Origin of the sequence: Paracidobacterium acidisoli (assembly GCF_003428625.2) — a bacterium.
Classification (GTDB): domain Bacteria; phylum Acidobacteriota; class Terriglobia; order Terriglobales; family Acidobacteriaceae; genus Paracidobacterium; species Paracidobacterium acidisoli.
This window is the reverse complement of record NZ_QVQT02000003.1, coordinates 54,908-170,250: the sequence shown is the minus strand read 5'-3', so window position 1 is coordinate 170,250 and position 115,343 is coordinate 54,908. Positions and strand designations below refer to the sequence as shown.

Annotated in this window: 97 protein-coding genes (1 of these 97 cut by a window edge); 48 read left to right on the top strand and 49 right to left on the bottom strand. The window is 59.0% G+C overall.

What is annotated here, in order from left to right:
• Both D0Y96_RS08190 and D0Y96_RS08185 read right to left on the bottom strand, forming a co-directional pair.
• A protein-coding gene (locus D0Y96_RS08190; RefSeq protein ID WP_117298895.1) for an Nramp family divalent metal transporter crosses the window boundary here: on the bottom strand, window positions 1–528 show its beginning. It extends 810 nt beyond the left edge of the window; 528 of the gene's 1,338 nt are visible here — the first part of the coding sequence; it begins with the start codon at window positions 526–528; its stop codon lies beyond the left edge, outside the window.
• 76 nt (window positions 529–604) lie between these two features.
• Entirely contained in the window at window positions 605–1,276 is a 672-nt protein-coding gene (locus D0Y96_RS08185; RefSeq protein ID WP_117298894.1) for a metal-dependent transcriptional regulator, read from the bottom strand.
• A gap of 318 nt (window positions 1,277–1,594) precedes the next feature.
• On the opposite strand from D0Y96_RS08185, the gene D0Y96_RS08180 reads away from it, so the two are divergent.
• The 5 genes from D0Y96_RS08180 (at window position 1,595) to D0Y96_RS08160 (ending at window position 7,616) form a co-directional block, all read left to right on the top strand.
• Window positions 1,595–2,494, top strand: coding sequence for a ThuA domain-containing protein (locus D0Y96_RS08180; protein ID WP_252263611.1), 900 nt, complete (start codon window positions 1,595–1,597; stop codon window positions 2,492–2,494).
• A 60-nt stretch (window positions 2,495–2,554) separates the two neighbouring features.
• Window positions 2,555–3,724: a Gfo/Idh/MocA family protein gene (locus tag D0Y96_RS08175; protein ID WP_117298893.1), complete on the top strand. Its 1,170-nt coding sequence runs from the start codon at window positions 2,555–2,557 to the stop codon at window positions 3,722–3,724.
• A 41-nt stretch (window positions 3,725–3,765) separates the two neighbouring features.
• Entirely contained in the window at window positions 3,766–4,725 is a 960-nt protein-coding gene (locus D0Y96_RS08170) for a sugar phosphate isomerase/epimerase family protein (protein ID WP_117298892.1), read from the top strand.
• Between the two features lie 93 nt (window positions 4,726–4,818).
• Entirely contained in the window at window positions 4,819–5,889 is a 1,071-nt protein-coding gene (locus tag D0Y96_RS08165) for a c-type cytochrome (RefSeq protein WP_252263610.1), read from the top strand.
• Between the two features lie 128 nt (window positions 5,890–6,017).
• Window positions 6,018–7,616, top strand: a complete 1,599-nt coding sequence (locus D0Y96_RS08160) for an acido-empty-quinoprotein group A (RefSeq protein WP_117298891.1) — start codon at window positions 6,018–6,020, stop codon at window positions 7,614–7,616.
• A 115-nt stretch (window positions 7,617–7,731) separates the two neighbouring features.
• Here the strand turns inward: D0Y96_RS08160 and D0Y96_RS08155 are convergent, their stop codons facing one another.
• The 6 genes from D0Y96_RS08155 to D0Y96_RS08130 form a co-directional block, all read right to left on the bottom strand.
• Window positions 7,732–9,309 carry a UbiD family decarboxylase gene (locus D0Y96_RS08155; protein WP_117299677.1) on the bottom strand — a complete coding sequence of 526 codons (1,578 nt, stop codon included), beginning with the start codon at window positions 9,307–9,309 and terminating at the stop codon, window positions 7,732–7,734.
• Window positions 9,310–9,502: 193 nt separating this feature from the next.
• Window positions 9,503–9,748 (bottom strand): hypothetical protein, encoded by a 246-nt coding sequence (locus tag D0Y96_RS08150; protein WP_117298890.1) that lies wholly within the window; start codon window positions 9,746–9,748, stop codon window positions 9,503–9,505.
• A 99-nt stretch (window positions 9,749–9,847) separates the two neighbouring features.
• Window positions 9,848–10,831 carry a DedA family protein/thiosulfate sulfurtransferase GlpE gene (locus tag D0Y96_RS08145; RefSeq protein WP_117298889.1) on the bottom strand — a complete coding sequence of 328 codons (984 nt, stop codon included), beginning with the start codon at window positions 10,829–10,831 and terminating at the stop codon, window positions 9,848–9,850.
• 160 nt (window positions 10,832–10,991) lie between these two features.
• Entirely contained in the window at window positions 10,992–12,227 is a 1,236-nt protein-coding gene (locus tag D0Y96_RS08140) for an HlyD family secretion protein (RefSeq protein ID WP_117299675.1), read from the bottom strand.
• A gap of 2 nt (window positions 12,228–12,229) precedes the next feature.
• The gene (locus D0Y96_RS08135; protein WP_350449007.1) at window positions 12,230–13,702 is read right to left on the bottom strand and encodes a TolC family protein; all 1,473 of its coding nucleotides are present in this window, start codon (window positions 13,700–13,702) and stop codon (window positions 12,230–12,232) included.
• Between the two features lie 300 nt (window positions 13,703–14,002).
• Window positions 14,003–14,581: a hypothetical protein gene (locus tag D0Y96_RS08130; RefSeq protein ID WP_117298887.1), complete on the bottom strand. Its 579-nt coding sequence runs from the start codon at window positions 14,579–14,581 to the stop codon at window positions 14,003–14,005.
• Between the two features lie 206 nt (window positions 14,582–14,787).
• On the opposite strand from D0Y96_RS08130, the gene ppk1 reads away from it, so the two are divergent.
• From ppk1 to D0Y96_RS08110, 4 genes are all read left to right on the top strand, one after another.
• Window positions 14,788–16,950 (top strand): polyphosphate kinase 1, encoded by a 2,163-nt coding sequence (gene ppk1 / locus D0Y96_RS08125; protein WP_117298886.1) that lies wholly within the window; start codon window positions 14,788–14,790, stop codon window positions 16,948–16,950.
• A 169-nt stretch (window positions 16,951–17,119) separates the two neighbouring features.
• Complete coding sequence (locus tag D0Y96_RS08120; RefSeq protein ID WP_158562313.1) at window positions 17,120–18,019, top strand: hypothetical protein; 900 nt, start codon at window positions 17,120–17,122, stop codon at window positions 18,017–18,019.
• On the top strand, window positions 18,016–18,753 hold the full coding sequence (locus D0Y96_RS08115; RefSeq protein WP_158562312.1) for a class I SAM-dependent methyltransferase: 738 nt from the start codon (window positions 18,016–18,018) through the stop codon (window positions 18,751–18,753). The genes D0Y96_RS08120 and D0Y96_RS08115 overlap by 4 nt, the downstream gene beginning before the upstream one ends.
• Before the next feature lie 304 nt (window positions 18,754–19,057).
• The gene (locus tag D0Y96_RS08110; RefSeq protein ID WP_117298883.1) at window positions 19,058–19,585 is read left to right on the top strand and encodes a SixA phosphatase family protein; all 528 of its coding nucleotides are present in this window, start codon (window positions 19,058–19,060) and stop codon (window positions 19,583–19,585) included.
• Here D0Y96_RS08110 and ppx read toward each other — a convergent pair.
• Together ppx and D0Y96_RS08100 are read right to left on the bottom strand one after the other, a co-directional pair.
• Window positions 19,537–21,063: an exopolyphosphatase gene (ppx, locus tag D0Y96_RS08105; RefSeq protein ID WP_117298882.1), complete on the bottom strand. Its 1,527-nt coding sequence runs from the start codon at window positions 21,061–21,063 to the stop codon at window positions 19,537–19,539. The genes D0Y96_RS08110 and ppx overlap by 49 nt on opposite strands.
• 86 nt (window positions 21,064–21,149) lie before the next feature.
• Entirely contained in the window at window positions 21,150–22,100 is a 951-nt protein-coding gene (locus D0Y96_RS08100; RefSeq protein ID WP_117298881.1) for a CHAD domain-containing protein, read from the bottom strand.
• 83 nt (window positions 22,101–22,183) lie between these two features.
• Here D0Y96_RS08100 and D0Y96_RS08095 point away from each other — a divergent pair, with 83 nt between their 5' ends.
• The gene (locus tag D0Y96_RS08095) at window positions 22,184–24,169 is read left to right on the top strand and encodes an ArnT family glycosyltransferase (protein WP_117298880.1); all 1,986 of its coding nucleotides are present in this window, start codon (window positions 22,184–22,186) and stop codon (window positions 24,167–24,169) included.
• 66 nt (window positions 24,170–24,235) lie between these two features.
• On the opposite strand, the gene D0Y96_RS08090 is transcribed toward D0Y96_RS08095, so the two are convergent.
• Window positions 24,236–25,576, bottom strand: coding sequence for a serine hydrolase domain-containing protein (locus tag D0Y96_RS08090; RefSeq protein ID WP_350449006.1), 1,341 nt, complete (start codon window positions 25,574–25,576; stop codon window positions 24,236–24,238).
• A 176-nt stretch (window positions 25,577–25,752) separates the two neighbouring features.
• Here D0Y96_RS08090 and D0Y96_RS08085 point away from each other — a divergent pair, with 176 nt between their 5' ends.
• The 3 genes from D0Y96_RS08085 to D0Y96_RS08075 are packed head-to-tail and all read left to right on the top strand — an operon-like array spanning window position 25,753 to window position 28,758.
• Window positions 25,753–26,691 carry a M28 family peptidase gene (locus tag D0Y96_RS08085; protein ID WP_117298878.1) on the top strand — a complete coding sequence of 313 codons (939 nt, stop codon included), beginning with the start codon at window positions 25,753–25,755 and terminating at the stop codon, window positions 26,689–26,691.
• A 40-nt stretch (window positions 26,692–26,731) separates the two neighbouring features.
• Window positions 26,732–28,051, top strand: coding sequence for an isoaspartyl peptidase/L-asparaginase (locus D0Y96_RS08080; protein ID WP_117298877.1), 1,320 nt, complete (start codon window positions 26,732–26,734; stop codon window positions 28,049–28,051).
• A 50-nt stretch (window positions 28,052–28,101) separates the two neighbouring features.
• On the top strand, window positions 28,102–28,758 hold the full coding sequence (locus D0Y96_RS08075; protein ID WP_117298876.1) for a carbonic anhydrase: 657 nt from the start codon (window positions 28,102–28,104) through the stop codon (window positions 28,756–28,758).
• A gap of 5 nt (window positions 28,759–28,763) precedes the next feature.
• On the opposite strand, the gene D0Y96_RS08070 is transcribed toward D0Y96_RS08075, so the two are convergent.
• Window positions 28,764–30,290: a methyltransferase regulatory domain-containing protein gene (locus D0Y96_RS08070; RefSeq protein ID WP_158562311.1), complete on the bottom strand. Its 1,527-nt coding sequence runs from the start codon at window positions 30,288–30,290 to the stop codon at window positions 28,764–28,766.
• A 176-nt stretch (window positions 30,291–30,466) separates the two neighbouring features.
• Between D0Y96_RS08070 and D0Y96_RS08065 the strand changes: the two genes are divergently transcribed.
• On the top strand, window positions 30,467–31,147 hold the full coding sequence (locus D0Y96_RS08065; RefSeq protein ID WP_117298874.1) for a flavin reductase family protein: 681 nt from the start codon (window positions 30,467–30,469) through the stop codon (window positions 31,145–31,147).
• Between the two features lie 23 nt (window positions 31,148–31,170).
• Here D0Y96_RS08065 and D0Y96_RS08060 read toward each other — a convergent pair whose 3' ends face one another.
• Entirely contained in the window at window positions 31,171–32,742 is a 1,572-nt protein-coding gene (locus tag D0Y96_RS08060) for a DHA2 family efflux MFS transporter permease subunit (RefSeq protein WP_117298873.1), read from the bottom strand.
• 316 nt (window positions 32,743–33,058) lie between these two features.
• Here D0Y96_RS08060 and dnaK point away from each other — a divergent pair, with 316 nt between their 5' ends.
• From dnaK to D0Y96_RS08020, 8 genes are all read left to right on the top strand, one after another.
• Complete coding sequence (dnaK, locus tag D0Y96_RS08055; protein ID WP_117298872.1) at window positions 33,059–34,981, top strand: molecular chaperone DnaK; 1,923 nt, start codon at window positions 33,059–33,061, stop codon at window positions 34,979–34,981.
• A 187-nt stretch (window positions 34,982–35,168) separates the two neighbouring features.
• Window positions 35,169–35,339: a hypothetical protein gene (locus tag D0Y96_RS08050; protein ID WP_199480216.1), complete on the top strand. Its 171-nt coding sequence runs from the start codon at window positions 35,169–35,171 to the stop codon at window positions 35,337–35,339.
• Window positions 35,340–35,360: 21 nt separating this feature from the next.
• Complete coding sequence (locus D0Y96_RS08045) at window positions 35,361–36,155, top strand: Fpg/Nei family DNA glycosylase (protein ID WP_117298871.1); 795 nt, start codon at window positions 35,361–35,363, stop codon at window positions 36,153–36,155.
• Between the two features lie 33 nt (window positions 36,156–36,188).
• Window positions 36,189–37,415 (top strand): DnaJ C-terminal domain-containing protein, encoded by a 1,227-nt coding sequence (locus D0Y96_RS08040; RefSeq protein WP_117298870.1) that lies wholly within the window; start codon window positions 36,189–36,191, stop codon window positions 37,413–37,415.
• Between the two features lie 31 nt (window positions 37,416–37,446).
• Window positions 37,447–37,911, top strand: coding sequence for a hypothetical protein (locus D0Y96_RS08035; RefSeq protein ID WP_117298869.1), 465 nt, complete (start codon window positions 37,447–37,449; stop codon window positions 37,909–37,911).
• 9 nt (window positions 37,912–37,920) lie between these two features.
• Entirely contained in the window at window positions 37,921–38,316 is a 396-nt protein-coding gene (locus D0Y96_RS08030; protein ID WP_117298868.1) for a MerR family transcriptional regulator, read from the top strand.
• Between the two features lie 118 nt (window positions 38,317–38,434).
• Window positions 38,435–39,634, top strand: coding sequence for a bacteriohopanetetrol glucosamine biosynthesis glycosyltransferase HpnI (gene hpnI, locus D0Y96_RS08025; protein WP_117298867.1), 1,200 nt, complete (start codon window positions 38,435–38,437; stop codon window positions 39,632–39,634).
• A gap of 249 nt (window positions 39,635–39,883) precedes the next feature.
• On the top strand, window positions 39,884–41,470 hold the full coding sequence (locus D0Y96_RS08020) for an NAD(P)/FAD-dependent oxidoreductase (RefSeq protein WP_117298866.1): 1,587 nt from the start codon (window positions 39,884–39,886) through the stop codon (window positions 41,468–41,470).
• Window positions 41,471–41,540: 70 nt separating this feature from the next.
• Here the strand turns inward: D0Y96_RS08020 and D0Y96_RS08015 are convergent, their stop codons facing one another.
• Window positions 41,541–41,816: a hypothetical protein gene (locus D0Y96_RS08015; protein ID WP_117298865.1), complete on the bottom strand. Its 276-nt coding sequence runs from the start codon at window positions 41,814–41,816 to the stop codon at window positions 41,541–41,543.
• Window positions 41,817–41,930: 114 nt separating this feature from the next.
• Between D0Y96_RS08015 and D0Y96_RS08010 the strand changes: the two genes are divergently transcribed.
• The 3 genes from D0Y96_RS08010 to D0Y96_RS08000 all read left to right on the top strand — a co-directional run bounded on the left by D0Y96_RS08010 (window position 41,931) and on the right by D0Y96_RS08000 (window position 43,797).
• On the top strand, window positions 41,931–43,100 hold the full coding sequence (locus D0Y96_RS08010; protein ID WP_117299670.1) for a M24 family metallopeptidase: 1,170 nt from the start codon (window positions 41,931–41,933) through the stop codon (window positions 43,098–43,100).
• A gap of 116 nt (window positions 43,101–43,216) precedes the next feature.
• A complete protein-coding gene (locus D0Y96_RS08005) occupies window positions 43,217–43,624 on the top strand; it encodes a DUF6677 family protein (protein ID WP_117298864.1) in 408 nt (135 codons plus the stop codon).
• Window positions 43,621–43,797, top strand: a complete 177-nt coding sequence (locus D0Y96_RS08000; protein ID WP_199480215.1) for a hypothetical protein — start codon at window positions 43,621–43,623, stop codon at window positions 43,795–43,797. The genes D0Y96_RS08005 and D0Y96_RS08000 overlap by 4 nt, the downstream gene beginning before the upstream one ends.
• 165 nt (window positions 43,798–43,962) lie before the next feature.
• Here the strand turns inward: D0Y96_RS08000 and D0Y96_RS07995 are convergent, their stop codons facing one another.
• The 7 genes from D0Y96_RS07995 to D0Y96_RS07965 all read right to left on the bottom strand — a co-directional run bounded on the left by D0Y96_RS07995 (window position 43,963) and on the right by D0Y96_RS07965 (window position 57,808).
• Entirely contained in the window at window positions 43,963–47,658 is a 3,696-nt protein-coding gene (locus D0Y96_RS07995; RefSeq protein WP_158562310.1) for an Ig-like domain repeat protein, read from the bottom strand.
• Between the two features lie 430 nt (window positions 47,659–48,088).
• Window positions 48,089–50,593: a S53 family peptidase gene (locus D0Y96_RS07990; RefSeq protein ID WP_117298862.1), complete on the bottom strand. Its 2,505-nt coding sequence runs from the start codon at window positions 50,591–50,593 to the stop codon at window positions 48,089–48,091.
• Window positions 50,594–50,899: 306 nt separating this feature from the next.
• On the bottom strand, window positions 50,900–52,720 hold the full coding sequence (locus tag D0Y96_RS07985; protein WP_117298861.1) for an acyl-CoA dehydrogenase FadE: 1,821 nt from the start codon (window positions 52,718–52,720) through the stop codon (window positions 50,900–50,902).
• A gap of 68 nt (window positions 52,721–52,788) precedes the next feature.
• The gene (locus tag D0Y96_RS07980; RefSeq protein ID WP_117298860.1) at window positions 52,789–53,973 is read right to left on the bottom strand and encodes an acetyl-CoA C-acyltransferase; all 1,185 of its coding nucleotides are present in this window, start codon (window positions 53,971–53,973) and stop codon (window positions 52,789–52,791) included.
• Window positions 53,974–53,993: 20 nt separating this feature from the next.
• Window positions 53,994–54,581, bottom strand: a complete 588-nt coding sequence (locus D0Y96_RS07975) for a hypothetical protein (protein ID WP_117298859.1) — start codon at window positions 54,579–54,581, stop codon at window positions 53,994–53,996.
• A 15-nt stretch (window positions 54,582–54,596) separates the two neighbouring features.
• A complete protein-coding gene (locus tag D0Y96_RS07970) occupies window positions 54,597–55,307 on the bottom strand; it encodes a hypothetical protein (protein WP_117298858.1) in 711 nt (236 codons plus the stop codon).
• A gap of 8 nt (window positions 55,308–55,315) precedes the next feature.
• Window positions 55,316–57,808 carry a 3-hydroxyacyl-CoA dehydrogenase/enoyl-CoA hydratase family protein gene (locus D0Y96_RS07965; protein ID WP_117298857.1) on the bottom strand — a complete coding sequence of 831 codons (2,493 nt, stop codon included), beginning with the start codon at window positions 57,806–57,808 and terminating at the stop codon, window positions 55,316–55,318.
• Between the two features lie 141 nt (window positions 57,809–57,949).
• Here D0Y96_RS07965 and D0Y96_RS07960 point away from each other — a divergent pair, with 141 nt between their 5' ends.
• The 4 genes from D0Y96_RS07960 to glmU all read left to right on the top strand — a co-directional run bounded on the left by D0Y96_RS07960 (window position 57,950) and on the right by glmU (window position 63,011).
• On the top strand, window positions 57,950–59,521 hold the full coding sequence (locus D0Y96_RS07960) for a M16 family metallopeptidase (RefSeq protein ID WP_117298856.1): 1,572 nt from the start codon (window positions 57,950–57,952) through the stop codon (window positions 59,519–59,521).
• A 2-nt stretch (window positions 59,522–59,523) separates the two neighbouring features.
• Complete coding sequence (locus tag D0Y96_RS07955; protein WP_252263609.1) at window positions 59,524–61,065, top strand: M16 family metallopeptidase; 1,542 nt, start codon at window positions 59,524–59,526, stop codon at window positions 61,063–61,065.
• Window positions 61,062–61,505 (top strand): hypothetical protein, encoded by a 444-nt coding sequence (locus D0Y96_RS07950; protein WP_117298855.1) that lies wholly within the window; start codon window positions 61,062–61,064, stop codon window positions 61,503–61,505. Before D0Y96_RS07955 ends, D0Y96_RS07950 begins: the two co-directional genes overlap by 4 nt.
• A 111-nt stretch (window positions 61,506–61,616) precedes the next feature.
• A complete protein-coding gene (gene glmU / locus D0Y96_RS07945; protein WP_117298854.1) occupies window positions 61,617–63,011 on the top strand; it encodes a bifunctional UDP-N-acetylglucosamine diphosphorylase/glucosamine-1-phosphate N-acetyltransferase GlmU in 1,395 nt (464 codons plus the stop codon).
• Between the two features lie 105 nt (window positions 63,012–63,116).
• On the opposite strand, the gene D0Y96_RS07940 is transcribed toward glmU, so the two are convergent.
• The gene (locus D0Y96_RS07940; RefSeq protein WP_117298853.1) at window positions 63,117–63,698 is read right to left on the bottom strand and encodes an RNA polymerase sigma factor; all 582 of its coding nucleotides are present in this window, start codon (window positions 63,696–63,698) and stop codon (window positions 63,117–63,119) included.
• Between the two features lie 324 nt (window positions 63,699–64,022).
• Here D0Y96_RS07940 and D0Y96_RS07935 point away from each other — a divergent pair, with 324 nt between their 5' ends.
• Window positions 64,023–65,132 (top strand): HD domain-containing phosphohydrolase, encoded by a 1,110-nt coding sequence (locus tag D0Y96_RS07935; protein ID WP_117298852.1) that lies wholly within the window; start codon window positions 64,023–64,025, stop codon window positions 65,130–65,132.
• Window positions 65,133–65,150: 18 nt separating this feature from the next.
• On the top strand, window positions 65,151–65,432 hold the full coding sequence (locus D0Y96_RS07930; protein WP_117298851.1) for a 4a-hydroxytetrahydrobiopterin dehydratase: 282 nt from the start codon (window positions 65,151–65,153) through the stop codon (window positions 65,430–65,432).
• Window positions 65,433–65,491: 59 nt separating this feature from the next.
• On the opposite strand, the gene D0Y96_RS07925 is transcribed toward D0Y96_RS07930, so the two are convergent.
• From D0Y96_RS07925 to D0Y96_RS07915, 3 genes are all read right to left on the bottom strand, one after another.
• Window positions 65,492–65,716: a hypothetical protein gene (locus D0Y96_RS07925; RefSeq protein WP_147324971.1), complete on the bottom strand. Its 225-nt coding sequence runs from the start codon at window positions 65,714–65,716 to the stop codon at window positions 65,492–65,494.
• A 358-nt stretch (window positions 65,717–66,074) separates the two neighbouring features.
• Window positions 66,075–66,167 (bottom strand): hypothetical protein, encoded by a 93-nt coding sequence (locus tag D0Y96_RS07920; RefSeq protein WP_199480239.1) that lies wholly within the window; start codon window positions 66,165–66,167, stop codon window positions 66,075–66,077.
• Window positions 66,168–66,209: 42 nt separating this feature from the next.
• Window positions 66,210–67,298, bottom strand: a complete 1,089-nt coding sequence (locus D0Y96_RS07915; protein ID WP_252263608.1) for an NADP-dependent oxidoreductase — start codon at window positions 67,296–67,298, stop codon at window positions 66,210–66,212.
• Between the two features lie 8 nt (window positions 67,299–67,306).
• On the opposite strand from D0Y96_RS07915, the gene D0Y96_RS07910 reads away from it, so the two are divergent.
• The 4 genes from D0Y96_RS07910 (at window position 67,307) to D0Y96_RS07895 (ending at window position 70,051) form a co-directional block, all read left to right on the top strand.
• A complete protein-coding gene (locus D0Y96_RS07910) occupies window positions 67,307–68,197 on the top strand; it encodes a TIM barrel protein (RefSeq protein WP_117298849.1) in 891 nt (296 codons plus the stop codon).
• Window positions 68,198–68,309: 112 nt separating this feature from the next.
• Window positions 68,310–68,795, top strand: a complete 486-nt coding sequence (locus D0Y96_RS07905) for a DinB family protein (protein ID WP_117298848.1) — start codon at window positions 68,310–68,312, stop codon at window positions 68,793–68,795.
• Window positions 68,796–68,966: 171 nt separating this feature from the next.
• Window positions 68,967–69,545 carry an RNA polymerase sigma factor gene (locus D0Y96_RS07900; protein WP_117298847.1) on the top strand — a complete coding sequence of 193 codons (579 nt, stop codon included), beginning with the start codon at window positions 68,967–68,969 and terminating at the stop codon, window positions 69,543–69,545.
• Window positions 69,542–70,051: a hypothetical protein gene (locus D0Y96_RS07895; RefSeq protein ID WP_117298846.1), complete on the top strand. Its 510-nt coding sequence runs from the start codon at window positions 69,542–69,544 to the stop codon at window positions 70,049–70,051. Before D0Y96_RS07900 ends, D0Y96_RS07895 begins: the two co-directional genes overlap by 4 nt.
• Before the next feature lie 44 nt (window positions 70,052–70,095).
• Here the strand turns inward: D0Y96_RS07895 and D0Y96_RS07890 are convergent, their stop codons facing one another.
• Both D0Y96_RS07890 and D0Y96_RS07885 read right to left on the bottom strand, forming a co-directional pair.
• The gene (locus D0Y96_RS07890) at window positions 70,096–70,818 is read right to left on the bottom strand and encodes an iron-containing redox enzyme family protein (protein WP_252263607.1); all 723 of its coding nucleotides are present in this window, start codon (window positions 70,816–70,818) and stop codon (window positions 70,096–70,098) included.
• A gap of 38 nt (window positions 70,819–70,856) precedes the next feature.
• Window positions 70,857–71,201 carry a phage holin family protein gene (locus tag D0Y96_RS07885; RefSeq protein WP_117298845.1) on the bottom strand — a complete coding sequence of 115 codons (345 nt, stop codon included), beginning with the start codon at window positions 71,199–71,201 and terminating at the stop codon, window positions 70,857–70,859.
• 111 nt (window positions 71,202–71,312) lie between these two features.
• Here D0Y96_RS07885 and D0Y96_RS07880 point away from each other — a divergent pair, with 111 nt between their 5' ends.
• Both D0Y96_RS07880 and D0Y96_RS07875 read left to right on the top strand, forming a co-directional pair.
• A complete protein-coding gene (locus D0Y96_RS07880) occupies window positions 71,313–72,167 on the top strand; it encodes a hypothetical protein (protein WP_117298844.1) in 855 nt (284 codons plus the stop codon).
• Window positions 72,168–72,244: 77 nt separating this feature from the next.
• On the top strand, window positions 72,245–72,817 hold the full coding sequence (locus D0Y96_RS07875) for a GNAT family N-acetyltransferase (RefSeq protein WP_117298843.1): 573 nt from the start codon (window positions 72,245–72,247) through the stop codon (window positions 72,815–72,817).
• 68 nt (window positions 72,818–72,885) lie between these two features.
• On the opposite strand, the gene D0Y96_RS07870 is transcribed toward D0Y96_RS07875, so the two are convergent.
• The 13 genes from D0Y96_RS07870 to D0Y96_RS07810 all read right to left on the bottom strand — a co-directional run bounded on the left by D0Y96_RS07870 (window position 72,886) and on the right by D0Y96_RS07810 (window position 86,340).
• A complete protein-coding gene (locus D0Y96_RS07870; protein ID WP_117298842.1) occupies window positions 72,886–73,323 on the bottom strand; it encodes a Spy/CpxP family protein refolding chaperone in 438 nt (145 codons plus the stop codon).
• 116 nt (window positions 73,324–73,439) lie between these two features.
• Window positions 73,440–74,003, bottom strand: a complete 564-nt coding sequence (locus D0Y96_RS07865; protein ID WP_158562309.1) for a hypothetical protein — start codon at window positions 74,001–74,003, stop codon at window positions 73,440–73,442.
• 90 nt (window positions 74,004–74,093) lie between these two features.
• A complete protein-coding gene (locus tag D0Y96_RS07860; protein ID WP_117298840.1) occupies window positions 74,094–76,025 on the bottom strand; it encodes an AI-2E family transporter in 1,932 nt (643 codons plus the stop codon).
• A gap of 80 nt (window positions 76,026–76,105) precedes the next feature.
• Window positions 76,106–76,963: a cytochrome c oxidase assembly protein gene (locus D0Y96_RS07855; RefSeq protein ID WP_117298839.1), complete on the bottom strand. Its 858-nt coding sequence runs from the start codon at window positions 76,961–76,963 to the stop codon at window positions 76,106–76,108.
• 7 nt (window positions 76,964–76,970) lie between these two features.
• A complete protein-coding gene (locus D0Y96_RS07850; RefSeq protein ID WP_117298838.1) occupies window positions 76,971–78,479 on the bottom strand; it encodes a cytochrome b N-terminal domain-containing protein in 1,509 nt (502 codons plus the stop codon).
• Window positions 78,467–79,060 carry a QcrA and Rieske domain-containing protein gene (locus D0Y96_RS07845; RefSeq protein ID WP_350449005.1) on the bottom strand — a complete coding sequence of 198 codons (594 nt, stop codon included), beginning with the start codon at window positions 79,058–79,060 and terminating at the stop codon, window positions 78,467–78,469. The genes D0Y96_RS07850 and D0Y96_RS07845 overlap by 13 nt, the downstream gene beginning before the upstream one ends.
• A 52-nt stretch (window positions 79,061–79,112) precedes the next feature.
• On the bottom strand, window positions 79,113–79,784 hold the full coding sequence (locus D0Y96_RS07840) for a c-type cytochrome (protein WP_252263606.1): 672 nt from the start codon (window positions 79,782–79,784) through the stop codon (window positions 79,113–79,115).
• Window positions 79,784–80,650, bottom strand: coding sequence for a hypothetical protein (locus D0Y96_RS07835; RefSeq protein WP_117298835.1), 867 nt, complete (start codon window positions 80,648–80,650; stop codon window positions 79,784–79,786). The genes D0Y96_RS07840 and D0Y96_RS07835 overlap by 1 nt, the downstream gene beginning before the upstream one ends.
• A gap of 4 nt (window positions 80,651–80,654) precedes the next feature.
• Complete coding sequence (locus D0Y96_RS07830) at window positions 80,655–81,251, bottom strand: cytochrome c oxidase subunit 3 (protein ID WP_117298834.1); 597 nt, start codon at window positions 81,249–81,251, stop codon at window positions 80,655–80,657.
• The gene (gene ctaD / locus D0Y96_RS07825; protein ID WP_117298833.1) at window positions 81,251–82,942 is read right to left on the bottom strand and encodes a cytochrome c oxidase subunit I; all 1,692 of its coding nucleotides are present in this window, start codon (window positions 82,940–82,942) and stop codon (window positions 81,251–81,253) included. The genes D0Y96_RS07830 and ctaD overlap by 1 nt, the downstream gene beginning before the upstream one ends.
• Window positions 82,943–82,974: 32 nt before the next feature.
• Entirely contained in the window at window positions 82,975–84,024 is a 1,050-nt protein-coding gene (gene coxB / locus D0Y96_RS07820) for a cytochrome c oxidase subunit II (RefSeq protein ID WP_117298832.1), read from the bottom strand.
• Between the two features lie 328 nt (window positions 84,025–84,352).
• Window positions 84,353–85,477, bottom strand: a complete 1,125-nt coding sequence (locus D0Y96_RS07815; protein ID WP_158562308.1) for a geranylgeranyl reductase family protein — start codon at window positions 85,475–85,477, stop codon at window positions 84,353–84,355.
• Between the two features lie 86 nt (window positions 85,478–85,563).
• Window positions 85,564–86,340: a GntR family transcriptional regulator gene (locus tag D0Y96_RS07810; protein ID WP_117298830.1), complete on the bottom strand. Its 777-nt coding sequence runs from the start codon at window positions 86,338–86,340 to the stop codon at window positions 85,564–85,566.
• A 158-nt stretch (window positions 86,341–86,498) separates the two neighbouring features.
• Here D0Y96_RS07810 and D0Y96_RS07805 point away from each other — a divergent pair, with 158 nt between their 5' ends.
• Window positions 86,499–87,185 carry an N-acetylmannosamine-6-phosphate 2-epimerase gene (locus D0Y96_RS07805; protein ID WP_117298829.1) on the top strand — a complete coding sequence of 229 codons (687 nt, stop codon included), beginning with the start codon at window positions 86,499–86,501 and terminating at the stop codon, window positions 87,183–87,185.
• A 60-nt stretch (window positions 87,186–87,245) separates the two neighbouring features.
• On the opposite strand, the gene D0Y96_RS07800 is transcribed toward D0Y96_RS07805, so the two are convergent.
• The gene (locus D0Y96_RS07800; protein WP_158562307.1) at window positions 87,246–90,674 is read right to left on the bottom strand and encodes a TonB-dependent receptor; all 3,429 of its coding nucleotides are present in this window, start codon (window positions 90,672–90,674) and stop codon (window positions 87,246–87,248) included.
• A gap of 479 nt (window positions 90,675–91,153) precedes the next feature.
• On the opposite strand from D0Y96_RS07800, the gene D0Y96_RS07795 reads away from it, so the two are divergent.
• Entirely contained in the window at window positions 91,154–92,293 is a 1,140-nt protein-coding gene (locus D0Y96_RS07795) for an SIS domain-containing protein (protein WP_117298827.1), read from the top strand.
• A 213-nt stretch (window positions 92,294–92,506) separates the two neighbouring features.
• Here D0Y96_RS07795 and D0Y96_RS07790 read toward each other — a convergent pair whose 3' ends face one another.
• The gene (locus D0Y96_RS07790; protein WP_117298826.1) at window positions 92,507–93,277 is read right to left on the bottom strand and encodes a GvpL/GvpF family gas vesicle protein; all 771 of its coding nucleotides are present in this window, start codon (window positions 93,275–93,277) and stop codon (window positions 92,507–92,509) included.
• Window positions 93,278–93,785: 508 nt separating this feature from the next.
• On the bottom strand, window positions 93,786–94,454 hold the full coding sequence (pgsA, locus tag D0Y96_RS07785; RefSeq protein ID WP_117299663.1) for a CDP-diacylglycerol--glycerol-3-phosphate 3-phosphatidyltransferase: 669 nt from the start codon (window positions 94,452–94,454) through the stop codon (window positions 93,786–93,788).
• Window positions 94,455–94,670: 216 nt separating this feature from the next.
• On the opposite strand from pgsA, the gene D0Y96_RS07780 reads away from it, so the two are divergent.
• Entirely contained in the window at window positions 94,671–95,522 is an 852-nt protein-coding gene (locus tag D0Y96_RS07780) for a lysophospholipid acyltransferase family protein (protein WP_117298825.1), read from the top strand.
• A 26-nt stretch (window positions 95,523–95,548) separates the two neighbouring features.
• Here the strand turns inward: D0Y96_RS07780 and D0Y96_RS07775 are convergent, their stop codons facing one another.
• On the bottom strand, window positions 95,549–96,814 hold the full coding sequence (locus tag D0Y96_RS07775; protein ID WP_117298824.1) for a Glu/Leu/Phe/Val family dehydrogenase: 1,266 nt from the start codon (window positions 96,812–96,814) through the stop codon (window positions 95,549–95,551).
• Window positions 96,815–97,113: 299 nt separating this feature from the next.
• Between D0Y96_RS07775 and trpE the strand changes: the two genes are divergently transcribed.
• The 3 genes from trpE to D0Y96_RS07760 all read left to right on the top strand — a co-directional run bounded on the left by trpE (window position 97,114) and on the right by D0Y96_RS07760 (window position 100,855).
• Complete coding sequence (gene trpE / locus D0Y96_RS07770; protein ID WP_117298823.1) at window positions 97,114–98,655, top strand: anthranilate synthase component I; 1,542 nt, start codon at window positions 97,114–97,116, stop codon at window positions 98,653–98,655.
• Window positions 98,656–98,857: 202 nt separating this feature from the next.
• Window positions 98,858–99,820: a DUF1259 domain-containing protein gene (locus D0Y96_RS07765; protein ID WP_117298822.1), complete on the top strand. Its 963-nt coding sequence runs from the start codon at window positions 98,858–98,860 to the stop codon at window positions 99,818–99,820.
• A gap of 168 nt (window positions 99,821–99,988) precedes the next feature.
• Window positions 99,989–100,855: a hypothetical protein gene (locus D0Y96_RS07760; protein ID WP_117298821.1), complete on the top strand. Its 867-nt coding sequence runs from the start codon at window positions 99,989–99,991 to the stop codon at window positions 100,853–100,855.
• A 131-nt stretch (window positions 100,856–100,986) separates the two neighbouring features.
• On the opposite strand, the gene D0Y96_RS07755 is transcribed toward D0Y96_RS07760, so the two are convergent.
• Together D0Y96_RS07755 and D0Y96_RS07750 are read right to left on the bottom strand one after the other, a co-directional pair.
• Window positions 100,987–102,357, bottom strand: coding sequence for a CCA tRNA nucleotidyltransferase (locus D0Y96_RS07755; protein ID WP_117298820.1), 1,371 nt, complete (start codon window positions 102,355–102,357; stop codon window positions 100,987–100,989).
• Window positions 102,354–102,701: a hypothetical protein gene (locus tag D0Y96_RS07750; RefSeq protein ID WP_117298819.1), complete on the bottom strand. Its 348-nt coding sequence runs from the start codon at window positions 102,699–102,701 to the stop codon at window positions 102,354–102,356. The genes D0Y96_RS07755 and D0Y96_RS07750 overlap by 4 nt, the downstream gene beginning before the upstream one ends.
• A 47-nt stretch (window positions 102,702–102,748) precedes the next feature.
• Here D0Y96_RS07750 and tsaD point away from each other — a divergent pair, with 47 nt between their 5' ends.
• Together tsaD and cysS are read left to right on the top strand one after the other, a co-directional pair.
• Window positions 102,749–103,990: a tRNA (adenosine(37)-N6)-threonylcarbamoyltransferase complex transferase subunit TsaD gene (gene tsaD / locus D0Y96_RS07745; RefSeq protein WP_434090774.1), complete on the top strand. Its 1,242-nt coding sequence runs from the start codon at window positions 102,749–102,751 to the stop codon at window positions 103,988–103,990.
• A gap of 146 nt (window positions 103,991–104,136) precedes the next feature.
• A complete protein-coding gene (cysS, locus tag D0Y96_RS07740) occupies window positions 104,137–105,615 on the top strand; it encodes a cysteine--tRNA ligase (protein ID WP_117298817.1) in 1,479 nt (492 codons plus the stop codon).
• Between the two features lie 94 nt (window positions 105,616–105,709).
• Here cysS and D0Y96_RS07735 read toward each other — a convergent pair whose 3' ends face one another.
• A complete protein-coding gene (locus D0Y96_RS07735; RefSeq protein WP_117298816.1) occupies window positions 105,710–106,711 on the bottom strand; it encodes a cytochrome D1 domain-containing protein in 1,002 nt (333 codons plus the stop codon).
• A gap of 134 nt (window positions 106,712–106,845) precedes the next feature.
• Here D0Y96_RS07735 and D0Y96_RS07730 point away from each other — a divergent pair, with 134 nt between their 5' ends.
• The 3 genes from D0Y96_RS07730 (at window position 106,846) to D0Y96_RS07720 (ending at window position 111,740) form a co-directional block, all read left to right on the top strand.
• Entirely contained in the window at window positions 106,846–106,989 is a 144-nt protein-coding gene (locus D0Y96_RS07730) for a hypothetical protein (protein ID WP_158562305.1), read from the top strand.
• Window positions 106,990–107,145: 156 nt separating this feature from the next.
• Window positions 107,146–108,552: an acetyl ornithine aminotransferase family protein gene (locus tag D0Y96_RS07725; protein WP_117298815.1), complete on the top strand. Its 1,407-nt coding sequence runs from the start codon at window positions 107,146–107,148 to the stop codon at window positions 108,550–108,552.
• Window positions 108,553–109,568: 1,016 nt separating this feature from the next.
• Window positions 109,569–111,740, top strand: coding sequence for an elongation factor G (locus D0Y96_RS07720; protein WP_117298813.1), 2,172 nt, complete (start codon window positions 109,569–109,571; stop codon window positions 111,738–111,740).
• A 72-nt stretch (window positions 111,741–111,812) separates the two neighbouring features.
• Here D0Y96_RS07720 and D0Y96_RS07715 read toward each other — a convergent pair whose 3' ends face one another.
• Together D0Y96_RS07715 and D0Y96_RS07710 are read right to left on the bottom strand one after the other, a co-directional pair.
• On the bottom strand, window positions 111,813–113,447 hold the full coding sequence (locus D0Y96_RS07715; protein WP_199480213.1) for an ankyrin repeat domain-containing protein: 1,635 nt from the start codon (window positions 113,445–113,447) through the stop codon (window positions 111,813–111,815).
• 231 nt (window positions 113,448–113,678) lie between these two features.
• A complete protein-coding gene (locus D0Y96_RS07710) occupies window positions 113,679–115,100 on the bottom strand; it encodes a sialate O-acetylesterase (protein WP_117298812.1) in 1,422 nt (473 codons plus the stop codon).
• Window positions 115,101–115,343: the final 243 nt, after the last annotated feature.

The following is a 115,343-nucleotide window of genomic DNA, read 5'->3' as shown; positions in this document are numbered from 1 at the left end:
CACCAGTGCTTCCAGCCAGCGGAAGCCTCGATGTTCCAGCAGCAGAATCGCCAGCACATCCAGCCCGGTCACAATGACGCCCACCAGCAGCGGCAGCCCGAACAACAGTTGCAGCGCGATGGCCGAACCGATCACCTCTGCCAGATCGCAGGCGCCAATCGCGATCTCGGCAAACAGCCACAGCGCAATCGATACCGGGCGGCTGTAATGTTGGCGGCATGCCTGCGCCAGATCGCGCTCCGTGGCTACGCCCAGCTTTATCGCCAGGCTCTGCAGCAGGATCGCCATCAGGTTCGACGCCATGATGACCGACAGCAGCGTGTATCCATAGCGCGAGCCTGCCGCAAGGTCGGTCGCCCAATTGCCCGGGTCCATGTACCCGACCGCAATGAGAAATCCTGGCCCCAGAAAGCCGACCGCCCTGCGCCAGAAATGCGGCGACTGTGAAACGCGCACGCTCGAATGCACATTCGGCATAGACGGATGTGCGCTTTCGCGGCGCTGTTTCACGGGGGTGGTGATCGGCATAAATCGGCGAGCTGCTCCGTTAGCTTCAGTATGCCATACGGAGTTAATTAAGGTTAAATGAAAATATAATCCTGTATTATTTCGCCGTCTTTCGCTTTACCCATACCTTTTCCGCTGCCGGCTTGCCGAGAGTTGATTTGCCGGCGGGCGTTTCAATTCCTACTGTCTCGTCGTAGTTTTTGTTCAGCACATGCACCCGTGCATTTGGACTGATGCCTGCTTCATGTAAAAACAGCAGCAGCTTTGGATCGCGTTCATACAGGCTCGAAACGATATATTCAGTCCCTTCAGACGCGTCGGAAAGCGGCACCAGTCCTCGCTTCCGCCGCTGAGCCGGGCTCTCCGGCAGCACCGAGTTGCCGTGCGGGCAGGTTCCCTTTTCACCCAGCTTTTCGATCAGTCTCGCTTCAAATGCCGGAGAAACCGCATGCTCCAGCCGCTCCGCTTCGTCGTGGATCTGATACCATTCCATCCCGAAGATCTCTGACAGCATCCGCTCGATCAGGTGATGACGAAGCGCCGTTCGATAAGCGATCTCCCTGCCCTTCACCGTCAGGCGAACGATGCCGTCGCCGCGAACATCCACATAGCCATCCCGCTTGAGACGCTTCAGCGCCATCGTCACCGCCGGTGGCGAGACGGAGAGCCAGTGCGACAGTGTTACCGGAATGACATTCTGCCCCTCTGATTCCGCCTCCAGAATCGCCTTCAGGTAGTCTTCCTTCGAGATCGTGATCGCTTCTCTCATGCCGCTCTCATGCTACAGCCTGAGCCGTACGGTCGTGGCCATGCAGTGCTCGTTCCAGGGCTGCTGCGCTGCCTGTCTCTCACACACCGGTAAATACCCCGCCGCCCTGTCAGGAAAAGCCGAGTTGCGTCTCCCGTCGCTGGCTCATACACTGCTATCCGAAGATTTTTCTGTTCCCGGTCCTGCAGTATGCGGGCCTCTGATGTTCGGAAACGCCTCGCAGAAAGCTGCGAAAACCATGCCACGGGCCTGATTGCACAGGATTGAAGCGATACCCGTGAAAACGCTTTCGAGCGATACGATTTTGAAGGAGACCACTTGCGCCGTCATCGGAATTTACTCTTCGTCCTGCTGTGTCTTTTCGGTTTCGGCGCCTTTCTCCCATCAGGCTCCGCGCAGGTACAACCGGCTTCTGACTTCACCGTACCGCCCCCGCCTCACGCCAAACCAACACATCTGAAACACGTTCTCGTTATCGGCGAGACCAAAGGCTTCGAGCATGATTCCGTCTCCGCGGCCATGGACGCCATTTATCAGATGGGCCAGCAGAGTGGTCTCTGGGATACCGAGATGCGCACTGACACGGAGCTCCTGACCAAGAAGGACCTGGGCCGGAATGCGAAGAACCTTAATTACTTCGACCTTCTCATATTCACCAGCACTACCGGCGAGCTCGATATGGACGCGAGCCAGAAGGCGGACATGATGTCGTTCATCCACGACGACGGCAAAGGCTTCGTCGGTATTCACGCCGCGCTCGACACGAATTACACCTGGCCCGAATACGGCGAGATGATCGGCGGCTGGTTCGACCAGCATCCCTGGATGACCTTCAACGCACCAATTATCAATGAAGATCCCAGCTTTCCGGCCATCCGTCACTTTCCGAAGGAATTCGTGAAATATGATGAAATCTATCAGCCGAAAGACTGGTCGCGGTCGAAGGTAAACGTTCTGCTCAGCCTCGATCCCCGAAAGCTCGACTATGAAAATAATCCACGCGTCCATCGCACCGATCATGATTTCGCGGTGGCGTGGTCGAAAATGTATGGCAAGGGACGGGTCTTCTATTCAACGCTTGGTCACACCGAAGAAGCGTGGCAGGACCCCGATATCCGAAAGATGTATTTTGAAGCGATTAAATGGGCACTTGGCATGACGGAAGGCAGCACCGCATCGCATCCGCGTCCGGCGCTGCCCGACGACAACAATCACTGAAATCACTGAGCCTGGTTTCTGCAGCTCCAGTCACAGGAAATGTGCTTCTGATCTGAATCTATGAGAACACTTGGAATGGGCCTCATCGGCCCTGGATTTGTCGCTGCCCACCATATCGATGCCGTTCGCCGTCTCGGCGATGTAGAGGTTGTCGCCGTCGCCGGCTCGTCGCAGGCATCGGCGGAACGCAAAGCGCAGGAGTATAAAGTGGACCGCGCCTACGGCGACTTCCATGCGCTGATTGCAGACCCTGACGTACACGTCATCCACAACACCACGCCGAACTATCTTCACTTTCCCGTCGTCATGGCGGCGCTGGCGGCCGGCAAACACGTCATCTCCGATAAACCGCTCGCTCCCAATGCCGAAGAAGGCCGCAAACTCTACGAAGCGGCGTTGGCGGCAAAGGTGGCGCATGTCGTCACCTTCAATTACCGGGGCAATCCTCTCGTTCAGCAGGCGCGCCTGATGATTGAGGGTGGGGAAACAGGCGATCTGAGCTTCGTTCACGGTTACTATCTGCAGGACTGGATGACCGACCCGAACGTCTATTCGTGGCGCTCGGACCCTTCAAAGGGCGGCGTCAGCTCTGCTCTGGGCGACATCGGCTCGCACTGGTGCGATCTGGCGGAGCATGTCTCCGGCCTTAAGATCGACTCCGTTCTCGCGGATCTCACGACCGTCATCCCCACCCGATATTCCTCAGGTGCTTCCGCTGAGGCATTTTCGGCCAAAAGCTCCGGAGATCGCGTCCCCGTTCAGGTCCACGCAGAAGATCTCGCCAGCGTTCTGCTGCGTTTTGAAAATGGCGCGAAGGGATCATTCTCTGTTGGACAAGTCCTGCCTGGTCACAAGAACGATCTGCAGCTTGAGCTTAACGGAAGAAAACTCTCTCTGAAGTGGCGGCAGGAAGAACAAAACGAATTATGGATCGGTCATCACGATCGTCCGAACTGCTCCATGGCCAAGGATCCTTCTCTGGTTTCCAAAGGCGTTTTGCCCTACACGCATCTGCCCGGCGGCCATCAGGAGGCGTGGGCCGACGCCTTTTTCAACCTGATTCGCGATGCTTACAGCTGGATTCGTGAAGGAGCGGCTCCGGAAACGAAGCCTGCGCTCCTGCCGACATTCTTTGATGGCTATCGTTCTACCTGCCTGGTGGAAGCGATGCTGAAAAGCCACGCTGCCGGCGGAGTCTGGCAGAAAGTAAACTGCGCTTCCGGCGCCTGAGACAAGCAAGCACCACTCTCCGGAGTGGAGGAGCCATTCGGATGAGACTTGGAGTATTTACCCCTTTGCTGTCGCAGCTGCCGCTCGACAAAGTGCTTACAAAGCTCAGGGCGCTCGACATCACCACCGTGGAGCTCGCGACCGGCAATTATCCGGGCGATACCCACTGCAAGCTCTCCATGCTCGACGATGCCGCAGCACTGAAGGCCTTTCAGCAGACGCTGAAGGATCATGGCACATCCATCAGTGCGCTGAGCTGCCATGGCAATCCGCTGCATCCTGACCCTGAAAAGGCAAAGCAGGCTCAGGAAGTCAGCCGGCAGACTATCCTGCTCGCAGAAAAGCTTGGCGTCTCCGTCGTTGTCGATTTCTCCGGCTGCCCGGGAGATTCGGCGCATGCGAAGTTTCCCAACTGGGTTACCTGCCCCTGGCCGCCGGAATACCTCGACATTCTTGAGTGGCAGTGGAAGGAAGTTGTGGTTCCGTACTGGATAAAGCGCGCGGAATTCGCTGCTCAGCATGGCGTGAAAATTGCCATCGAGATGCATCCCGGCTTCGTCGTCTACAGCCCGGAGACGCTGCTGAAGCTCCGCTCCATCGCCGGACCCGCCATTGGCTGCAATTACGATCCCAGCCATATGTTCTGGCAGGGCATCGATCCTGTTGCCGCCATTCGCGTTCTCGGTGATGCCATCTTCCACGTTCACGCCAAAGACACGCAGCTGTATCCGGCAAATCTGCCCCGCACCGGCGTTCTCGACACGAAGCTTTACACTGACGAGCGTAACCGTGGATGGATCTTCCGCACCTGCGGTTACGGTCATGGCGCAGAATGGTGGAAGGAGTTCGTCTCCACGCTCAGAATGTTCGGCTATGACAATGTGCTCTCCATCGAGCATGAAGACAGCCTGCTTTCACCCGAGGAAGGCCTCAGCAAAGCAGCCCGTTTTCTGCAGGAAGCCGTGGTCCGCGAAGCTCCAGCCGCGGCATGGTGGATATAGGAACAGGGATGTCGTGCAAAGCACCAGCTTTGCAGTAAGAAAATTTGCAGGTTGTATCAGTACGCCTGGGATTGAAAAGGAATGATCGGAACGATGAAAAAATCAGGAAACTTTGTGTGGTTGGCGATGGCTGCCGGGATGTTCGTCGTTCTGAGCGCGCCTGTGTCTGGTTATGCGGCCCAGGCGGCCCAGACCGGAGAGACTCTCTATAAGAACAACTGCTCTATGTGCCACGGCGACAGCATGGAGGGCAATCCTCCGGCGATCCCCTCCCTGGTGGGTGTAACCCAGCGCCTCAGCTCACAGCAGATCACCGATCGCGTGCATCACGGTGGCGGCGCCATGCCTGCATTTACTCAGCTTACCGACGCGCAGATCGCGGAGATTCAGCGCTATCTCGCCAGCTCGGCACCGCCATCAGCTCCCGCCGCACCGGCAGCGCCTGCTGCCCCTCCCGCCAGCCCTGCTCCCTCAACGGACTCTGCTGCTCTGGTTCAGGCTGGCTCTTCCCTCTTCCAGCAGAACTGCTCGTTCTGCCATGGCCGTGATGCAGGCGGCGGCGAAACCGGCCCCGATCTGACGCGTTCCAAACTCGTCGCGTCCGATTCCGGCGGCGATAAGATCTCGCAGGTGGTTCGCAATGGGCGCCCGGACAAGGGCATGCCCTCCTTCAACTTCTCCGATCAGGATCTCGCCGGCCTCGTCGCCTTTATCCACTCTCAGGCCGCGAAGGCGAGTGCACAGCAGGGCAGCCGCCGCGGTGTCGATGTCTCTGACCTTCAGACCGGAAACGTCGAGGCAGGAAAAGCCTACTTCAACGGCGCTGGCAAATGCTCCACATGTCACTCGCCCACAGGCGATCTTGCCGGTGTCGCTTCGCGCTATGAGGGCCTGCACCTCGAAGAGCAGATGCTCTATCCTCATGATGCAAAGAGCAAAGTAACCGTCACGCTTCCCTCCGGTCAGACTGTCACGGGTACCCTCGCCTACCTCGATGAATTTACGGTCGGGCTCCGCGACTCCACCGGAACCTATCGTTCCTGGTCGATTCCCACCGTGAAATATTCGGTCGATGCGCCGGTGGAAGCTCATGCCGATCAGCTTTCGAAGTACACGGACGACGATATTCACAACCTCATGGCTTATCTGCAGACGCTGCGCTAAGCCCTGATCTCTGTTGCCGGGTTCGTTTTTAAGGCAAACGGACCCCGCACTGCCCGCGGGATACCCGGCTTCATGGGGGAAATCAAAAAATAAACCCGCTGCCTTTTTCCGAAAGGTCTGAAACCAGGATGAAGTTTTCAAAGACTGCTCTCCTTCTTGCCTTTGCCGCCGCAACGGCCGTTCTTGTATCGCCGCATCCGCTGAACGCACAGGACAAGACTGTCGACGCGCCAGAGCTTCTTCATCCGTCCGCGGACAGCTGGCCGATCTATCACGGAGACTACTCCGGAAAACGTCACAGCCCTCTGACCCAGATCACACCGCAGAACGTTCATCGCCTCGGTCTCGCCTGGGCCTTTCAGACAGACCAGGGCGCCTCGATCAAGTCCACACCGATCGTCGCCAATGGCATTCTGTATTTCACTGTGCCCGATAACGTCTGGGCGGTCGATGTCCGGTCCGGACACAGGATCTGGCACTACCAATATCACCCGAACAAAGGCCTTCACATCGGCCAGCGCGGCGTCAGTATTTACAGGGACTGGCTCTACTTCCTTACTCCGGATGCTCACCTGATCTCGCTGAACGCGAAAGATGGCTCCGTTCGCTGGGATGTGGTCGTCGCCGACGTCACAAAGGGTTACTGGACCACCATGTCGCCGATGATTATCGGGAACCATGTCATCGTGGGCGTTTCGGGCGACTTTGATAACCTCACCGGCTTCCTCCGCTCCGTGGATGCCGAGACCGGTAAAACTCAGTGGCAGTGGAATGCCACCCCGCCTGTCGGCACGCCCGACTCGACAACAGGCGGCATGACGTGGATGACCGGCACCTATGACCCTGAGCTGAATATGCTCTACTGGGGAACCGGCAATCCTACTCCCGTGCTCAATGGCAAGCCTCGCCCCGGCCTTGATCCGTACACCTGCAGCATCGTGGCTCTTAACCCCGATACCGGCAAACTGGTATGGTCCTTCTCGGCCTCGCCGCACGATACCCACGACTGGGACGCGGTCGAAACGCCGGTACTCGTCGACAGAGACTTCCATGGCCAGCCGCGAAAGATGCTCATGCAGACCTCGCGCAATGGCTACTTCTACGTTCTTGACCGCACCAACGGAAAGAGCCTTCTGAGCACGACCTTTGGCCCCGTCAACTGGTCATTGGGCCTCGACAATCAGGGCAGGCCCATTCCGAATACAGAAAAAGAACCGGCTCCGGATGGCCGTCTGATCGCTCCGGATGAGGGTGGCCTCACGAACTACCGCTCACCCAGTTTCGATCCAAAGACCGGACTCTTCGTCGTCGATGCGCGTCCCAGTTACGGCATTTACTTCGCCAAGCCGGCCGATGGCACCTTCGGCTGGGCGGGCGCAGATTATGGCGTCTGGAGCAAAGGTGTCATCGAGGCCATCGACTACCACACCGGCAAAATCCGCTGGAAGCATGAGGTTGGCCAGCATGGTTCAGGAGCGGGCGTGCTCACCACCGACTCCGGAGTCACATTCACCGGTGATGCCGACGGAAACATCCTTGCCCTCAGCACCGCAGACGGTAAAACCCTGTGGCATGCAGGCACCGGCTCCCCCATGCAGAGCTCTCCGATTTCCATTGAGATAGATGGCCGTCAGTACGTCATCACCGGCAGTGGAGGAGTGCTCTTTGCATGGGCACTGCCCGATGCGGCCGGAGAATCAGCAGCCACGACCCGGCAGGGGAATTAAGCGCTCATAGCTGTTCCTGACCTGCCATCTGCGTCGGGAACAGCTCAATCCACGAGCCGCTGCGAAAGCAGTGCTGCGAAATCACTCGCAAGCAGATGACCGGAAGCGGGACAGCTTAGTCCTCAATCCCCAGTTTTTTCCATATCGCATCCACGCGAGCCTTCGTTGCCTCGTCCATCTCAATCATCGGAGGCCAGGGCCGCGTAAATCCCTCCGCCGCCCACTTGCGCGTCGCGTCGATGCCCATCTTGCTTCCGTAATTCGGGAGCCGCGACGCATGATCGAGCGAATCCACTGGTCCCAGTGTGAACTGAATGTCGCGCTCCGGATCGATATTATTGGTCACCCGGAGCGTGACCTCCGCCAGATCCTGCACATCGCAGTCCTCGTCCACCACAATGACGCACTTTGAGAACATCGCCTGTCCCATCGACCAGATGCCATTCATTACCTTGCACGCCTGCCCCGCATAGCTCTTCCGGATCGACACGATGATCAGGTTATGAAAGACCGCCTCTACCGGCAGATTGATATCCACGATCTCAGGCAGCGTCAGCCTCATCAGCGGCAGAAAGATCCGCTCCACCGCTTTGCCCATCCATGCATCTTCCATTGGCGGTTTACCGACGATCGTCGCCGCATAGACGGGATCTTTACGATGGGTGATGCAGGTGATGTGAAAGACCGGATACTCCTCCTCCATCGTGTAGAAGCCGGTGTGATCGCCGAATGGCCCCTCGCTGCGTAGCTCGTCCAGCTTCACATAACCTTCGAGAACAATCTCCGCCTGCGCCGGAACCTGCAGATCGACGGTCTCGCACTGCACCAGCTCCACCGGTTGCTGCCGCAGGAATCCGGCAATCAGAAATTCTTCAACCTCAGGCGGCGCCGGCACAATTGCCGCGAACGTCGTCGCCGGATCGGTCCCGATGGCAACGGCCACCTCCATCCGGTCATCCTTCACATTTCCCAGTGCGATCGATTTCGTTCCACCGGCTGTCTCTGCCATCGTACGCACGTGATCTGCCGCCGACGCGCCTGACGCCGCTCTCAGCCGCTCCCGCAGATGCTCTGCCGCGTTCTTCTGCCGCTGCCAGTGCATGCCCGTCGTCTGCCCGTCATACACCTGCATACGGTACATGCCCACGTTGCGCTTTCCTGTCTTCGGATCGCGCGTCACCACGCACGGCAGCGTGATGAAGCGTCCGCCATCAAGCGGCCAGCACTGCAGCACGGGAAAACCCAGCACACTGAAATTTTCCCGGAGGATCACTTCTTTGCAGGCTGCATCTTTTGCCGCAATGGTCTTCGGAAAGAACTTTCCGATGTCAGCCAGCATCGGCAGCATCTTCAGCTTTTCCAGAAAGCCTTCCGGTGACTTCACTTCGAGTAGCGTGCGAATCCGCCCGGCAATATCATCGAGTGAGTCCACACCCAGCGCCAGCCGCATGCGCCGCTCGCTGCCGAACTGGTTCATCAGTACCTTTGCGCCTGGATACCCCTTCACCTTCTCAAACAGCAGCGCCGGACCACCTGGAGCATGCCCTTTTACGCCGCCTCTGCGTCCAGCCTTTGAAACGCGATCGGTAATTTCGGTGATCTCCAGAACCGGATCGACCTCTTCTCGGATGCGTTTCAGTTCGCCAGCTTTATCGAGAGTTTTGATCCAGTCGCGAAGGTCGTCGTAGGCCACGCTTTTTTCCTCCAGGAACAACTCTCCATACTATCGTCAGCAGGGTTGCCTCTTTCCGTAACGGCGCAAAAGCCAAACGGATTCTTACTTCTCGATATATATGTGGGGATATACAGGCAGGGTGGAATCACTGGTCATATGGAAGCTCGACTATCCCTGACTTCAACTTCGCTTTTTCGCTCGAGCCTGTCGATTACCGGTCGATCTTCGCGGTCATCCAGCGGTCCATCAGCGTCTGCGCACACCGCTGTCCGCACAAATGCCGGACAGAGGCATCGTGCGACAGGAAGGTGTGCCAGCGCGTGATCTTCAGCAGCGGCTGTTCCGGTTCACCTGGCAGCGGAGCAAGGCGCTCTGTCCAGGAAAGCCACCAGTCTTCGCTTTCTTCGCTCTTTTCCTTGCCGCAAATATCGCAGCGGAAGATCTCATTCCAGGCCACGTCTGCACCTCATCCCATCATGCGTGATCCGGATCAGCATAACCGCTCCCCGTCCCAAAGAAGCCGAATCCGTGAAGAATTCTTCGTGAACCGTGCGAATCAGGCTGAAACTGCATTGCCGGAAGATGTCTCCGCATCCAGTGGTTCCGTCGGAATATCCACCAGAGGATATCCCAACCGTTTCCACTCGTCGAAGCCGCCACGCAGTGGCCGCACCCGGTAGATGCCCATCTTCCGCAGCGCCAGAGCCATCTTCGCGGCCGTCGCTTCGCTCGGGCAGGTACAGAACAGCACTACATCCCGATCTCGCGGAATCTCGCCGCTGTGCTCGACCAGCTTATCCGGCGTCAGCTGCATCGCTCCTGGAAGCGTCCGCGGGTCGGGAAGATAATCCAGCGGATGCCGCAGATCAACGATAAATACTTCGCGGCCGTGATCGAGCATCCCCTTCAGATCCTGGGGCTCCAGCCGCGCCATCCGGATCTCCTTCAGAAACGCACGCTGGCGCAGCACTCTCCACACCAGAAATCCCACGAACAGCACAATGAACAGAATCCCGGCATACTGTGCTGAGGAAGACAACGCATTCGGGTGCCGCTTCAGCACATCTCCGAAGAATCTTCCGCCGAGAGTTGCCGCCAGCGCCCACAGCAGGACCCCTCCCGCGTCGTAAAACGCGAACGTCGAATACCTCATATTGATCTGTCCGGCAATCGGCGCCGCAACCGTTCCCAGCCCTGGAATGAACTTCGCCAGCAGCAACGCCTTTTCGCCATTTTTAGTGAAGTATCCTTCCGTTTTGCGCACGCAGGTCGAACTCTCCATCGACAGCCGACACAGAACCTTCACCACCGTTCCGCCAAAACGCTTGCCGAGGAAATACCAGATCGAATCGCTGATCAGACTGCCGGCCATGACCGACAGCAGCACCAGCGGCAGACTCAGCTTGTGCGTCGCCGTCAAAGTGCCCGCCGTGATCATAATCGGCATACTCGGCACAGGAATGCCGATCTGTTCCGTCAGTACCCAGAGGAACAGAATCAGATAGCCGTATTGGATAAAGAAATCGAGTGCGACAGGCAAGGCGCGCTCCTGCAAATGCAGTTGCCAGTATAGATGTCTGTCAGGTGAGGAAGGACTCTCCCCTGAAAAATTACAGGGTCAGAAACCTTCCTGAAAAGGCTTCTGACCCCGTTTTACGAAGCGATATTACGAAGGGATGAGCGGGAACAACCTGAATCCGTTACTTCACCCGAACCTTTGGCTCGACCGAAAGACCTGGCCGCAGCAGGTGATCCGAGTTCTGTTTCACATTCGTCAGATCAATACGAACCGGTATACGCTGGACCACCTTCACATAGTTACCCGTCGCATTCTCCGGAGGAAAGAGGCTAAGCACCGAACCAGTTGCTCCGCCGATCTGCGTGATCTTACCGTCATAATCCCGGTCATAGGCATCCACGTGAATCGTGACCGCCTGCCCCGGTCTCATGTGCTCAAGTTGGGTTTCCTTGAAGTCGGCGGTGATCCAGACATCATCCAGCGAAACCAGTGTCGCCAGGTTCTGCCCGATACCGACGTTCTGCCCCTCTTCCACATTCTTCACTGTGACAATGCCCGCTACCGGAGCTACGATCTTTGTGTAGCTCAGATTCAGACGCGCCTGCGCCAGGGCGGCCTTCGCCTGCTCTACCTGGGCTTCCGCCTGGTCGGCCTTCGCCTTTTGAATCGCCACCTGCTGCGGCCCTGTCTTCGCATAGCGCAGGCCGGATTCCGCCTGAATCACTTTGTCCCGGTTCATCCGCACGGCTGCCTGAGCCGCCAGCAGATTTGCCTGTGACTGCTCCACCGCCGCCTGGTCCGCGTCGGCTGCCGCGACCGCCGCGTCATACTGCTGCTTCGAAATAATGTCTTTCGCTACCAGCGGAGTGTAACGGTCCAGATCGAGCTTTGCCTTGGTGTGATTGGCCTTCGCCTGGGCCACGGCTGCCTGGGCTGCACTGAGCTGCTGCTCTGCCTGGGCTACACCCGCCTGCGCACTCGACACATCGGCATTGGCTGTATTGATGTTGCTGCCCGAGTTCACATTTGTGATCGGAACATTCACCCGCGCTGCCTCATAGTTGGCTTCCGCGCTCTCGAGATTCGCCTCGTCCTGATTGACAGCAGTCTGGTAGTCCGCCGGGTCCATCTCCACCATCACGGTTCCGGCATCGACATACTGGTTCTGATCCACGTTCACCCTGGTCACGTGCCCGGAGATTCGTGAGCTGATCTGGATCAGGTGTCCGTTCACCTGCGCATCGTCCGTGTCCTCGTAATACGTGGAGTGCCACCAGAACAGTACCGCTCCCACCACGAGGATGGCGACCACGCCGATGATGATAAAACGCCGCCGTGACTTCGGCTGCACCGTGTCAGGCTCGCCCGCCTGCGGCACATCATTTCTGGTTTGCTCGTCCGTCATTTGCTCGGCCACGCTCACTTTCCTCCAACGTAATCCCTGTAGCTGCGCTGCGCTATACCCAGAGCGCGCGCCAGCGACAGTTTTGCAATGTTGTGCGAATAAAGGCTTGTCACATACTGCTCGTTTGCCTGCGCAACCGTCTGCTGAGCCTGAGAGACTGCCAGATTGTCGGAGACGCCCGCTGCGTACCGTTGCTGCGCCTCGCTCAGCGCCTCATTCGCCAGCTGCACATTGCTGCGCGCCACTTCCACCTGCTTCTGCGCCGACTGAATATCAAGAATGCTGTCGCGCACATCCGCGCTGATCTGTCCCTGCAGATCGCTCAGCCGCGCCCTTTTCTGGTCGAGCGTCGACTGTGCCTGCTTTGCATCGCCGCGCAGCTTTGCCTCTTCGAACAGCGGCACATCGATCGAACCGCTCGCATTTCCGGTACCGCGCGACGTCGCAGGATTAATCCCGATATCGCCGTAATCCCCGGAGAAACTGACCGCTGGCAGCCGCTCATCGGTCGCGGCTTTGCGCGCGTGCTCCGCCGCGGTCACTTCCTCACGCATCGCCTTCAGGTCGCTGCGATTGTCCAGCGCCTGGTGAATGGCCGTCTCCGCATCGAGATGATCGAGCGGAGCATAAGGAGCCTGATCCGTCAGAGCAAACTTCTGCTCCAGAGGCAATCCGATAACTCGCGCCAGCGCAATTTTGTCCTTGTCGAAGGCATTTTGCGCGGTAATCAATGTCTGCTCCTGGGTCTGGTAATCCACCCGGGCCCGCAGCTCATCCAGCAGAGGAGCCGTCCCCGCCTGATGATTCGCCGAAGCCTGATCGAGGGAGACCTTTGACGTATTCACCTGTGCCTGGTCGGAATCGATCCGCGCCTGATCCGCAATCACCGTCAGATAAGCATTCCCCACCGTCAGCACGACCATGTCGCGCGCATCCTCGGCCGAGAGTTTCGTGCTCTGAAAATCATGCTTTGACGCCAGGTAATTTTGCAGCGATGACAGATCCAGAAGCGACCACTTCAGCGTGCCCCGAATATCCGTATTCCCGTACGGTCCGATAATGGTCGGAAATCCTGGAATACGCAGCCCCTCCGCTGCCAGGTCTGTCTCCTGCACTGCGACTTTGCCTTCCGCTGTCACCGTCGGCAGCAGAGACTGCAGCTGTTCCAGCTCCGAGCCCTTTGCCGTCTGCGTGCTCTCACCCGTCAGGATCAGCCCCAGATTATGCTTCAGCCCGCGCTGAATGGCTTCGTCGAGTGAAAGCTGCAGTGTCTCTGCAGTGGCCTTTTCTGTGGAGACGCTGCCCTGATACGTCGAGCTGCTGATCTGCGGTTGCTGAATCGGTACAGGCGACTGCGGCTGAATGACGGTTGAACTGCTGTCCTGCGCAAACCCGGTTATCGCCGGAAGTAAAAGAAGCATTGCCGGAAGTACGGGAAGAACACGCGGCAGCCAGGAGCCCGTGCCGGTCTTCACGCTAGTCCGCACAGAGTTATCCTTTGCTGCGCAGACCTCAGAGCATGCGCTTCGGCCGAAAACCGATGGAGCGGCGTCTATCGGCGCATTCCGGGTACTCAGGGACCACCTTTTCTCCCTCTTTGGGATGGTTCCAGCTTCTGACACGCAGTATTCACCCGTAACGAAAAAGGTATTTGCCCAGGAAAATCAGGGCGATTCAACAGGGTACGTGCTTTGGATGCTATAACGCCCCAAAGAATTCAGAAAGAACACAGATTGAGTCCGGCTTTCCCTGTCGAACAGAGCCCTTTCGTACGCCGGTTACGAGATTCAGGCCATCGAGGCGGCATGCACCAGCGAATTTGCCAGCGAGCACAACGCCTGACGAAACAGCTGGCTCACCTGTTCTGCGCTCCAGCCCCGCGAGGCAGGCAGGCTTTCGTCCATCGTGTACGCAGTTCGCGCATTGTCCCGGCCCAGAACCGCCCGCTGCACAAAGATCACTCTCTGCGCCAGAGGAAGCTGATCCAGCCAGGCACGCAGCCTGTCCCGGCCACTGCCGCTGATCAGCTCAGCCATATTTTCCGTTGAGAGTCCGGCCGCAGCGATATCGTCTTCCTGAATGCAGCCCGCTGGTCCTGCCTCTGCCGGAGCCGGTACAAAGGCCTTCGGATTCTGTTCGTCCATCCGGCGAATGGCCACGCTGATCAACCGCTGCTGCGCTATCTCCCCCGCCGCCGATGCGTCTGCACAGGGATCGATCTCCACTCCGGCAATCGTCTCCTCGACCAGGCCCAGAGCTTCCGTCTCATTGCCCAGCATCAGCGCTGCAATCTGATACAGTTCCATAGCCGCATTTTCTGCCATGTGCGCTCCGGCGCTTCCCTGTCCGCAACCCTGATCCGTCATGCAATACCTCCGGAATCTCCCATCTTACCATCGTCCCGGACGATTTCCATGGGGTCCGGAATGCCTTCCCGCTCCCTCATCTGTACATTTTCGCAGCCTGTTTACATCCCCGGAGACGCCACAGTGTATAGCAATCTGTGTAGACTTTGAACGGGATATCGCCCCCTCGATATCCCCCACCTGTACCGGGAACGAGCGTCTCTCGTATGGCAAAAACCAGACATCAGCCGGAAACCCTCTATTTTGGCCGGGACGAATCCTGGCTCAGCTTTAACGGCCGTGTGCTGGAAGAAGCACAGGACACCTCCAACCCGCTGCTCGAACGGACGAAATTCCTCGCCATCACGGCCAGCAATCTCGACGAGTTCTTCGAAATTCGCATTGCCGGCATCCTGCAGCGTCTGGAAGATGGATACAACGAAACCGCGCCCGACGGCCTCACCCTCCAGCAATCTCTCGACCAGCTTACTGAAGAGGTGCATCAGTTTGTAGACGCGCAGTACCGCTGCTGGAATGAACAGCTGTTACCGGCACTGCACTCTGCCGGCATTCGCGTCCTCTCCTGGGAGGAGATCGACGACGAAGCCCGCAAGGCTGCCGCCGCTTTTTATCAGCGTGAAGTAGACCCGCTGCTCACACCGATTACGATCGATCCGGCACACCCGTTCCCTCGCGTTCTCAATAAGGCTCTGTGCATCGCCCTGCTGCTGAAGCGCCGCCGCCGCGGCACCGACGGCTCCGTACTGGGCGTGGTCACGGTGCCCCGCGCATTGCCGCGCCTTGTGCCCGTACCCTCTGCTTCCGGCACGCACGACTTCGTCTTCCTCCACGTTCTCATCGAGCAGTATGCCGCCGGTATGTACCGCGGCTATGAGATCCTCTCCAGCGCCGCCTTTCGCGTTACTCGCAACAGCAATCTTTACTTCCAGGAAGAAGAGTCGCGCACTCTGCTCGAGACTGTTCGCTCCGAGCTACACAATCGCCGCAAGGGCGATGCCGTCCGTCTGGAGATCGAGCGCCGCGCAGACCCAGAAATCATCGATCGTCTGCGCACCAACTTTGAGCTCGACGAGTCTCAGGTTTATCGCACCGACGGCCCTGTCAACCTCTCACGCCTCATGACGCTTTCCAGCGTTGCCCGGCCCGACCTGAAATTTCCGCCCTTTGCTCCTCATGAGCTGCGCCTGAACCGCAAGTCTGCCGATCTTTTCGAAGAGCTGCGCCACCGCGACATTCTGCTCCACCATCCCTACGACTCTTATGACGCTGTCGTCGGTTTCATCCAGGCCGCTGCTCTCGATCCGCATGTTGTCTCCATCAAGCAGACGCTTTACCGCACCAGCGCCGATTCACCTATGTTCAAGGCGCTCGTCGAAGCGGCTCAGAATAAGGAAGTGACCGTTGTCGTCGAGCTGACCGCACGCTTCGATGAGGCCTCGAACATTCGCTGGGCTCGCGATCTGGAAGACGCCGGCGTCCAGGTCTTCCACGGCATCGTCGGCCTCAAAACCCACTGCAAGCTTGCCCTGCTTGTTCGCCGCGATCCCGACGACGTCATCCGCCGCTACGCACATCTCGGTACCGGCAACTACAACCCGGATACGGCCCGCTTCTATACCGACCTCAGCATGCTCACCTCCGACCCGGAGATCACCGCCAGTATGCACAGCGTCTTCAACTACCTCACTGCCCGTTCCGAATCCGACGACTACAAGCCTCTGCTCGTTGCTCCTCTCACGCTCGCTGAAAACTTCATTCGCCTTATCCATCGCGAAACGGAGCATGCTGCTGCGGGGCGTCCGGCGCGCATCATCGCCAAAATGAACTCACTCCTGGAGTCGAGCGTCATCGAAGCGCTTTATGCCGCTTCGCAGGCAGGCGTTCAGATCGATCTCATCGTGCGCGGCATCTGCTCTCTCCGCCCCGGCCTGAAGGGCATCAGCGAAAATATCCGTGTCCGCTCCATCGTCGGGCGCTTCCTCGAACACAGCCGCATCTTCTGCTTCGATAACGGAGGCGACGAAGAGATTTACTGCGGCAGCGCCGACTGGATGCCCCGGAATCTCTTCGAGCGCTGCGAAGTCGTGTTCCCCATTCGCGATCCGCAGATCAAAGCCCGCATTCGCAACGAAATTCTTGCCGCCTATCTCGCCGACACCGTCAAGGCACGTCTGCTCGCAATGGACGGCACTTTCACCCGAGCCGAAGAACTGGATCGCAACGTGCCGCACTTCAGCTCCCAGGATTTCTTCATGCAGGTCGCCGAGTCCAAAGCCTCAGCCGACGATATTCCCACATCGGCCGTACAACGCCAGGCCGCTCCGCAGCGGCGCTCGGGAAAATCCGTCCGCAAAGCCGCCGCAGACTGACAGACCGGCTCTGAAAGCCCTCGGGATCAGAGATTTCTTCTCCCTCGCCCTCTGATCCCACTCATCATCCTGATCGCTTTATCATGGAAACGTGGCCATCTCCGCGATCCCGCTGCCGGCAAAAATCCGGGCCCGGCGGCTCGCAACCCGGCTCCTCCCCGGCGCTCTCATGCAGCTCCCGGAGTGGTGGCATCTGCTCAGTCTTGATGCTCCGACTGTGGCTGTGCTCTGGGCATGGAGCTTCGCGCGCGTCGTTCACGTCCATCTGTCTCCCGCATCGCTCGCTATTCTCGGTCTGGGAACCTGGCTGGTCTATGTCGCCGACCGTATTCTCGATGGCCTGCGCCCTAAAAGCATCCTCATACTGCGGCGCCGCCACTTCTTCCACGCGCGCTATCGCCTGGCATTCCTGCTCGCAGCTCTTGCCGCCGGAACAACTCTGGTCTGGCTCATCTTCAACCGCATGCTTCCTGTTGCGCGTCTTGAAGACTACTGGCTCTTCGGCGCAGCCCTGCTTTACTTCGCCGTCATCCACCTGCTCGGTGGCCTGCAGAACATAAATATTGAACGCTGGTTTCCGAAAGAGCTCGCAGTCGGCCTGCTCTTCGCTCTTGCCACGGCCGTCCCGGCCCAGTCCCGCATGCTTCAGACACATCTCACCGCATCAGCAGATTTCGGCGCGCATACCATTCTCGCTCTTCCGGTCTTTCTGTTCGGCGCACTCTGCTGTCTGAACTGTCTCGCCATCGAAGCCTGGGAAAGCCTTCCTCATGCGCAACACGCCTCCGCTTCTGCCGCTCATCAGCGACGGCCTCTCGTGCGATGGGCGCAGCAGCATCTCTCGTGGATGATTCTCTTTGTCGGCGGCATGGCGGCTGCACTCATGCTCCTCTCGCATCGTTCAGCACCGGCGGCCGGACGTTTGTATTGTGCGGCGCTGGCCTCAGCGGCTGTGCTTGGCCTGCTCCATATACGGCGCAATCGCCTCTCCATCCTCTCTCTGCGCATCGCCGCCGACGCGGCCCTGCTAACCCCGCTTCTGCTGATGCTTCCGCTTCACCTGATATGACGAAGCCGGCTCCCAACTTTGACTTCATCGCCCGCCCCTACCGGTGGTTTGAATACCTCACCTTCGGCCCATACCTCGAACGCTGCCGCTTCAGCCGTCTGCCCGAGATCACCGGCGCGCGCCGCGCTCTTGTCATCGGCGATGGAGACGGACGCTTTCTCACCCGTCTTCTGCAGTCCAATCCCGATGTTCTGGTTGACGTCATCGACCTCAGCCCAGGAATGCTGAAGCTGCTCGAACAGCGTGTCCGCAATCTTGGAACGGAAGCACACAGCCGCGTCGCCATTCACCGTGCCGACGTCCGCGATTTTTCGCCGCCGGAAAGCTTCACTGCGACAGGCTACGATCTCGTTGTCACTCACTTCTTCCTCGACTGCCTCACGCACCTCGATCTCTCCCGTCTCACCGCGACGCTCCGTCCTCATCTCGTGCCTGGTGCGCGCTGGCTGGTCTCAGAATTTCAGGTTCCTGAAGGCGGCATTGTCGAGCCGTTAAGCCGCTTCCTCGTCCGCAGCCTCTATCGGGCCTTCGGCATCCTCACCGGCCTTGAAGTCCGGGAGCTGCCCGCCTGGGATATGCTTCTCGAGCGTTCCGGCTTTTCACGCTTCGATGAGCGCTCCTGGCTCGGCGGCCTCCTCACCAGCGAAATCTGGACGTTCATGGCAACTTCGGCTGCCGCTGATGATTCTTACGCGAAAGATGGCCCTTCCTTCTCCCCCGCCGGCCCTTTTTAGTTGCGGCTCTGTTCCCCCGATCGATCCTCCCCCACTACCCGGTCCCGCGCCTGAACCCGACCCACGACCGAGCCCTGCTCCCGATCCCGATCCGGTTCCCCTTCCAGGCCCCTTTCCTGTCCCGCCCGTGATCTGAGCCAGCCTCAGACAAAATTTGCCCTGAAAATTAACATTCGGGCTGCCTCTTCATTGTTACAATCGTGTTAACGGGATGCGCTGCTCTGCGCTAACACCAGCTATTACAGTTGATTACAACTGACACCCCGATACAGATCAGCCCTTCAGACTTTTCGGATCATTTCTCATGAATCTTTACATCCTCCGCCATGCCAGCGCCGGAATCCGGCGCGACAACCCTGTCATTGATGTTCGCCGCCCTCTCGATAAAGAAGGCAAGCAGCAGTGCATGCTCGTTGGCAGTTATCTGAATGCTTTCAGGGTGCAGTTTGATGTCATTGTCTCGAGCCCGCTCAAGCGTGCGCTGCAGACCGCTTCTTTCGTGGGTACCGAAGTCGGCTATGACTCGAAGATCGTAATTTCCGACGCACTGCTGCCCAATGCGCCGCTCGCTGACTTTCAGAAGCTGATTGCAGATCTCTCAAAGTACGACAATGTCCTGGTCGTCGGGCACAACCCGAATCTGCCTGTCTTCCTTGGTTCGATCATCGCTCCACCGGGCAAAGCCGCCATTCGTCTTCGCAAAGGAGCGATTGCCCGTATCGACTGCGCTCGCCGTCCAGGTCTTCTGCATTGGCTCGTCGATCCCCGCATCCTGCGCGGCGTCTATGCCAGAGTGACAAAAAGCTCTCGCCGGAAGACCTCGCGAAAGTAGACTGCCTCTTTGCGCAGCGACCACAGCTCCAGCTCCGCGCCCGTACGTCCTGGAAAGACCTCGAGCAAAATCCGTTTGGGATAGGTCCGCACGCGGACCCGGAGCACATCGCTGGCCCGGTCCTGATTCAGGCCCACTGCCAGTCGGAGCAGCACCACCGTCCTGCGCACATGCTCGTGCTCTTCAGGTGGAACCTGCCGCATCGTCCGTCCCTCCGGCTCCGGACGGCTCTTTCCGAGATACCGCGCAATCGCCGACGTCACAATCCTCTGCTGCGGCGTAAAACCGAACAGCTCGGAGTTCGCAATGATGTACTGCGCATGCCTGTGATGTCCCTGGTAATTCATGAACTTACCAATATCGCGCAGCATGGCCGCCGCTTCCATCCAGCTTTGATACTCGGCGGGAAGCTGATGTACCGTCTGCAGGTCGCGAAACAGCTGCACTGCATGCTGCCTGACCGGCTCCGCCTGCTTTGGATCGACTCCATAGCGGCGGCAGGTCTCCAGCACCCCCTCCCAGCGGTCGCGCTCGAACTGCAGATGTGCCGAAGCCCGGGGGTCCTGTTCGGCCAGCATCTGCGCCAGAACCCCATCCCGCAGCCCCATATCGGAGTAGCGAAAGCCCTGCAGTCCAAAACGCTCCAGCAGCTCCGCATATACATGCGCTCCGGCGACGATAATTTCTGATCTCCGCGGCCCAATCCCTGGAATCACCATACGCGCGGCGTTCTTCTGCTTTGTCAGCTTGTCCGCCAGACGCCGTACATCGTGGGCGGGCGTGACATACGGCTGCCCGGCCCGTATCTTCCTGCCCACCTTGCTCGCCTCAGACAATGCCGCTGCTGTGCCTGAGGTGGCAATCACCGTGCGCACCCCTTCTCCGGCAATGCGGCGCTCCGCGCGTCGCAGCTCATGGGCAATAAACTGCTTCATCCGGGCAATCTCTTCTTTCGCCGGCGGATCGGCATGCAGAAACTCCTCAGTGAGCCGCACCGCGCCCAGATGAAGGCTTACGATCTCCTTCAGCCGCCGGTTTTCCGACAGAGAAATCTCGCAGCTCCCGCCGCCCACATCGATCAGAAGACAGCGCCCGGCCACACCGGTCTCATTCGCCATCACTCCGCGATAGATCAGCCGTCCTTCCTCGATGCCGGAGATGATCTCGACATCCCACCCCGTTTCGTCCTTGACCCATGCAAGGAAGGCACGCGAGTTCCGCGCGTCGCGCATCGCCGCCGTAGCCACGGCGCGGATTCTGTCGGCTCCGTGCGTCTGCACCGCCTTGTAAAACCGCTTCAGAGCACGCAGCGTTGCCGACATCGCTTCCGGAGAGACCAGACCCGTCTCGAAGACGCTCGCTCCGAGCCGCGTTACCTCGCGATCTTCGTGAATCACCCGCAGTTTGTGCTGAACAACTCGCGCAATTTTCAGCCTGCACGAATTCGAGCCGATATCAATCGCCGCAAACGTCTGCATATGTCTTCAGAGAGCAAAGATACACGACACAAAGCAGAGATCAGGAGAACTCCGCCGGAAACCGGGAAAATTCAGATTCAGTCTGTTTACTGCCCATTGTTTGTGGTCGCGGGCCTGCGCGGTAACCGCTGACGGCGAAGCGGCTGATCCTTTGCCAGCCACTCGCCCATCAGCCTGCCTCGCAGGCGCGCCGCCATCTTCATCGCCGAGTCGTAATGCTGGTCGCGCTCTGTTTCAATCCTGCTGGTGAGCTCCGTGCCCTGCGCGCCGAGTGCGCGGCGCGCCTCGTCCGCCAGAACCAGCCAGTCATGCCAGTCCCCGATCTCATCCTGCAGCCGCTTCAGAGCGCCGCCTACGGCCTTCGCGCTCTCATCCTCACCGCCTGACTCAGCCACATATCGCGCCTTCTTTGCACCCTTGCGAAAATCATGCAGATTCAGGGCGTCGAGCAGCTGCATCTCGGTCGCCAGCAGTGCAAAGTTGTCCAGCGCCACCTTCGCCGGACGCTTTACCGGAGCTCTCCGTCCCCCGCGCGATGCCACCTTTGCCCGCAGCGCATCTTCTACACCTGCCATCTGTTTTTCCAGCTTCTCTGCCCACTTTGCCGCGCTCTTTTGCAGCGGTGCTTCATTTTCATGGCGCTGATGTTTCAGCCAGGCATCCAGATCCTCTGCCTGTTGCGTCGCAGGAGCAAGCGGGACATCCTGCAAAATGTCCGCCATCGATGCCGGCTCGTGATTCTTCTCCCGTGGAACCAGCTTTTCCAGCAGCTTGCGATGCACATCCAGATCCCGCACCGGAGCCGCGGCACGGCGAATCTTCTTCAGCAGGCGCATCAGTGAATGAATGGATTGATAAAGCACTTCTTCCTTTGCCGGTGTCAGCTCGCGGAGCGTCGTCTCCAGCATGGCTTCGATTCGCCGCGTGCCGGTCCGCGTGTCATGCACCGCATCCACATCGGGGTTCTGCGCGCACCGGCTCAGATTCTCCTTCAGATTTGCCGTCAGTTCCCTGAAATGTCCGGAATCGATGCTCATTTCTCAACCTGTATTCATGACGGCGAAACAGCGTGCCGCCGGGACCAACTGTTATTCTGAACTTTGTGCTTCCCTCACGCCAAATGACGGATTCTGATCTTTCGCCCCGGCCTGATACCACCACGCGCCCGCCGCTGCTCTCATCGCCGGTGCGCGCCTGGACTTTGCTTCTGCTCGTTTTCCTCGCCGTCCACTTCGCCGCGCTCTTCACACCGGCGCTGCTCGATGATGCCGACGCCACCCACGCCCAGGCAGCGCAGCACATCGCCCTCACTGGCGACTGGGTGACTCTCTATGTCAACGGCATCCGTTATCTTGAAAAGCCTCCGCTCCCCTACTGGATGGCCGCAGTCGATTATCACCTCTTCGGCTTCAATGTCTTCGCCACGCATCTGCCCATGAGCCTTGCCGTACTGGCCTGCGCCATCCTCGCCTGGTTCTGGGCACGCCGCGCCTGGGGAGACCGCGCTGCCTTCTACGCCGCGCTTGCCATCCTTACTTCTCTTGGCATCTTTCTCTATACGCGCTTCTTCATCCCCGAATCGCTGCTGACCTTTTTCCTTGCTCTTGCTTTGTACTGTTTCTTTACCGGCATCGAAGACCGCAAGCCTGCCCGTTTCTATCTTGCCTATGGCTCGCTTGCCATCGCGCTGCTGGCCAAAGGACTTATTGCGCCTGTTTTCTTCGTCGCTGCGATCGTCCCCTATCTTGCCATTACCGGTGACTGGCGCCGCTGGCGCGAGTTCCGCCTCTTTACCGGCCTGCTGCTCTTCCTCGCTATAGGAGCTCCCTGGCATATCCTCGCAGGTCTTCGTAATCCCGACCACGGCAATCCCGTCGGCAATGTGCCGACGCCAGGCCACGTGCACGGCTTCTTCTATTTCTACTTCGTCAACGAGCATTTCCTGCGCTTTCTGGGCAAACGCTATCCACACGACTACAACAAGCAGCCGTGGTTTGCCTTCTGGCTCGGCCAGCTGGTCTGGCTCTTTCCCTGGAGCCTTTTTCTGCCGGTAGCCATCCGCCGCGCGTGGCGAAACCGCCGCATCTTTGCCTCGGATCTGCGCTACGACTCGACCAACACGATCCAGTATCTCGATCCAAAGCTCTCCGCCTGGGAAGCCTCTACCATGGCGGCGCGGCTGCGCTTCCGCGCCCGCACCAGCCTGCTGCTGCTGCTCTATGCCGGCTTTATCCTCATCTTCTTCGCCATCTCCACTAATCAGGAGTACTACACCTGGCCGGCCTGGTTCGCGATTCTGCTGCTCACCGCAGGCTCGCTCTCTGCAATAGAAGAAGCCCCGGAAAGCGCGCCTGGCCGCGTGACCGGCTCCAGCCGCTGGCTCACCGGGGCCCAGGCCTTCTTCGCCTTCATCGGCATCGTCTCAGCCGCTGCTCTTGCCTATGGACTCTGGACCTCGCGCCATCTCCCTTATGTCCATGACATCGGGACGCTGCTCGCTCATCGCGCCGTCGGCAACTACTCGCTCTCCACATCGCACTTCTTCGATCTCACCGGACCCTCCTTTGCCGCACTGCGCCTGCCCGCTGCGCTTGCTGCCATCGCGCTCTTCCTCGGGCCGCTCGTGGCATGGAGACTCCGCCGCCGTGGTCATTCTTTTGAATCCACCGTAACCGTCGCCTTCACCGCCGCCGTTTTTCTCGTCGCCGCGCATCTGGCCTTCGCCCGATTCCAGCCCATGCTCTCCTCGCGCGCCATGGCCGACACCATCAACCACATCACAGCCGAGCCCGGGCAGCAAAATGCGCAGGTTATCCTTTATGGCGATCAGGCGAACGGTTCTTCGATCATCTTTTACACGCGGCGCCAGGCACTGCTCGTCAATGGCCGTACAACATCGATGATCTGGGGTTCGGATTACCCGGATGCGCCGCACATCTTTCTCGATGATGCCGATCTCGAATCCACCTGGGGAACCGGCGAACGCAAATTCCTCTTTGTGCCTGCAGATTTTCACGATCATGTGAAAAGCCTGCTCGGCAGCCGGCTCCATGAGCTGCAGGAAGTCTCTGATAAAACGCTCTACACCGACCGTCCGCTCAATTAAGCACAGTCAGTGGACAACTGGGATTGCTAATTCCGTGGCAGTGGACTCGCAGACATCGCCGCACACTTAATCCGCCGGCATCACAAGGTACTGTTCCAGCTTTCCATCCGGCATCGTGTAGGTCGTAATCGTCAGCCGCTGGCTGCTGTGCGGAAACTCCACGCGATAGATGCGGAAAGTCATGCCGCCACGTTCATCCTCACCCACCTGCTTCAGACCTGACGGCGTACCCAGCGGCGCCAGACTGCTGTGGAAGTCATCTACCGCCTGCTGGCTGAAGTATGCATTGCAGTTCTCTGTAAACAATGAGCGGTCGATTCTTCCCTGCTGAAAACCCTTAAAGACCGTGAGCGCCTGCTCTTCCGCCTTGTTCGCCGGCGCTTCCTCGACGCCCAGCAGGATCGGTCCCAGTTGCCGCGCAATGCGCTCCGCTGCCGGAGATGCATCCTGATTCGTCAGTACAGCAATCGCGATTTTGTCCTGCGGAAAGACTTCATTCTCGGAGACAAAGCCCGACACCTCGCCGGAATGCTCGTAATAAGGATGGCCACTGAGCTCTCGCACAAACACGCCCAACCCATAGTGCGTATCGCTGCCGTCCTTCAGCTTCACCGCATCGGCCATCTCGTCATAGGACTTCGTCGCGAGCAGCGAGCGATCCATCATGCTGATGTCCCATTGCGCCAGGTCGTAGGCCGGCATCGCGAGCTCACCGGCAGCAAACATCCAGCCCTTGCCTTCGCCCACAGCCGGACGCAGCGGTCCCAGAGCGTACCGCACATATCCCTGCGCATCCGTATCGCCCAGCTTCTCCACGTCGGAATTCCACACGGCTTTCATATCCAGCGGCCTGAAAACATGCGCCCGCAGAAACTTCATCAGCGGCATTCCGCTTACCTTCTCCACGATCTGCCCGGCAATCACGTAATTGGTATTCGAATATTGCCACTTTGTGCCTGGATCGAAATCCAGCGGCTTCTTTCCCCATACATCGAGAATGTGCTGCGCTGTCGTCGCTACCCGCATCGGCGGCATCGTATAGTCCTCTGCGTAATAGTCCTGATAGCCCGAGGTGTGTGAAAGCAACATGCGGATCGTTACCTCATTCGCCCGCGTCAGATCCGGCAGATACTTCGACACCGGATCGTCAATCGACAGCTTTCCCTGTTGCTCCAGCATCAGAATTGCCGCTGCCGTGAACTGCTTCGAAATCGATCCGATCGAGTACCGCATCTTCGGCGCGGCGATCTCCGGAGGATCAAGACGCGCTTTGCCGTAACCATGCGTATAAACGATGCTGCCGTGCTCGACGATTGCGATCGATGCACTCGGCACTCCTGTATCCGACAGAATCTGACCCGCCGCAGTATCGATCTTCAGCTTCAGCTCCGGCGGGATCGTATCCACCGCCAGACCTGCGGGTGTACTCGAGGCATAAAGGGGAAGCGGCAGCACCCCGAAAGAACAGCTGAGCAGGAAAATTCCGAAACGGCGCATCACGTATCTCCGAACTCAAAAGGGTATCAGTTCATACAGGCCGAAGAGCAGGCAGAGTGGTATGCTTGCCGCCGGGGCATTCCTTCATGTTTCCCCTGTTCAGAGCGCTCACACTGCTTTTCGCGACAGCCTCACCCGGCGCGGCGCAGCATGGTCTCATTTACTTTTCCGTACCCAGAAGCGAGCTTGAAGGGCAGGTCCACGCCGTCCCGCAGACCGATGCGGCACGCTTCACCCACCTGCAGGAGTCCTTCATCACTCTTGGCTGCCGCGGCGGGCACATGGAAGAGCAGATCGTTCATGGCAGGCACCAGGCTAAGGGCAAAAACCTTATCTGTACTCTGCCTGGCACCACACCCGACACTATCGTCATCGCGGCTCATTATCAGCTTGAGGGTCATGGACAAAGTGTTGTCGATGACTGGAGCGGAGCCATGCTTCTTCCATTTCTCTTTGAGGCCCTTCAGGCTCAGCAGCGCGACCATACCTTCGTCTTTGTGGAAGCCTGGAATTCTCAGGGAGCCTCTGCCTGGATGCACTCCCGTACAAAGCAACAGCAGCGCTCCATCCAGTCCATGATCGATCTGAATGCGCTCGGGCTCGGCGATACCAGCTATTTCAGCCCGTCTTTTATCAGCCCATCTCCGCAACTTGCGACCCTTCATCTGCAGGAGGTGCTTGGCCTCGCCGCCGAAGTCGATGGTACTCAGAAAAAACTGCCTCAGCCCGTTGATCCCACTCTGTGGCTGCGCACGGACGACACCGAGTCCTTTCGCTCGGTCAGTATTCCTGCCATTCTGATCCACTCCGTCTCCATAAATCAGTACCGCCTGCCCGGCTCATCGCAGGACATACCTTCAGCTATCGACCCCAATGCCTACTACCGTTCCTACCGTCTGCTCTGCGCCTTTCTGATCGAGCTCGACAATTTTGCCAGCCATCTCGACGAAACTGAGTCAAATTGGCTCAGGTCCGCACGCAACGGTTCTCCAGTCCACCCATCGGCCTCCATGTCTCCTCACTGATACACTCAGTCTTTCCAAAAGTCCTGAAAGAGAGATCAGCATGACCACACGCCGCGACTTTCTCTCCCTGGGAGCACTTACCGCCGCCGGCCTCGCTGCTGAAGCCGCTCCGGCACAGACCGGAAGCGAAGCCGCCATCGCCGAAAGTGTCAAACAGCTCCGCCCTCCCAGGCAGCCGGTCATCGTTACGCGCACTACCGGCGATCAGTCTGTGCAGGAGGCCTATCAGATGCTGCTCGATGGAGCCGACACACTTGACGCCGTCCATCACGTCTGCCTCGGCCGCGAAAATGATCCGAAGGATCACAGTGTCGGTCTCGGCGGACTACCCAATGAGGAAGGCGTCGTTGAACTCGACTCCTGCTGCATGCACGGACCCTCCAGAAATGCGGGCTCCGTCGGCGGTGTGCGCAACATCCGAAATGTCTGCCTCCTTGCCCGCAAAGTTTACGAGCACACCAGCCACGTCATGCTGGCCGCCGAGGGTGCCGAGCGCTTCGGCGTCGATCTCGGTTTCAAACGCGAAGACCTGCTCACCGATGATGCTCGCAAAATCTGGATGCTCTGGAAGGAGAATCATTCGCAGATGGATTGGTGGGGGCCCGGTCTGACCAGCTCTGACTGGAAAGATCCCTATGCCGGCAAACCAGCTCCGAAACCAACGATTGATCTGCATGGCATCTCCAGACTGCAACCCTCACCCATGCCTGTAAGCCCAGCCGAGCCGGTCCGATGGGGTGCCATTCCACGACACCCTACCCCCGAATGGGCTGGCATAATTCGCGCCGAAATGGAACGCCTCACACGTATGGCTGCCGATCTTGGCATTCCATCCGAAGATCGCCTCTTCGCTGCAGAACAGGTTCTGTGGCCCACCACCGGAACCATCCATGTCTCGGCGGTGAATCCCAAAGGAGAAATATCCGGCGCTACCACCACTTCCGGCCTTGCCTGGAAGCTGCCTGGACGTCTCGGCGACTCTCCCATTCTCGGCGCAGGTTCATGGACCGATCAGGATGTAGGCTCCGCCGGCGCCACCGGCTCAGGAGAAGAGAACATCAAGGTCGTTGGCGCACACACCATCGTCGAGCTTATGCGCCATGGTCTCAGTCCCCGCGATGCCGGCCTCGAAGCGCTTCGCCGCATCGTCCGCAACTACAACGGCGACATGCGGAAAATCCGGCTGCTCGATATGGAGTACTACATCGTGCGCAAAGATGGAGCTTACGCCGGAGTCTCTCTCTGGAACACCAGTCCCACCGGCAAACCCCGCGTCTTCGCCGTCCATGACGGTACTTATCGCATCGAAAAGCACGTTGCTCTCCTCGAAGGCTCGCCGGAAGAATGGCCGCCATTCTGAAATGCAGTGTCAATAAATACTGGCCTCTGTTCTGAGTACACTGGAAGAACATGAAGCGACTGCTTGAGGGCTACGCAAAGTTCCGCCGCGAAGCGTTTGAACCGCGGAAAGACCACTTCCATCTTCTTTCGGAGATTCAGTCGCCGGAAGTGCTTTTTATCACCTGCGCTGACTCCCGCATTGTGCCCGATCTGATTCTGCAGACGGAGCCCGGAGATCTCTTCATTTGCCGTGTCGTGGGGAATGTCGTTCCGCCGGCCGGTGAGCTGCCAGGAGGCGTCTCCTCCACCATTGAATATGCCGTGGAGGTGCTGAAGGTAAGGCACGTCATCGTCTGCGGCCATTCTGACTGCGGAGCAGCGAAAGCAGCGCTCAATCGTGATTCCCTTCAGCGGTTACCGCTGACGGAAAAATGGCTTCGCTACATTGAAAGCGCCTGGAACTATCTCGATCCTGGCGTCTCCAGAGACGATCCCAAAGCGCTGCACACCGCGCTCATCCATGCCAATGTCATCGCCCAGATGGAAAATCTGAAGACCCATCCTGAGATTGCCCGCGGCCTGACGTATGGAACGATTCAGGTTCACGGCTGGTACTACGACATTCTCACCGGCACAATCGAGGCGTGGGATCAGAAAGCCCGCCGTTTCGTGCCCCTCGAAGAGTTCGTCCTGCCGGAAGAGGCCATACTGGCTCCCCGCAGCTGATCGGATCAGGACTCGAGCAGCGCAGCGCGCAGAAGGCGCGTCAGATTCGCTTCCAGGCCCAGCTTCAGCTCCTCGTCGCCCATCTCCGGAAACTCCACGCATAACTGCGCCAGCAATTCTCCGTGGTCTCGCGTGCCATCCAGCATCTGCAGCAGACCGCGCACTCTCATATCATCCAGCTGCACCGTTCCATGCCACAGGTTTGCTGCATGTGGATGAACCCGCGCCTCCTGACGGCTCACCGCCGTCGCTTTCGGCTTTTCCGAAACCACATCCGCTACTGCGGGCTCATAAACATGCAGCTCAATCATCCGCGCGATCGCCATCTGCTGCAGCAACCGCTGTACATGGGCTTCTGATCGCAGCCCGTCTTCAGCCGCGGTTTGCCGCATCTCCTCATATCCCAGCGTGCGCGGCCAGGCCGTCATCAGCCGCTCCATCACGCCAATGGCCGGAGCCTGATCACAGCCCACCTTCAGGCCACCCGGCAGATTGTAGGCACACACGCCTTCACGCTCCCCCGCTGCCGGCGTCGCCTGCGATGCAAATCGCATTTCGCGTAAAACATCACCAGCGAGATCTCGCTGCACTGGCTGCTCTGCATGGACCAGAAGCGTCTCGCGATACATCCGCATCCGCGCAAAATCCAGCATCTGCTCCAGAGCGACCGTATCGTCTCCGGCAATCTCCCGCAATGCCTCCATCAGCTCAGGCCGAAAAGAGGGATCATTCGGCACCGGCAGCACCGATTCGCTCAGATACTCCAGACCATGCCGGCGCGCATGCTGCACAAACGCTGCCACGGACACCGGCGCATAGACCGGACTGAGCTCATCGTGAAACAGCACCTTCGGACTGCGCTTTCGCAGTTTTGTGAGCTGTTCTTCCGTCAGTCTCCGATATGGGTCCTCTTCGGGTCTCGTCCGTATCAGCAGGCCCAGCAGGTCCAGTCCCGCTGCCGCCTGCTCTTCCGGTCCCATCGCGTTCCCGGCCGCATGCTCCGCACGCCACACGATTGCTTCGCGGATCATATTCCGCATGTGGCTTCCCGGCAGTGCGTTGTAGCTCACGAACGCTACCCCATTCCTGGCCAGATGCGCGCTGCATAGTGCCAGCAGACGGTCGCGGACCGGCTCGGGGACCCAGGCATACACGCCGTGAACAATGATGTAGTCATATTCGCCAAGGCCGCCGCTTTCAGGCGCGGTTTCTGCCTCCATCAGGTCTCCCTGGAAGAGCCGAATGTTGGTCAGACCGAGCTCGCCGATACGCTGCTGCCCGCGGGCAATGGGCAGCCCTGCCAGATCGAAGCCGGTAAACTCCGCTGCGGGCAGCTCGTACGCCATCGGAATCAGATTTGCGCCCTCGCTGCATCCGATCTCCAGTACCCGGCACGTCGCTACCGGCGCAGGCTGCAGCCCATGCAGGGCGGCCATCACCGCCAGCCGGTCGGGATGCGTATCGGGATAAGAAAAGCCCGGATATTCCACCGTGTCATAAGAAGTTTTCGGAGCATTGGTATTGCCGGCCATTCTTTCCTGCCTCCGGTGCCCACACAGTGTAGCCGGTAAGGCCGAAAAGAATTCCAGTGATCCGACTTTACAAATTTGGCCGCAAGCTCCGGATAGTGCGGTACCGGCCCTCTCCCTCATCGTGAAAACAGCACGGAATCACTCCGGCGATATCCCAGGCGATCAGGAAGAGGACTATGCATCGGACAATCGAACCCGCAATTCTTTACTTCGGCACACCCGTCGTGCTGATCAGCACACTGAACGAGGACGGCTCGCCGAACCTTGCTCCCATGTCTTCGGCCTGGTGGCTTGGATGGCGCTGTCTCCTCGGCCTGGGAGCACGCTCAAAGACGCCGCAGAACCTTATCCGCACCGGCGAATGCGTCCTCAACCTGCCCTCGGCTGAGATTGTGGCGCAGGTCAACCGCCTGGCGCGTCTCACTGGCTCCGACCCCGTGCCCGAGCACAAAATCAAAATGGGTTATCGTCACGAGCGCGACAAGTTCGGTGTCTCCGGCCTTACGCAGCAGCCGTCAGAGCTGGTCAACCCGCCGCGTGTCCTTGAATGTCCTGTACAGCTTGAGGCCAGGCTTACCCATATCCATCCGCTGGCGGAAGACGAAGAGCCGATGAAAGGACGTCTCCTTGGGCTTGAGGTTCGCATCGAGCGCGTCCACATCGACGACAACCTGCTGCTCGATGGCGAGACCAACCGGATTGATCCCGATAAGTGGCGGCCGCTTATCATGAGCTTCCAGCACTTTTATGGTCTCGGACCGCGACTGCACGATTCCACTCTCGCGAAGATCCCCGAATCAATGTACAGAGCGGCGCGCCCCAACCCCTCCGTCGCTGAAGAAGTCACCGCGCAATGACAGGCCGGCGGACGCACTGCTCCTCAGTGCGCTCCTGCCGGTCCCCGGCCCGGACGTGCTTTTTTGAAGAACCATACCAGGATGACGCAGGCAAATGCCAGCAGCGACGTCCACCGAAAAATATCAACATACGCCCACAGCAGCGCTTGCCGCCCAAGCTGCTCATACAACTGTCCTGCCGCCGCTCCGCCTGCATTGGGAGAAGCCGTGTGATGGCTCAGATAGGCAGAGATCTGTGCCAGCCGCTCCTCGAACCAGTACTGCGATCGCGTCGCCAGCCCCGCAATCTGCGTCTGGTGCATGGCCGATCGTCGTATCAGCAGCGTCTGCGCTACCGAAATGCCGATCGATCCGCCGACATTGCGCAGCAGATTGAAGATGCCGCTGGCATTGCCGATCTGCTCATTCCGCAGCGTGCTGTAACACTGCGTCGTGATGGGCACAAAAACAAAGCTCAGCCCAAACCCAGTGATGATAATCGGCCACAACAGCGTCGTCGGGCTGATACCCAGGTTCACGTCGCCAAAGATCAGCGAAGTAAATCCGAAGACAATAAAGCCAAACGTCAGCAGATAACGCGCATCCAGGCGATTGGTCAGATAGCCGATGATCGGCATTCCGAGAATCGCCCCGATACCACGCGGCGCGACCACAATGCCCGCGGCAAAGGCGGTGTATCCCAGCAGTTCCTGGTAAAACAGCGGCAGGATCGTGATCATCGAGTAGATACACACGCCGAACATCATGATCAGCGCGCATCCAATCGCGAAATTCCAGTTCTTCAGGGTTCGCAGATCGACCAGCGGCCTTTTGCTGCGCCAGGAGTGAACGATAAACCAGACAAACGCGATCACCAGAATCAGGACAGCCCAGCGAATCCACACCGCTCCGAACCAGTCGTCTTCCTGCCCCTTGTCCAGCACTATCTGCAGGCAGCCCGTCCACACTGCCAGCAGCCCGAAGCCCAGGTTGTCGAAGGCGCCGACCTTCGCGTTCTTCACATAGGGCGGATCGTGTACAAAGCGGCTGATCATATACACCGCCAGCGCGCCTACCGGAATATTGATGTAGAAGGCATAGCGCCAGCTATAGGTATCCGTCAGCCAGCCGCCCAGCGTCGGCCCCAGAATCGGGGCCACCACCACCCCGAAGGCGAACAGCGCCATTGCCGCTCCGCGCTTCGCCGGCGGAAAGCTCTCCAGCAGGATCGCCTGAGACAGCGGCTGCAGCGCTCCGCCTCCGGCGCCCTGGATAATGCGCGCAATCAGAATGAAGGCCAGCGTGGGCGCCGCTCCACAGAAAAATGAGGCGATCGTGAAGATGATCACGCAGGTGATCAGGAACCGCTTGCGGCCAAAACGAAGCGAAAACCAGTTGCTGGCCGGCAAAATGACCGCATTCGCCACCAGATAGCTGGTCAGAACCCATGTTGCCTCATCGTTTGAAGCGGAGAGCGACCCTGCGATATAGGGCAGCGCGACCGATGCAATGGCGGTGTCCAGCACCTCCATAAACGTCGCCAGCATCACGGAAACCGCGATGAGCCAGGGGTTTACGCCAAAGTTTTGCGCCTGCTGGTCGCTCTCGGCTGCCATCTGCCTCTGAATAAATCTTTGGAATCTGCCGGTCTATGAATCTAAACGATGGACGGGAGTCGAATCGACCCCAAAACTTCTATCAAGCCCTGTTCTGTCTGTTGGATACGCAAACCTGGCTGACGGATGCAGCCCTCGCGGCCGAATCTGAAAAATTGCTGCCTATAGACCTTCATCTCGCAGATTTAATGACACTTAGCATTACTGCATCCTTCCATTACTTTCTCGCATCAGATACATTGACAATAAGTCACTCAAGTGCGAAGCTGGGTACGGAGAATAGCCCGCAGGGACTTATTCAGGAGCAGGGACAGCAATGGCAAAGATTATTGGAATCGATCTCGGCACGACCAACTCGGTCGTCGCCGTCATGGAGGGCGGCGAGCCCAAAGTGATTCCCAATGAGGAAGGTGGCCGCACCACCCCTTCCGTCGTTGGATTCACCAAAAGCGGTGAGCGCCTCGTCGGCCAGGTGGCAAAACGCCAGGCCATCACCAACCCCCAGAACACGATCTACTCGATCAAGCGGTTCATGGGCCGTCGTTATAACGAAGTAAACGATGAAATGAAGATGGTGCCTTATAAGGTGAAGCAGCAGGGCGACCATGTGGTCGTTGAGGCTCAGGGCAGGGACTATACTCCGCCCGAGATCTCCGCGCTCATTCTTCAGAAACTGAAGAAAGCAGCGGAAGACTACCTTGGCGCCAACGTTACCGAAGCCGTGATTACCGTCCCGGCTTACTTCAATGACGCACAGCGTCAGGCGACCAAGGACGCCGGCAAAATCGCAGGTCTTGAAGTCAAGCGCATCGTCAACGAGCCGACCGCGGCCGCGCTTGCCTATGGTCTCGACAAGAAGAAGGACGAAACCATCGCCGTGTACGACTTCGGCGGCGGCACATTCGATATTTCCATCCTCGAAGTCGGCGAGGGTGTCATTGAGGTTAAATCGACCAACGGCGACACTCACCTCGGCGGCGACAACATCGACCAGCGCATCGTCGACTGGCTGATCGATGAGTTCAAAAAGGATGAGGGCCTCGACCTCGGCTCGAAGGGCAATGAAATGGCCCTGCAGAGGCTCAAGGATTCGGCCGAGCGTGCCAAGATCGAGCTTTCGACCGCGCTGGAAACGGAGATCAATCTTCCATTCATCACCGCCGATGCCAGCGGTCCGAAGCATTTGGTCAAGAAAATGTCCCGCGCGAAGCTGGAGCAGCTGGTTGAAGACATCCTGCAGCGGTCGATCGAGCCTTCAAAGAAGGCTTTGGCCGATGCCGGTATCGACGCCAGCAAAATCGATGAGGTTGTGCTGGTCGGTGGGCAGACGCGTATGCCGCGTATCCAGCAGATCGTCCGTGATCTCTTCGGCAGGGAGCCTCACAAGGGTGTGAACCCCGACGAGGTTGTCGCCATCGGCGCCGCAGTGCAGGCCGGCGTGCTTGCAGGTGAGGTGAAGGATCTGCTGCTGCTCGATGTGACGCCGCTGACCCTGGCCATCGAAACGCTGGGTGGAGTGGCTACGCCGATGATTCCGCGCAACACGACCATCCCGACGAAGAAGACAGAGACCTTCTCGACGGCGGCCGATAGTCAGACCGAGGTCGAAGTGCATGTCCTCCAGGGCGAACGGCCTATGGCGGCGCAGAATCGCACTCTGGCCAAGTTCAAGCTGAGCGGCATCCCTCCGGCTCCGCGCGGCGTGCCGCAGATCGAGGTCACTTTTGACATCGACGCCAACGGCATCCTCAACGTAACCGCGAAGGACAATGCCACGAGCAAAGATCAGAAGGTGACGATTACCTCATCTTCGGGCCTCAGCAAGGACGAAGTGGAGCGTATGGCGAAGGAAGCTGAAGCCCACTCCGCCGAGGACAAGGCGAAACGCGACGAGATCGAAGCGCGCAATGGTCTCGACAACCTCGTCTATAACATCGAGAAGATGCTGAAGGAGAACGGCGACAAGGTCTCCGGCAGCGACAGAAGCGATGTGGAAGCTGCGCTGGCCGAGGCAAAGAAAACCCTCGAAGGCCAGCCACCGGCGGCCGAGCTGAATGCGGCACGGGAGAAACTGACCGCTGCCTCGCATAAACTCGCCGAGGCGATGTACAAGGCCAACGCGACGCCGGGAGGTCCTGCTCCGACCGACGGCGCGCAGGCCGCCGCCGGAGCGGGGGATCAGAAGAAGGACGAAGGTGTTATCGACGCGGAGTACGTCGACGTCGAAGATAAGAAGTAAGGCGGTGCCTGCACCCGGAAGATCCGAGGCGGGCCCGCTCACTGAGTCTGGTATTTGGTATGGGGCGTTCCGAAAGGAGCGCCCCGGTTTTCAGCAGGATGTAAACGAAGGCAGAACCGGAACGGCAGTTTTTTGCGTACCCCAGGCAGAAGAAATCAGTTTCGGAAAGGCAGTCAGAGGAAATCAGATGACCGACACATTATGGAAATGCGAGCAGTTACGGGCTGGCGCGGTCACCAACAAAGTGATGTTCAACACCCGTGAGGAAGCCGAGCGCTTCGTCGCGCAGATGCAGAAAATGGAGCCCGACCTCTTCTGGCGTATGGAGCCCGTCGAGGCCCGAATGGTCTGGAATTAAGGCTGATCCGGAACTAAACGAATGCCTGAGGGAAATGAAATCCACCGCTTCGCCGACCGTCATGCAGCCGCCTTTGCGGGCAAACGCGTGCAGGTGGATTCGCCCAACGGCGCCTTCCCCGATGCAGCCCTTCTGTACGGCAGAAAGCTGCAGGCTGTCGAAGCGTATGGCAAGCACCTTGGTTATTTCTTCGGACGCGATCTGATCCTGCACATCCATCTCGGCATGTATGGCGATTTCCGGGATGGCCGGATGCCCATGCCGGAAGAAAAGGGCGCGCTTCGGCTGCGCATGTGGACCACTCGCGACTGGATGGAGCTGCGCGGCGCTATGGACTGTTCACTCTTCGACGAAAAGAAGTGGCAGAAGCTCATGGCCCGCATTGGCCCCGATCCTCTGCGGCCTGGCTCCGATCCGGAGCCGGCCTTCGCGTGGATCAAAGAACGGACTGCCCCTGTCGGCCTTTTGCTTATGGATCAGTCCATCTTCGGCGGCATCGGTAATATCTTTCGGGCGGAGCTTTTATTCCGCGCAAAGATCAATCCCTGGCGCCCTGGCGGTCAGACGGAAACAACAGCCCTGCGCGGCATCTGGAAAGAAGCGAAGACTCTGATGCGCGAGGCGATGGTCGATCGCCGCATCGTGACTACCCGGTCGAAGCATCGCCCGCATAAACGCGGGCCCGCTGAGGACCACGAAGTACACTACGCTTACCGCCGGGCCGGCAAGCCATGCTTCGTCTGCGGTGCAACAATAAAGAAGGCCGATATGGGTGGACGCACCGTGTACTGGTGCCCGGAGTGCCAGAAAGACTAAACCCGCTCAGCAGGAACAAGAGAGCAGAAACACATGGCGCAAACGCAGCACAAAGATTATTACGCCACGCTTGGCATCAAAAAGACGGCGACCGCGGATGAGATTCGCAAAGCCTTCCGCAAGCTCGCGCGCAAGTATCATCCCGATGTAAACCCCGGCGATAAAAAGGCCGAAGAGAAGTTCAAGGAAATTTCCGAAGCCAACGACATCCTCAGCGACGAGAAGAAACGCAAGGTTTACGATCAGTTCGGCTTTTACTCCGATCAGATCGATCCAGCCGCTGCCGAGGCTGCTGCCCGCTCCGGATACACGCCCGGAACCGGCGGCACATCCTCCCGCCAGGAAGTTCCGTTTGACTTTGGCGGATTCGACTTCTCCGACTTCGCCACCGGTGCCGGAACACAGCGCCAGCAGACCGGCAGCGCTGGCAGCGCCGGTACCGCCGGGTGGGGCGGCTTCAAGGACATCTTTTCCGGCATCTTCAATCAGGGCGGCGCACCCCAGCAGACCGGCCCGCAGCCTGGCACTGATCTCGAGTACCAGGCCACCGTTGATTTCTGGACCGCTATTCGCGGAGGTACTGCCCGTCTGCAGATTCAGCGCCAGGAGCTGTGCCCTACCTGCAAAGGCAAAACCTCTACCGGCGGCGCGCAGACCTGCCCTGAATGCCACGGCTCCGGAACCGTCACGCAGATGGGCGGCCGTATGAAGTTCAACATTCAGTGCCCGCGCTGCGGTGGCACGGGCAAGGTGCAGAATGCCTGCCCCACCTGTTACGGCCAGGGCACGCTGCACCGTACCGAGACCATCGAATTTCGCGTCAAGGCCGGCACGCGCGACGGCCAGCGTATCCGTCTTGCCGGCCGCGGCAATGCCGGCACGAACAGCGGCCCGGCTGGTGATCTCTACCTCATTATCCGTACCGGCTCGCATCCGGTCTTCTCCCGCGAAGGTGACGACATTCGGATTATTGTGCCGGTTACCGTGGCTGAAGCTGCTCTGGGCGCAAAGATTGAAGTTCCTACCATCGATGGACGCACGCAGCTCAGGATTCCGCCCGGCACGCAGAGCGGCCAGAAACTGCGCATGCGGGAGCGCGGCGTTGCCTCGGCAACACGCGAGGGCGCACGTGGCGATCAGATTGTCACCGTCGAAATCACGGTGCCGCAGGTGCGCGACGAGCGATCCAAGGAGATTCTCCGCGAATTCGCCAAACTCAATCCTGACGATCCCCGCGAGTCCATGTGGGCAAAGGTGTAAAGTCTCTTATGAATTGTGGGAGCAGCAGGGAATGGCAGTGACCGAACAGACGCAGGACCAGAAAGTCGCCAATGAGCTGCTGAATGCCGCCATGTCCTTTGCCCGCGTCGTACTCCGCCGTTACGGCGAGCTGGGTCCGTTCGGCTTCTTCATGGATAACGATCGCCAGGTAGAGCGCGCCAAACTCGATATTCCACGCCTTCCCCGCGATCCGGAGCGCCTCTATCATCTGCTCGGCGAATATCTCGTGAAAGAGGCCCGCCGCGGTTCCATCAAGGCTGCGGTAATGGCGGCGAACATCGCGCTCAGCCAGCCCTCGAAGGAAGGTTACCGCGACGCAGTGCTGCTTCATATCGAGCAGAAGAACGGATACTGTACCGAAGCCGTCATTCCTTATCGCATCATCGGCGGACAACTTCGTAACCTGTTGCCTCGCCGCATCGCCTTCGGACAGATCGAAGCAACTGACGCCCGGGCAAAATTATTTACCAGCTGACCTGATCCTATGCCGACCAAACGCAAATCCAAAGGCGCATACATGATCTCGGCAGTGGCCGAGATGTACGACATCCATCCGCAGACCCTGCGTCTTTACGAGCGTGAAGGCCTGCTGAAGCCGTCGCGCACCGAAGGCAATACCCGCCTTTATACCGATGAGGACCTGGAGCGCCTTGAATTCATCCTCAATCTCGCACGCGATCTCGGAGTCAACATTGCCGGCATCGCCATCATTCTGCAGATGCGCGAGCGCATGGAGGAGATGAACCGGCAGATGCAGGACTTCATACACTACGTTCGTACCGAGATGCTCTCACGCATGCAGCAGGCCGCTCCGCAGGGCGCGGCTATGGTTCCGCTGCGCCGTCCCGTTGACGTTCCGGCAGCGAAGGCCAGACGTTAACGTCCTGATATGACACCGCGATAACGTCCCTCTCTTTATCTGCACGAGTCATCACACCTCCTGTAATCTGAAGAGGGTATTTTCTGCTGCAGCAGCCCTGCGCGGCAGACCATTTCTTATGTTGAAAGCTCTTCTCGGCCTCGGGCTCTTCGGCCTGCTCACCTCCTCGGTCTTCACCGGCCTCGTGATCGCCGGAGCCATACGCTTCATTCGCCGCAAAAGACACAGAGCGGAATCGCAGACCTTTCAGCAGCCGGTCAGCCTGCTTAAGCCGCTTCACGGGGCAGAGCCAAATCTCGACATCCATCTTGAGAGCTTCTTTCTCCAGGATTATCCCTCTTACGAAATCCTCTTCTGCGCCCGCAGCGCCACGGATACCGGTCTGGCCATCGCCCGTCAGGTAGCCTCCCGCTATCCGCAGATCCCTGTCCAGTTCCTCATCGCGGAGGAGCCTGTCTACATTAACGCCAAAGTCTCTTCACTGGAGCGCATGGCTGCAGCAGCCCGCCACGATCTGTTCATCATCAGCGACAGCGACGTCCGTGTTACACCGGACTATATCCGCTCAGTCGTTGCTCCCTTCGCAGATGCCAATGTCGGAGCTGTCACCTGCCTTTATCGCGGAGTCGCCGATAAAGGCACCATCTGGTCGAAGCTCGAAGCTGCCGGTATGTCCATCGAGATGACTTCCGGCGTCCTCGTTGCGGACATGATGGAAGGCATGCAGTTCACCCTCGGCCCTACTATGGCCGTGCGTCGTCCATGCGTTGATGAGATTGGCGGCTTCCGTATCCTCGGCCCTTACTGCGCCGATGATTTCGTGCTCGGCAATCAAATCGCCGCCCATGGGCACACCGTCGTTCTCTCCACCCACGTCATCGATCATGTCATCCTCAACCTGAGTTTTACGGCCTCCCAGAAGCATCAGATCCGCTGGATGAAATCCACCCGCTTCTCGCGCCCCAAAGGCCACTTCGGCACCGCACTTACCTTCTCGGTGCCCTTTGGCCTGTTGTCTTTCGTCGCGGCGCTGGCCCTCCATCATCCATTTCTCGCTTCCGCCCTGTTGCTCTATAGCCTGGTCATCCGTATGCTCCTGGCCGCCATCGTGGGTGCCTCGGTAGTGGAAGAGCGACACCTGTTGCGGACCATCCTGCTTTATCCTCTGCGCGACTTTCTCGGATTCTGTTACTGGATGGCGAGTTATGGATCGAACAAAATCCTTTGGCGCGGAGAAGTTTATCGCCTGATGCCGGGTGGCCTCATGCACGCCATCGCCGAAGAACGGCGAGGAGGCTCTGCCGTCTCAGCCATCTAACGGCTTGTTGTCTGAAACGGGATCTTTCTCTGTCGGCAGACTTGTTTGCCCCCGCTCCGTCTATAGTTGCAATAACAAGGAAAGAGGCCGCCGCTCTCCAGCCCCATACAGATCGCTCTGCCGGCATGCGGGTTGCCTGGATGGTCCGCTGGCTCGAACATAGTTTTATATGCAATATTGTCTGTTTCTCATCGGCGCACCACTTTCGCCGTATCATCTCTGCCTGCACGGCAACGCCGGAGCCGCCCAGTGAGCACCGGCAAAACCGCTGTCATCATCGGTGCCGGCCCTGCCGGCCTCACCGCAGCCCTCGAATTTCTGCGCCGCTCTGACGTTCAGCCCATCGTTTTCGAAGCCACGCAGCGCATTGGCGGTATCTCCTGCACCATCCAGTACTGCGGCAACCGCATGGATATCGGAGGCCACCGCTTCTTCTCAAAGTCCGATCGCGTCATGGACTGGTGGACCTCTCTGCTGCCCATCGCTTCCAGCGAGAATGACAGCGAAGAGCACTCCATCCGCTATCAGAGCCGTGAGCGAACCATTTCGCAAAACGGCTCCCCATCACCTGACTCTGATCTGGTCATGCTGGTGCGGCCCCGTCGCAGCCGTATCTATTTCCTGCGCAGCTTTTTCGATTACCCGCTCGCGCTGAATGGCCAGACCATTCGCCAGCTTGGACTGGGACGCATGGTACGCATCGGCTTCAGCTATCTGCGAGCCCATCTCTTTCCGCGCCGCGAAGAAAAGACTCTGGAAGACTTTCTCATCAATCGTTTCGGCCGCGAACTCTATCTCACCTTCTTCAAGTCTTATACCGAAAAGGTCTGGGGAGTTCCCTGCGACCACATCAGCGCCGAGTGGGGTGCGCAGCGCATCAAGGGACTTTCCCTGCGCACGGCCATCGCTCACTTTCTGAAGAAGACTTTCCGCGCGAAGAAATCCGGGGATATTGCGCAAAAGGATACAGAAACCTCTCTCATCGAGAAGTTCCTGTACCCGAAATATGGACCAGGCCAGCTCTGGGAACATGTCGCCGATCTGGTTACGAACAGGGGAGGCGAGGTCTGTCTCGGCTGGCGGGTCACCAGGCTCCATGTCGCCGGCAATCGCATCGCTTCCGTTGAGGCCATCAACGAGCATGGAGAAACCCGCACCATCGAAGCCGATTACGTCTTCTCCACCATGCCCGTCCGCGAGCTGCTGCGCAGCCTGCACTTCCCCAATCCGGGCACAGAAGTTCCCGCTTCGGTCCGCGAAGTCGCCGACGGCCTCGTCTACCGCGACTTCATCACCGTTGGCCTGCTCGTCAACCGGCTTACAGTGACCGAGCCCGACGGTTCGCTTCTTAAAGACACCTGGATTTATATCCAGGAACCCGATGTTCTCGTCGGCCGCCTGCAGATCTTCAATAACTGGAGCCCATACATGGTTGCCGATCCCTCAAAAATCTGGATCGGTCTCGAATATTTTTGCTACGACTCTGATGATCTGTGGAAGATGCCCGACGATAAGATCGCAAAGTTCGCCATCGCTGAAATTGAAAAGATCGGCATTCTGAAATCCTCCGATGTACTCGACGCACACGTTGTGCGCGTGCCGAAAACCTACCCCGCTTATTTCGGCACGTATCACCGCTTCGACGAAATCGTCCGCTACATGGATGGCTTTGAAAACCTCTTCCTCGTCGGCCGCAACGGCATGCACAAGTACAACAATCAGGATCACTCTATGCTCACGGCGATGACCGCCGTGGACAACATCCTCGTCGGAAATCTCGACAAGGATGCGCTATGGGCGATCAACACCGAGCAGGAGTATCACGAGAAAAAGTAGGTTTCTTCATCGTGCCGGGATAGTTCGCAGTTACTCAGGAATCGGCACGCATATAGACATCGCATCCGTTCTATTCCCAGTGCGTTTTATGCCGTTCGACCCACCAGCAGGCCGGCGCTCCGTCGTGCGGAAACAATGCGCGCGCGCAGGCCACATCCGCGCTGCCCATGTAGTCGAACTCTTCCTTGTGGCCCTTCAGCGGGGTCGCCAGAAACTGATCAACCTCAATCGAGCCCATCGCCATACCCCGCATCGCTCGAAGGTGAAAGACTACCCAGTCTCCCGCATAAAGCAGAACAGCGGCCATCAGCAGGCCCTTCAGTATCTGCACAGCGATTCGCTGCATCGTCGCTCCTGCGCCTGTATGAACCGATTGTAGCCGAGCCCGTCCGGTATCCGGTCTGCACAGTTCTCCGCCGGCCCCCCTCCAGCTGCGTTACACTCATCCTCGGTGGCCACCGTGAACCTCGACGCGATCCAGTCCGCCCTCCGCGAGCAGCAGCTCGACGCCTGGCTCTTCTATGACCACCACCACCGCGACCCGCTGGCTTATGCCATCCTCGGCCTGCCCGAAGACGCGCATGTCACGCGGCGCTGGTATTACGTCATCCCCGCCACAGGTGAGCCCCGCAAGCTCGTCCATCGAATCGAAGCCGGGCGACTCGACATGCTTCCTGGCTCGAAAGGCGTCTACTCCTCCTGGCAGGAGCTCGAAGCAGGACTCGGCGCTATGCTCGCTCCTTATCGCCGCATCGCGATGCAGTATTCCCCGCGCAACGCCATCATGTACGTCTCCATGGTTGATGCCGGAACCATCGAGTTGCTCCGCGCCTTCGGTAAAACTATCGTTTCCTCCGCCGATCTCGTCAGCCACTTCCAGGCTGTACTCTCTGAGGAACAGATCGCAAGCCACTACGAAGCACAAAGAGCACTCGACGAAATTCTTCCCGAAGGCTTTCGCGAGATCGGGCGCCGCATCCGCGCCGGCTCTCAGCCCACGGAGTACGACATGGTTCTCTGGCTTCAGGAAGCCATGAGCCGTGCCGATCTTGTCTGGGAAAACGGCCCCAATGTCTCCGTCAATCAGAACAGTTCTGACTCGCACTACGAGCCCACATCCACAACCGCGAGGCCCATCCGCGAAGGCGACTTTGTTCTCATCGATATCTGGGGACGCAAAAACCGCCCTGGCACCATCTGGTATGACATCACCTGGACCGGTGTCGTCGGCCGCGAGCCCTCTGATCGCGAACAACAGGTCTTCACCACCGTGCGCGACGCCCGCGACGCCGCCGTCAGCACAATCTCAGAAGCCTTCGCCACGAAACATCCCATCGCCGGCTGGCAGGCCGACGACGCTTCCCGCTCGGTCATCCGCAAGGCCGGCTTCGCTCCATACTTTACGCATCGCACCGGCCACAACATCGGCACCGAACTGCACGGCAGCGGCGCGCATCTCGATAATCTTGAGACCCACGACGAGCGTCTCATCCTGCCCTTTACCTGCTTCTCCGTCGAGCCGGGCATCTACCTGCCCGAATTCGGCGTGCGCAGCGAGCTGAACATGATCACCACCACCGACAGCGCCGCACCGACAGGCCGAATCCAGCGCGATCTGGTGAGAATTTAAGAAGCCCTTAGCCCGGCACCGGAGAACAGGCCACCTCCTGACCATCCGCCCCGGATTCCTGCAAACCATACATGGAATCTCTGTCTGACGTACTGGGTTCCTGTATAGTCAAAGGGATGGTCTCAAAGGTTCAGGTGCCTGAAAAGAAGGAGTCCCAGGGCTTTGTTTACGGAGCTTTGCTGCTCGGCTGGCTCATCCCCGGCGCGGGGCATCTGCTCACCCGGCACTGGATACGCGCACTTCTTCTCTTCACCTCCATCACCACCATGTTTGCCCTCGGACTGGCCATGCAGGCAAAGCTGTACCAGCCAAATACCGGCGACATGCTTGACATGCTTGGTTTTGCCGGTGATCTCGGTACCGGACTTCTCTACTTCATCGGGCAGCTTCTCAATCTGGGCCACACCGCCGTGCAGACGGCCACCGCCGACTACGGAACCAAGTTCGCCGTCGTTGCCGGGCTGCTGAACTTCATCTCCGCCGTTGACGCTCACAATCTTCGCATCGGGAGAAAAGCTTCGTGACACTCTCCCACTTCTCCGCCGTTCTCATCTACGCCGTCTTCGCATCCGTGGTTTTCGGCATCACGCAGCGCGCCACGCCCCGCGCCATGATCCGCTACGGCCTCTTCTGCTGGGTACTCTTCGCCGGTTCCGTTATCCTGGCCAGCTGGCTGATGTACTTCATCCGCCACTGATCAAGCTGCACCGCCCTCCGTTTCAAATTCTGCTCTGAACGCATCCTGAAAACCTGCCGCCTGAACAGCGCGCATGGTTGCATTCTGTCTTTTCCGGAATTCAATGGAAAAAGGCCGCACCCCGAAAGATGCGGCCCCGCCCTGAATCAGACGGCATCTGCGCTATCAGTTCACCGTCACCGTCACCGTTGTATTACTGTGGAGGCTTCCACTGGTGCCCGTTACGGTCACGGTATAAGTGCCCGCCGTGGTACCCATGCTGCCACCACCGCCGCCGCCGCTGTTGCCACCGCCGCCGCCGCAGCCAACTCCGGCCAGGGTAACGATCACAATCAGCAGGCCCAGCATGGTCTGCCAGCCCCGCCGCCGCGCTGGAATCCCGAAGAACACCACCAGTGCCAGAGCCACTCCGCCCGCTGTCGTGAAGAACTTCTTCAGCGGCAGACTATTGTGGGCAGTACTGGAAGCCGTTGTGTTGATCGTCAGCGTGGTATTGGCGGCCGTTGCGCCGGTTACATTCGCCGAGCTTGAACTAAGACTGCAGGTTGCCGGATCGGTCGCGCCCGCCGGACTGGCCACAGAGCAGGCCAGAGCCACGCTGCCAGTGAAACCATTACTCGGCGTCACGGCAATAGTCGATGTATTGCCTGTCGTCGCTCCCGGATTGATCGTAAGCGAAGGCGGCGCTGCAGTCACACCGAAACCGGCGCTGCCCGTCGTCCCGCTCACCGCAACTGTTACGCTGCCTCCGCTCGACGCGGCATAGTTGGCATCACCGCTGTAGCTGGCCGTGATCGTATTGCTTCCGCTGTTCAGGCTGGTGCCTGACACACTGATAATCGCCTCAGCTGCGGAAGTGTTATTGGTCTCAAAACCATTGTTAAAGCTGGTAGCCGTGCCTACGGTCTTGCCATTTGCCGTCAGCGTAATCGTTCCGGTAGGGAATGCGCCTTCGCTGTCTGTGCTGATCAGTACAGTAACGTTAGTTGAACTGGAAGCCTGAATGCTCGTGCTGCTGGCACTCCCACTGAGACTGGTTGAACCTTTGGCAACCGTAAAGGCAACTGCGTTGCTCGTACTCGCGTGATAGCTCGCATCTCCTGAATACTGCGCGGTCAGATTGTAGGAGCCGACCGGAAATGCCGGGAACGCATTACTGGGCGTGGTGTAGGACGCAACACTGACATCTGAGGTTACATTTGAGGTGCCAAGTTTCGTCGAGCCATTCAGGAAAGCTACCGAACCAGTCGCCACTCCTTCTGTCCCGTTCTTCTGTTCGTCAGAAGAGGTTCCCTGAATCTGGGCATCGGCAGAGATGAACTGTCCATAGGTGAATGCAGTTCCCGATATCGCCCCGCACGATCCCGACGCGCACGCAACCGGATCATATGCACTCACAACCAGATTTGTCGCACTCGATTCAGCGGAGATCGTGACGCTGATGCCGGCAGACTGGCTGGATGCATGAGAGGCGTCTCCGGCATAGTTGGCATAAACGGTATAGCTGCCGCCTGGCAAACCATTGTAGTTGGTGGTCGCTGCTCCACCTGAAAGTGTCAGCACCGTCTGGTTGCCATTATTACTGCTCACCGGACCGTTGGCAGAACCATCTGCATTATCCACAATGGCCACGTCGCCGGTCGCCGAAACAGGCGTCACCCCGACCTTGAACATCAGACTTGTACCGTGCGAAACATTCACTGCCGCTGTCGATCCATTAATGTCAAAACTTGTCGATGTAGACGCCAGCGACACACTGCTCCAGTTGTTCACCATCTGTGCCGCGTCCACGCTGCCCAGGCCGGACGCATAGTCATACCCGGTCCCGGCATTATACCCAGTCAGGAAGCCCGCCGAGTTGCAGTCTGCCTCCGTCCCGCCGGTGCACACCACCGAATTATCACCAGTCGTAACGTCATGAAAGACGGTGCTGTACTTTGAGCTTGCCAGGTTGTACAGCACGTAATCTGCCTGACCAAGGCGCGAGCCCGTCTTCTGTTCCACCAGCGCCAGCATGCCGGCAAATGCAGGAGCCGCAGCGGATGTGCCTCCATATCCGCTGAATGTAGTCTGGTCGGTGATCTGTCCTCCCGATGTCTGGCAATCGGTATAGGTGGAAGAGGAATCTCCATCCGCCACATTGTCAGCGCACACCGCCCAAAGTGCTCCGTAAAATCCGTCAGCCGCAAGCAGGGAGACGTCAGGAAGATCGCGAACCTGATCATTGGGTGTCAGAGAAGTCTGAAACGACGGCTTGGAGTATGCCTCGCAATTTCCAAACTGATCCTGAGCGACACAGCTGCTCTGTCCACCGCCAGCTGCAACGATGTTGGTATTGCCTGTATTTGGATCCAAATAGGGAACGTTCGATGCGACGTTTGTATTTGGGAAGGTCGAGTTATTCCAGGGTTCTTCTGGAATATAGCTTTTTGCCGTCCGGTAATAGGGAGCCGAGCCGCTACTACTGACATTCACATACTGGCTGAAGGCCTGACCGTTGTTGCCGATGAGCGCATCGTAGTCCGTGCCGCCCACGGCAATATTAAAGGGCGTGGAGGCCAGGCCGTTCACATTCAGGCCAAACTGCGCCTGCGTCTCCGTATTATCGTTATCGCAGCCTGCCGAGCCGCTGTCGCCTGTCGAAACAGTCACACTGATACCCTGCGCTGCGGCTTCCTCCCACATCTCGCTGATGAGCTGGTTTTCGCTTGTTCCCTCTCCAGCCTCGCACTCACCAAAACTCAGATTAAGAATACTGACGGTGTTATCCCCGATCGCGCGCAACGCCGCCAGAATGATGCCACCCTGCAGATCGGTATTATCCGCGGTATAAAAATTGATCGTTGCCTTTGGAGCGATCCCGCCGGCAATTTCATTGTCCAGCAGTGCTTCGCCTTCATCTCCGTTGATTCCCGGATCGTTGCCCTCCACAATCACGGTCGGATTGTTTGTGCTTCCGGATGTCTCTCCGAGGAACGTCTCCCGGTAATTGATGATGTCCTGCATCGTGACATTTGAATCGCCCACAATCCCGATCGTTACCCCGGTTCCGTCATACGTCGTCCCGGAATAGTTCGGATTCAGCGTTGCATTCGGTGTGTCATAAATCGTCGCAGCATCTGCCGGATCAACATACAGGTACGGATTATTTTGATTATCGAACAGAGTTAAGTCAGGCTTGATCCTTTTCAATGCACTGTCATAGCGCCCTGTTCCCCCTAACTTTGCGTTCGATTTCGGCCGAAAATCATTCATCTTCGCCACACCCGCAACCACCGGCGCCAGAGCAGCCGGAATCTGTGGATCGCTGGCATTGGCAAAATGCATCACTCCCTGAACCAGATATTTACGGATCGACGTGTGAAAGGCGGTCTGTAGCTGATCGAACGTGCCTGAAAACCTCATAAAGTTTCTCGATGCAGGCACTGTCCCTACCTGAAAGCCCTTTGAGGTAAGCCATGACTGCACCGCATCCAGATCCGCATCGCTCACTCCGTACTGTGCTCCATACTGCTCCGGCGTCAGCCACTTGTGATAATTCGGAGAATTCACATCCTGCAGGGAAGCCAGATACTGCGTCAGAGCCTGTTGCTGCTGTGCGCTGCGGCTCAGCACCAGAACAAGCTGGCCCGTTGGCAATGAGCCGGACGCCGCGCCCCGGTCAAACTGCGCTCGCGCCTGCGGATGCACATTACCTTTCAGAGGCACCAGATTGTTCTCGTTGATGGGTGCGGTAATGCGGCTGGCAACCAGCGAGGGTGTCGCGGCGGTCTGTGCGAAGACCGGAGCCGTCAGCAGTGAGACGAGAACAGTGGTTGCGGCAGCAGCAATGTGGAGGGAGCGGATTCTTGTGAGTAACATGGCCATCCTGTCCAAAAAAGGTGTGCTCGGAGCCGTCCGTCAGCCGAATCTGTGATCAAACGGCGGTTACGCATTCTGGTGATGCGTCGATAGGAGTATCTGGTACCAGCCTGATGAAAATCAACGATCCGATGCATCAGCGCGGCAACCATATTGGGAATTACTTCCTCGGACTCAGCAGTGTGCTGGTTGTATGACATCGAAATGCCGCTGTCAAGCAAACCCCGGCATCATCACGTCATCATCCGGCATGATTGTAGACGGAATTTGAAAAAGGAAGTCGCGCTGCGAAGATCGTTTCTCTTTCACCAAACTCATATTTAATGCCCTGCAAAAAAGCGGCCGGACGGCAGCCCCCCGCCCGGTTTATCCGCCACTGGTTCAGAGATCCGGTCCGTGCCCGGAAACATAGCGGAGACTTTCATTTCCACTAATTCACCGTCAGCATAAACGTCGTGGATGCCGTAAGGCTGCTGTCGGAAGCGGCCGTCCCGGTCACCTTCACCGTATAGCTTCCCGCAGTCGTCCCTGTTGTGGTTCCGCTGCCTGTCCCGCCGGTGCTTTTACTGGTCGCCCCTGACCCACTGCTTCCGCAGCCCATCGGGGCCAGACAAATCACAAGAATCAACATGCCCAGCATCGCCCGCCATCCTCGCCGGCGGGAAGGTATGCCCCACAGGAACACGACCGCCAGCGCGGCGATGCCTCCCGCAGGAAAGACATACCTCCGCAACGGCTCCTGCAGCGCGGCGGTTGCGGCGGTCGTGGCCAGCGTAACCTGCGCCGTCACGCCGCCCGTACCGGTAATGCTCACCGAAGACGAGCTCACACTGCATGTCGGCACATCCGTGGCGCCGGATGGGCTCGCCGTCACCGCACAGGCCAGATTCACCGCGCCCGTAAACCCGCCTGACGGAGTAACCGTAACCGTCGAGCTGCCGGAGCTGCCCGCGGCCACGGTCACATTAGTCGCCTGCAGCGCAAAGCTGCCACTCCCGCTGCCCGAGCCGGTCGACGACCCCGAAGGCCATGCCATCAGCAGATTGTAAAGATCGATGGAACCCAGACCGGTGGCCTCGTCATAGCCTGTTCCGGCTGAAAAGCCCGATTCACCTGCCGCCGAACAGTAGCTCGGTCCCGCCGAGCACGCGATGCTGCCGCTTGTGATGTCGTGGAAAGCCGACGCGTAGGTAGCCGCATTCGCCGCCATTGTGTACAGCGTCGCATTCACAACGCCCTGCCCCGTCGCGTTCTGTTTCTGGTTAAGAATTGCCATCATTCCGGCAAATATCGGCGCCGCAAAGCTCGTGCCTCCGGCCACCGTCAGGTCCTGCGAGCTCGCATCACGAAAACTGCTGTTACAGCTTGCCTTCTGCTCGCTCGACCACCCTGACGTATCGCTCGAGCAATACAGATAGCCCGCACGATCCGCAGACGAATCCAGAGAGATATCCGGAACCAGCCGAGCATTTCCGGACGGAATCCCTGCACCCGTCTGCCAACTCGGCCTTGCCGTCAGTCCGCTTGCGCCACCGCCTCCGGCGGACAGCGCATACATTGCCCCAAGCGAAGACGAGTCGTCATTCCATGCACCCTCCGGAATATACGAAAGCGCCGAGCTGATTACATCGCTCCCGCTGGCCGAGTCCCAGTACGTTGTGTTGGTCGAGGCCACATCCGCCGCCGGAAACTCCGTCCCACCCAGTCCCGTTGCATACTGGCTGCTCGCAGGGAAATTGACCGCCAGCGCCTCCTGCTCTGTCGTCGTCATCCCCTTTATGCCATAACATGCCGTCGAGCCGTCATCGCCTGAAGCCGCGACAATGGTCTGTCCCTGGCTGGCTCCCTGTTCAAGAATCGCATTCAGCGCTGCATAATTGCTCGATCCCAGATCGGTTTCGCAGTCGCCATAACTCACGCTGATAATCGGAGCAATGTCCTCATCCACTGCATACTGAATCGAATCAAAAACGCCGTAATTCGGATTATTTCCCGTGTAGACAAAATCAATCGTGGCACCCTTTGCTATCCCGCCCGAATACTCAAGATCCAGGTCCGACTCCGCCTCATCTCCTGAGACAACCGCGGAGCCTCCCGAACCGGGCACCAGGACCATTGTCGGAGCCTTCACCGTCAGCCCGGCCGCGCTCTGAAAATTCTCGATATCCGATAGTTCCACGGCCGATTGACCCATAATTGCAATCGTTTGCCCCGTACCGGTGTAGCCCGAGTTGTACGCCGCATTGATGTCGTAAATCGTCGCCACATCTTTAGGAGTCAGATAGTGGCTTCCGCCCTGTGAGGAAGTAAAACCCGGTCCAGCCTCCTCTGCCGTCTGAGGCCTGAATCGCACAAAAGGCTTCGGCCGGAAATCATTCAGGTTGCGCACCGTTCGCACAACACCGGAAAGCGCCGCAGGCACCTTGATCGCCGCAGCGTTGGCAAAATGCGTTTCTCCGCCGATCCGAAACTGGTGAATCTCCGTCTGAAAAGCGGCCTGCACCTGCTCCGCCGTACCGGAAAATGTGATGCTGTCCCGACTGTTCGCCACGCGATCGACGCTGAAGCCCTGCTGTTCGAGCCACGCTTCCACTTTCGCCAGGTCGCTGTCGCTCAGCCCAAACCGGCTCCCATACTCTGCCGGGGTCAGCCATTGATGATATTCCGCCGAACCTGGTGTCTGTTGCGCCTTCACCAGCGCGTCCAGATCGGCCTGCTGTTCTGCTGTCGGCGCAAACACCATCGTCATTCCATTGATCTTCATTCCCGCTGCTACCGGGCCTGTGTCGAACTGCGCCGCAGCCCGCGGGTCAATGGTCCCCGCAAGCGCGACACGCCCGCTCTCGCCGATTGCCTGTGAAACCCGCTGCGCCGCGGCAGCGCCGGCCTGAAAGGAACAAACAACAGCAGCAAGAAGGGTAAGGAAACCACGCATCCCTGGGGGCATTTTCCCGGCTCCATCATCGTGCACTGCAAAGCGCACCTGTCTGCGCCGCTCGCGGGAAGCGGCGCAACGTCCATGTCACACACCACAGCCATCGACGTGGGACCGAGCGCTGGGAGCAGGAAATCACTGCGAGAATCACAGCTTCATCTGTGGAACCGGCAAAGGACGCCGGGAATCACACGTAAAGAATCTGCGCCCGGCATAACCTGCGCCGGGAAATCTAAGCCCTTGGACGCGGGTCGAGAGAAAAGGATAGACAGAAAATGCAACATCTCCGCGAGAAATCGCACGGCATTACAACGGATACCGCCCCTGTTCCACCGCTGCCTTCGCAATGGCTCGTCCGGCCAGCACCACGTCCGCTGGCTCACGCTTCGTCAGCCGCCGGAAGATCGCCATCTGCGTCCGCAGCATATCGCCCTCGGCAATCGCGCCAATCACCTGCCGTGCCGCCGACTCAATCGTGTCGAACGCGCGCACTGCATAAAGCCGCGTCATCTGCGCGGCCAGTGCCGCCGGCGCGCCACCCGTACCGCTGGCCAGTTTGCGTGCCCTCAGCAGAGCACATTCCAGCGCATAGACCTCAGTGATCATATCCGCGAGCGCTGCCATCACTTCCTGCTGATCTGCGAGAGCGTTCATATACTTCTGGCTCGCCGCGCCGGCCGCAAACAGCACCAGCTTTTTCGCATTCGCCAGCAGCCTCGCCTCCGCAGCCAGGACATCCTCGTCTCCGCTCGCTCCGTCAAACGACGGCGGAGCCATCAGCTCTTCCATCAGCTGTTTGATCGCCGGCAGCAGCGGCAGTTGCCCGGTCATTGCCCGCTTCATCAGAAAGCCCGTAATGATCAGCCGGTTGATCTCGTTCGTCCCCTCAAAGATCCGGTTGATCCGTGAATCCCGATATGCCCGTTCCGCAGGATACTCCTCGACATACCCATAGCCTGCGTAGATCTGCACGCTGTGATCCACAATCGCATCCAGCATCTCCGATCCCCACACCTTCAGAATCGAGCACTCAACCGCGTATTCTTCAATGCGCTTCTGAATCTCCTTCGCATCATGTGCCAGCTCGGATGGAATCGCCGCCAGTGCCGCATCGATTGCTCCAATCGTCCGGTACGTCATCGACTCGCCAACATAAATTCGCGCGGCTGCATCCGCAATCTTCTGCTGAATCAGTCCAAACTCCGCAATCGGCTTGCCGAAGGCTTTGCGCTCCTTCGCATAGAGGATGGCGTTTGCCAGCGATGTCCGCCCACCACCCACACATGCTGCGCCCAGCTTGAAGCGGCCGATATTCAGAATGTTGAATGCAATGTGGTGCCCCTTGCCGGCCTCGCCCAGCAGATTCCCCACAGGCACCTTGCACTCGGTCAGAATCAGTGGACAGGTGGATGAGCCGCGAATCCCGAGCTTGTGCTCCTCCGCACCCACCGTCAGTCCCGGCGTATTCCGCTCGATCAGAAATGCCGACATCTTCGTCTTCCTGATGTCCGGTTCCGATGCGTCCACGATCTTCGCAAACACCGTAAACAGGTCCGCAAAACCTGCATTCGTGATCCACATCTTTTCGCCGTTCAGAACATAATGCTGTCCGTCTTCGGAAAGCACAGCCCGCGTCCGGATATTCATCGCGTCCGATCCCGATGAGGCCTCCGACAGCGCATAGGCGGCGAGCCATTCGCCTGTTCCCAGCAGAGGAAGATACTTCTCCTTCTGTGCCCGCGTGCCATACCACACCAGAGGCAGGGTACCGATCCCCACGTGCGCGCTGAACGCCACCGAAAAACTCGCCAGCACCGACATGCGGTCCGCGATAATCGCCGACGTTACCTTGTCCATCTCCAGTCCGCCGTACTCCTCAGGAATATCGACCGCCATCAGCCCCAGCTCACCGGCGTTCCTGAGCAGTCCTCGCGTCACATCGAAGTGTTTGGCCTCGATCGCCTCCGCCGCAGGCAGCACCTCGTTCGCCGCAAACTGAGCCGCCGTTTCGGCAATCTGCCGCTGCTCCCCGGAAAAATCCTCGGGAGTAAAAATGCTTTCCGGGTCCGACTCGCTCAACAAAAAGCCGCCGCCGGCAACCGGAGCAGGCATGACTGTCGTGGTCATAACAGGAACTCCTCCGCAACGAGCCATCCTACGCTGCTTTTATGGTTTCCATGTTTCAGTTGAATTGTTTATCCCACCCGCTCAAATACACCCGCCGCGCCCATCCCGCCGCCCACGCACATTGTCACCAGCCCATAGCGTAGCTTTTGCCGCTTCAGCTCGTGCAGCAGCGTCGCCGTCAGCTTCGCTCCCGTGCAGCCCAGCGGATGTCCCAGCGCAATCGCGCCGCCGTTTACGTTCACCTTCTTCGGGTTCAGTCCCGCCTGCTGAATCACCGCCAGTGCCTGTACCGCAAAGGCCTCATTCAGCTCAATCAGGTCAATCTCTTCCAGCGTCAGCCCAGCCAGCTTCAGCGCCTTCGGAATCGCCAAGACCGGCCCGATCCCCATTACCTCCGGCGGACATCCCGCCGTCGCAAAGCTCACAAACCGTCCCAGCGGCTCAATGCCCAGCGCCTTCGCGCGCTCGCCGGAAATCACCACCGACGCCGCTGCCCCGTCAGAGGTCTGCGACGAATTCCCCGCCGTAACGATCCCCTGTGCGTGAAAGGCCGCCTTCAGCTTCGCCAGTGCCTCGGCCGACGTATCCGCGCGCGGCCCCTCATCGGTCTCGAACACCGTCTCCGTCACCACCGGCTTTGCCGGAGAAGCACCCGGCGCCATATTTGTAACCATAATGGGTACGATTTCATCAGCGAACCTTCCTTCCTCAATCGCTGCCAGGGCCTTCCGATGGCTCGCCAGCGAAAATTCATCCGCCTGCTCGCGCGTAATTCCATATCTTCGTGCCAGATTCTCCGCCGTCAGCCCCATCGACAGATAGGTATCCGCATAGTGCTCCATCAGCCAGGGATTCGCACTCACTTTATTGCCGCCCATCGGCACCATGCTCATCGACTCGGTCCCGCCCGCAATCGCCGCCTCGCTCTGCCCGGCAATAATCTGCTGCGCCGCAATTGCAATCGCCTGCAACCCCGACGAACAGAAGCGATTGATTGTCATCGCCGGAACCTCTACCGGCAACCCCGCGCGAAGGCTCGCAATCCGAGCCACGTTCATCCCCTGCTCCGCCTCCGGCATGGCACAGCCCAGAATGACATCGTCGATCTCCTTCCCATCCAGCGCAGGCACGCGTTTCAGCGCCTCGCCCATCACCACGGCCGCGAGATCGTCCGGCCGCACGCCGGCCAGCGCACCCCTGGGAGCCTTGCCCACCGCCGTCCGCATGCTGCTCGCAATAAAGACTTCTGCCATTTTCCCTCCCTGCTGCTCTGTCAAAGCGAGGCCTGGTCACCGCTCGCCCGTGCCAGCCACTTCCCATCCTGGTAGTAGTGAATAACCGATGACCGCTCCAGGTGCGCATCCTCGATCCCGTCGTGATCGAACGCGTCCACCTGCCGCCCGTGCATAGTATCTGCAGACCGCGCCGCAATGCCCCACGCCGACCCGTACATTGCGCCTGCATACTCTGCACCAAGCCACTCGTTGTCGGGCTGTGCACGTAAGGTCATCGGCTTCTCGACTGCATCGCCAAAAAACACCAGCAGTGCGCTGGTCCCGTTCTGAGAGCACAATACCGCCCAGTCGCTGCTGCCTTTGCGTTCAAATGCTCCGTGAATTACGTTCTCCGGCGCGCGCGCCTCATACGTTTGCGGAATCATGCAGTGCCGCAGGACCAGCTGCTGTTTCACGCCGGGAGGAAGTTCAGGAAACGATGCCGGCGGCAGTAACCGAATGTGATAGTGCACTGCGCTTCCATTCGGAAGCGTGTGTTCTCCCGCTTCAGCCTGTTCCGCAAGCTGCGCGAGCAGGGTTCCGGCAAGACCGATCACCACCATCACCGTAAATATCGTGCGCCGCATGGCTGACCTGAACGGTTACGACCCCAGAATGCTTTGATACGAGTTTTCGCTCAGCCACTCCGACGCCGACTGCAGCAGGCTTTGACAGTATGCAATCCCGGCATGCGGCAAACGCGTCACCAGCCGCCTTTCCCGCACATCGTCGATCTCCGCAATGGCCGACATATTCTCGAATACTTCCGCCGCCTCGTGTTCCTCCAGCAGCTTCGGATCGCCCTCCAGCCCAATCGTCAGCCCTTCGCGAAAGGTATAGCAGATGCCAACCTTTCGCTGATCCAGCCGCAGATACGCGGGCTGGTACCTCGCCAGCCGCGAGTAGGCGTCAAACACCAGCAATGCCCCGGGAATCTCATCTGCATCCACCAGAACGCGCGCCGCGCCATTCTCCAGCGCAATCCATATCTCCAGACCGGCTGCAAAGCTGTCGCTGAACTCTCCATCCGCCCGGTCTTCGGGCATTTCCGCAATGGCTTCGTCCAGATCGTTAGCTTCAGCTTCCTCAACATCGTCCTGCGCAGGTTTCTGTGCCGGAGGATGGGTAATATCCACCGCCAGAACCGCCGTTATTCGCAGCTGTTCGTGCAGCTCCTGCAGGCGCGGCCCATTCACTTCGGCAATATGGTTGCGGCGCAGTACGGCCGCGTTCGGTTTATCCAGCAGAGCGCGCAGGCGCGTGCCTGGCTGCGCGTGGGGCTTTTCCGCAATCTTCAGTTCCAGACAGGGCATCGCACCTCTCAGTTCCGCAACGGCTTTCCTGTCTGCAAAGTATACGCAATGCGCTCCTGCGTCCTGCGCTCCCCGCACAGTGAAAGAAAGGCTTCGCGTTCCAGATCCAGCAGGTATTGCTCGCTTACCATCGATCCCGCCGTCAGTGATCCTCCACACAGAATGCGGGCCACCTGCGTCGCCACCTTTACGTCGTGATCGCTGATGTACTCCGCCTGCCGCATCAGATGCACACCCAGCTTCAGCGTCGGCAGCACCGCTTCGCCTGCCACCGGAACCATCCGTGCCGCCGGAGCCGCATATCCGCCCTCCGCCATATGCACCGCTTCACTCCGCGCTTCGATCAGCAGCCGGCCCCGGTTCGGCGTAATCGTATCAGCGTCCGTCAGCAGGTCCAGCCCTCGCGCCTCAGCCGCCGAAGTCGAAACCTTCGCCATGGCAATCGTCTCAAAGCGTTGCCGCAACGCGTCCTGCAGCTCCGCCGAGCGGGCAAACTTTGCCGGCATATCTGCCGGACTTACCCCCGATGCCTCCGCAGCAGCGTCGATGGCCCGCAGCAGCATCTCCTTCGTGCCCCCGCCGCCTGGAACCAGCCCCACGCCCGTCTCCACCAGCCCCATATACAGCTCCGCATGCGGCTGCCGCTTCGCCGCATGCAGACAGATCTCCGTCCCGCCGCCGAGACACATTCCGAACGGCGCGGCCACCACCGGGCGCGGACAGAACTTAATCGCCGCGGTCATTCCCTGAAAACCGCGCACCGCAAAATCCACTTCCTCCCAGTCTCCCTCCTGAATCGCCAGCAAAAGCTGCATCAGGTTGGCTCCGACCGAAAAATCGCTCGCATCGCCCGAGATGACAAATCCGCGAAACTCGCGCACATACCGTCCGCCGGCGCTCAGCGTCTGGGTCACCATCGAAACGATATCGCCGCCGATGGCGTTCTTCTTCGAGTGCAGTTCTAACAGAGCAACGCCCTCGCCCATGTCGATCAGCGAGCATCCGGGATTTGTCCGCACCACTCCATTCGCCCGCCGGAACGAGGCCGCCGTCGCTATGCCCGCAGCCTCTTCGACCGGCCTGTACGCGCGCTGCGCAGGATCGAACACCAGCCGCCCATCCCGGGTGTCCTGGTACCAGGAACCTCCGCCGGCAGTCAGCAAAGTCTCCGCCTGCGCGCTCAACGGCTCCCCGGCTGCCTTCATTCGATCGCAGCTCGCGCGCACCCCCACCGCGTCCCACATCTCAAACGGTCCCATCTCCCAGTTGAATCCCGTCCGCATGGCCCGGTCGATCGCCGCCGCTGAGTCCGCAATCTCCGGCAAACAATCCGCCGCGTAATTCCATATCCCGGTCAGCAGCGGCCACAGAAACGCTGCAGCGCGATCTTTATGCACATCGCCGGAGAGCAGCAGCTTCAGCCGCTCGCTCAGAGCATCGGCGTTCTTTGCCATCTCCACGGAAGGAAACTTCGGCCGAGCCGCTGCACGATACTCAAGCGTCTGATAATCGAGCGCCAGCCGATTCTTTTTCGTATCCGTCGCGCTCGAACCATCCTTTTCGGCGGAATCTCTGCCGGTTTTTTTATAAAAACCCTGCCCTGCCTTATCGCCCAGCCACTTCCGCTCCAGCATCGTCTCAATAAAGGCCGGCAGCTTTACCGCGGCTGCATCCGCTTCATTCGAGTGCGCAAAGTTCTTCGCTACATGCGCGAGCACGTCGATGCCCACCATATCCGCCAGCCGGAACGTCCCGGTCCGCGGCCATCCGATCACCGATCCCGTCAAAGCATCCACGTCCTCGATCGTCAGCCCCTGCTCCTGCATCCGCCGCACCGCCGTCAGCATGGCGAAAACACCGATCCGGTTGGCGATGAAGTTCGGCGTGTCGCGCGCATACACAATCGACTTACCCAGCCTTCGATCCGCAAAATCAGCGGTCGCCGCAACCGCTACGGCATCACTCTCCGCCGTCGGAATCACCTCGAGCAGCCGCATATAGCGCGGCGGATTGAAGAAATGCGTTCCAAACCACCGCCGCCGGAACTCAGGCGTCATCTTCGCCGCAATCGAAGCCACCGGCAGTCCGCTGGTATTGGTCGTGATTACCGCATCCGGCCGCACATACGGCGCAATCGTTTCGAGCAGTACCTGCTTGATTGCAAGGTCCTCGCTCACCGCCTCGATAATCCAGTCGCACTCCCGCAGCAGCTTCAGATCGTCTTCGAGATTTCCCGCAGTGACCCGCCGCGCATTGCCCGGCTCATAAAATGCGGCCGGCTTTGCCTTCAGCAGTGCCGCAACCGCACCGGATGCAATGCCGCTGCGTGCCTTCCCTTCGGTATTTGCCGGAACGATATCCAGCAGCACTACTGCCAGCCCCGCATTGGCCAGATGCGCCGCGATACGCGAGCCCATCGTGCCCGCGCCCAGCACGGCGGCGCGGCGCAGAAAGGGTAAAGTCGCGGGTGCTGCGTTTACAGTCGCGGACAGAGTACTCATGAGCTGTGCTCCTTGAGCCAACAGCAACGTATAACGAAGGCGGGAGACGGCGTCAACGCAGGACCAGCCTGTCTTTGCCTCGTTTGACACCACTTTCACACCCGTCTAGCGTCAAACATAGACGGAGTTTCTATTCAGACGATGAAATTTCCTATACGGAAATCCCCCTCCCCTGCGCAGTGGCTGCTTATTCTTTGCATCCTGGCCCTTCTTGCTCCTTTGTCCGGCTTCGCGCAGTACCAGGCCGGCCTTGAAAAGCGCGTGACTGTAAAGAAGCTGCCCAACGGCCTCACCCTGCTCATCTGCGAACGGCCCGAAGCCCCCGTCTTCTCCTACTTCACCATCGTCGACGCGGGGGACGCCAATGATCCGGGTGGTGAGTCCGGTCTGGCGCATATGTTCGAACACCTCGCCTTTAAGGGCACCAAAGACATCGGCACCACGGACTACGCAGGCGAGAAGATCGCACTCGACAAGCTGGAGGACGCCTGGACCGCGTACGACGCTGAATACCGCAAGCGTGTTCAGCAGGATCAACAGAAGCTCAAAGAGCTGAAGGCGCAGTTTGATGCAGCTGAACAGGCCGCAAACAAATTTGTCATCCCCAATGAGTTCACGCAAATCGCCGAAGCCAACGGAGCAACCGGCCTCAACGCGGAAACCAGCCTTGATGCCACACAGTATTTCTGGAGCATGCCCTCCAATCGCCTCGAGCTCTGGGCCTATCTCGAAAGCGATCGCATTGCGAATCCCGTCCCCCGCCAGTTCTATCGGGAGCGCAATGTCGTGCAGGAGGAGCGCCGTATGCGCGTCGACTCCAGCCCCATAGGACGGCTTGTCGAACAGTTCCTCGCTGTCGCCTACATTGCGCATCCCTATCGCCGCCCCGGCGTCGGGTGGGAGAGCGAGATCAGCCAGGTCAATGCCACCGAGGCTATGGCCTTCCACAGAAAGTATTACGTACCCTCCAACATCGTCATTGCCGTCGTCGGCGACGTCGACACCACCCAGGCTCTGCCTGTTCTGGAAAAGTACTTCGGCGCGATCCCCTCCGGCCCATCGCCTGAGCCAATCACTACCATCGAGCCGCCACAGACCGCCGAGCGGCAGGTCATCATCAAAGACGCCTCCCAACCGCTTTACCTTGAGGGCTACCATCGCCCCGATTACCGCGATCCTGATGACGCCGTTTATGAGGCCATTCAGGACATCTTCTCCAACGGCCGTACCTCACGCCTTTATCGCAGCCTCGTCCGCGACCAGCAGATTGCTGCCGAGGCCGAAGGCTTCAGCGGATTTCCCGGCGAGAAATATCCCGGTCTCTTCGCCTTTTTCGTCGTGCCCAACCCCGGCCACACCCCTGCGGAGATGCGCGCTGCCCTTCACAAGGAGATCAACCGACTGAAAACCACCGACGTCACCGACGATGAACTGGCTATGTTCAAGACCCGCGCCCGCGCCGACATTCTGCGCAGCCTTGGCGACAATCAGGGTCTCGCCGAGGAGCTTGCCATTAACCAGCTCCGCTACGGCGACTGGCGCGAGCTCTTCAACCAGCTCAAACAAATCGACGCTGTGACCAAAGAAGACATTCGCCGCGTGGCCAATAAGACCTTCACCGATACCAACCGCACCTGGGCGGAGGTGGATTACAACGCCCCTTCGCAGGCCGAAGCCCGGCCAGCGGCAGCCCCTGCAGGAGGTGCGAAGTGAAGATGATGCGTCGAGTGACTTACTCCTTCGGTGCTCTCGCACTGTTTACCGCGGCTCTGCTTCCTGCCTGTGCGCAGATTTCCAGCCAGGAGCAGAGCACGACTCCTGTCATTCCTCCTGATGCCCGCGCCGAAAAAAATCCCGGCGCCTGGGAGAAGCTTCAGATCCCTCCTCTGCACCCCTTTCATCCCGGCCAGCCGAAGCGCATCGAGCTGAAAAACGGCATGGTCATCCTGCTGGAAGAGGATCACGAGCTGCCCTTCATCAACGGCACCCTCGAAATTCGCGGCGGCTCCCGCTCGGAGCCCGCGAGCAAAATCGGCCTCATCGATCTCTACTCCCAGGCCTGGCGCACCAGCGGCACCACAACGCAGAACGGTGACGTGCTCGACGACCTGCTCGAATCGAAGGCGGCCAAAGTAGAAACCGGAGGCGATGACAACTCCACTTCCGTCTCCTGGTCCTGCCTCAAACAGGACGAAGACCAGGTCTTCCATATCGCTGTCGATCTGCTCGAGCACCCCGCCTTCAACCGGCAGAAGCTCGCTCTCGCCAAACAGCAGGACATTGCCGGCATTGTTCGCCGTAACGATGATGCGAGCGGTATCGCTTCGCGTGAAGCGGCCAAACTCGTCTATGGGGCCGATAGTCCCTACGCCCGCCAGCCTGAGATCGCTACCGTCATGTCGGTCACTCTCGCCGATCTGCAGGCGTGGCATGACAAAACCGTCCATCCCAATAACATCGTCGTGGCCGTCTCCGGTGACTTCGACTCCGCGGCCATGGAGAAGACTCTCCGCGATACCTTTGAGACCATGCCCCGCGGTCCTGCCTGGAAAGATCCCGACATCCCGGTACCTGGTCCCACTCCAGGCGTCTACGTCGTCAACAAGCAGGATGTGAACCAGAGCAATATCTGGATCGTCGGCGTCGGTACCCGCCGCGATAACCCGGATTTCTATGCGCTCGCGGTCATGAACGAGGTCTTCTCCGGGGGCTTCGGCTCACGCCTCTTTCAGGACGTCCGTACCAAGCTCGGCCTCGCCTACGGTGTCAGCGGAGGCTACAGTGCAGCCTACGATCACCCCGGCCTCTTCTACACCACCGCTGCCACTAAAAGCGAAAGCACAGTCGCCGCGACGAAGGAGATGCTGAAGGACATCGATGAGCTTCGCACGGAGCCGTTCACCGAAGATGAGGTTCGCATCGCGAAAGATCAGCTGCTCAACTCCTTCATCTTCCGCTACGACACGAAGGAAAAGGTTCTCAGCCAGGCTGTCACCCTCGAGTTCTATCACTACCCGCCCGATTTCCTTGAGCGGTACCGCGATGCTCTTGAAAAAGTCACAGTCGCCGATGTGGAGCGTGTCGCAAAGAAGTACATCGAGCCGTCGAAGCTTGCCGTGCTGGTTGTCGGGAACCAGACAGGCTTTGGAAATCCACCGCTCACCTCGCTGAACCTTGGTCCGGATCATCCGATCGATATCACGATTCCTATGCCTGCCGCCATGCGGCAGCAGATGATGGGCGGGCCGGATCAGTGAACTCCACGCCACAGAACAGCACCAGAGAAGAACAGGAAACCCTCCGGGTCTTCTGGGGACGCTTCGCCTTCTCCATCGGTCTTCTCTGGGGCACATGGAACCTCACTTCTATGCCCGTCACCATCGCTGCCGCGGGCGGGAACCTGCCCCGCCCGGAGGTCTTTGCGCTGCTGGTCTGCGCGCTCTCCGTCTTCCCCGCCAGCACCCTCGCCTTCTGGCATCGCCGCGTGGCCTCACTCTGGCTTGTCGTCGCCGGTATCGTGACCGCAGCCGGCATCGTCGCCACGTGGCATCAGCTCTCCACCGTCCCCGGGGGCGATATCAGCTACATCGCCAATTCTCTGGCCTTCGCCTTTCCGCTGGCTTTGGGTTTCTTCGGCCTGACGACAGATCTCATGGGCTGGCCGCGTCTGCTGCCGCGCAAACGGCCGAAGCCATAGCAAAGCCAAAGCCGCAGCAGAGTCGAGGCGCCGGACGACAGCAGGATATCGGGTGACTCCGCTCTCCCTCTTCCCCGCTCTCCATGTCCGTTTTCCCTATACCCTGTACATATGCGTCTCGGAATCCTCATCATGGCGGCGGGCAAAGGCACGCGGCTGAAGTCGAAGCGCGCCAAGGTACTTCATGAAATCGGCGGACGTCCGCTGCTCAGCCACGTTATCGCTGCAGCGGCGCAGATCGTTACACCCCAGGACATCCACGTCGTCGTTGGGCATCAGGCGGCTCAGGTGGAAGCTGCAGTCAGCAACACTCACGTTCAGTTTGTGCAGCAGACCGAACAGCGCGGTACAGGCCATGCCATTCAGTGCGCCGAAGCCGCCACCCGTGACTACGAGCACCTGCTCGTCCTCTCCGGAGATGTTCCATTGCTCCGGCCCGAGACAATCGCTCGCCTTCGTGACTTTCACCTCTCTGAACGCGCCGCTATGACCATCCTGACCGCTGCGCCCGCCGATCCAACCGGGTATGGCCGCGTGGTGCGCAGGTCGCCAAAGTCACCTGAGGTCTCCGTTATCGTCGAGCAAAAGGCTCTCACGCCGGCCCAGCAGCAGGAGCCCGAAATCAACTCCGGTATTTATGCCTTTCGTCGCGATACGCTCTACCAGCACATCGGCAGCCTCCACGACGACAATGCGCACCACGAGCTCTACCTCACCGACATGGCCGGCATCCTTTCCGCGGCCGGCGAGCGCGTGGTTGCGATCGAAGCGTCCGATCCCATCGAGGTTCTTGGCGCCAACACTATTGCCGAGATGATGGATCTCGATCGTGAAATGCGTCTCACTGCCGCCCGGCGGCTCATGTCACAGGGCGTCACGATCTTCCGTCCCGACACTGTCATCATCGACGTAAACGTCGAGGTCGGCCCGGACACGATCATCGAGCCCTTTGTGCAGCTCCTCGGCGAAACAAAGGTCGGCAGCGACTGCCGTATACGCTCCGGCTCGGTTCTGGAAAGCGCCACTCTCGGCGACGGAATCATCGTCCGCAATTCCTGCGTCATCAGCGAATCGAAGATTGAAAAAGGCGCGCGCATCGGGCCCTTTGCACACATCCGTCCCGGCTCTCACATCGGCGAATCGGCTCATGTCGGCAATTTTGTCGAAACCAAGAAAGCCCGTCTCGGCACCGGAGCAAAGGCCAACCACCTCGCTTATCTGGGCGATGCGGAGATCGGCAACGGAACCAACATCGGCGCGGGAACCATCACCTGCAATTACGACGGGGTCCACAAGCATCCCACAATCATTCAGGATGGCGTCTTCATCGGCAGCAACTCCACTCTCGTTGCCCCCCTGGTCATTGGCGAAGGAGCTTATGTCGCCGCCGGCTCGTGCATCACGGAAAATGTTCCTGCTGACGCCCTCGCTCTCGGCCGCTCTCGCCAGACCACCAAGCCTCACTGGGCCAAAAACCGCCGAGGCCGCGATAAAGGCCAGTCGTGATTGTCTAATGATTGTGAGACAGGCTTTACAGAATTAGCAGCAGTGTAAGGCTACAGCCGCAGCATCTGAGATAAAGCTAACACCTTCCAACAATCAAAGATGAAATCAGGCTGCCTCTCGGCAGGGCATGGGGGCCGTTGCCAGCTGCTGGCGCAGCCGGATGCGTGCTGCCATCAATGCGCGCCGCACATTCGTCTCTGAGAGTTTCAGCAGTTCTGCAATGGCAGAGGGCGAGTAGCACTCCACATCACGTAACAGAAAAATCAGACGTTCGGTATCGGGCAGCTCCTGAATCGCCTCTTCCAGCTCGGTACGGCGAACATTCCGGCTCACTCCCTCGTCCGAGATAGCCGGCATGGCCCAGCTCTGCCCATCACTCAGTGAATATCGTTCGCGCAGCCGTTCCATCAGCGCTCGATCCACCATGCCGCAGTCCGGCTCAGGATCAGTCTGAAACGCAGCCACAAAGGTTTCCGTCAGAATCGATTCGGCTTCGATCTCATTACCGGTCATATAAAACGCCAGCGAAAACACCCTGTGCCGGTGGCTTTCGTATATATCCCTCTGACGTTGTTCCAGTGACCTCTTCGCACCCTGTGTAGCCACGATTTTCGAGGTTGCTTCTGCCGGGAACTGCTTTTCAAATTCGAACAAGATCACCTCTTGCGTTGACTCTATACCATACATTACGAAAGTACTCTTCAGGCTACCTTGTAGCCTTGTACAGCAACATAATCACTGTCGTAAACATTTTTGTTGGATGCTTTCTGTTCGGGCGATGTTGGATTTCGTCCTTCGTTTGAAATATTGTTGGAAATGTTGCGCATTCTGCCGCCTGGCGCAGAACGGCAATGGATGGCAGCAGCAAAAATAAAGTTTTGATATTGGGTGATTCTGTAAACCGCTGACCAGCACAGTCGGTCACTCCCGGGCTATGATGGGAGCATTTCACTCCCGCGACGGGAGAGTTTCACTCCTGAACCAGGCGCGTTTCCTGTCCCCTGGAGGCAAATGGCGTCCGAACGCATCTTGGTTGTCGATGACGAGCCTTATGTCAGGACCGTCATAGCCGCCATGCTGGAAAAATCGAATTACTCCCCTGTTCTGGTCTCTAACGGACTGGAAGCCGTCGCACATCTGGAAAAGGACCCCCCTTACGACCTGGTCCTCTCCGACATCATGATGAATGGCCTCGACGGCATAGGTCTGCTCGAGCGCATGCGTCAGATCCATCCTGACACCCCGATGGTTCTCGTCACCGCCATTCATGACATCGGCATTGCCATCACGGCAATGCGGAAAGGGGCCTACGACTACCTCCTCAAGCCGTTTGAAAAGGAACAGTTGCTGGCCACGGTGCGGCGCGCCCTCGACTACCGCAGACTCGTCCAGCAGAATGCCATGTACCGGCAGAACCTCGAGCAGCTCGTCTCGGCCCGCACAGAAATGCTGCGGCAGACCATGACCGATCTCGAGCGCTCCTACGACATCACCCTCGAAGCCCTCGGCGACGCTCTCGATCTCAAGGACGCCGAGACCGAAGGCCACTCCAAGCGCGTCACAGCCTATACCATCGCTCTCGCCCGTCATATGGGCGTCGATTCCGCGCAGATGCGCACGGTTGCCCGCGGGGCCTTCCTCCACGACATAGGAAAAATGGCCATCCCCGACGCTATCCTGCTCAAGCCCGGCAAACTCGATCTCAATGAGCAGACCGTCATGCGCGAACACTGCGCACGCGGCTATCAGATGCTGCGCAAGATTCCCTTCCTTCGCGAAGCTGCCGAAATCGTATACAGCCACCAGGAGCACTTCGACGGCAGCGGCTATCCCCGTGGCCTCAGGGACGAACAGATCCCTCTCGGTGCCCGCATCTTCGCCGTGGCCGATACCCTCGACGCCATCACATCGGACCGACCCTACCGCCGCGCCAGCACCTTTGAGGCCGCCAAACGCGAGATCATCCGATGCTCCGGCACCCAGTTCGACCCACGCGTCGTCAACGTATATGTCCAGCTCCCCGATCAGCTCTGGGAGGATCTGCGCTCAGAAATCAGCCAGCACGCGCGTTTCTCCCCACTTTCGTTCACCAGCGGGGATAATGATGAATTCAGGTTGTGAACCCTGGGAGAACCCGCCATGCCGCTGATGAATGAATCTGAAATCTCCGAACGACTCCAGTCCACCTCCGGATGGCAACGCCAGGGCGAACAGATCGTCCGCCTGTTCACTTTCGGCAACTTCATTCAGGCCATGGAGTTTGTTAATCAGGTCGCCGAGAAGGCCGAAGCCGCCGGCCACCACCCCGATATCGACATCCGCTACAACAAAGTGCGCCTCGCACTCTCTACCCATGACGCCGGCGGCCTGACGCAACGCGATTTTGACCTCGCTGCCTCTGTTGATGCGTTGCTAAGCTAAAGATTTTTCTGGCTTTAAGTTCCAGGATGAACACTCAGGGAAGCAGCCTTCCGCAACTTTTACTGCTCGTCGGCGTCTTCTTCTGCAGGAAAGATTTCGGGGTTGGTTCCTGTCTCTTTCCGCAGTTGCGCCAATGTTCTGCGGTGCCATAATGCGACGGCAATACCGCCAAGCGCAGCTGTAGCCGCAAACAGCAGGGCCGTACACACCACATGTCCCGGTGCAGCATCGGCAGACGAAGGCTTTTCAGGGGGATGCGGTATTTCGATGGGATTGGCAGCCATAATCGCAGCTGAAACTGCGGAAGTGATAAAAGTATACCGCCTTTATACGTTGCAAAAGCAAAAACAGGCTTGTATACCGGTCTGTTCAGATGTACACTTTGTTGGAGATCGGAAGTTGCAGTTCTACTGAATTCAGAATTGATTCCTGAATTCTAAAAAATAAGCAGCTTTTTTCTTGCTTCCGCATCCAAATAAATGTAGAAGTAAGAAAGCCCGAAGATAGAGCCAAGACTCTCAAAGGCTGAAAAAAAGTTTATAAGTTGCGTCACTGGCCTCCCGGCACGGACAAATTACCGTTCGTGCCGTCTTTTTTTGCTTTTTACGCGCATCTCCCTGCGCTGACTCTGATGAGTGCCGGTTAAAGATTCCCTATCCCACCATCGATTAAAAGCTCGCTGCCCACGGTAAATGCCGATTCGTCAGAAGCCAGGAAAACGACGGCACTGGCAATCTCGACCGCCGGTAATGAGTGCCCGCTTCCCGCTGAACCGGTTCATCCCTGTCCTCCGCTGCCATTGACCGGCATTACGATCACGACTTTGCCATGGCCGAGGTTCCGTTTGACCTGTCGCGCATAAGCGGCCGACGCGTTCGCAAAGGGCACCTCCGCATCCACAAAAACAAGCAGCCTGCCCTCATCCAGCAGCTTTCCGATTCCAATAAGCTGCTCCTGCTTCGGCTCGACGATGAAAAATGCGTCTTTTGCTCGTGGATCATCACTTGAAGGAGATGTATCCTCCACAATCGTGACCATCCGGCCCCCGGACTTCAGCACCTTCCAGGACCGCTGCAGTGTCTCGCCACCAATGGTATCGAATACCACATCCACATCCTGCACTTCGTCTTCAAATGCTTCCGTCCTGTAATCGATCACCCGCTGCGCCCCAAGCTGCGCAACAAATTCCATATTCCCGCCCGAAGCAGTGGCGATCACCTTAGCGCCTCGCAACCGGGCCAGCTGAACAACAAAGACACCTACGGCGCCCGCCGCACCGTGCACCAGCACACGCTCCCCGGTCTGTAATTTCGCCCGATCAACCAGTCCCTGCCAGGCCGTTAGAGCATCTATCGGCACAGCGGCGGCCTCGGCGTGCGTCAAATGCGCTGGTTTCGGCGCAATACTCGATGCGGCAGCGACACAATATTCCGCCGTCCCTCCGTCAAGAAACCAGTCATTCATGCCGAAGATCGCGTCGCCCACGGAAAAGCCCGTTATTCCAGCTCCGAGCCCGGTAACCACACCCGAGAACTCATGCCCGGGAATCGCATGGAGTCTCGAGCCACCTTCGCGGGTATGCGTTGTGGGATACCAGAGCAATTCCGTGTGCGTGACTCCGGCCGCATAAACCTGGATGAGGATTTCACCGTTGCCTGGAGTTGGTACGGGGACATCCGTTTCTTCGAGAAGCGGCTCCTGTTGCGAGCCCGTGAACAGTGCAGCTCTCATGCGGATCGGCCTTTCTACAGGCAATGGATGCAACGAACGTACTATACCGCACCCCGAAGTGACATGCGGAAGAGCACCGGAATCGATATGAAATCCTTTGTTGTGCCTACGATCTGTCCTTCGCAGTCGTACCATAAAGTGTCATGAATCGTCGACAGTTCAGCCAGCTCATCGCCGCTGCAGGTCTCGGGCAGATGCTTCCCCGCGGCCACGCCCAGACCGCACCCTCCACAAGCGGATTCCGCTTCTCGGTCATGCTCTGGACCCTTGATAAGAAGATCCCCTTCGACCATTGCCTGGAGATCGTGGCCGATGCCGGCTATGAGGGTGTCGAGCTCGTCGGTGAATTTCACAAATGGTCGAGCGAGGAAACCCGGCGCGTCATGGCCAAAATGCGCTCGCTTCGGTTACATTTCGATCTGCTCAGCGGCGTCTCATCCGGATTCACCGATCCCAGCGGCACCAGCGCCCTGCTCGCCGAACTCACCGCGCAATTCAATACGGCGAAAGAGCTGGGCAGCTCGCAGATCAATCTCAAATCCGGCCCGCGTATCGAAGGCCTGTCCCCGGACGCCCAGCACGCCGCCTGCGTCGAGAACCTGAAACGCGCTGCGGACCTCGCCGCTGCCGCCAACATTCAGATCCTCATCGAGCCCATCGACCCCATCGAAAGCCCGTCGATGTACATGACCAGCGTCATGGAAGGTTTCCGCATCGTTCGCGAGGTGAACAGTCCCCACGTTCGCGTGTTGTACGACTTCTACCATGAGCAGCGAGCCGCCGGAAATCTCATCGAAAAGCTGGAACAGAACTTCGATCTCGTCGCGCTCGTTCACGTCGCCGACGTGCCCGGCCGTCACGAGCCCGGTACCGGCGAAATCGACTACACGAATATCTACAAAAAGCTTGCCGAATTGAAATACGACAAATTTATTGCTATGGAGTTCTACCCCATCGCCGATCCCACCGAGGCTCTGCGCAAAGCGCGGCTCGATGCCCTGCAGGCTCAGGCCTCTGTCCGCACTGCTTCCTGAGTCGGCAGTTTCTGCGGCTCTCATGCCAGCTGTCTGACGATCTTTCGCATCCGCTCGAGTCGAAAGACATCAAAATATCGCATCTCCATCAAAAACGGCAGGCAGAACAATCATGGCAAACGAAGAACTCCTTTGCACCGTGGCTCTTAACTCGTGGAAACTCACGGTGGGCCGGTTTAGTCAGACCCTTGCGGCATTTACCGACGAGCAGTTGCAAAAGCAGGTTGCTCCTGGTCGAAATCGCCTCTTTTACCTCCTCGGCCACCTCACCGCCGTGCACGACCGCCTGTTTACGATGTTCGACCTCGGCGAACGCCTTTACCCGGAGCTCGATGAGCACTACATCAGCAATCCGGACAAAGCACTCCCCGATCCGGTTTCGGCCGCCGATCTGAGAAACTCCTGGACTGAGGTCAACGCCAGGCTCATCGCCGCGTTTGATCGCTTTTCGTCACAGGACTGGCTCAAAAAGCACGCAGCCGTCTCGGAGGAAGACTTCGCAAAAGATCCAGCCCGCAATCGCTTCGCCGTCCTTCAGAGCCGCACTAACCATCTTTCCTTTCATCTCGGACAGGTCATTCTCGCAAAAGAAAAGTAGACTCATCGTGCAGTTGCGATGTGCAACGTGCTTCCTATCAACAGCCTGCCAGAGCCGAATCTCTTTCCCTGGCAGGCTTTACCCTTCCATCCGAAAGCCTCATCCTGCCTCTTCTCTGTTTTTCATGAGCGCGAAGGCTGTATCCTCCGTCTTTAGGGCAGGAAGACGAAGATGAGTGCCTTACAGGGACAACTCGTCGGCTGGATCGCACCTGTTCTGCCTGCGAAGCCATTGGACACTACAGACACGATCGCGGCCCTGGTGGCCGAATATTCGACTACGCTTTATCGCGTAGCCTTTTCCGTTACGCGGAATGCTGCCGAAGCCGAAGATGCCGTGCAGGAGACATTTCTTCGCGTGCTCAGGCATCAGTCGCAGATCGCTGAAATCCGTGACCTTCGTGTCTGGCTCGTACGCATCGTGTGGAACGTTGTTCTCGACCGCAAACGGCGCGTTAAAACCCGCCCTGAGAACGAGGATATCGACGACCATGTTCGCACATTGACCTCCGGCGGGCGCGCCGCCGATGCGGAAGTGATCTCTTCAGAACAATGCGCGCACATCCTGCGTCTCATCGACCGTCTTCCGCACAAGGAGCGGGAAGCGCTGCTCCTCTCGGCCATGCAGGAGCTCTCCACAGTAGAGATCGCCGCTGTCCTCGAAACCACTGAATCCTCCGTCCGTTCGCGCATCTTCCGGGCGCGCCGCGAGCTCGCAATCATGCTCGAGAAGGCAGGAATACCCCGATGAATCAGAACCCAAACCTCTCCGGTAACGGAACCAGTTCGACTGCTGAAAGCTATCCCGATACAGCGTTTGATCGCCGCATCGACGCAGCGCTGCGCACCCTTGATTCTGTTACGCCCTCACCTGGCCTCGAAGATCGTATTCTCATTCGGCTCAGCGCCCGGTCCGCGAGCCGACCCGCCAGGACGTCTTTCTTTCGCATCGGCACTCCGATCTTCGCATTCTGCGGAGCGGCCTTCGCATGCGCGCTCATTGTCGTCGGCACCGTCAGCTACTCGCACCACAGCCATCCCGCAATGCCAGGCGCCATGCAGACGGGTACCAGTGGCATTGGAGCCGCTTCAGCCATGCATCGCCTGGCTCCGCAACCGCTCGCCCCGGCTCCTGAAGGACACGGGAGGTCCCACAGGAATGCCGCAAACCCTGTGCAGAAACCCGGCCACCAGAAGGCCACAGCAGACGGAACAGGCAAAGCCAGCGTTGCTCCTGACGCAGGAGCGCAAAAATAAAGAGCGGCGGACGAGTCCGCCGCTCCTCCCTGCCTGAAAAAGCGCTACGCTGCCAGCCGTTCCTGACGCTGCGCTTCGATCCCGTCCAGCGCATGCCACAGGGCCTTCGCAGCCGCCTCTGCCGACTGCAGTGCCGCCTCTGCCACCTCGGGATCACGCTGCACGAGCTTTGAAAGCTCCTCGCGCCAGACATTCGAGTGATGTATGTCGGCCGTCGTATGCAGAGTGAAATAGCCGCAGGTCCTGGTGTCAGCGCCATACCACTCGCGCAGCCCGCTGGCCTTTTCCTTCGCTACGCGCGGCACCTGCGACTCATACGCATAGAAAGCCGCCAGAGCCTCTGCCGTCGAACCCTTCTGCGCCATCTCGCGGAAGTGCGCCATCAGCACATCGATTGCCGGATTTCCGGACCGGCGCGCAGCCTCGCGATCCGCCCCCATGCCCTCGGCAAAATCCAGCCACAGCTCCGAGTGTGGACGCCCGCTTCCCATACCCTCTTCGTCGGCCAGATTTTCAAGCACCGTGCGGCGCAGCGCGCCATCCTCCAGCCGCGCATACAGCGCCGCCAGACAGGTCGGAAACGCCGAAACATGCTGATAATAGCTCACGGCATACTCACGCAAATCGTTCTTCGTCAGCTCGCCCGCGCTCCATGCCTTGTAATACGGGTGGCACAGCAGATCATACTTCGCCACACGCTCGTTCAGTTCGGTCCGGAAGGCATTCAGTTCCACACTCACCTCGAAGGTCGGAGATGTATCCATCATAGCGTCATATCGCGGCCGCGCATTTTTGCCGCTTCTTTTTAGTCGGAGCTGTCCAGCAGCCCAAGGATGATGTGCAGCAGCGCGAGGACGACGGCGCCGACAAATGCAGCCGTAAAATCCCGTACGTAAAACCCCGGGACCAGACCGCTCGCCAGTTTCAGTACAAAAGCATTGATCACCAGGAAAAAGATGCCGAAGGTGATCACGCTCAGCGGAAACGTAATGATCTTCAGCAGCAGACCGAGCGTGGCGTTCAGTAATCCGATCACCAGAGCGGCGATCAGTGCCGCTCCCAGCCCCGTTACCCGAAAACCCGGAACCAGCCAGGTCACAATCAGCAGCGCCAGAGCGTGCAGAAACCAGCGCAACAGTAAGCGCAACATTCCCTGAGCCTCCTCACCGGTGAATCGATCGTTCTTCCCGAGCGTCCAAAGAAAGCGAATGAAACCTGTCCGGTCGTAACAGCGTACTGCAGAATATCCCTGAGAGGAAATATGTTTTCATTGCTTCTCTCCAGCATGCTGCTTTTTACGCAGCACACCCCGGCTGCTCCCCCCGCACTGCCGTCTGCATGCACATCTGTTTCCAGCGCGCCTATTCCCGATATCTCTGGTTTGCTGCATCAGGTCGTCGACCATCAGCGCCAGCTTGATATGACCCGCGAAAACTATACCTATCGCGAAGTACAGGTCACGCAGGAGCTGAACCGGGACGGCAGCACGAAGAAAACTGAAACCGAAGATTACGACGTCTTCTTCGTCAACACGCACCAGGTAGAGCGCCTCGTTGAGAAAGACGGCAAAGCTCTTACTCCGGACGAAGAGAGAAAGGAGCAGGATCGCATCGCGAAGTCCATCGCCAAAGCGCAGAGCACACCGCCCGGCCAGTCAGCGGAAGCAGATACCATCAGCGTCACCCGCCTTCTCGAAATCATGAAGGTCGATCACCCGCGGCGCATTCTCCTCGACTGCCGCAGCACGATCGCCTTCGATTTCACCGGAGACCCGCACGCCAAAGCGCACGGCCGCATTGAAAATCTCTCGAAAAAACTCTCCGGCACGCTCTGGATCGACGAGCAGGATCACCAGGTTCGCCGCATCATCGCCCGCATCGACGACAATTTCCGCATCGGCTTCGGCCTCATGTCCGTACAGAAAGGCAGCAACTTCACCTTTGATCAGACACTCGTAAAAAATGAGCTTTGGCTGCCCACCGGGGCCGACATCCATCTCGTAGCGCACGCCCTGGGTCTCATCGGCTATCGGGCCAATATTCATGTCACCGACGGCAGCTACGAAAAATTTCACGCCACAGCCAGCCAGCAGCCTGGCGCCCGAACCACCCAATAGCACTGTTCGCTGTCTTCTCTACTCAAAATGCTGTATACGAGTTGAAGATAGCGCATATACCGCACTACATTCGTTTCATGAAGACGGAACCCCACTCCGGGGCATCACATTCGTCGACGCAGTCCTGCTCTTCAGCAGACGCGCTTCAGCTGCGCACCTTTCGGCCCGGAGATGAAACCGCCTTCCGCGAGCTCAACGTCGCATGGATCACACGCCACTTCCGCCTTGAGGAAGCCGATCTTCAGATACTCGGCGATCCGCGCACACACATCCTCGACCGCGGCGGAGAGATCTGTATTGCACAGATCGAAGGCCGCATCGTCGGCTGCTGCGCCCTGCTTCCAATAGCTTCCGGTGAATTTGAAGTGGGCAAGATGGCGGTTGCCGAAGAGATGCGCGGGCGCGGCATCGGCCGCCGTATGCTTCTCTTCACGATTGCGCACGCCCGCAAAATCGGCGCGCATCGCCTTTACCTTGAGTCCAGCTCAAGGCTGCCTTCCGCGCTCCATATTTATGAAGCAGCGGGCTTCCGGCATCTCTCGCCGGCACAACGGAAGCCCTCGAAATACGACCGTGCCGATGTCTTTATGGAGCTGCTTCTGACTCCGTCCGCTGATACCCCGGTTTGGCCGGTTGACCGTTACAAATAGCGGATATCTGCAACCGTGACGGATCTCTGGAGATGAAAAAGACCGCTGCATGAGCGGCCTTTTTCTGTTTAGTTCGACTGCGGTGCAGCACCACTGTCTTCAGACGGAGGTCCGCCGCGGCCGCGCCGCATGTGCTCCTGCATGGATTCGAACTTCTGCTTCTGATCGTCGTTCAGTACCGCTTCGATCTTTGCTCTGCTGCCTTCGCGAATCGAACGCATCTTCTGACGCCGGTCCTGCTGCGACAGCGACTGATCCTGCCACAGGGCCTGCGTCTGCTGGTCCTGATCCGCAAGAATCGGTTTGATCTGTGCCTGCTGATCCGCCGACAGATTCAGCTCCTTCGTCATACGCGCAAGCTGCCTGTCGGGATTCATCTGCCGGTGTCCGCCACCCTGTGTGGCTGGCGGTGGTTCCTGAGCCGCGTTGTCCTGCGCCAGCGCGGCGCCTGCTGTTCCAATTGTCAGCAGACCCGTCAGCGCGATCGTCCAGAATGTCTTTCGCATGGGTTAGTTATCCTCCGTTGCCTGGCGTTAATCCTGCATCCCGCCGGCGCGGTGCAGGGTTCAGCCACCCGTATAGACGCCGTTTCCCGGCGCGGGACGCGGTGGCCGAAAGATATTTACCGCCTGGTCGTCGATAACAGCGGCATGACTACAGGGTTCGACCGGAGCCCGCAGGTCAGCAGGTTCGGCACATGTTCTGCCGCATGTGGCAGATATGCATAGGCAAACACCGCCCGATATTCATCTTCGCCGGGATAGTTGCACATCGCGCAGCTGGGGCGATAATCAATCGCCGGATGATCCCGCATCAGCTCCGTCCACTCCTGCACACCGTGTGCCGGAATCGCCATGTAGTGTGGATCGCCCGGTTCCGTCGCCGGCTGATAGGCGAACATTGGTCCTTTTTCCTGAATGGCATCCACCAGCGCGCCGCCGCGCCCTGCTGAAGCTCTCCACAGCCACCGGCCGCCCACATGCGCATACCAGTGCGCGCTCGAAGGCACAGGTTGCGCCAGCGTTACCGGTTTGGCCGTGTGGTTTTCGATACGAAAGAGAAACCCAGGACCGGCCCCCGGCGTTGACTCCGCCAGATAGCTTGCCGTCATCGTCAGGCCTGCGCACGATGGAACCACCGGGCCGGGCCGGTGCACCGCCGCCTCCGGATGCCGGGCTGACAACATCAGCGAAAATATCAGTAGAAGAAGATACGAAGCCGGACGGCGCATGCGGAACACCCTTTCAGCTTAACAAGTCCGCTCCGTCATTGCGGCTCAACTGCTCACAGACGAGGACAGCGGCTCCGCGTCCGGCAAAGCAGGCTCATATCCCGGCCATGCGCCACCCTGAATCATCAGCAGCGCTTCGCGCAGTGTAGTCACCACCGCATCGGGCCGTGCCGCACCAAAGCGTTCCCGGATCTTCTCCGGGTCTCCCGCGCCTCTCCACAGTCCTACTAAAATCCGATTCTTCGGCAGATGGCGGCGTACCGTCTGGCACAGCGTTCGGGCATGTACAAAGGCAAACGGCGGCAGCGCCGAGATGCACACCGTCGTCTCCTGCTCTTCACCCAGACGGCTCAGAATCTCAGGAGAAATGGCCTCGGCGGGCAGCAGCATTGTCTTGTGGCCGCGCTGTTCCAGCAGCTGAGCCAGCATCGTCGCCGCAATTTCATCTGCCTGATCGCTCGCAGGCATGAACACAATCGGAGCGCATCTTCCCTTTGTCAACCCTTCATCGCACTCCACGGGCGCGGTCAGGCCGGCGCCATAGTCTGTCAGCTCCGCAATCAGCTCCGTCGTACTTTGAAACAGAAAGGCCGTCCGCGCCTCATCCAGCGCGCCTTTATGCCGGTCCTGCTCCGCCAGGCTCAGCGCCGGAAGCACCACCTCGTCATAAAGCTGTATCGCATTTCGCGTCTCAAGAAAGCGGTCGGCGATCGCATGCGCCTCCACCTGATCCATGGCCAGCAGGCGCTCGTAAAAACCTGCCTCTGGAGACAGCTCCGCCTGATCGCCAAGCAGAATATACAGAAAGGAAAGCTGCGGAACATACCGTCCCATCACAATCAGGCACACCGTCAGCGGGGTCGACAGCACCAGTCCTGCCCATCCCCACAACAATGTCCACACCAGCGCGCTCATCACCAGAGCAAAGGCTGAGATCCCCGTATTTCTTCCATACAGCCATGGCTCGATGAAATTGCTGACGGCAATCTCCAGCACGCCGAACAGTACCAGCACCAGCAGCGGATGCCACCAACCCGGAAACACCGCCAGCGTAAAAATCAGCGTTGCCGCTCCCGCAATCAGCGTGCCGATATACGGCACCAGCCGCAAAATCCCGATCAGCACGCCCCACAGCGTCGCATTCGGCACATGCAGCAGATACAGACCGCCGGCATAGACCACGCCATAGCTGGCGTTCACCAGCACATTCATTCCCAGATAACTGCTGATGCGCTCCGCTGCATCGTTCAGCGCCTGGCTCATCAGGCTCATGCGTCCCATGCCCGCCAGCAGCAGCAGGCGGTTGCGCAGGTCTTCCCGCTTCACCAGCATGTAGATGGTAAAGATCACCACCATGCCCAGGGTACCCAGTGGCCGCAGCACCGGCAGCAGCAGCTCGCGCAGATAAGCTCTCTCCGACTCCGGCGCCTGCACCACCGTGACCGGCATCGGCTTTGGATTGGCCTCCGCCTTCTCACGATCTTCGCGCTCCTGCGCCTCCCTTGCGCGGCGGGACAGGCGCGAAAAATGCGCCAGCGATGGCGGAGTCATGGCGCTGCTTGACGAGGCCGGCTCGCCCGAAACCTCCTCACCGATCTCCTTGATGCTGTTGATCGCCCGCCCCACCGGACCGCCGGCAGGCGCATGAATCGAAACGATTTTGTCGTGGATATTATCCCGGTAATTCGGCAGGTCGTTGACCACACCGATCACCTGGCTGCCGACGATCCATCCAATGCCGACAGCAACAGCCGAGGCCGCGGCCATCACCAGAATCACCGCCGTAACCCGCCCCAGGCGGAGGCGTTCCACCCGCATCACCACGGGCGCGAGCAAAAAATTGAACGTCAGCGCCATCGCCAGCGGAATAAAAATATCCCGGCAGAAATACAGCGCGACCACCGCCAGCGCAATCAGCAGCAGCGGCTGGCTGTTCGGCCAGCCTTTACGCGATCGTGTGAGAGGACCGGAGGCCATGAAGAACTATTCCGACAGATATAGATGCAGATCCGCCTGTCGAGAGTATGGCTGGCCGGCCCGGAACGAACAAGCGGGAATTACCGCGCGCCGGCAACCCAGGCCGGACTTGCCGTCCGCCGCCTCTTCGGTGCCAGCAGCCGCATCGTGATCCCGATCGCCGGAATCAGAAAGATTGTCGATCCGCATACCCACATGAACGCGCCTGCGGCAATCTGATCGTTGAGAGCGCTCAGCCCGAAAGGCCGCGCCACGGCCGCGTAACTCGGATAAAACAACCTGCCTGAGAAGCACAGCGTCGCCGAAAGCCCGGTATTCACAAAATCCGCCAGCAGCAGATAAGGCAGGATCATCCAGCGCGATCCCCTTCTGCGAAACGGCCATGGCTCGATGATCGGCCACCAGAACATCAGACTCGTAAAGAAGAAGCAGGCATGCTCGCAGTTATGCCAGTTCTCAGACCGCAGCGCGAACTCATATGCCGCCGGAATATGCCACAGGAGGAACGCCGCATTCATTGCAATCCATGCCACGCGCGGACGCACCAGAACACTGCCCAGCCTGTGAATGACCTGCGACCGGAACACCGGCCGCAGGACACCGCGAATCAGCCCGCGCGGCAGCCCGCGCAGCATCGGCACCACCGGCGCACCCAGCACAATCAGTGGTGGCGCAACCGACATCAGCACAAAGTGCTGCGCCATGTGCATGAACAGCAGGGATTCACTGAATGTATCGAGAGGCGAGGCGACCGCTACGAAAAGAGCCAGAATTCCACCCAGGAACGCCGCCAGCCGCGCTGCCGGAAACTGCTGCGGCCTTGTTCGCCGTATGCGTATCCAGCCAGCGATATAAATCGCCGCCGTCACCGCCAGCGCGCAGGTCACCAGCGGAGGAACATCCCACTGCGTGAACAGCGCGTTGACGGAGTCCTGCATTCCTCTGCTACTTCGCTCCTGAAGGTGCTCCGGTAGCTGGTGCAGCGCCGGCCATCGCCGCTGCGTCCTGAACTTCTTTCCGTGACGGGTCGGTGGCCGGTGCTTCGTGCTCCGGGTGCAGCGTTTCGAGGAAGCTCACCAGGGCCTCGACCTCCGGAGGCGACAGGTTCTTTCCATACGCAGGCATATTGCCGCCGCCGAATTCGACCTTAAAGATGAGCTGATCGCGCGTCAGGCGCGTGGCAACGGCATCGAGAGCCGGGCCGCGCTCGCCGCCGGCTCCGCCGATCGAGTGACAGTTGCGGCACTGCTTGCCCTGAAAGACGACCGCTCCTTCGCGTACCAGCGGTGTTGCATTATGGAGATTCTTCCCCGGCACCGGATCGCTGCTCCAGGCATCCATGTGCGGGCTCCACGGCGTATAGGTTGCCAGATGCGTCAGCACGCCCCAGCCCACCGCTACGGAGACCAGTGTCAGCACAGCCACCGGTCTGCGATGCCAGCTCTTCTCACCCTCTGACGCATAGAACGGCAGTGCCAGCAGAACGGCGATTCCAATCACCGGAACGATCAGTATGAATGGCGTCTCGAGTGCGGGTGGCAAATAAGCCAGCGCCGCATAGATCCACAAAAAGAAGAAATCCGGCTTCGGAACCGTCTGAATGATCGTAGGGTCCGGCTGTCCGCCCGGCCCATAGGGGCCAAAGACAAACGCGCAGATGGCCACCGCCGCGATCACCGCTCCGGAGAAGACCGCGTCCTTCCACAGCGCTACCGGAACAAAGGGAACGCCGTCCTTGTGCGAGAGATCGTGATACTCCTTCTCGTAGGTGGCACGCTTCACTATGCGTCCCGGCATCGGCCACTCGTTCACACCCAGCTTCAGCACCATCCATACATGCAGACCGGCAAACACCAGCATCGCGCCGGGAATGACAAACACATGCAGCGCGAAGAATCGGGACAGCGTGGCTCCGGCAATCGTGGGTCCGCCCAGTAGCAGATGTACCAGTGAGCCGCCGATCACCGGCACACGGCTCATGATCGATGCACCGATTCCCAGCCCCCAGTATGCATCCTGGTCAAAGCGCAGCACCTGGCCCGTAAACGCCATGCCCAGAGTCATCAGCAGCAGAAAAACACCAAGAATCCAGGTCAGCTCACGCGGAAATTTGTACGCGCCGAACATGAATACCTGCGCCATGTGAATCAGCACAATGGCGACCATGAAATTCGATCCCCACCCGTGCATGGCGCGCAGGAACCACCCCAGCTCCAGCTGATGGTTCAGAATATTCAGGCTGTTCCAGGCCTGGCCCGCCGACGGCACATACACAATCGCCAGCAGAATTCCCGTTGCGATCTGCAGAAACAGCAGCGTAAATGCGGCGCTGCCGAAGACATACCACCAGCTCGCCGTGTTGCGCGGAACCGGATGCAGCGCGGCATCCTTCACCGGCCCTTCCAGCTGCAGCCGGTGTTCCAGCCAGTCGTACGTTTGTTTTACCCAGCGCATGGAGGATTCCCTTTGGCATTGCCGATCTGCACCAGCTTCGCCGTATTTGAAAGCGTCGGCATCTGCCCGGCATTAATCTGTAACTGCCCACCGGCTAATTTGTAGTCGTAGGTGAAAAGTCCGCGCTCCGGCGGTCCCGAGGCACGCGATCCATCCGCGTAATACACGCCGCCGTGGCATGGACACATGAAAAGCTGCGACTGCGGGAACCACCGCACCGGGCATCCCAGGTGCGCGCAGTTCACGGCAAAGACCTGAAACTCGCTTTTGGTGTTGCGGCGGACATAGCAGGCCACGCCCTGTGTCTCTCCGTCCCACGGACGACTGAATGGGTTTTTGAAGTCCGCAAGCCGCGTCTCTCCCACTGGAAAGCCTTCGATCGGCCCCAGCGTCACCCACGAGTTGTAGGCCGAATCGCGCTTTACCGGCGACAGCAGATAGCGAATCACAGGCGTGGCGAGCGCAAGGCCAACCAGGCCGTTGAAAGCGACGCCCAGCTTGAGCAGCAGCCAGCGGCGCGAGACGGCCAGCTTATCCTCTGCGCTCTGCTGCTCACTCTTTACTTCGATCTCGTCGCTCACCTTTTCACCCCCGCCTTTTCCTCCTGGCCGGCCTTTTCTCTCCGTCCCTGTCTCACTTCGCCTCCGCCTGGCTGCGCAGCGAATCCAGATACGTAACCACATCGGTTACATCCTGTGCGCTCAGCGGTTTCCCCGGCACATCATTGCGCCAGTCGGGATGTCCGATGTCCGGACGTCCTGCAATAACGATCGACCGCAGCGCCTGATCGCTCACCAGTGCCAGATAATTCGCATCGGTAATCTGCTGCTTCGCCTGCTGATGGCACGATGCGCACGCCGTCATATACACCGCATGCCCGTGCGCCGCGTCGCCCGCCTTGTCCTGCGCATATTGCGGAGGCGTCTGTCCCCCGAACACATCCGGCTTCGACCACTCCTTCCGCATTCCCGCGACCAGAGCATTGATCTGAGTATCCGTCAGCATGCCGCCCGCGGATGCCCCAAAGGCAGACATCTCTGTTCCCGGCATGCCTCCGATGATCCATTTCTTCATCGTGGCATCATCGACCAGTGCCTGATACTCCGGATTCGCCAGATCGATCGCTGCGCCATTTTGTCCCTTCGCTCCATGGCATCCCGAGCAGTTCTGGCTGTACAGCACATGAAAGTCCAGTTGATCCTGAGGCCGCAGCGCTTCCTCAGTCGGATATCCCGGTGCACGGGTGCATCCGGAGACCGAAAAGACCAGCGCGCACGCAGCGGCGACGATCAGCGGCAGGCGCATCAGTGTTTCTCCCCGGAGTGTTGTGAATGATCGTCGTGCATCAGCCCTGGAGCTTCAATGCCCATTCGCACCACAAACGGCAGTGACTGTGCCGTTCGGATACGGCTTTCGCGCGCCACCACCAGTCCCGCAACCACACCAAATGTCACCTGCGAAATCACAAACCATCCCCACGCAATATGCTCATCGAGCACAGGATTGATCACGCCGAGCGTCGAGTGCAGCAACCCCGTCCACAGCAGGGGTGCGATAATCCCGCCGAGCAGCACCGGCCGGCGCGGCAGCATCGGCAGCATGGCTCCGTACAGCAGCCCCACCAGCAGGCAGGCGACGATCTGAATCACGCTCGCCACCAGCAGGCCTTCCCAGTGAAACGCCGCAATATCGGCCGTCGTCGGGTTGCGCCAGTTCGCCACGCCCGCGCCGCCCAGAAGATTAATCGGATACCAGATGCTGTGCTGCGCGATCAGCCCGTACGCCAGAGCCGGAAAGATCATCGCGATGCCGCCTGCGATGCCGCCCTTTACGCCTGAGAGCACCGGATACGTCTCCACCGGCAGATGCGCGCGATGCTCTTCGCTCACCTCGATGCGCTCCACGAACTTGCGCGACGATTCGATCGTCACCGGCTGCACGCGTACAGGAACATCCTCATGCTGCTCGTGCGGCAGCACCTGCCGGAACCAGCCGATGCTTCCCACAGCAATCAGAATCACGCCGAGAACCGTTACGCCAAGATTGGTCACCAGCCCGGCAAAGCCGAGCGTCACGCCGAACGCCAGAACAATCGGCCACGCCGTAGGAGCAGGCAGATGAATCGTGCCTTCGCGCTCCCGTCCTGCCTCGTGTTGTACTGTGTCCGTCACTCTTTCACCGCCCAACGATATACACCACTGTGAACACTACAACCCACACCGCATCCACAAAGTGCCAGTACAGCGCCAGCACCTGGATGCGCTCCGCGTGGTGCTCTGTCACCCGCCCCATCAGCGTGAACACCAGCACCAGCAGCAGCATCGCCAGACCGATCACCACGTGCGTCGCGTGCAGACCCACCAGCGAGTAAAACGTCGTGCCGAAGAGGTTCGTGCTGATGGTCAGCCCGTCGTGATAAATCAGCTTGTACCACTCAAGCCCCGTCCCCACCAGAAAGACCACACCCAGCGCAATCGTCACGCCCCACCACAGACCGAAGGCCTTTATTTCATTGCGCTCGATCCTGCGCTCCGCCAGCCAGATCGTAATACTGCTCGACAGCAGGCAGATCGTGTTGAAGATCGGAACCTCAAGCACCTGCCCCGGCGTCGGTCCTGAAAGGCTCTTGCCGATGTAAAACACATAAGCAACGACGAAGATTGTAAAGATCGCCGACTCGCCGATGATCAGCGACAGCATGCCGATCCGGCCGCGTGACGGCAGGTGCCATGGCTGATCCTGCAACTCTGGAACAGTAGGTATCGCGCTCATTATTCGTACTTCCAGTCCGGATCATCCGGATGCTTCAGATCCCATAACGGTCTGCGGCTCTTTACCTCAGGGTCAGTGGCGAAGTTATAATCCGGCGGCGGCGACGGTGTCGCCCACTCCAGCGTCCATGCATCCCAGGGATCGTTGCCCGCCACCTCTCCGTGAAAGTACGACCACACCAGGTTGTACACGAAGATCAACGCTGCCACGCCCTGAATGAACGCACCGATCGACACCACCATGTTCAGGCCATTCCACCCACGGTTCGGCTCATAGGTGTAAATCGAGCGCGGCATCCCGAGGAATCCGAGAAAGTGCATCGTGTCGAAGGTGACGTGAAAACCGATCAGGAAGAGCCAGAAGTTCCATTTGCCCAGCCGCTCGCTCATCATGCGGCCCGTCACCTTGGGATACCAGTAGTAAATCGCCGCAAAGATATTGAATACGATCGCGCCCACCAGCACATAGTGGAAGTGCGCAATCACAAAGTAAGAATTGTGCAGCTGCCAGTCCCACGGCGCCACCGACAAAATAATGCCCGTCAGGCCTGCAATCAGAAACTGAAAGACAAATGCCGTGCAGTACAGCATCGGCGTAGCAAAACGAATCTTGCCGCCCCACATCGTCGCCAGCCAGTTGAAGATTTTGATGCCTGTCGGAATGCCCACCAGCATCGTCGAGAGCACGAAGAAGGCATTCGAGACCGACGTCATGCCGACCGTGAACATGTGGTGCGCCCATACGCCCAGGCTCACAAACGCGATGCCCACTGACGCGGCCACCATCGCCGGATACCCGAAGATGGCCTTGCGCGAAAACACCGGAATAATCTCATTCGCAATCGCAAAGGCCGGCAGCACGAGCACGTACACTTCCGGATGTCCGAAGATCCAGAAGAAGTGTATCCAGACCAGCGCCGATCCGCCGGCCTGTGTGTCGAAGAAGTGGCCGCCCAGATAGCGGTCGATCAGCAGCATGAACTGCGCTGCCGTCAGTGGCGTGATCGTCACCAGCGTCAGCGCGCTCACCACCAGCATCAGCCATGCAAACAGAGGCATACGCAGCAGCGACATACCCTTGCAGCGCATGGAAATAATCGTCGCCACAATGTTGATCGCGGTGCCCAGCGTGCCGAAGCCGCTCACAATCAGCGCCAGCGCCCAGTAATCCGTTCCGTTGCCTGGAGAAAACACGTGCGCGGTCAGGGGAGCATAAGCGAACCAGCCCACATCGGGAGCCGCGCCCATTCCGTAGAGGCCCGGTCCGCCAATAAAGCTGAAGTACAGCAGCAGGCCGCCCAGCGCAGTGAGCCAGAAGCTGAAGGCATTCAGCCGCGGGAACGCCATGTCCCGCGCGCCGATCATCAGCGGCACAAGATAGTTCGCAAACCCGAACAGAATCGGCATGCCCACGAGAAAGACCATCGTGGTGCCATGCATCGTAAAGAACTGGTTGTAGGTCGCTGCCGTCAGGAAATGATTTCCCGGAATCATCAGCTGAATGCGAATCGCCAGCGCCTCTGCGCCGCCCACCAGCAGAAAGATCAGCGAGTACACCACATACAGAATGCCCAGCTTCTTGTGATCGACTGTGACCACCCAGCCGTGCAGCCGCTCGAGAAATGTTCCTGCCGCCGCATGCGGCGGTGTCACATCGACCGAACCCGAAATCGGCAGTGTTTGATCAGCCATTCTTTTCTTCCCGCCCCTCCGGGAGCAGATGTTTAGTGAAGGGTGGACAGATAAGCCACCAGATCATCAAGCTGCTGGTCGCTTAGCTGCATCGCCGGCATCAAAGAGCCCTGCTTAAGATCGTCCGGGTTCTTCACCCATACCCGCAGATTCTGCGGAGTATTTGGCGCCGCGCCCGCCGCAATCGTGTCGCGGCTCATCAGGTGCGTCAGATCCGGACCAAAGGTTCCCCTGCCATCCGTGCCGCTGATCGTATGGCAGTTCATGCACGCTTCGGTCTCGAATACGTGCCGCCCCGCGGCCACGTGCGGATCCTGCATCCCTAGCTGCTGCTGCTCTTTCACCCAGGCCGCGAACTGCTCCGGCGTATCCACGTAGACGCGCAGCAGCATCTTTGCATGCTCGATGCCGCAGAACTGCGCACACTGCCCCACATACACTCCCGGATGCAGCGGATCGATCCACATGTCGTTCGGATGATTCGGAATCAGATCGGTCTTGCCTGCGAGCTGTGGCACCCAGAAGCTGTGATCCACATCGGCGGAGAGCAGATGAAGAAACGTCGGCTTCGGATCGGAGGTGCTGCTCAGCGGAACATGCAGCTCATTTGCAGTTACAATTCCCAGCTTCGGATAACGGAACTCCCACCAGAACTGATGCCCCACCACCGTTACATCCAGCGCCGACTGCGGCTTCGGAGCATCCTGGATCGCGAAGATCATGCGCGCCGTGGTCAGAAACAGCACCACGACAATGAGTACCGGCACCACAGTCCATGCCAGCTCAATCTGATTACTGCCGTATATCTGCGCAGGCTCCGTGTCGTCTTCCTGGTTGCGCGCGCGAAAGCGGATCACCGCATAGGCGAGCAAACCACCTACAACCACAAAGATTCCGCCCACTATGCCAAGAACAAAGAGAGACAGATGAAAGATTTCATTCGACGGTGTCGAGGACGGAGCAAATATGCTCGGCGTATTCTGCGCGACATCCGCAAAAGCCCGGCCGGCCGCCGAAAGAAACAGCAGGAGTATAAACAGGGACCGGGAACAGCCCGTCTTGTGCGTCCAGTCTCGAATCATCTTTTCTGTCACTGCGCTCAATGAAACAACTCGTTGATACAGAACTCGCGACGGTCTTGTGTGCCCCGGGAATTACCCGCAGAAAGACCGGACTCTTCTGAGCAGAGAACAAACGATATAAGAAGGTGAATTCCCGATGCGGTGTGTGACGGAATTCAGGTTGAGAGAATGAATCTCCCGGCCTTCTTGCTGCCTGAGCAGTTTGAGTTGAGTACTGAGAGATTTCCGCATCACGAATCCCTCTCCGAATACCCATCTTAACAGCGTTATGGCCCAAACAGTTGTGATATAGGTCACCGCTGTGAAATTTGCCGATCTGAAAGTGTGCTTACAGAGGGAGGATTTCGACGATATTTTTCACTGCCTGCGCCAAAGCGGCCACACCGCTGCCGCTCGCATAAGCACGCAGAACAAGACTGCGCAGCATGGGTGCTGTCAGTACCCGATACCCTGTATCCGGATGCGCATAAAACCAGCGCGCTCCTGCAGAGGAGAGGCGAAGATCGGCACGCAGCCGCGCCGTTGCCTGCATAAACGCCGAGGCGGCGGCTTTCTTTCCGCGAAGATCGCCTTCAATCGCCTTTGCAGCTGCCTGTCCGCTCATGATCGCACCGTAAATCCCCTCACCCGTCAGCGGATCGGCAAATCCGCCGGCATCTCCCACCAGAAAGATGCGGGCGCTGCTCGTCTCGGCCTGCTCCGCTCCAAAGCCCAGGTACTGTCCTACAAATTGCTCAGTGTTTACGGCTCCACAGCGGGTCGCAATATATGTTGCCAGTCGCTCGCGATTCAGCTTCTCTGAGCTGTCGATCGTATATAGCCCGATGTTGAGGTGATCTCCTTTAGGAAAAACCCACCCGTAACCACCGCTCACCGTCCCCAGATCGAAGACCATCGCCGCTGAAGCTGCATCCGGGGTGCGCACATTCGCCTCCAGCGCGAATCCTCGCCGAAACCATCGCGCCTCTCCGGTAAGCCGGCGCACCTGGCTGTGCACACCATCGGCACCGACAAGAAACTGTGCCCGGAAGTACCTCGCGCGCGTCCGAAGATGGACCTCCCGGTTCATCTCGTCGATGGTCTCAATCGGATCGATGCGCTCGAACTGTACACCGGCCTCAACCGTCTGCCGCAGGCAAAAATCATCCAGCTCGTCGCGAACGGTCATCGCGCAGATCGGCATGAGGCTGCGAATCACGGCGCTCTCCGCCGCATTCTTTTCCACGGTGATTGCACTGGGACGCTCCCGCACCACCGGTGTCACCGAATAGCGAAGAGCGCTGAGCGACTTACGAGTCAGTCCGCCGGCGCATGCCTTGGGGCGCGGAAAATCCGCCTTGTCCAGCAACAGCACGGAGCGTCCGGCAATCGACAGATCATAGGCTGCGGCGCAGCCGGCCGGTCCTGCGCCCACCACAATCGCATCCCAGCAGACTGCGTCTCCGTCTCTCACAGAACCAGTATCCACCAGTCCGCCACCGGACCGAATGCCACCCGGTATAGAGCGGCCCTCCGGCATGAACGAGGGCTGCAACGCGGTTATTCGATGGTTGTCATGGGTACCCGGATCGATGCCCGGTAGCGGTCGCCGCGATACCGCGAGCACGCAAATTCAATCGGTGACTCCTGCGTTGTCATGATCGTCCGCGTAATCGACAGCACGCTCGCCTTGCTGCGGATATTCAGCAGCTCCGACTCCTCACGCGTTGCGGGCAGAGCCTCGATAATCTCGTCCGCATAACCCACACGCACGCCATACCGCTCACGCAGCGTCTGGTACAGCGAGTGCTTCGCAAAGTCGATCCGGTCCAGCCCTGGAAACTGACGCAGCGGAATATGCGAATCCTCCAGCGCCATAGGAATCCCGTCCGCCAGCCGCAGACGCCGCAGACGCAGCACCCGGTCCCCCGCATCGAGCTTCAGTCTCTGCATCAGCTCTTCGGTGGGCGGCACGGCCGTCTGCTGCAGCAGACGCGAGCTCGGTTTCATCCCACGCTGCCGCATGTCTTCGGTAAAACCCTGCAGGTGCATGATGTTCTTTTCGAGCTTCGGCCGGGTTACGAATGTGCCGCGCCCCTTTTCACTGAAGGCGTATCCGCTGATCTTCAGCCCGTGCAGCGCCTGGCGCGCCGTCATCCGGCTCACCTGGTAGTACCGCGACAGCTCTTCTTCCGACGCCAGAGGATCACCCTCGCCGAGTTCACCGGAATGAATCTTTTCCATCAGCGCCCGCTGAATCTGATAGTAGAGGGGTATAAAACCGTTTTTATCCAGGGGCTGAACCGGCAGTTCACTCAGGGTGCGGCTTTTCGGCACGATTTCTCCTTCTTCTTTGATAGTTATCCCATAATCCGGCAGGGCGCCTGCTATTTATCTGTAACGGTGCCTTGTCCGGAAACAGAAATACGTACCGTCGGAACGTCAGAACCCTGTATAAGATTCTCTTTCATCAAAAATTCGTACTGAGGTACGGGATGGACGTAACTGAATACCCGCTTCCGGCGGCTCTCCGCGGCCGCCTTATCGTCTCCTGCCAGGCTCCTCCGGATGACCCCCTCGACGATACCGGAACACTTGCCCGCCTTGCCGTCTCGGCACTGCGCGGAGGAGCTGCCGGTCTGCGCGCCAACGGTGCCGAAGCCATCCATGTCTTCCGACAGAAAACCGATCTGCCCATACTCGGCATTCTCAAGCGCTACCAGCATGGCGAAATGTGCATCACTCCCGATTTCACCTCGGCCCAGGCTATCTCCGATGCCGGAAGCGACGTTATCGCCCTCGACTGCACCATCGCTCGGCCCTCCTTTGCGGAACCCTGGCCAACTCTCATAACGCGTATCCATCGCGAGCTCCGCAAACCCGTCCTCGCTGACATTGCCACCTTCGATGAGGCCGTGGCCGCCGCGCAGGCCGGAGCCGACGCTGTCGCCACCACCCTTCGCGGATTCACTCCGCAGACCGCCTCTGTCCACTCCGTCGACTGGCCTCTTCTCGACCGTCTCGTTCAATCTCTTTCCGTACCTGTCATTGTGGAGGGCCATATCGCGCTTCCGGAAGAGGTTCGCCGCGCCATCGATGCGGGAGCTTTCTCTGTCGTCGTCGGCTCGGCCATCACCCGCCCGGAATCCATCACCGCTCGTTTCGTCAAAGCCCTTCTCTGAACGTATCGCGCAACGGCCGCTCTCCGCAGACAACGGCCGTCACACGATCTCCAGACCTGCTCAGAACGCATACTTCAGCGAAAGCTGAATATGCCGCTCCGTCGAGTTGGTATTGGTAATCTGCCCGAAGTTTCCGTCGGCAATACCGCTGTCCGGCGACTGATAGCTGGCAATGTTGAAGACGTTGAAGAAATCTCCGCGGAAATCAAAGCGGTGCTCTCTCCACATAGAAAACGATTTGAATACCGACATATCGATCTGTTCAAAGGAGGGGCCACGCAGCGAGAAAGGACGAACATTGCCGAAGGCATTGTTCGGCTGCTGGCTGAAGACGCATGGATTGCCGGCAGAATTGATCACCTGACCAGGACCGCACGAGGTTCCCTGCACCGCAGTACCCCAGTATGCCTTGATCGAGCGGCCTGTCACCTTCAGCGGCAGGTTCTGATTTGGACGGGCCGCACCGGTGAAGGCATATACGGTGCTCGAGTAATTTGCCGGCGAACTTGCCGTTACCGGAAACGCCGTATAGCTCACATCGGAGCCAGCCAGCTTCCAGCCGCCGATGGCATAATCCACCAGCCGGCTCCAGTTTCCGCCAAACCGCTTGCCGCGCCCGAAGGGCAGATCGTATTCGCCTGACACGCTCAGTGCCTGGCGAATATCGAAGCCGGCTGAGCCCCATTCTGCGGCCGTGTTATAGGCGTCCTGCTGATAGTACTGGCCGCTGTTGGTATTTGTGACGCCGTAATAACCAAAATCGTCCGTCAGCGCCTTCGCATAGGTATAGTTCGCTGTCAGCTCCAGACCTGCCGTCAGTCTCTGCCGGAAGACCGCCTGCAGCGCGTTGTAATTGCTTGCGGCCTCCGTGGCGCTGATTTTGACGACTCCGCTTGAAACATCAGCCGGATTCGGAGACGTACCCGCCGGAATGTTCTGTCCATTCGATTTCAGTGTGCCGACAATGCTGTCATAAGGCCCGAGCACATCCGGCGATACCCTCTGGTTGCCCCAGTATGGCTCTGTGAGATGGTGCCCAAGGATACCCACGTATCCCACCTGGAACGTTGACGACGGAGTGATCTCATACTCCGTGGAAAGCGTGACCTCCTGCGTAGAAGAAGGCTTCAGATCCTTCGGCCACACATAGAAGGTTGTGGTTGGCGGCGTCGATGTCGGAAAGCCTGCCGTCGTGGTGAAGAAGGTGCCCTTCGAAGTCGAAGTGGGAGCCTGCCCCTGCTGCTCGAAGTCGGTATGGAACGGAGGGTTCTGCGTGAGTCGCAGGTTCGCACCCATGCCCTCCAGATAGCTCGTAATGCCATAGCCGCCACGGATCACCCAGCGCGGCGTTGCCTGATAGGCAAAGCCAAACCGCGGCTGGAACTGCGTGTAGACCGGGTCATACAGAGCACGGCTGTTGCCGTCCACACCTGCATACTCGATCTGTTTGGTCGTCATGTTCACGTTAGCCATCTTGTCGTTCACTTCGTAGATAGGCTGATCGAACTCCCACCGCATGCCAAGATTCAGCGTCAGGTTCTGCATAACCTTGAAGTCGTCCTGCGCAAACACACCATCGCGGTACTGGCGCTGTCCCGTCAGTCCGGATACGTTGCCGACCTGCACGTCGAAAACGCGATTCGTCAGAAAATCGGCGAAAGGATAGGGCGTCTTCGCACCCGGAGCGACCGTATATTGTCCCGAATAGGTAAAGTCTCCCAGCTCTCCGTCGTTGCCTGGATAAAAGCTGTTCTGCTGATACCGCGTAACCTCAACACCAAACTTAAAGAGATGACGGCCCCGTTGCCAGGTCAGGTTATCGGCGTACTCAAAGACGTTATCGACAAATACTTCCGGCGTTGGATTCGCGCCAAAGCCATCTACATAACCGCTGCCCTTCGATGGATTCGGCTGGCTCTCGATTCCGTTGAATGACTGCAGACTGAAGCCCGCCGTCTGCTGCGGCTTGCTCGGAATGCCCACAATCGAGTTGCCGTTCAGCCCGAACACGCCGCTCGGATCCACCGTTACGCCGCTGTTGAACTGGACACGCGCATAAGAGGCCCGGGCATAGTTGACGATGGCCGGCGAGAACGTATGGGTCCAGGTCACCGTACCCAGATGGTCCGGATAATTGGAAGCACTCGGAAACTCGACAGGAATCGGATTGCTGACTGTGCCATCCTCCGCATATCCCTGTGAATACCGGCCGGAAATCACATCGTTATTGTGAAGATGCCAGTCGATCTTCACATCCCCCTGACTGTTACGGGAGAAAATGTCGTGGGGACCGATGAAGTTTCCAAAGATATTCAGCGGATCTACCGGGCTTTGGCGATTCGGAAGCGGATAAATGTTCGGATGGCTGAAGAGATACTGCGCTACCGGATTCGTAATCGGAACCTGATTGTTCGCATAGGGAGTGCCGGTCTGCGTATCGTAAAGCTGAATCCCGAGACCTGAGCCGATCAGAGAGAGATCGCCGGTGCGAAAGGCTGTCGGCGCCACGCTGTACGCCTGCTGCCCGGAGGAGTGGTAGCGAAACGCCTCATAATCGACAAAGAAGAACAGCTTATCTCTGATGATGGGACCGCCGAAGGTTCCACCGAAGATGGACTGCGTATATCCGGCCTTGGGAACGCCCTGATTATCGTTTACCCAGCTGTTGGCATTGAGATTGTCATTGGACAGAAAACCGAAGGCGCTCCCATGAAACTGATTGGAGCCGCTCTTCATCACCATCACCACTTCACCGCCGTTCACGTTGCCAAACTCCGCATTCGCATTCGAGGCGATCACGCGAATCTGTTCCAGTGAATCAGGGCTGGGACTGTAGCCGATAGTATTGTTGATGTTCTCGTTGATCTCCTGCCCATCGAGCAGATAGTTGTTCGACTGCTGACGGCTGCCGTTCACGTTCGCTTCGTTGCTGTCATTCGTCGACCGCTCTGAGGAGTTCGAGGAGCTTCCGCTCACCGTGCCAAATGTGCCATAGCCAGTCGAAACCGCGCCCGGCGTAAACACCGTCAGCTGCGCGAAATCGCGCCCATTCAGCGGCACGCTGTTGATCGTGTTTTCGGTGAAGGTCTCGCCATTAGTCGCATTCTCTGTCTGCAGAATCGGCTGGAACTGATCGCTCACCGTAACGGTGGTGCTCGCCGTACCTACACTCAGTGGAATATCGATCTTCGCTGTCTGGTCGATCTCAAGCGAAAAGGGGCCGTAGTTAGCGGTCTTAAATCCCGCAGCCTCCACCGTCAGCCTGTACTGTCCGATCTGCAGAAAGCGGATTGAATACTCGCCCGCCTGGTTCGTGACATCGACGGTTTTTATACCTGTGGCCACATTAGCCACAGTTACCTTTGCGCCGGGCACAATCGCTCCGGTGGGATCGGTAATCGTCCCGCGCACTGCGCCGGTGGTGGTCTGCCCCGCCGCGGTCATGCACACCGCGCACAACAGGACGAATAAAGGGAGTCCGCATCGCATGCTTCTCACAGCGGCGCTGAGTCCCTGCCTTTGCCTGAGCCCTGAAAGAATTCGTTTCATTCATGCCTCCAGTACTGCTTCAGCTCTCGTGAATGCCTCGCTGGTATCGCTCTCTCTGAAGCGGAACGACGTGCAAACTGCTGAGGATTGCATGCGACCAGTCTTTGGCTTGGCAGGAAATGTATAGACATCTGTATAGGAATGCAAGTGTGATTTTTATCTGATCTTTATTTTTCCTATGGCAGCTATAAGCCTTTGTGCGGCCAGCAGGCACTGGAACCGGTTCCCAAAATCAGGCTTATTTCCCCGTAAAGTCATGTTTTTTTTGAGACTCAAAGCCGGATATCGCTCTCCCATTTTTCTGCCCGGTAGGCAATTTGGTCCGTTTCCTGCATACTCCTAATGTCTGGTTGTCCATACAGGATTGGCTCAAATTGCCATCTATGACAGACACTGAATATTCAGGAGGCCACACGAGCATGACGCCGCCCGCCGAGACCGAGCCCCGCACCTTTTCTCATGCCATGCTGCGCGAGATCTACGAACAGCCGGAGGCGCTCGCCGCCACCATCGCCCGCTATGCCCCCGGCGGCACGCTCAGTGCTGACGCCTTTTCCGGCGCCGCCGACGCGTTACGCGGACGTCAGCGTATCGTCATCGCCGCCAGCGGCTCCAGCCGCCACGCCGGCCTCGCCGGCGAAATCATGCTTGAGGACTATGCCGGCCTCGCCGTCGATGTCGAATACGCCAGCGAATACACCTACCGCTCCACCCACACCCTTCACGATCCCGGTGTCATCGTCATCTCACAGTCCGGCGAAACTGCCGATACCCTGGCATCGCTGCGCGAAGCAAAATCACGCGGCCTGGCCACAGCTGCCATCACCAACAATGCCGCATCCACTATGGCGCGGGAGGCCCACGCATCGCTCCCCACCGTCGCCGGCAAAGAGATTGCCATCCCCGCCACCAAAAGCTTCACTACCCAGCTCAGCGTGCTCTATGTGCTGTCCCTTTTTCTTGCGCGCCTCGGCGGCCGCATGACCGCCCACGCCGTCGCCTCCCACTGCGAACAGCTCCAGCGCCTTCCCGGCATCCTCGAAGCGACTCTGCCTCGGTGGGAGCTTGAAATGCGCAGTGTGGCCGAACGAACCCGCTCTGCTCAGACCTTCCTCTACCTTGGCCGCGCTATTCATTACGCGATTGCCCGCGAGGGCGCACTCAAGCTGAAGGAGTCTGCCTATGTCCAGGCCGAGGGCTACCCCTCCGGAGAGCTCAAGCACGGACCCAACGCCCTCGTCAGTCAAAGCGCCCCGCTCGTCATGCTGGCCACCCGCGATCGCGATGACCCGGATTCCGTCCTTCGCTGGGAAAAATCCATTCAGCTCATGCGTGATATGCGTGCTCAGGGCGCGGAGATCATCGCTCTGCACACCGAAGGAGACGAAGAGACGCCAAAACTCGCCAGCTTCGCGATCTCCGTCCCCGCCATGGACGAATTCCTCCTGCCCATGCTCGAGGTCGTGCCGCTTCAGCTGCTCGCCTACTTCACCGCCATCCAGCACGGCATCAATGTCGATGCTCCGCGCAATCTGGTGAAAGCTGTCGTTCGGGAATAGCTCGGAAAAGGAAAAGGATGGGTGTCGGCGCAGAGGAAAGTGACTCCGGCCTCTCACCAGGCAGAGTCGCAGATTCTGTGAACTTTCCGGAAAAAATTTCGTCTTTTGATAGCAGAGGGTGCGGAGGTTCTGACGAAGACCACGCCGCAGCCCCTCATGGAAAAGCCCCGGTGGTTCGTGGGTCCGCCGGGGCCTTCCTTCAGGGAACTTCTATTAAGCTGACATGGCAGGGCTTCCTGCTGTAGCGTGCGAAGCGGCCCGGGTCAGCCGATGGACGAAGTGATACGGCGGCCACGGCCCCGAAAGCTGCATCTGGCAGTCTTTCATCAAAACACTCGCGCTCGAATACTTGTTCTGATAGCGCTCGATGCACTTTGAGTCGATCAGGTGTGCAATATCCAGCAGCATCTTGCCCGCGTCCGTCCGCTTGCAGGTAATCTCTTCCGCAAGGGGCGAAAACATCCGGTGCATCTGGACGGAAACAGCTCGCGCCCGGGTCTGGCGCTCCCGCTGTAAAGTTGCATTCTCGCGCAGATTCGACAGATATTCCTTGCCGACCGCGTGCATCGATTCCGGAATGAGACGGCGAATCTGTTCACGGCAGCAGTCATCGAGTGTCACCTTCAGGTGCATCTCGGCCTTGCCCCGTAAACGATCGATATTGGTGACAAACTGCCGCTGATTGGACCGGATCGACCGCCGCAGCGCATCGTCGTCGTTAAATACCGTCCCAAAGCGGAAAGGAAGCACGGTGGACATCTTGAAGCAGTCGGAGATAACCCGTGCATGATCCACGGCTGCCTTCTGATTGAGATTTTCGGAAGAACTATGTTCGCTGACGATAACTGCTAAATCACTGGCTGGATAAAGGAAGACCTGATTTCCCTCGATTCCCTGAACTGTCTCCATTGGAATTGGTTTCCGGTGACGAAGAAGTTCAGGAAACGCCTGCTTTTCGGCTATGCAATAGGCATACCACGCCATAGAGAGTCGCTCCACATGCTGGTACTGGGACTGTATTTTGACTTCTGCATCGAAAGACTACTGGACCTTGCTCTCGTCCTGGCACGTCCACCGATACGCAAACTGCGCCGAACTGTCAGGTATCCTATGCCCGCATATGGACAACTGGCAACCGCACGACGCAGCTGAGCGAAATTTGAATGGCCTGAAACAAGAAACCGCTTTCATTTGACGAAAACAAATTTGATTTCGTCAAATAACCGGGCTTTGAAGGGGAAATTATGTGCCTTTGAGGCCATTTTCGACGTTACCTAAGTTTGTTCTGGTTCCCGAGAACTCTCATATCCAGCCGCATCGTCGCGCCTCGAGCTCCCTCAGTCAGTACGCCCCAGCGGCATCCGAATAAATGCAGCTTTCCAGCCGGAAATCCCCGGCTGGATCACCGCGCAGTTTGCTGCAAAAGGAAAGCAGGCGCTTCAGGGCTGTCAGGACCGTCGCAGTCAGCTGAAACCCCGTTGTACCGTTTGGTTTAGGTAACGTTTCTCGCCGCAGGCGGCAGGTCTTTTTTCTTCCGGCTCAGAACGGATTCGTTATCGTGCTTCCGCGTCATGGCCGAGGCCTTGTCGATCTTCTTCCAGAACGCCACGAAGTAATCCACGCCTGAGATCGTCGAGACAATCACGACATAATAGATTCCTACCACCGCGATCAGATCCACCGGCACAATGAACCAGCCGAAGTGCCAGACATACCAGCCATGATCCAGAATCGTCGCCACGACCGACACGATCTGAATCACCGTCTTCAGCTTGCCTACGTCGCTCGCCTCGATCGTGAAGCCTTCCGTCGACGCTATGGAGCGCAGCCCGCTCACCACAAACTCCCGCCCGATCACCAGCACTGCGATCCACGGCTTCACCACGTGCGGATTGAACTGCACCAGCGTGATGTAAGCCGATGCAATCAGCAGCTTGTCCGCGATCGGGTCCAGCAGCATCCCCATCGTTGTGATCTGCCCACGATGGCGCGCCAGATACCCATCCACTCCATCGGAGATCGAAACCAGGATGAAGAAGAGAGAGGCGATCAGCTCCTGCTCACCATGCCAGCCACTGTGGGGAAAGTGTGGCGAAAGCATCCAGATGAGCACGGGCACGCACAGAATGCGGCTCATCGTAATGGAGTTGGGCAGATTCACGGCGGACACTCAGCGCGAAAGCGTCGTGCGGCACTTCTCCGGTCGAAGAAAATGCCGTAAAGCCATTATGCACCACACGGGCCGCCGCCTGCCTCTCCTCCAGCAGCTATACTTTTTGTGCTCCCGGTGAAATTTCGCCTGGAAATTGGCGGCCGTCGCAGTGAAGCAGATAAAACGCGTCGGCGAGCATTCCGTCGTTTGCAGTCCCCCTTCAGCATGGAAACCCGGCCTCGCCCCATACCCGCACAGCACGCCGAAGTCCCGCCGCCATCTCCCTTCCTGCTGGCCCTCTATTACGTCGCCGTACGTTTTCGTCTCGGCTGGAACTTCCGCTCCCTGCGTATCGCCAACCCTGACCGCTTCCCTGCGGACAATCAGCCTGTGATCGTCTTCATGAACCACCCCTCGTGGTGGGACCCCGCCGTCGGGCTTCTTATTCATCATCGTTTCCATCCTGGCGGGAGTTTCTACGCTCCCATAGACGAGACCGCGCTCGCCCGTGTGCCCTATCTGCGCCGGCTCGGCTTTTTCCCCATCCGAACCGGTTCTATCTCCGGCACACGCCGGTTCTTCATCGATGCCCGGTCTGTCCTTTCCCGTCCCGGAGCCATTCTCTGGGTCACCCCAGAGGGCGAATTCACTGACCCACGCGAGCGTCCCATCCGTCTCCGCCGGGGCCTGGCGAAGCTCCTCTCCACCCTCCGGCTACAGAACTCCGAGCCGCTGGAAACAGGCCGGCAGAGCATCGGGCCGCTTACCCTCCTGCCTATGGCCCTCGAGTATCCCTTCTGGGACGGCATCCGCCCCGACATTCTCGCCTCCTTCGGCGAGCCCATCCACATCGAGGACGGCAAGGCCATCCATATCGACGAGTGGCATCAGATCCTCACCCAGGCCCTTACCTCCGCGCAGAACGATCTCGCCGAAATGGTCGTGAATCGCCAGGCCGGCCGCTTCCACGTCCTCTTCTTTGGACCACCAGGTCCTGGTGCCTTCCTGCGCCTGCTGCGCGGTCTCCTTCCTCTCTTCCGCAGGACATCCCTGCCCAAAACAAAAGGGCAGCCCTGAGGCTGCCCCTGTCGTTCTGTACAGCGTTACGCGTAGATCCCGCGCTGTCGAATGGTAAACGCCACGCGGTCGATCGCCAGCATGTAGGCCGCAATGCGATTGTTAACTCCATGCGCCTCTGAATATCGCAGCACGTCGTCGAAGCTCTCCGCCAGAATGCTCTCCAGCTGCTCATTGACCACGGCTTCCTTCCAGAAGTATCCCTGGCGGTCCTGCACCCACTCAAAATAGGAGGCTGTCACGCCGCCGGCATTGGCCAGAATATCCGGAATGACGAAGATCTTCTTGTCCGCCAGAATCTCATCGGCCACCGCGGTCGTCGGACCATTCGCGCCCTCGCAGACAATCTTCGCCTTGATGCGGTCGGCATTCCTGCTGGTAATCACATTCTCTGTTGCCGCGGGAATCAGAATCTCGCACTCCCACGTCAGCAGCTCTGCGGAATCCACCGGCTCCGCTCCACGGAAACCAAGCACCGATCCGTTCCGCTGCCGGTACTCCTGCAGCGCGCACACATCGATCCCTGCCGGATTAAAGAGGCCACCGTCATATTCGGCAATACCGATGATCTTGTAGCCTTTGTCCCGCAGCAGAATCGCCGCATTCGAGCCCACATTGCCGAAGCCCTGAACGATGACGCGGCATCCGTCGCGCTGCAATCCCAGATACTTCAGCGCTTCATCGCACACCACGCTGATCCCGCGCCCCGTCGCCTCGCGCCGTCCGCGCGACCCGCCGATATTCAGTGGCTTGCCGGTGACGACCGCTGTAACCGTCTGGCGCATGTGCATCGAGTAGGTGTCCATAATCCAGGCCATCACCTGCTCATTGGTATTCATATCCGGCGCGGGCACGTCTTTTTCGGGCCCGATGAACTCGATGATCTCCGACGTATAACGCCGGGTCATGCGCTCCAGCTCGCCCATCGACATCTTCTTCGGGTCGCAGATCACGCCGCCCTTTGCGCCGCCAAAGGGAATATTCACCACCGCGCACTTCCACGTCATCCAGCTGGCAAGCGCGCGCACTTCATCCAGCGTCACATCCGGCGCATAACGAATTCCGCCCTTGCCCGGCCCCCGCGCCATCGAGTGCTGCACGCGGAATCCGGTGAACATCTCAATCTTTCCGTTGTCCATCGACACCGGAAAATGCACAATCACTTCCCGCGAAGGGTAGCGCAATACCTTCCACAGTCCCTCATCGAGGTTCAGCTTGCGCGCCGCGAATTCAAATCGCGCTGCCTGCGCTTCCCATGGATTGATCTCCTGCTCGAGCGTTATCGTTGCCATGCCAGATCTCCGTTCCTGCTTCCACCTGCGGACCGAATTCTCTCCTGCCTCCGTGAATTCCCGTTCAATTCAGAAAACACGTTGCATCCGGCCGGTCAACAGGAAACTTCTCCGTATCCTGCATCCGCACTGTACTTCCTGCGGGTCAGGCCGGTTCATTACCCTGATCCGGCCAAACCTACAGAGTATAGGCCGCGCCCGAAGTACCGGCAAGCCTTCTCTGCTGCCTGCCAGGGCATTCGGATGCCGGATCCGATGCCCATATTCTGTATCCCATCCATGTACCATAACCACAAGCCATGCCATCCCAGGACGCATCCCATCCCACCCGCGCCGATTTTCTGAAACTCGCTCGCACTCATACGCTCGTTCCGCTCTGCCGCATCCTCCCCGCCGATCTTGAGACTCCCGTTTCCGCCTTTCTCCGCCTCGCCGGCGACGAGCCCGAGTGCTTCCTGCTCGAATCGGTCGAGGGAGGCGAACAGCTTGGCCGCTATACCTTCATCGGCATTCGTCCCTATCGCAGAATCCTGTCTCGCGGAAAAACGATCGAAATTACGGAAAAAGGAAGAAAAAAGACCATAGAAGGTGACGTCTTCCATCTTCTCCGCGACGCGCTCGCAGGACACACCCCCGCCCGTCTTCCCGGTCTGCCGCCCTTTACCGCCGGAGCCGTCGGATTCCTGACTTATGACGCAGTCCGCCGCATCGAGCGTCTGCCCGAGCTCACTCGGGACGATCTGCATATGCCCGACGCCTGCCTGATGTTCTTTGACGAGGTCCTTGCCTTTGACCACGTCAAAAAAGAGATCCTGCTCATCGTGACCGCCGATGTGCGCCGCCAGTCTCCGCTGGCGGCATACGCCGATGCGCAAAAACGCCTTGGCCGCCTCGAAAAGCGCCTCGCGCGGCCTCTGCCGAAGCTCAGACAGAAGAAGGTCTCCGGCAGGCTGAAGGTTGAGCCGCAGATGAAGAAAAGGAGCTTCCTGAAAGCAGTCGAAGAGGCAAAGGAATATATCGCCGCGGGAGACATCTTCCAGGTGGTTCTCTCCCAGCGCTTCGACGTTCGCCCTGAGGTCGATCCCTTTTCCGTCTATCGAGCCCTGCGCACCGTCAACCCGTCGCCCTATATGTATTTCCTGCGCTTCCAGGACTCTGCCCCTGTTTCCAGGTCCGGGAAGTCCCGTTCCGCAAAGCCGCCGACACATATCGTCGGCTCATCGCCTGAACTTCTCGTGCGCATCCAGAAGCAGAGCGACGGCAGCAAAGTCGAATATCGCCCCATCGCCGGAACGCGTCCCCGTGGCGCTACCGAAGAGGCAGACCGCGCCATCGCCGACGATCTTCTGCACGATGAAAAAGAGCGGGCCGAGCATGTGATGCTCGTCGATCTGGGGCGCAACGATGTCGGCCGCGTCAGCGATTATGGCTCCGTTCAGGTCAAAGACCTCATGTTCGTCGAGCGCTACTCCCACGTCATGCATCTCGTCAGCTCCATTGAAGGAAAGCTCCGTTCCGACCTCACCGCCATCGACGCCCTGCGCTCCTGTTTTCCTGCCGGAACCCTCAGTGGCGCCCCCAAAATTCGCGCCATGGAGATCATCGAAGAGCTCGAATCCACGCGCCGCGGCATCTACGGCGGCTCCGTCCTCTACGCCGATTTCTCCGGCAATCTCACCTCCTGCATCGCCATCCGCACCCTGCTCATGCAGGGCGCGCAGGGACACTTCCAGGCAGGCGCCGGCATCGTCGCCGATTCTGTTCCTGAAAAGGAGTTCGAGGAGAGTGTGAACAAAGCGAAAGCCATTGTTCGTGCCATCGAACGAGCGCGCGGAAACTGATGATTTTTAACCAGCCTGAATCGACAGTTCCGAATCGGCAGGCCTATAGTGGGTTCGCTCCCGCGGGTGCGCAGTCGCTCCCCGGGCCGGGCCAGGCTGTGAGGAGTTTCACCAACATTTCATCTGCCTCCAGGATCTGACCCGCGCCCGCTCTGCCATCGTGGGCCCAGCGGTTCAACAGGTCCCCCCGGAGGTCCACGATATGTTCCTCGTGAAGCGCCGTCCTGTGGTCCGAGCCTTCGCTCTGGCCGTCGCCCTCACCACCACCCTTTGCGCGAAATCCTTTGCTGCTCCCGACTGGACGCCTATCCAGACAGCCCTTCAGGCCAATGGCGTTGAGCTTCCCGGTAATGTGCTGCGTTTCGAGCTCTCCCGTCAGGATCTTCCCGTCACCGCCAATGGCCAGACTCTGGCCATCGGCGAAATCGCCGCTGTCGCCAATGGCTTCGTGGCCTTCAAACCCATCTTCGGGCACGACTTTTTCGTCGATGGAGCACTTCCCGCGCAGGAAACCGAACTGGGTGCGCTGCAGACCGCGCTCCGGAAAGACTCGCGGATTCATATCACTGCCGTCATCAACCACTCCATCGGCGAAACACCGAAGCTTATCTGGGTCCACTTTGAGGCACTCGGATCGGGAGCCGATCTCGCAACATCTCTGGCCACTGCGCTTAAGGTTATCCATAGCCCCCAGATCGGCAATCATTATGCCATCGGGACGAACAGCATCATCGATCCCAGCCAGCTTCCCGCTCCCTTCCAGAAGCTCTTTAACGAAGGCACCGTCGAACAGTTCAACGGCATCTTCGTCTTCTATCTTCCCCGGCCGAACGAGCAACGTCTCTTTGTGGATGGGGTACGAGGAGAAAGCGGGCTCGGCGTCGGTCACAGCTTCTATATTCAGTTCTCCTTCTCCGGAGGCACGACCGCTACACTGAATGTCGAGCTTGCCCTTCGCTCCGGTGAAATCCAGGCCGTCGAAGACATCCTGCGCGCCGGTGGATTCACCATCTCCTCGGCAAGCAATCACTTCGTGAACGACACGCCGCACCTCTACTTCGTTCACGCCACTGCCACCGGTGACGGATTCACGCTTGGCACCGCTCTTGTGGACGCCATCGACACCATCCGCTCCGCTAATCGGGACCACCGCTTCGACTTTTAATCTATCCAAATGATCAAGGCCCGCTCCGCATCCGTGTGAACGGGCCTTTTCCTTTCCTTTTGTCCTGATTTCAGATTGCTAACTTCAATTCTGTGAATCGAATCTGCGCCTCACCGCACCTTTCCTCTCAAAATTGCGTTCTAACTGTATGGAAGGAATTTTGCGAAGATGCGTTCTCTCTTTTTCTCGCTCCTTGCTTCTGCCGCTGTGGCCTGCCCCATTGCGCTCCCGCCGGCTGCCGCTGCGCAGCAGCTCGCTCCTCAGGCTGCTCCACTGTCCGCCGGTTCTGCGCATTTCACCATCGTGCAGGATAAAAAGACTGTAGGATCAGCCGATTACACCATTGCCGCCGATCCCGGAGGCTATCTCATCAGTTCCAGGGGTGAGACGCAGAAGTACCACTACACCTTCAATAACGCCAACAAGCTCGACCCGTCATTGAACGTCGTTCACGATCAGCTTAGCGGCGATGTCAAAGGCAGCAGCGTAACCTTTACCATGGCCTCTGATTCCACCGGCCGCTCGTTCCAGGTCAATATTGCCGCCAGCGGCAAAAACACGCAGACCACCTTTGACCGTCACCAACGCACCGTGCTGCTTGCCGATCTCGATCCCGCTGCATACGTCGAAATGGCTCACTTCGCCCTGCAGCATCCGCCCACTGCCTGGATCGTCATCCCCAAGGGTGAGGGCGTCCTGGTGCCCGCCGATTACGAGCCGCAGCCCGATGCCGAAGGCTCATGGAACGGCCGCACTGCCACAGTTCACCACACCAGCGTCATCGTAAACGCGCAGAACGGCATCACTGTTGAGCTCTATTACACCGACAGCGGAGATCTTCTTGAAGCTGACCTGCCCGAACAGAACTTCTGGATCATTCGTGACGGTTTTGACCTGCACAACCGCCCGAAGTATCAGCCACCGCACAGCTCCACACCGCCACCGGATCAGCAGAACCAGCAAAGCCAGCCGCAGGGAGCCTCACCGCAATATCAGGCGCCGCAGGGCGGTTACCCACAGCTGCAGCGACAGTAAGCCGGCAGAAGAGCGGGTAGCTATAAACCGGGTAGCAGAGAGACGGGTAGCGAAAAACGAGGCAGTTACACGGTTCTTAACGACTCCTGGCTGTCCGCTTCTTAGCTATCCGGACTTTAGCTGACCGGCTTTTAGCTGCCGACTTTATCAGCTATCCGCTTCACCAGCTCAATTCCTTCTTCGCGGGTGGTGATGCGTCCTTCGAGCTGCGCGTCTTCGGCTGCCTGCAGCATGGCTTTGAAGGCCGGTCCGGGCTTGTATCCGGCGTCGATAAGGTCACGCCCCGTCACCAGCAGCGCGGGGCGTACCTGGTCCTGCGGCATCGATTCGTACCGCTGCTTTGCGTAGTCGTAGAGGCGCAGGTCATTGATGCTCGACAGCGCGTCCATGCGGTGCAGCGCGAGGTGCTCGGGGAAGCGCGGCAGCCGGAAGAAGCGCTTGAGCGTCGATTCCTTCATCTTCTCGATGTCGCCGAAGCGCATGTGGTTTTCAACCAGGCTGACAATCTGCGCCTGATCGTCGCTCGAAAAGCGCAGGCGGCGGCAGATGTCTTCGGCGATGCGCATACCGACCTCGACATGGCCGTTGAAGCGGATGCGGTCGGGCGGCGCGTGCGAGAAAGTCGCAGGCTTGCCGATATCGTGCAGCAGGGCGCCCCAGGCGAGGGTTGCGGGGCAGCCTGGCTCCAGCTTTTCGAGCAGCATGAGGGTGTGAATCCAGACGTCGCCCTCGGGGTGGTACTCCGGCGGCTGAGCGACGCCGTGCAGGCGGTCGATTTCGGGCAGGATTTGTTTCAGGAGACCGGTGCGGTCGAGCAGCTCGAAGGCGCGGCGGGCGTGGCCCTCGGTGAGCATGCGGGTGAGCTCGTCGCGGACGCGCTCGGCACTAACCTGAGCGATTCCGGAGGCCAGCTCGCGCATGGCCGCTTCGGTCTCCGGCTCAATTTCATAGCCCAGTCGCGCAGCGAAGCGAACCGCTCGCAGCATCCGCAGCTTGTCTTCTTCAAAGCGTCTGCCGGGATCGCCAATAGCTCGCACCAGACGAGCCTTCAGATCGGCCTGTCCACCGACAAAATCCAGCACCGCTGCCCGCAGATCGCCTGTCTCCTTCCACCGCAGCGGATCGAGCAGCATGCCGTTGATGGTGAAGTCGCGGCGCTGCACATCTTCCTCAGGGCTTTGCGAAAAGCGCACCTCGGCGGGGTGACGGCCGTCGAGATACACACCGTCATTGCGGAAGGTCGCGACCTCGGTGACGCGCTCCTGTCCCTCCGAGCCGTCGGCGGCGACCAGCACCACACCGAAGTGCGCTCCGACGGAGAAGGTGCGGGGAAACATCTGCAGCACCACATCGGGCAGAGCATCGGTCGCGACGTCGAAATCTTTCGGCGCGAGGCCGAGCAGCAGATCGCGCACGCATCCCCCGGCGAAGAAGGCTTCATACCCTTCCGCTCGCAGCCGCTCGACGATCTGTTCTGCCGCGATTTGCGCCTTACCGTTCATCTGTCTTTACTCTTGCGCAATCCACGTACAGCATTGAAGAATAGCCTCACAGCAATAAATCCTGAGAAAGCAGCAATCAAATATATAAATGGCGCATGCTGATCATAGCCAATCGTAGCCAGCCCCAGTCCGCACAGCAGAAACATAAAGCCGAAAACAGCGATCCCGATTCGCTGAACCAGCGGAGCATTTTCATCCCCCTTCCATAGAAGCTTATCGACGCCACGGTTGTTTCTATGTGCATCCTCCCAAAGGATGTTGCTCTGTTTTGTCTCCAGCTCCCCAATATATGCCTGCAAATAGTCTTTCTCTTCTGAGATGTTCTCCGGCTGATCGCGTTCCATCTGTCACCACCGTTTGCATTCTCTAGCTTTACGATAGAGATATGCCTTTGGAAACTAACACAGGCGGTCTCATCCTCGGCATCGAGAGCTCCTGTGACGAGACCGCTGCCGCCGTCGTCCTCTGCGGCTCCGAAACCCTCTCGAATGTCGTTGCCTCCCAGATCGCCATCCATTCTCCTTACGGGGGAGTCGTTCCGGAGCTTGCTTCACGAGAGCACCTGCGCAATATCCTGCCCGTGGTTCGCGCCGCGCTTCGCGAGGCCGGAGCCACATACAACGACCTTGACGCCATCGCCGTGACCGAAGGCCCCGGCCTCGCCGGCGCTCTGCTCGTCGGCATTACCTTTGCCAAATCGCTCGCCTTTGCCCTGAACAAGCCTCTGATTGCCGTAAATCACCTGGAAGGACACATTCACGCCGTCCTGCTCGAACAAAAAATGCTGGAGGAGCAGGAAAAGCGCAAGGATAACGAATTGTCATCCCCGGCTGACAGGTCTTCGTCCGCGGGGTGGGAAGCGGAGGGACCTGCGTTATGCCTGGTCGTCTCCGGCGGCCACACCCATCTTTATCTTTACCGCCAGTTTGAAGGAGCCGGAGGCCCGTCCACCCCTGCGGCCAGCAAAAACGTAGGCCGCACCGTCGATGACGCAGCCGGAGAAGCCTTCGACAAGGTTGCCAAACTCCTCGGCCTCGGCTACCCCGGAGGTCCCTGGATCGACGCTCTGGCCCCTCACGGCAATCCACACGCCGTCCCGTTCTCCTTCGCCCAGATCAAGGCCAAGGTTCATCGCAAAAACGATCCCAACGCCCTCGACCCCTCGCGGATGACCTATTTCTCCTTCAGTGGTATCAAGACAGCTGTCCTGCGCCATACTCAGGTCCACGAGATGGCTGCCGGTATCGAAGCTCGCCGTGCCGCCCTCGCTGTCATCTCCGACCCAAAGCCTTCGGACGCACTTCCCCTCTGCGATCAGTCCACCCTCGACCTGGTCGCGTCCTTCCAGCGAGCCGTTGTCGACGACCTGCGCCGCAAAACCTTCCGCGCCGCCGAAGCCTTTGGAGCCGCCACCGTTCTCGTCTCCGGTGGAGTCGCCGCCAATCGAGAGCTGCGCGTCCGCTTCACCGCCGAGGCCGCCGAGCGCGGTCTCCCCATTGCCTTCCCGTCACTGACCCTCTCCACGGACAATGCCGCCATGATCGCTGCCGCCGCCTGGCCAAAACTCGTCGCCCGTGACTTCGCCCCCGAAACCCTCACCGCCGTCCCTTCCCTGGCGCTTGGTCGCGGCTGAGGCAATTGCCTGTCTCCTGTTCCCGAAGAGCTTCCGCCGAGTTCGCGATTCTTTTCACTGGGACTAACGACTGAGAACCGGAGACTATCACCACCCGGCTGATAGAATCACCACGAGACCGCTCAGGAAACGAACCCGCCGTACGAATGACCATCCGACTCTTCAATACCCTCTCCGGACAAGTCGAAGAACTCAGCCCGTCCGACGGTAAAGCCTTTCGCATGTATGCCTGCGGGCCGACGGTTTACGACTACGGCCACATCGGCAACTTCCGCACCTTCCTTCAGGTCGATGTGCTGCGCCGCTTCCTTCGTCTCAATGGTCTTGAAACGCGCCACGTCATGAACGTCACCGACGTGGATGACAAGATCATTCGCAACGCTGCGGCCGCTGGTCTGCCCATCGGCGAATATACGAAGAAATACGAAAAGGCCTTTTTTGAAGACCTCGACGCTCTTTCCGTCGAGCACCCCGAGATTGTCGCCCGCGCCACCGAGCACATCCCTTCGATGGTGAAGCTGATCCAGCGCCTTGCCTCTGAAGACATCGCCTACAGAACCGATGACGGCTCCTGGTACTTCCGCATCGCAAAGTTCCCGCAGTACGGCAAGCTCTCGAAGAAGGATTTCACCGGCATCACCGACGGCGCCCGCGTGGATGTCGACGAGTATGACAAGGACTCTGCCCGCGACTTCGCCCTCTGGAAAGCTCCCAAACCCGGCGAGTATCACTGGGAGACCGAGCTCGGTCCCGGCCGCCCCGGCTGGCACATTGAGTGCTCGGCCATGGCCATGAACTATCTGGGCGACGCCTTCGACCTCCATGCCGGCGGCGAAGACCTCATGTTCCCGCACCACGAGAACGAGATCGCTCAGTCGGAGTCAGCCTCGCACTGCACCTTCTCCCGCCACTGGTTCCACATTCGTTTCCTGCTGGTCGAAGGCCGCAAGATGTCGAAATCCGAGGGCAACTTCTACACCCTCCGCGACCTGCTCCTCAAGGGCTACAAAGCCTCGGCCATCCGCCTCCTGCTTATCTCGGTGCCATACCGCCAGCAGCTCAACTTCACCTTCGAAGGCCTGAACGCCGAAACCGGAGCCGTCGAGCGCCTGCGCAGCTTCCGTGAGCGCATCCGCGCTGCGGCAACCGTTCCCGGTCTCAACGCCAGCCTCGCCGCCGAGGCCGCCCGCGCCAAAGAAGGCTTCCACGCAGCTCTCGCCAATGATCTCAACACCGCCGAAGCCCGCGCCGCGATCTTTGAACTGGTGCGCGCAGGCAACGCCGCCGCTGCCGCCGGAACCCTCGGGGCCGAAAATGTTCCGGAGATTCTCGCCGTTCTGGCTGATTTCGACGCCGTCTTTGCGGTCCTCGATGACCATGACCCCGAATGGACCCGCTTCGCCCTCGACTGGGCCGAAAAAGAAGGCCGCCTCGATCAGGCTTCACCGGAGATCCGTGCCCAGCTCGCTCTTACCGATGAGCAGATTCAGGCACTTGTCGACGAGCGTACTCAGGCCAAGCGCACCCGCAACTTCGCTCGCGCCGATCAGATCCGCAATGACCTCGCCTCCAAAGGCATCCTGATCGAAGACTCCAAAGACGGCGTACGCTGGAAGAGAAAGTAACGCCGCAACATTCACGCGCACATAGAAAAACCCCATGCCCGTCGGCCGGACATGGGGCTCACAGATTAAAAGAGACGATACGTGTTGCCTGACCTCACTTCGCCCAGGCAAGACCATCCGAGCCGCGGCCCGCATCGATCGTCTGCGTCACCTTCCAGTCCGTCAGATCGATCGCCGCCACCTGGCCGGCTCCGGAGCAGGAGACATACGCTACCTTGTCATCCGGCCGCACCAGAATCTCCTGCGGCGCCTTAGGCACATCGATGCTCCGCACCACCTGCATCGTGTTCAGATCCACAACCGCAACCTGGTTCGTATGCGGTACGGCAACCAGCAGCCACCGTCCATCGAGCGTCGACGCCGTCCCGTAGCCTTTTCCTGGCAGCGGAACCCACTTCGTCACTTTGTTCGTCACCGTATCGATCACCGCAAGCTGCGGCTTCGTCTGGTCGGAAGTGAACACCCACTTGTCATTCGGCGAAATCGAGATCCGCTGTGTGTTCGCAGAGATCGGAATCACCGTAATCAGCTTCCGGTGCACCATATCCAGCACCGAGACTGTTCCAGGTCCCACATTCGCCGTATAGCCAAGCCGTCCGTCATGCGACAACGCCAGCATATGGGACTCCGGCTGCCCGGTCGGAACCTGCCCCACAATCTTCATTGTCTTTGGATTAATCACGGTCACGGCCTTGTCCAGCTCCGTCGTCACATAGAGCAGATCCCGCTTCCGGTCGAATACCGGATCGTGCGGCCGCACACCATGGCCCCAGTCCACATGGCCAATGATCTTCCGCGACGCCAGATCAACGACGATCATCTCGTGTCCGTCGATCCCAGCATGCCCAACACCGGTGCTGCCGTAAATCGGCATCCACGCTGTTTTACCGTCCGAGGAAGCGGCGACCTCGTGCACATGCACGTCCGTCACTCCCTCATCCACCGTCGCAACCTGTTTGCCCGTTGCAGGATCGACAATGCTCATATCCTTGTCGCCCTGATTGATCACCAGCAGTGACTGCGCCCCGGCACTCAGCGCAGCCAGCGCCACTCCGACACCACATAAAAGAACGTGAGAAAAAACGGTTTTCTTCATAGCCCGAAAAGTGTACCGCATCCCATACAGACATCGCTTCAGGCTCTTTCGCCGATCCTCGCCTCCAATCTCAGGCTCCCGCCTTCCAAATCCTTCCCGCCGCATGCTATCCTCAAGGCGAGAGCAGGAGCAGCGTGCATCACACAGCCGCCATTCCGTACCCGGTCGTCTTCAGCCGCAAAAGCTGGAGCCGCACCTTTGTGCGCGCCATCGCTCCCCGGCGTTATTTCCGCGTTCTGCCTTCCCGGACGCGACCTAGCCTCTTCGGCAGCGCGTAGTCACCGCTGCCTGCGCCGTGTCGAAATGCAGATCTGGCCCAATCGCTCCAGCTTTGCCGCCATCGCCGCCAGCGCACCCGAAGATGACCTCATCTGCACCCTGACCGTAACCCGGTCGAATCCCCTGGCCCAAACCAATGCCCTAGTGAGGAAGCTATGCAGAGCAAGACCGTCAGTACCGAAATCCTTGCCCAGTACGGACCGAAGCTGGTCACCACTCTTCCAGGCCCCAATGCCCGTCGCATCGTGGAAGACGATGACCGCCTCATCTCGCCGAGCTATACCCGTTCGTATCCCATGGTGGCAAAGCGCGGCCGCGGCATCCGTGTCGAAGACGTCGATGGCAATGAGTTCCTCGACTTTGCCGCCGGCATCGCCGTCAACTCCACCGGGCACTGCCACCCTGAGGTCGTGAAAGCCATTCAGAACCAGGCCGCCGAGCTCATCCATATCTCCGGCACCGATTTCTACTATGAGGCCCTCGTCAGCCTCGCCGATCGCCTCTCCTCCATCGCGCCTATGCCTGGCCCCCATCGCTTTTATTACGGCAACTCCGGAGCCGAGGCCATCGAGTGCGCTCTTAAAATTGCTCGTTACCATACTGGCCGTCAGAACATCATTGCCTTCTTCGGCGCCTTCCACGGCCGCACCATGGGCGCGCTCTCGCTGACCGCGTCGAAGCCTCAGCAGCGCCGTCGCTTCGCCCCACTCGTTCCGGGCGTCACGCACGTCCGCTATCCCTATGCCTATCGCGGCTGCTCGGGCGGCCCGCAGGAAGAGGAGGCCTTCGCTCTGGGCTGCGCTCGGTACATTGAAGAAAAGCTCTTCAAAACGACGCTTCCTCCTGAGGAAGTCGCTGCTATCTTCGTCGAGCCCATTCAGGGCGAAGGCGGGTACGTCGTCGCGCCGACCATCTTTATGCAGGAGCTGCGCCGCATCTGCGATAAATACGGCATTCTGCTGGTTGTCGATGAGGTGCAGTCCGGAGCCGGACGCACCGGTAAATGGTGGGCCGTCGAGCACGCCGGCGTGGAGCCCGACATCGTCTGCATCGCCAAAGGCATTGCCTCCGGCATGCCTCTCGGCATCTGCATGACCCGCGCCGAGATCATGGACTGGAAACCCGGCTCCCACGCCTCCACCTTCGGAGGAAACCCGCTCTGCATCGCAGCGGCCCACGCCACGCTCGATGTCCTCGAGCGCGAAGGCATGGCGAATGCGAAACACCGTGGAGAACAGGCGCTCTCTCGCCTGCGTGACTGGCCGGCAGAACACTCCATCGTCGGCGAAGTCCGGGGACGCGGCCTCATGATCGGCATCGAGATCGTGAAGGATCAGAAATCTCGTGAAGTAGCTCCCGCACTCCGCGACCGCATCGTCGATCTCGCCTTTGAACGCGGCCTGCTCATCCTCGGCTGTGGCGAAACCAGCATTCGCCTCGCTCCGCCTCTCATCCTCAATGAGCATGAGATGACGATCGCGCTTGATATTCTCGAAGCCTCGATCGAGCAGACGGAGCAGGAGCACGCCAGTGCTTCCTCACTGGCCTCTGCCTCCGTTTAACCGGAAAATTCCTACCTCACCGCCCCCCGTGTACGCATCAGCGAACATGGGGGGGCGGCTTTCTGCCGCTGTTCTCAATGTCCGTTCTAATCTCTGTCTTCTGTCTTTTGCCTGCGCGCCTGTCTGCGAAAAAACATACCTGCCGCCAGAAATACCGCAGAAACCGCGGCATCCAGCAGCCCGATCGTCAGTGAGCCGCGGTGAAGCCCGAACGCGGCGTCGAAGAACCATACAGCCGCCCCGGCAAACCATATCCAATACAGATTCCGGCTCACTCTGTTCTGGGATGCATTCTGCCTCATCGCAATTTTTCCACCGCCCGCCGTCTGACAGACATTTTCGCCTCAGAGGCTGCGGCCGCACAACAGACACTCCCCGGCATCTGATCAGGCCAGACCAAACCCGTCTTTGTCTATGGAGGCGGTGTCGACCGGACCCTCATCCCTCATCTCGGCCTGCGCTTCCAGTACCGCGGTGATCTTTACCACGCGCCCGATTTTTTGAAAATCGCCAACGATACACACGAGGCCACTCAGGCCGCTCAGTCCATGATCGGCACATACTTCAGCTTCTGATACTGCGGTTATCTGCGACCCTCAAAGAGCGTCCGGATATCGGCTTTCCGATTTTTGCGGTTTTCCTGCCACACCAGAAGCCGGTATCGCAGATAAAACGCTGCACACAGTGCAGCAATGGCTATGCCATATTCCAGAATCTTTTGCACAAAACAACGTAGCACGCGGCTTTACCGCAACCACGGTGCCTGTGCTATCCTCCCTTCTCCTGAAGGCCCGTACCTTTCGCTTTCGCGAAATTTTCGCGCCGGACAGGCCACCACATGGGGTGTGGACCGCACCGCCGCTTCTCACCTGAGACGCCTCACGCGACGCCTTCACGACTTCCCTGTGTCCGGCATTCTGCGATACTGCTTCCCTCCTTTATTCCCCTTCGCCACGTAACGCATTTCACGCTCATCCTCACATGGAGGAGCGACTTCATCCCCCTCGGAGTTCTTTATGAAAAGCTATCCAGGAAGTGAAATCCGCAACGTAGCTGTAGCCGGGCATGCGCACAGCGGCAAGACCACGCTCGTCTCCGCTCTGCTGCATGCCGCGAAAATGACTCCTGTTCTCGGCCGCGTCGAAGACGGCAGCGCCATTACCGCCTACGATGAAGAAGACGTCGCCCGTCGCACCACCATGCAGAACGCCGTCGCCTTCGCCGAATGGAACGGCGTCAAGGTCAACCTCGTCGACACTCCCGGCTTCCACATGTTCGTGCATGAAGCGCGCAGCGCTATGCTCCCCGTTGAAGCCGCCCTCATCGTCATTCATGCCGTCAACGGCGTCGAAGCCATGACCACCCGCGTCTGGCAATACGCTGCCGAATTCAATCTTCCGCGCGTCGTCGTCCTCAATCAGATGGACCATCCCCGAGCCGCCTCTACCGCCAACTCCACACTGCAGGCGCTGCACGATCGCTTCGGCCGCAATCTCATTCCGATCCAGTTGCCCATTCACAGTGATCGCGGTTTCGAAGGTGTCGTCGATCTCGTCACCATGGAAGCCTTCTATTACACGCCCGGCGGCGATGGTCATGGAAAAATCGGTGAGATTCCACCCGGCCTCGCCGGCGCCGCGCAGCAGGCGCACGAGACCCTCGTTGAGCTCGTCGCCGAAGGTAAAGATGAGCTCATGGAAGAGTTCTTCCGCGAAGGCACCATCCCCGAGCAGCACCTCATCAGTGCTCTGCATGAAGCTATTCGTGAGGACCGCATCTTTCCTGTCCTCTACACCAGCGGCCTGGCCGGTATCGCCACCGATCATCTGCTCGACTTCCTCAAGGTCTACGCACCCGCGCCCATCGAGCGTGAACCCGTAGCTGCACGCGCCGTGCTGCAGACCGTCGCCGCCAATGGCAATGGAGCCGCCGTCATGGCCACGCCCGCCGAGGTTGATTCGGAAGATCAGCCCGAGATCGTTCTCCGCAAGGTAGACGATGCCGAACCCCTCTCTCTCTTCGTCTTCAAGACCATGACCGATCCCTTCGCCGGCCGCATCAGTTTCTTCCGGGTCTTCTCCGGCTGCCTGCGTAATGACGCCACGGTGCAGAACTACTCACGCAAGGGCGCCGAGAAGTTCTCTCATCTCTCCATCATGCAGGGCCACACCGCCGTCCCTGTCAGCGAGCTCCACGCCGGCGACCTCGGAGCCGTCGCCAAGCTCCGCGAAACCTTTACCTGCGACACACTCGGTGACAAAGGCCACGAGATATTCTTCGAGCCTGTCTGTGTTCCCGAACCAGCCATGACCTGGGCCATCGAGCCCAAAACCCGTGCCGATGAGGATAAGCTCGCCCCTGCCGTGCACAAGCTTATGGAAGAAGATCTGCTCGTCCGCTTCTACCGCGATCCGCAGACCAATGAATTCCTCATTGCAGGTGCCGGTCAGCCGCACATCGAATCACTCGTCAGCAAGCTGCGCCGCCGCTACCACACGGAGGTCACGCTCAAGTCGCCCAAAGTCCCCTATCGAGAAACCATTCGCGGGCGCGCCGACGCGCAGGGCCGGCACAAGAAACAGACCGGTGGCCACGGTCAGTACGGCGACTGCAAAATCAAGATGGAACCGTTGCCTCGCGGTGGCGGCTTCGAATTCGTCAACGACATCTTCGGCGGAGCTATCCCGCGTCAGTACGTTCCCGCCGTCGAAAAAGGCATTCAGGAATCTGCTGCGCGTGGATACCTCGCCGGCTATCCCGTCGTCGACTTCAAGGTCACCGTTTATGACGGCAGTTATCACGATGTTGATTCAAATGAATTGTCGTTCAAGATGGCCGGCCGCATCGCCTTTCGCAAATGCATGGAGCAGGCAAAGCCCACCCTCCTCGAACCCATCATGCGCGTCGAGATCGAAGGCCCCGAAGAGTTCGCCGGAGCCCTCATGGGCGATCTCAACCAGCGTCGCGGCCGCGTCCAGGGGATGGAAAGTACCGGCGCATCCACTCTCATCCGTGCTGAAGTTCCTATGGCCGAAATGCTCTCCTACGGTCAGAGCCTCACCGCTCTTACCCAGGGCCGTGGCAGCTTTCACATGGAGATGGATCACTACGACGTCGTCCCACCGCCCATCGCCGAAAAAATCGTCGCCAGCGCAAAGAAGCCCACCGGTGACGAAGACGAAGAATAGCTCTCACCTGTATACGGATGCGGTGTCCCTGTCTCGTGCTCGCTTTGAGCGTGAGACAGGGCACCAGCAACTTTAGACGTCAGCCTTTGCTCCGTATTCTTTCAACATCACATCGGCGTCGTCATAGCCGCAGGGAATCTCGATGCCCTGCGTCGAGGCTCCCGCCTCCAGCAACAGACGCACCAGCTCCGGCGAGCGCCTCTCCTTCCAGTGTGAAGCGACACTGCCGCGTATCGCCAGTTGCAGTGGCGTACGCCCGTTGCCATCGGACACATTCACCGGTGCTCCGCGCTCCAGTAAAAACGCGACCATCGCATGCTGCAGCCGCCACGCGGCCACATGCAGCGGTGTACTGTCCTTCGGAATCTCGAAATAAGGATCGCCCGGATACAGCGCCGTCACCGGCACTCCCAGACCAAGCAAAGCGCGCACACCGTCTATGTTTCCGTTTCCGGCGAACTCTCCTGGCAGCGTTGCGCCCTCTGTCAGCAGGGTCCGCAACGCTTCCGGTTCACTCGCCGCAATTCGCCGGACTTCCTCATCGTCGCCCTTTGCACATGCTGCGATCAGCCGCTCCACACCCTGCAGTGCGGGAAGCAGGCCACGCCGCTCCAGTGACCGCAATACGTCTCGACGTCCACACCGTATCGCAATCGAAACCCCGCTTCGCCCGTCCCCTCTGTTCGGGATGGAAGGATCGGCGCCATGGTCCAGCAGCAGATCCACCATTGCGATCCCGTTATCGCGCCGCAGGGACTGATGCAGCGTAGTAAAGCGTCCAGCGAACAACCCATTTGGATTGGCTCCATGCTCCAGCAGATACTTCATGCCGTCATAATCATGCCAGTCCGCCTTGCGCAGCAGCAGCGTCGTCAGGCTCGTCTCATTCAGTCTTCCGCTCTCGACAAGAATCTCTGCAATGCGATTGTCATACGTCTCCGCCACGTGATACGGAGTCTCCTCGTCATTCGGGTCCGCACCGCGCTCTATCAATAGCCGCGTCAGCTCCACATGCTGGGCAATGCCCGCCACGCCATAAAGCACGCTCTCGAACGTCTGCCTTGGATTTGGATGATCGATCCACTCCACCCACCCCGTCTTCGAGCTCGCACCTGCGTCCAGCAGCATCCGCGCCGTTCTCACAAACGCCTCCGAGCGTGTTTTGTCGAGCCGCAGATACCGCGAAAAGCAGAGGTGCGTCAGCGCATCCCATCCGTGCGGGCCGCCTTTTGCGATCGCCAGCCCACTGTCGCGCTGCAGAAAATCCCGCACGGAGCCCTCATCCGCCAGGACGGCAGCCGCAAAGATATTCGCTGTCGTTACCGCGGGATATCGTGTCCGAATCGCTTCCGCATCCTCCACTGTGCCCGATCCATGCCATCCATGCCGCGGCACACACGCCATTTCCAGAAATGCCAACTCCGGATCGCTCAGCTCTTCCACCATGCGAATCCGCTCAAGCATCTCGACATGCTTTGCGAACTTCGGCCAGCTATCGAATCCATGCTCGCGAGCCAGCACCAGTTGCGCATCGGTTCGGCTCACCTGTGAACCATTGAGGTTTTTCTGTGAATGAAAACGTGGATGATGCCTTCGCACGCGCTCCAGCGCTGCGGGAAGGTTCTGCGCACACTCCCGCACCAGATCGCGAGCCTGCTTTTTGTATTGTTCAAGGTTGGGACGGAGGGGTAATTCCCTGTCAGACATACGAAGCTCCTTTCGTGTGAAACGCCTGGCAGTCCGCACCGGTCAGGCAGGAAAGAAGATTCGTCAGATTGTCGAAAAATCAAAGGTGGGCACGGCCCTTTCCGCGGACTGGAAGCGCCCTTCGCGCTGAGGGTGAGCTTAATCCGGCATGCAGGGTAAGTCAAACGAAGGGATTCCATCCTTCGCAGAATCCGTTGACCGTCCCTGCTTTCGCATAAACGGGCGCGGCCTTCACGGCTGCGGAATCCGCTTCTCTGACGTAAATGGCGATGCCGGCAGTCCTGCTCCGTTGAAGAGGTTCACCACCGGCGCATTCTGCCATCCGTAGCGCACATATTCCGGCTCCGGTACGGCAGCATTCGACGCCACTATGCTATCGCCGTCAATATGCGCAGTGGCTGTTACAAATTTGTGATCTGCTCCGGCTACTTCAAACCCGGTCGGTTCACCGCCCTTCGCGGTCAATCCACTCACCGCATGATCAAACCACACCCGCATTGCCGTGCCGTCCACAGTCGCCTTCCGGAACGCCGGCCCTGAGTACTCCACCTTTTCGCCATACGACAGCGCCCTCGCCGCCAGAGCCAGCCTCGCGCCCACATCCTGCTTATCGGCTGGGTGAACGTTATCCGGATTCCCGATATCGATCGTCACCGCCATCGCAGTATTGGCGACACCCAGCGTCCGTCGCTGCGCCTCGCGCACGACCGCCCAGTCTTCATGCGGTGTGGACCTGAAGCTCGAAATCTGCACATAAAGAAACGGGAAGTCTCCTTGGCGCCACTGTTCGCGCCAGTCCCGGATAAGTGCCGGAAACACCCGCTCATACATTGCCGCCCGGTCCAGCGCGCTGTTTGTCTCCCCCTGATACCAGATCACACCGCGAATGGGAAAATTCACCACCGGTGCCACCATTCCGTTGTACAGCGCGGCCGGAGCCCACGACGCAGGGTTCGGATGCCACGGGTGCCACGGCGCACTCGTGCCCGTCGCCTTCGCCTGCGCTTCCTCCCGCTTCTCCTTCGCAACAATGCGCGGCATATCCGGCTGCTGGTCTGTCATTGTCGCCCAGGTCGCAAACACCGGCATCAGGGAGGCGTCAGCCGACAATCCCTCGAGGCTTATCCAGGCCTCGGCCGGCGTACCGCCCCACGTCGAATCGATCAGCCCTACCGTCACATGTTCCTTCTCTGCGATATCACGCCCAAAGAAATACGCTGCGGCCGAGAAAGTTGCCGCGGTCTGCGGAGTACAGTCCGTCCACGTCGTATCGATGTCATCCACACGATATTCCGACGCCTTTTCGTGAATATGCAACAGACGCAGTTGCGGTTGATTCGCGTGCGCAATCTCTTCCGCTGAATTCTGCAGCTCCGCGCTTCCTGGAAATCCAATCAGCGGCAGCTCCATATTGGACTGCCCGGAAGCGAACCACACATCGCCGATCATCACATCGTCCAGCGTGATGGTATTTGTGCCTGCTACGGTTACCTGATAAGGTCCGCCCGCCTGCTCTGGCGCAAGCCACACGCTCCACTTACCCAGATCATCGGCCCTCGTCGTCTGCTTCGTGCCGTTCAGGGCCGCCGTCACCTGCTCGCCCGGATCAGCCCATCCCCACAAATGAATCGGCCGATCGCGCTGCAGCACCATGTGACTGCTCAGAATCCTCGGCAGTGTCACTTCGGCACGCGCATATAATGCACCGGCAGATAAGGCAATGGCGATCGCAGCGGAAAGGCATACTCTTTTCACGGAGGCAGCTCCTGCAAAGAATTTGAAGTCGCCCAATTCTATGCGAGAGGAGCAGCCGTCTGTGAAAGCTTCCTGTTGTCAGAGGCCATCAAATAAAAAGGGAGGACCGTAGTCCTCCCCGCCCGTCTTGCTGGGGCAAAG

Excerpts from the sequence above, each read along its gene's own strand:
- D0Y96_RS07970 (WP_117298858.1), bottom strand. The coding sequence starts at position 55,307 with ATGCCCTGTCTGGAACTGAAGATTGCGGAAAAGCCCCACGCGCAGCCA.
- D0Y96_RS07890 (WP_252263607.1), bottom strand. The coding sequence starts at position 70,818 with ATGATGGATACATCTCCGACCTTCGAGGTGAGTGTGGAACTGAATGCC.
- D0Y96_RS07925 (WP_147324971.1), bottom strand. The coding sequence starts at position 65,716 with ATGGCTGCCAATCCCATCGAAATACCGCATCCCCCTGAAAAGCCTTCG.
- D0Y96_RS07880 (WP_117298844.1), top strand. The coding sequence starts at position 71,313 with ATGTTTTCATTGCTTCTCTCCAGCATGCTGCTTTTTACGCAGCACACC.
- D0Y96_RS07975 (WP_117298859.1), bottom strand. The coding sequence starts at position 54,581 with ATGCGGCGCACGATATTTACGGTGATGGTGGTGATCGGTCTTGCCGGA.
- D0Y96_RS08065 (WP_117298874.1), top strand. The coding sequence starts at position 30,467 with ATGCATCGGACAATCGAACCCGCAATTCTTTACTTCGGCACACCCGTC.
- D0Y96_RS07900 (WP_117298847.1), top strand. The coding sequence starts at position 68,967 with ATGAGTGCCTTACAGGGACAACTCGTCGGCTGGATCGCACCTGTTCTG.
- D0Y96_RS08045 (WP_117298871.1), top strand. The coding sequence starts at position 35,361 with ATGCCTGAGGGAAATGAAATCCACCGCTTCGCCGACCGTCATGCAGCC.
- D0Y96_RS07780 (WP_117298825.1), top strand. The coding sequence starts at position 94,671 with ATGGAAACCCGGCCTCGCCCCATACCCGCACAGCACGCCGAAGTCCCG.
- D0Y96_RS08120 (WP_158562313.1), top strand. The coding sequence starts at position 17,120 with ATGCAGCTCCCGGAGTGGTGGCATCTGCTCAGTCTTGATGCTCCGACT.
- D0Y96_RS07790 (WP_117298826.1), bottom strand. The coding sequence starts at position 93,277 with ATGGCGTGGTATGCCTATTGCATAGCCGAAAAGCAGGCGTTTCCTGAA.
- D0Y96_RS07985 (WP_117298861.1), bottom strand. The coding sequence starts at position 52,720 with ATGACCACGACAGTCATGCCTGCTCCGGTTGCCGGCGGCGGCTTTTTG.
- D0Y96_RS08005 (WP_117298864.1), top strand. The coding sequence starts at position 43,217 with ATGGTCTCAAAGGTTCAGGTGCCTGAAAAGAAGGAGTCCCAGGGCTTT.
- D0Y96_RS08080 (WP_117298877.1), top strand. The coding sequence starts at position 26,732 with ATGACCACACGCCGCGACTTTCTCTCCCTGGGAGCACTTACCGCCGCC.
- glmU (WP_117298854.1), top strand. The coding sequence starts at position 61,617 with ATGCGTCTCGGAATCCTCATCATGGCGGCGGGCAAAGGCACGCGGCTG.
- D0Y96_RS08175 (WP_117298893.1), top strand. The coding sequence starts at position 2,555 with ATGAGAACACTTGGAATGGGCCTCATCGGCCCTGGATTTGTCGCTGCC.
- D0Y96_RS07750 (WP_117298819.1), bottom strand. The coding sequence starts at position 102,701 with ATGGAACGCGATCAGCCGGAGAACATCTCAGAAGAGAAAGACTATTTG.
- D0Y96_RS07805 (WP_117298829.1), top strand. The coding sequence starts at position 86,499 with ATGGACGTAACTGAATACCCGCTTCCGGCGGCTCTCCGCGGCCGCCTT.
- D0Y96_RS08095 (WP_117298880.1), top strand. The coding sequence starts at position 22,184 with ATGACGGATTCTGATCTTTCGCCCCGGCCTGATACCACCACGCGCCCG.
- D0Y96_RS07830 (WP_117298834.1), bottom strand. The coding sequence starts at position 81,251 with ATGAGCGCGATACCTACTGTTCCAGAGTTGCAGGATCAGCCATGGCAC.
- D0Y96_RS07940 (WP_117298853.1), bottom strand. The coding sequence starts at position 63,698 with ATGTATGGTATAGAGTCAACGCAAGAGGTGATCTTGTTCGAATTTGAA.
- D0Y96_RS07915 (WP_252263608.1), bottom strand. The coding sequence starts at position 67,298 with ATGGTACGACTGCGAAGGACAGATCGTAGGCACAACAAAGGATTTCAT.
- D0Y96_RS08035 (WP_117298869.1), top strand. The coding sequence starts at position 37,447 with ATGGCAGTGACCGAACAGACGCAGGACCAGAAAGTCGCCAATGAGCTG.
- D0Y96_RS07865 (WP_158562309.1), bottom strand. The coding sequence starts at position 74,003 with ATGTTGTCAGCCCGGCATCCGGAGGCGGCGGTGCACCGGCCCGGCCCG.
- D0Y96_RS08075 (WP_117298876.1), top strand. The coding sequence starts at position 28,102 with ATGAAGCGACTGCTTGAGGGCTACGCAAAGTTCCGCCGCGAAGCGTTT.
- D0Y96_RS07800 (WP_158562307.1), bottom strand. The coding sequence starts at position 90,674 with ATGCGATGCGGACTCCCTTTATTCGTCCTGTTGTGCGCGGTGTGCATG.
- D0Y96_RS07935 (WP_117298852.1), top strand. The coding sequence starts at position 64,023 with ATGGCGTCCGAACGCATCTTGGTTGTCGATGACGAGCCTTATGTCAGG.
- D0Y96_RS08030 (WP_117298868.1), top strand. The coding sequence starts at position 37,921 with ATGCCGACCAAACGCAAATCCAAAGGCGCATACATGATCTCGGCAGTG.
- D0Y96_RS07965 (WP_117298857.1), bottom strand. The coding sequence starts at position 57,808 with ATGAGTACTCTGTCCGCGACTGTAAACGCAGCACCCGCGACTTTACCC.
- D0Y96_RS08115 (WP_158562312.1), top strand. The coding sequence starts at position 18,016 with ATGACGAAGCCGGCTCCCAACTTTGACTTCATCGCCCGCCCCTACCGG.
- D0Y96_RS07980 (WP_117298860.1), bottom strand. The coding sequence starts at position 53,973 with ATGGCAGAAGTCTTTATTGCGAGCAGCATGCGGACGGCGGTGGGCAAG.
- D0Y96_RS07990 (WP_117298862.1), bottom strand. The coding sequence starts at position 50,593 with ATGCGTGGTTTCCTTACCCTTCTTGCTGCTGTTGTTTGTTCCTTTCAG.
- ppk1 (WP_117298886.1), top strand. The coding sequence starts at position 14,788 with ATGGCAAAAACCAGACATCAGCCGGAAACCCTCTATTTTGGCCGGGAC.
- D0Y96_RS07860 (WP_117298840.1), bottom strand. The coding sequence starts at position 76,025 with ATGGCCTCCGGTCCTCTCACACGATCGCGTAAAGGCTGGCCGAACAGC.
- D0Y96_RS08015 (WP_117298865.1), bottom strand. The coding sequence starts at position 41,816 with ATGCAGCGAATCGCTGTGCAGATACTGAAGGGCCTGCTGATGGCCGCT.
- D0Y96_RS07720 (WP_117298813.1), top strand. The coding sequence starts at position 109,569 with ATGAAAAGCTATCCAGGAAGTGAAATCCGCAACGTAGCTGTAGCCGGG.
- D0Y96_RS07885 (WP_117298845.1), bottom strand. The coding sequence starts at position 71,201 with ATGTTGCGCTTACTGTTGCGCTGGTTTCTGCACGCTCTGGCGCTGCTG.
- D0Y96_RS07895 (WP_117298846.1), top strand. The coding sequence starts at position 69,542 with ATGAATCAGAACCCAAACCTCTCCGGTAACGGAACCAGTTCGACTGCT.
- dnaK (WP_117298872.1), top strand. The coding sequence starts at position 33,059 with ATGGCAAAGATTATTGGAATCGATCTCGGCACGACCAACTCGGTCGTC.
- D0Y96_RS07735 (WP_117298816.1), bottom strand. The coding sequence starts at position 106,711 with ATGAAGAAAACCGTTTTTTCTCACGTTCTTTTATGTGGTGTCGGAGTG.
- D0Y96_RS07995 (WP_158562310.1), bottom strand. The coding sequence starts at position 47,658 with ATGTTACTCACAAGAATCCGCTCCCTCCACATTGCTGCTGCCGCAACC.
- D0Y96_RS07930 (WP_117298851.1), top strand. The coding sequence starts at position 65,151 with ATGCCGCTGATGAATGAATCTGAAATCTCCGAACGACTCCAGTCCACC.
- D0Y96_RS08040 (WP_117298870.1), top strand. The coding sequence starts at position 36,189 with ATGGCGCAAACGCAGCACAAAGATTATTACGCCACGCTTGGCATCAAA.
- ctaD (WP_117298833.1), bottom strand. The coding sequence starts at position 82,942 with ATGGCTGATCAAACACTGCCGATTTCGGGTTCGGTCGATGTGACACCG.
- D0Y96_RS07875 (WP_117298843.1), top strand. The coding sequence starts at position 72,245 with ATGAAGACGGAACCCCACTCCGGGGCATCACATTCGTCGACGCAGTCC.
- coxB (WP_117298832.1), bottom strand. The coding sequence starts at position 84,024 with ATGATTCGAGACTGGACGCACAAGACGGGCTGTTCCCGGTCCCTGTTT.
- D0Y96_RS07955 (WP_252263609.1), top strand. The coding sequence starts at position 59,524 with ATGATGCGTCGAGTGACTTACTCCTTCGGTGCTCTCGCACTGTTTACC.
- ppx (WP_117298882.1), bottom strand. The coding sequence starts at position 21,063 with ATGCAGACGTTTGCGGCGATTGATATCGGCTCGAATTCGTGCAGGCTG.
- D0Y96_RS08110 (WP_117298883.1), top strand. The coding sequence starts at position 19,058 with ATGAATCTTTACATCCTCCGCCATGCCAGCGCCGGAATCCGGCGCGAC.
- D0Y96_RS07715 (WP_199480213.1), bottom strand. The coding sequence starts at position 113,447 with ATGTCTGACAGGGAATTACCCCTCCGTCCCAACCTTGAACAATACAAA.
- D0Y96_RS07905 (WP_117298848.1), top strand. The coding sequence starts at position 68,310 with ATGGCAAACGAAGAACTCCTTTGCACCGTGGCTCTTAACTCGTGGAAA.
- D0Y96_RS08130 (WP_117298887.1), bottom strand. The coding sequence starts at position 14,581 with ATGACGGATCAGGGTTGCGGACAGGGAAGCGCCGGAGCGCACATGGCA.
- D0Y96_RS08185 (WP_117298894.1), bottom strand. The coding sequence starts at position 1,276 with ATGAGAGAAGCGATCACGATCTCGAAGGAAGACTACCTGAAGGCGATT.
- D0Y96_RS07960 (WP_117298856.1), top strand. The coding sequence starts at position 57,950 with ATGAAATTTCCTATACGGAAATCCCCCTCCCCTGCGCAGTGGCTGCTT.
- hpnI (WP_117298867.1), top strand. The coding sequence starts at position 38,435 with ATGTTGAAAGCTCTTCTCGGCCTCGGGCTCTTCGGCCTGCTCACCTCC.
- D0Y96_RS07725 (WP_117298815.1), top strand. The coding sequence starts at position 107,146 with ATGCAGAGCAAGACCGTCAGTACCGAAATCCTTGCCCAGTACGGACCG.
- D0Y96_RS08100 (WP_117298881.1), bottom strand. The coding sequence starts at position 22,100 with ATGAGCATCGATTCCGGACATTTCAGGGAACTGACGGCAAATCTGAAG.
- D0Y96_RS07850 (WP_117298838.1), bottom strand. The coding sequence starts at position 78,479 with ATGCGCTGGGTAAAACAAACGTACGACTGGCTGGAACACCGGCTGCAG.
- D0Y96_RS07855 (WP_117298839.1), bottom strand. The coding sequence starts at position 76,963 with ATGCAGGACTCCGTCAACGCGCTGTTCACGCAGTGGGATGTTCCTCCG.
- D0Y96_RS08060 (WP_117298873.1), bottom strand. The coding sequence starts at position 32,742 with ATGGCAGCCGAGAGCGACCAGCAGGCGCAAAACTTTGGCGTAAACCCC.
- D0Y96_RS08085 (WP_117298878.1), top strand. The coding sequence starts at position 25,753 with ATGTTTCCCCTGTTCAGAGCGCTCACACTGCTTTTCGCGACAGCCTCA.
- D0Y96_RS07795 (WP_117298827.1), top strand. The coding sequence starts at position 91,154 with ATGACGCCGCCCGCCGAGACCGAGCCCCGCACCTTTTCTCATGCCATG.
- trpE (WP_117298823.1), top strand. The coding sequence starts at position 97,114 with ATGCCATCCCAGGACGCATCCCATCCCACCCGCGCCGATTTTCTGAAA.
- D0Y96_RS07760 (WP_117298821.1), top strand. The coding sequence starts at position 99,989 with ATGCGTTCTCTCTTTTTCTCGCTCCTTGCTTCTGCCGCTGTGGCCTGC.
- D0Y96_RS07710 (WP_117298812.1), bottom strand. The coding sequence starts at position 115,100 with ATGGTGCTGCAGCGCGATCGGCCGATTCATTTGTGGGGATGGGCTGAT.
- D0Y96_RS08070 (WP_158562311.1), bottom strand. The coding sequence starts at position 30,290 with ATGGCCGGCAATACCAATGCTCCGAAAACTTCTTATGACACGGTGGAA.
- D0Y96_RS08050 (WP_199480216.1), top strand. The coding sequence starts at position 35,169 with ATGACCGACACATTATGGAAATGCGAGCAGTTACGGGCTGGCGCGGTC.
- D0Y96_RS07870 (WP_117298842.1), bottom strand. The coding sequence starts at position 73,323 with ATGCGAAAGACATTCTGGACGATCGCGCTGACGGGTCTGCTGACAATT.
- D0Y96_RS07775 (WP_117298824.1), bottom strand. The coding sequence starts at position 96,814 with ATGGCAACGATAACGCTCGAGCAGGAGATCAATCCATGGGAAGCGCAG.
- cysS (WP_117298817.1), top strand. The coding sequence starts at position 104,137 with ATGACCATCCGACTCTTCAATACCCTCTCCGGACAAGTCGAAGAACTC.
- D0Y96_RS07910 (WP_117298849.1), top strand. The coding sequence starts at position 67,307 with ATGAATCGTCGACAGTTCAGCCAGCTCATCGCCGCTGCAGGTCTCGGG.
- D0Y96_RS07840 (WP_252263606.1), bottom strand. The coding sequence starts at position 79,784 with ATGCGCCTGCCGCTGATCGTCGCCGCTGCGTGCGCGCTGGTCTTTTCG.
- D0Y96_RS08160 (WP_117298891.1), top strand. The coding sequence starts at position 6,018 with ATGAAGTTTTCAAAGACTGCTCTCCTTCTTGCCTTTGCCGCCGCAACG.
- D0Y96_RS08165 (WP_252263610.1), top strand. The coding sequence starts at position 4,819 with ATGAAAAAATCAGGAAACTTTGTGTGGTTGGCGATGGCTGCCGGGATG.
- D0Y96_RS07765 (WP_117298822.1), top strand. The coding sequence starts at position 98,858 with ATGTTCCTCGTGAAGCGCCGTCCTGTGGTCCGAGCCTTCGCTCTGGCC.
- D0Y96_RS08170 (WP_117298892.1), top strand. The coding sequence starts at position 3,766 with ATGAGACTTGGAGTATTTACCCCTTTGCTGTCGCAGCTGCCGCTCGAC.
- D0Y96_RS07755 (WP_117298820.1), bottom strand. The coding sequence starts at position 102,357 with ATGAACGGTAAGGCGCAAATCGCGGCAGAACAGATCGTCGAGCGGCTG.